The following is a 115,343-nucleotide window of genomic DNA, read 5'->3' as shown; positions in this document are numbered from 1 at the left end:
AGACCACGTCAAACTGAAGCTCACCGACGAGGTCAGTGGCATGACCCTGAACGCCAAAGCCTGGCGACAGGCCGAAGCCATCGGCCCGGATATTCGCGGCAAGCAGATACGCATTGCCTACACCCCCAAGATTGATCGCTATCAGGGGATGGCTACGATCGACCTACTGATCAAGGACTGGAAAGTCGAACGTTCATAGCCCCACGCTGACCGCGTAGTCACGGCGTTCGCAGCCCTGACATATGTCTGAATATGCTTCGGTCTGCAATACGCCTCCTGGACGCCTTGCCTGCGAGGGTTTTGAATGCTCGGCAGGAAGCAAATATGGTAGCTCACACAACCTCGCCAACATAAAGGCCCGCTGAAGAAATCAGCGGGCCTTTATGTTACCATAATAACAATGCGTTACTTAATAAAAACGAGAGCAGAAGCCAACATTGCCGCCCTTCCACAAAACGTGCAGAACGCGCGCTGGCCAAGCGAGAGAGCCGCTCAAGGCCGAGGAATAGTCAGACCTATCCGAGGGTTCGAGCGGCTCGAAGCAACGCCGCCAGCGCATGATAATTGACGCCTTGAGACCTACTCTACAAAGTCGGCGGCGTTGTACGAACTACGAACCCGAGGCGCAGAGAACACATGGGGGATGCCAAGCCCCTTGCCGTATTCGGCGTAGCCTTCAAAAATCTCTGGTTCCACGTAGCGGAGCACCTCGGGATGAGCCCCTGACGGACGCATGTACTGCCCGATGGTCACGATTTCCACCTTGGCAGCCGCCAGGCTGTCCAGCAGCACTCTGACCTGATCATCGGTTTCGCCCAGGCCAACCATCAGACCACTCTTGGAAATCACACCCGCAGCCTTGACCCGCTCCAGCAGTTCAATGCTTTGCTCGAAATCAGCCTGGGGACGGATGTGCGAATACAGATCCGGCACCGTCTCCACATTGTGGTTGATGATCTCGGGCCCGGCTTCGATGACGGCTCGGAGGGCTGTCTCATCACCCTGAAAATCCGGAATCAGCACCTCGATGGTGCATCCGGGCTTGGCCTCGCGCACGGCCTGAATCGTAGCGACGAAATGTGCGGCTCCGCCGTCGGGCAGATCATCGCGGGTGACGGAGGTAATGACCACATGCTTGAGCTGCAGGCGCTTGGCGGCTTCGGCCACACGGCTCGGCTCATCCGGGTCCAGAGGTTCCACCTTCCCCAGGCCAATATTGCAAAACGCACAGCCACGAGTACAGGTACGCCCCATAATCAGGAACGTGGCCACATGCTTGGAAAAACATTCATAGATGTTAGGGCATTTCGCCCCCTGGCAAACGGTATTCAGCCCCAGGTCCTTCAGGAGGCCCCCGGTCTGCGCAAAGGTCGGATCGCTGGGTAGCTTGACCCTAAGCCACTTTGGAATCCGCAAAGACTTTGCGGAACTCTTGCTCGAGGACATCCTTGATCTCCTGCATTCCAGGACGTTCTTCATGTCCCAGAGCCTTCAATTCACCGTGAACGGAAGCGGCTTTGGTATCCGTCAATCCGCACAGAGTGATCATATCAAACAACGAGGTATCCTCGCCAACATTCAACGCCAGGCCGTGATAAGTGACCCATTTCTTGACCGCAATTCCCATGGAGCAGACCTTGCCCGTCTCAGTCCAGACGCCTGCGCGCCCTTCCCAACGACGAGCATCAAGCCCGATGCACCCCAAGGTACGGATCACGGTTTCCTCCATATCATGGAAGAAGCGTTTAACACCGCCAGGGCGCTTATCCACGCGGAAGATCGGATATCCCACCAACTGCCCCGGAAAATGACATGTGATATTCCCACCACGGGTCACGTGCACAAGATCAATACCCTGCTGCTCCAAGAACTCCGGCTGAACGTGAAGATTTTCCAACCCACCAGCTTTGCCCACGGTGATTACACGGGGATGCTCCAGCAGGAAGAGGGTATCTTCTGCGCCTTCAACCACTTCAGCGTGGCGGTCCAATTGGATTTGCTGAGCCTCGCGGTACGGGCACAGTCCTAGATCAATAATCTTCACGGGTGGTCTTATCCTGTAAAAATCTGCGTCATGAAGCGACGCGGTTCCCGAAACAAAAATGCATGCGGCGCACAAACTCCTGCCCGAAGGCGGGGTCGCCCGTCAAGTCGATGTTACGGGTTTGAGCAGGCAATGCTTCGGCAGAATGCCGAGCGTCCGCATCCGTCAATACAAGACGCGCTCCAGCCAGGGAGGTATTGCCCACGGTCCGCACACGTGCTCCCAACCCCGGAGGCAGAAAGCCCAGACTCTCCAGATCGGCCGGAACAACATGAGCCCCCAAAGCTCCGGCCAGACAGAGACAGGTCAGTGCCCCGGAGGATAATCCCGCAGCTTCCAGCAGCGCGCCCACGGCCAGATCAAAAGCAGCTTTGACCTTGAGCACTTCCTCCACATCCGAGGCTGTCAGGAACAGTCCCCCCGGAAGATTCAAGCGGCGCTCACCCAGGATATCCACGAAGTCCCGAGCCAATTTGGTCGCCAGAGGTGTCGCACCCGAAGCAAATCCGCCGCGCTCGTCCAGCACCCCCTGCTCTTTCAGAATCGCCAGAAGAGAGATATACCCCGCGCCGGTAATCCCTGCATCAAGGGAGGAGGCGCCACCACCAATGCAGTTGGCTTCAAGCCCGTACGGGGTCAGGCGAAAAGCAGAGACAGTCCCGGTGCCAGCCACGTTGCCACAACTCAGGCCAGAGCCTTCCAGAGCTGGCCCCAGCGGGACCGAGGTCGAAATGTATTCCGATTCGGAAAGCGCCAAGAGAAACTCACCGTTGGTTCCCATGTCCGAAAGCAGGAAGGGTGTTGAGGGTGGCCTCTCCGCCATAAGCAACGCGGTCATTCCCGCGCTCAGATCACCACCCACAAACGGGGCCAATTGCGGAAGGATGTAGGCCTCTGGCAGGTCCTCAGCCAGGGAGACAACACGCCCGCCCGGCTCATCCAGACGATAAGGTGCCTTGGAAATTCCATCCACAGGTGCACCGAGCAAAAGCAGAGTCATGGCCGGATTGCCAGCCACTGAAAGTCGTTTGACCTGCCCCGGCAACGAAGCAATGATTTCTCGCAACAGTTGCACAATGACCTGTCGTAAATCCTCTGCGCCATCCGGCGATGCCGCGAAGGCCAGACGGGACATAACCTCACTGCCTGCGCCGAGTTGGGGATTCAGGGTCGCTCCCGCAGCCACAACCACATGAGAGCTGTCCAGAGCTTCCCAGTGTACACTGGTCGTCCCAAGATCCACTGCCAACTGAAGTTCGGCCACGGATTGAACAGCACTCTGTGCCGCGTGCACCGGATCGACCGGCAGGAAGACTTCTGTTCCGGCAAGGGCTTTGTGGCGACATCCCAATCGCCAGCCCTGAGCAAGCTCTTCTTGGGAAAGCACGCGGGACTCATCAGGTTCAGGCGCGGGGGCAGCTGAAATAAATTGCATCCGGCACCGTCCACAGCGCCCAAGCCCAGAGCACAACGCCGCTGTCTGCCAGTACCCGGACAGAAAGACTGTCTGGGCCAAGGTGCGACTGGCATCAGCGGAGAGCTGAAGGGTGCGTCCCGCGGGATCAGTAATGGATATTGTCATCGCTGATTGTCGGCCCGGTACAAGGCCGCCTCTGCTAACGGATCAGAAGTTTGCTCTTTTGGCCCTCAGTGGGCCGCACCCGACCAATGCGCGCCGCTACATCCCCTGCGGATTCAAGCATCTGGCAGGCTTCATCCAGGTACTGATCAGGAACGGCAAGCACTAGCCCACCTGATGTCTGGGCATCAAAGACAAGATCAACCTTCGTGCTGTTCAAGCCACTAGCAAGGGCAACCCGCCCCTCACAAAAATGTTTGTTGGCATAACTCCCCGCAGGGATAAGCCCCACTGCGGCCAATTCCAACGCCCGTGGCAAGAGCGGGACATCGTCCAGATGTAACTCGATATCAACCTTAGAGGCACGGGCCATCTCCAACAGGTGTCCGCCCAGGCCAAACCCGGTCACATCAGTAGCGCCCGTGAGTCCGAACCGTCTGATAACCTCGGCCCCCGCCTTATTCAGGCGAGCCGCAACGGTATACAGCAGTTCTTCCAATTCGTCAGAGCCTTCCCATTTGCCTTTGATCGCTGTTGCCAACACGCCAGTGCCCAAAGGTTTGGTCAACAGCAAGTTGTCACCAGCCCTGAGGCCGGCATTCGTGGCGTACCCGTCAGGGTCCACGATACCAGACACGGCCAATCCAAACTTGATTTCCTGATCCTCGACGCTATGACCGCCCGCAAGGACAGCACCGGATTCACGGACCTTGTCATATCCACCGCTGATGATCTGCTTCAGGATGTCCTCGTCCATGTCCTTGATGGGAAAACAGACGATATTCATGGCAGCATAAGGTTCGCCGCCCATGGCATAGACATCGGACAGAGCATTGGCCGCAGCAATCTGTCCGAAACGGTACGGGTCGTTCACGATGGGCGTAAAAAAGTCCACGGTCTGAACGAGTGCCTTACCCTGCGGAAAGGTGAGAATCGCTGCGTCCTCGCCCACGGCATCGCCGGCAAGGATGCGGGGATCGGTCTGCCTGGGCAGAACCGACAATACTCGCTCCAGGTCCCCTGGAGCAATCTTGGCGGCTCAACCAGCGGCTTTGACAGTATCAACGAGAACAATCTTCTCGGACATCAAGCGCTCCTTGGGGCTGAAGGTTCTCAGAACTGGATATTAAAGTCGGAAAGTATGAATACGCTAAGCGCCAAGTCGACATTCCTGACGGATAAACTCGATGAAATAGCGAGCCGCCGGGAACAGATGACGACGGGAGTGGTAAGCGAGATAGAAGTCACGCTGCATGTCCAGACCATTGACCTGGATCTCAACGATTTCTCCCGTCTTCAACAAAGGCCGAGCAGCAAGTCGAGAAGTTACGGTCACACCAATGCCAGCAAGGACACTCTGTAGGGCTGCCAGGGTACTTTCAACCTTGAGGACAGGTTGAGGCCTGGGTGCACCCTGAGCATCAAGAGCTGTCTCGAATGCCCGACGGGTCCCACTCCCCTCTTCACGCATGATCCAGGGGAGCGATGCCAGTTCGGCTGGGATCAGAGGCTGTTTGGTCCTGGATGCCAATGGAGGGGAGCCCACGATGACCAGTTCGTCCATGAGCACTTTCTCAAAAGTCAGATCTGGATGATCCTCGCGAGCACCAACCATCCCAACCATCCCTTCACCGCCAATCAGACGTTGAATAATCTTGGTGGAATCGGCGACCTTGAGGTCCATTCTCACTTCGGGGTAGCGAGATGAAAAGCGGGCCAACAACGAAGGCAGGACATAATGGGCAGGGATCGTACTGCCGCCGATGATCAAATCACCAGCAACCCGCTCCTGGAGCAACTGAATTTCAGCCTCGGCAGCTGCCAGGGAATTGAATACATCCAGGGCATAGCGATAGAGAACTTCGGCTGCCTGAGTAGGCAGGATGGTGCGTCCCAACCGATCAAAAAGCCGCACGTCAAGTTCTGTCTCCAAAGCAGAAACATGTGCAGAAATCGTAGGCTGCGAGAGATACAGCTCCTCACCAGCTTTGGAAAAGCTACGCAGTTCATAAACCTTGGAAAATGCTTCAAGACGTCTGATGTCCATAGCCCTCATCCTTGCATGCGTTGTAACCTAAAAGAGACCAAAAAAAAGCAGGCCGTTAGGCCTGCTTTTTAATCTTTTTCAAGTGGAAAAGCCACTGCTATTCCGGAGATTACTCTTCGGACTTCTCAGGCTTTTCCTCTGCGGCGGGAGTTTCCTCAGCAGCAACTTCTGCGGGCTTCTCCTCAACCTTAGGCTCGGCTTTCTTAGAGGCAGCCTTCTTGGGAGCGGCCTTCTTGGCAGGCTTCTCCTCGGGCAGAACCACTTCTCCGGCCTTCTTGCTGAACTCGATAATGGCCATGGGCGCGGCATCGCCGGTGCGAACAGCACCAAGCTTGATCACGCGGGTGTAGCCACCACCACCGCTTGCAAAGCGGGGGCCGATTTCATCAAACAGTCTCTTGACCATGCCATGATTGCCAAGGACTTTATATGCCTGGCGGCGTGCAGCTACGTCATTCTTGATGGCGTAGGTCACCAACCGCTCAACGACCTTGCGCAGCTCCTTGGCGCGAGTCTCCGTGGTACGGATTGCCTCGTGCGTGATCAGCGACTTGGCCATGTTGCGAAACATAGCCTTGCGCAGGGGGCTGGACATGTTGAGTTTCTTACCGGCTTTTTTATGCCTCATCGCTTTCTTTCCTCTTCAGCCATTCCTCGTAGTGTTCCTGAAAGCTCTCGACAACGATGCCAAATCCGAGGTCCATATCGGACAGGATTCGACGAATCTCATCAAGAGACTTGCGACCGAAGTTCTTGGTCTTGAGCATCTCAGCCTCAGTACGCTGCACGAGTTCGCCAACGGTACGGATGCTGGCGCTCTTCAAGCAGTTCGTCGCACGGACGGACAGCTCCAACTCGTCGATGCCCTTGAACAGACTGGGGTTCAGGTCTTCTCCAGAAACGGAGTTGGCCTGTTCCTCGTCCGAGGACTGCTCGTCGAAGTTGATGAACACGGTCAGCTGTTCTTTCAGAATCTTGGCGCTGTAGGCAACGGCATCCTCAGGGGTCACCGAACCATCAGTCCATATTTCAAGGATCAGCTTGTCATAGTTGGTCATCTGACCGACGCGTGCCTGCTCGATGGCATACGCCACCTTCTTGACCGGCGAGAAACTCGCATCCAAACGGATCATACCAATCTCGTCGGACTGACCTTCGCTCATCTCGGCTGGCACATAGCCCTTGCCCATCTGAACTTCAATATCCATACGAAGTTTGATGTCCTCGGACAGAGTCGCGATGTGCTGGTCCTTGTTGAGCACGGTCACACGCTGGTTTTCCTTGATGGCGGCGGCGGTGACAACGCCCTTCTTGTTCGCCTCAAGAGTCAGGCGCTGCGGCTCCTCCGTATTCATGGCGAAGCGCACCTGCTTTAAGTTGAGTACGATATCGGTCACATCTTCGATAACGCCGTCCATGGTGGTGAACTCGTGCTGAATGCCTTCGATGTTCGCCGACACAATGACTGCGCCCTGCAAAGAGGACAGAAGTACGCGTCTGAGCGCATTGCCAATGGTGGTCCCGAAGCCCCGCTCAAGCGGTTCGCACACGAACTTGCCGTACTGCGTATTGCTCTTGCCATCGCGAACGACCTGTTCGGGTTTGACCAGCTCGGACCAGTTGCGCGTATTGATCAGTTTGTCGCCGTCTTGGATGATCATCATTGCTCCCTGTTATTTGGAGTACAACTCGACGATCAGCTGCTCGTTGATGGGGAACTGGATGTCCTCGCGGACCGGGCGGGATTTGATCTCACCCTTCAGCGCCGAACCGTCAACCTCGAGCCAATCGGGGCAACCGCGGCGGGCGATCACTTCCTGAGCTTCCTGGATCACGGGGACCTTTTTGGATTCCTCACGGACAGTGATCACATCGCCTTCCTTGACCTGCATGGAAGGAACGTTCACCCGGTGGCCATTCATCATGAAGATGCCATGACGCACGAGCTGACGTGCCTGGTCGCGAGAGTTGGCGAAACCAAGACGGTAAATCACATTATCCAGACGCATTTCAAGAAGAGCGAGCAGGTTGTGACCAGTCACACCCTTCTTCAAATCAGCCTGCTGATAGTAAGCGCGGAACTGCTTTTCCAGCACACCGTACATGCGGCGGACTTTCTGCTTCTCGCGCAGCTGAACTGCGTAATCGGTGACCTTGCTACGGCGACGGCCATGCTGACCGGGCACATACGGACGGCGCTCGTAAGCGCACTTGTCAGTGTAGCAGCGATCGCCCTTCAAAAACAGCTTCTGCCCTTCACGACGGCAGAGCCGGCATTTCGCTCCAGTATATCTTGCCACGTTATCCTCCTGGATACCCAGCCGGGTTAGACCCTGCGGCGTTTGGGCGGACGACAGCCGTTATGTGGGATCGGCGTGATGTCTCGCATGAAAGTGACCTTGAAACCGGCGTTGTTGATGGCGCGCATAGCGGCCTCACGACCGGAGCCGGGGCCCTTGACGAGAACGCCAACGGAACGCATTCCGTGATCCTGAGCAGCGCGAGCTGCGCGCTCAGCAGCGATCTGAGCAGCGAACGGGGTGCTCTTTCGAGAGCCCTTGAATCCGCTACCGCCGGAAGTAGCCCAACTGATCACATTCCCCTTCAGGTCAGTGAAGGTGATGATCGTATTGTTGAAGGACGCCTTGATGTGGGCGATGCCCACGGGTACGTTCTTCTTTTCCTTTTTTTTCCCGGTGCGACGGGGTTTGGCCATTGTCGTAATCTCCGTATTCGAAAGTTCTCGACCGAGTCGTAAGGACTAAGCCGCGGTTTTCGTTACTTCTTTTTCCGTCCCACAACCGAACGTCTGGGACCCTTACGGGTACGAGCGTTGGTGTGAGTACGCTGCCCACGGCAGGGAAGGCCACGACGATGACGAAGACCGCGATAGCAGCCAGTGTCCATCAGACGTTTGATATTGGCCTGAACCTCACGGCGCAGGTCACCTTCCACCTTATAGTTTTCTTCGATTTCCTTACGGATATCGTTGGTCTCATCGGCGTTCAGATCATCAGTGGTTTTAGTCCACTCGACACCAGCGGTGTCCAAGATCTGAAGAGCCGTTGTGCGACCAATGCCATAAATGTACGTCAGGGCAATGTCCAGACGTTTACTCTTGGGTAAGTTGACTCCAGCAATGCGTGCCACTTGAATATCCCCTTAACCTAGCCCTGGCGCTGCTTATGCCTGGGGTTTTCGCAGATAACCCGGAGAACGCCCCTGCGGCGGATGACCTTGCACTTCGGGCACATCTTTTTGACAGAAGGTCTGACTTTCATGACCTAGCTCCATTTTCCGCGGCAGCCGGTCATATGATCATGACCTGCCGCATTTTTTTGTTCTCAGGCTGCCAGCTCCCTAGCTGGCGCTCAGTATCACCGGCCCCTCAGGGGTGACAGCAATAGTATGTTCAAAGTGGGCGGACAGCTTACGATCTTTTGTCACGGCTGTCCACTTATCTTCGAGGACTTCCACATCATGGGTCCCAATACAGACCATGGGTTCGATGGCAAGCACCATTCCCGCCTTGAGTGGCGGGCCCATAGTCCCTTTCGGGACAAAGTTAGGAACCTCTGGTTTCTCGTGGAGTTTTCGTCCAATCCCGTGCCCCACGAACCGTCGAACCACGGAGTAGCCGCGGGATTCGACGTAGTCCTGAACGGATCGTGAAACGTCATACAGGTTGTTTCCGACAACGGCCTGCTCGATACCGAGCAGAAGGGACTCGCGCGTCACTTTCATCAAATCGGTTGCCTCTTGCGAGACATTGCCGACACCGAAAGTGCGTGCGGAGTCACCATAAAACCGCTTGTAGACTACGCCCATGTCAAAGCTGACGATATCCCCTTCGTCAAGGACGCGCTCCACGGACGGAAACCCATGGACAATCTCCTCGTTCACAGAACAACACAGCGCGAATGGAAAACCGCCATAACCTTGGAATGCGGGCTTCACGCCGAAATCTTGGCACATTTTCTGGGCAATTTCCTCAAACCTCATGGTGGGAACACCAGGTTCGACGGCTTCGCCCAGCGCGTCGAGGATAACCGAAACTATCCGGTTAGCCTCGCGCATGATTGTGATCTCACCGCTATTCTTAAGATAGATTCCACGAACCTTTCGCAAGTCTAGCGCCGACCTTTAATTTTCTGTCCCTTGCCCATCAACCCCTCATACTGGCGGGAGATGAGATGAGACTCAATCTGTGACATGAAGTCCATGGACACGCCGACTACAATCAACAGGCTAGTGCCGCCGAAGTAGAACGGTACGCCCACCTTGGAAATCAGCATCATCGGCAACACGCAGATAACTGCAATGTAGAGCGATCCCCACAGAGTGATTCGTGCCAGGACCTTGTCAATATACTCCCTGGTCTTCTGACCGGGGCGAATACCGGGAATGAATCCACCCTGCTTCTTGATATTTTCAGCAATATCGGCCGGATCAAAAATGATCGCGGTGTAGAAGAAGCAGAAGAAGATGACCAACCCGACAAACAAGATATTATACAATATGGTGCTGGGAGCCAACCAAGCCGAGAGATTTGACAACCACTCGTACTGGGAGAACTGCCCAAGCGTTGCAGGGAACATCAGGATTGACGATGCGAAGATAGGGGGAATAACACCTGCGGTGTTAACCCGCAAGGGCAGATGTGTGCTCTGCCCACCATACATCTTCCGGCCAACCATACGCTTGGCGTACTGGATGGGAACCCTGCGCTGTGCGCGCTCCATGTAGACGATAAAGGCCAACACACCGGCCATGACCGCTATCAACAGGAGTACAATGAACAGCGTCAATTCACCCGCACTCATCAGGCGGATGGTATTGGTGACTGCACTCGGGAGTCCAGCCACGATACCCGCGAAGATAATCATGGAGATGCCGTTCCCGATGCCGCGTTCCGTCATCTGCTCACCGATCCACATAATGAATACGGTGCCTGCAGTCAGGGTGATGATGGTCACGAGTCGGAAGCCCCAACCCGGGAACAGGACAACCGAGGCCCCACCGGGGCTGGTCATGCTTTCCAGGCCAATGGCAATGGCAAATCCCTGGACAACGGTGATCAACACCGTGCCGTAACGGGTATACTGGGTGATCTTCTTGCGTCCGGCCGCGCCCTCTTCCTTCTGCATCCGCTTCAGCTCGGGGCTGACAACGGTAAGCAGCTGGATGATGATGGACGCGGAGATATACGGCATGATTCCCAAGGCAAAGATAGAGAGGTTTCTCAACCCTCCGCCTGAGAACATGTCGAAAAGTCCGAACAGGGTGTTGGACATACTGTCGAAGAAGTCTTGCAAGGCAGCGGTATCCACGCCCGGTGTGGGGACGTGGATTCCGATGCGATAGACGGCCAAAAGTAGGAACGTCCAGAAGAGCTTCTTCTTCAACTCCGGCAATTTTGCGAGATTCTCAACCCCAGCGAGTGCCACTCAACTAACCTTCCAGAGGCTTAGCGGTTCCGCCGGCAGCGGCGATTTTATCAGCTGCAGACTTGCTGAAGCGATGAGCCTCAACAGTCACGGCTGCGCCCACATCACCATCGCCGAGGATCTTGACCGGAGCGTTCTTGGAAACCAAGCCGCGCTGGTAGATATCGTCGACAGTAATCTCGGTCTTGCCTTCGAAGGCGGCCACGAGAGTACCAACATTAATGGTCTCGTAGGTCACCCGGAAGGGGTTCTTAAATCCACGCTTAGGCAGACGGCGAGCCAGAGGCATCTGGCCACCTTCGAACCACGCGGGGACACCACCACCGGAACGGGCATTCTGGCCTTTATGGCCCTTACCCGAAGTGCCGCCCTGCCCGGAGGCAGGACCGCGCCCGATGCGCTTGCGGTTTTTACGTTCCTCGGGGAACGGATACAGCTCGTGCAGTCTCATTATTCAATCACCTCAACGAGATGGTTCACCTTGTCGATCATGCCGAGAACGGCGCCGTTCTTGGGAAGCTCCTTTTCCTGGCGGATCTTCCGAAGACCAAGAGCCTTCACGGTTTTCCTCTGTTGCGGAGAGCAGCTAATAGTGCTCCTCACGAGACGAATTTTGATCATTTCCATTGGTCCTAACCCCTACTTTCTGGGAGTTTCCAGCTTTTTGCCGCGCAGCTCGGAAACTTCCTTGGCGCTGCGCAGGGAGGTCAGGCCCTCCATGGCGGCCTTCAGTACGTTATGCGGATTGTTGGTGCCGATGGCTTTGGTCAAGATATCCTTGACGCCAACAGCTTCCATGACCGCACGCACCGGACCACCGGCGATGATGCCGGTACCCTTGGAGGCGGGCTTGAGAACGACGCGTGCAGCACCGAACCGGCCCAAAGTCTCGTAGGGAAGAGTCCCGTCCAGCAGGTTAACCTGCTGCATGGTCTTCTTGGCTTTTTCACTGGCCTTGCGGATAGCCTCGGGGACTTCCACGGCCTTGCCCAGACCCCAACCAACAGAACCTTTACCGTCACCGACCACAACAAGCGCGCTGAAATTAAAGCGGCGCCCGCCTTTAACAACCTTGGCCACGCGATTGAGGTAAACGATCTTTTCGATCAGGCCTAACTCATCCGATTGCTCCCTACGGGAGTCTTTGCGAGGGCCTCTACCTTCCATTGCCATGTGTTACCTTCCGCAGTCTTAGAATTTCAGACCGCCCTCGCGGGCGCCGTCTGCCAGGGCCTTGACCCTGCCATGGTAAAGATAGCCGTTGCGGTCAAAAACCACGGACTCGACGTTCTTTTCCTTTGCCAGCTTCGCGATCTCGCGGCCCACTTCAGTTGCGCTTTCCTTGTTCAGGCTCTTACCCTTGCTGGGCAGAATCTGAGTGGAAGTTGCGGCAACGGTCTCGCCAGCCTCGTCGTTGACGAGCTGTGCATAGATGTGAGCGCTGGAGCGATACACACACAGACGTGGGCGTTCGCTGGTACCGTTCACTTTCTTGCGGATGCGGACCTTCCTGCGAAGGCGTTTTTTATTCTTCGAGAGTTTCATAGTGAACCCCTACTATTTCGCACCGGACTTGCCGGCCTTGCGGCGGATGGTTTCATCCGCGTACTTAATGCCCTTGCCCTTAAACGGTTCGGGCGGACGAACGCGACGGATCTGAGCTGCTACTTCACCGACAAGTTGCTTGTCGATTCCGGAGATGGTCAGCTTGATTCCTTCAGCCTTGGCTTCAATACCCGCAGGCAGAGCGTACTCGACCGGGTGGGAGAAACCAACGTTCAGCACCACGTTCTTGCCCTGGACCTGCACCTTGTAGCCGACGCCAATCACTTCGAGAACTTTCTCGTAGCCCTTGGTGACACCTTCGATGCAGTTAGCGATCAGGGTCCTTCTGAGGCCGTGCTGAGCACGGGCGATACGAGTCTCATCGGCGCGCTTGACGACGACGTCCTCCCCTTCCTTCTCCACAACGATCTTGGCATGCTGCGGAGTGGACAGGGTGCCCTTGGGCCCCTTCACATCTATCTTTTCTTTCCCGATCGTCACTTCTACCCCAGAGGGCACGACGATGGGTTTCTTACCAATCCTGGACATGACTATTCCTCTTTACCAGAGTTCAAACAGCACTTCGCCGCCGACATTCTGTGCTTTAGCAACAGTGCCTTCCAGGACGCCCTGAGAGGTCGACAGTACGCAGATGCCAAGTCCGTTCTGCACCCTGGGGATGTCTTGAGCACCGACGTATACACGACGGCCAGGCTTGCTGATCTTCTTCATGCCGTAGATCAGCGCACGCCCTTTGGCATATTTGAGCGTCAGAGTAATCTCACGCTCTTCCTCTTTAAAATCGACAATATAGCCTTCTTCTTTAAGGATGCCGGCGATGGCGCTCTTTACTTTAGAGCGCGGTACCGCGACGTCCTTATGCAATGCCTGGTGGGCATTACGAATTCGGGCAAGCATATCCGCGATGGGATCAATCACTGCCATGACAGACTCCTTGACTTACCAGCTCGATTTACGGACGCCCGGCAATTCACCGGAGAGCGCCTTGTTACGGAAGCAGATACGGCAAATGCCGAACTTCCGCATAAAAGCGCGGGGACGACCGCAAATGGGGCATCTGTTATAGCCGCGGCTGGAAAACTTAGGTTTATCCTGCGACTTATTCAGCAAAGCTTTGCGAGACACGTATGTATCCTCCCTACTTCTTGAAAGGCATGCCCAACAGTTCGAGCAAAACCTTCCCTTCCTTGTCCGTGGAGGCGGAAGTGACGATGGTCACGTTCATGCCTTTCACACGCTCAACGCGATCTACGTTGAGCTCAGGGAAGATGGTGTGCTCGCGGATGCCCATGGTAAAGTTGCCGCGGCCATCAAAGCCGCGATCCCGGACACCCCGGAAGTCACGCACGCGAGGCAGCGCAAAATTCATGAGCTTATCGAGAAACTCCCACATTCCAGCGCCACGAAGCGTGACACGGCAGCCTACCGGCATTTCCTCGCGCAGTTTGAAGTTCGCAATGGACTTCTTTGCACGAGTAATGACGGCTTTCTGGCCAGCGATGGAGGTAAGTTCCTCGACGGCGTCCTCGATCAACTTATTATTGGTGCTCGCCTCACCCAGGCCGATATTCAGGCTTACGCTCTTGATTTTCGGCAATTCCATGGGGCTCTTATATCCGAACTCCTTCTGGAGGGCGGGAGCAACCTTCTCATTATAGATTCCTTCGAGACGTGTCATTGTCTTACACCCTAGTCGATGACTTCGTTGCACTTCTTGCAGAAGCGGACCTTCTTACCGTCGGCCACTTCCTTGAACCCTACACGAGTCGGCTTGGTGCACGCGTCGCACAAAAGCGCCACGTTCGAGATGTGGATAGGAGCTTCCTTCTCCACAATGCCGCCCGGTTGCTGGGTATAGGGGTTGGCTTTGGTGTGGCGCTTGACCATATTCACCTTTTCGACCAAGATCCGATCCTTTTTCTTCTGGATCTTCAGGACCTTGCCCACTTTCCCCTTGTCCTTACCCGAGATGACCATGACTTTGTCATCTTTGCGAATCTTAAACTTCTTCATGACCGTATCCTCTACAGCACTTCAGGCGCCAGCGAGACAATTTTCATGAAATTCTTCGCCCGCAGCTCACGTGCCACAGGTCCGAAGATACGGGTCCCGATGGGCTCCATGGACTTGTTGAGAAGCACCGCGGAGTTGTTATCGAATTTGATATACGAACCGTCGGGACGGCCCACTTCCTTTTTAGTACGAACCACGACGGCCTGCATTACATCACCCTTCTTCACTTTGGAATGGGGCATGGCTTCTTTGACAGACACCACGATGATATCACCTACACTGGCGTAACGGCGTTTAGAACCACCGAGCACCTTGATGCAGAGAACCTGTTTGGCGCCTGAATTATCGGCTACGTCGAGTCTGCTTTCCACCTGAATCATGGCTAGCTCCTAAACGGCTTTTTCCAAAATGGACTTCAAAGTCCACCGCTTGCGACGGCTCAGAGGACGATTCTCTACGATCTGGACTTTGTCGCCCACACCGCATGCGTTCTCTGGATCATGAGCCATGAATTTATTCCGGCGGCGGATATACTTCTTCAGCAAAGGATGCTTCACCAGGGTCTCGACGCGAACGACAATAGTTTTCTCGTTCTTGTCACTGACCACGATTCCGGTCATCACTCGCTTGTTGGCCTTACGTGCGCTTTCTGCCATGGCTTACGCTCCAACTTCCTTTTCCCGGACGATAGTAATAATCCGGGCAATGGTCTTCTTCACCTCAGGGAGGCGTTGGGTGTTTTCAAGTTGGGCCGTGGCGTGCTGAAAGCGGAGGTTGAACAATTCCTGACGGAACTCGCCCAACTTGGCATTCAGCTCAGCAACGGACAGCTCTTTGAGCTCTTTCACTTTCATTTTACAGTCCCTCCCTCAGCACGATCCTGGTCTTGATGGGCAGCTTGTGCTGCGCACGAACCAGGGCTTCGCGGGCGAGTTCAAGATCCACACCCTTGATTTCGTAGAGCACGTGGCCGGGCTTAACCGGGGCATAAAAGCCTGCGGGAGCACCCTTACCCTTACCCTGACGAACTTCAGCGGGTTTGGAGGTATATACTTGGTCCGGGAAAATCCGGATCCAGACCTTACCGCCACGCTTGATGTGACGCATCATGGCCACACGAGCGGACTCGATCTGCTGGCTGGTCAACTTACCATGCTCCAGCGACTTGATACCGATATCACCAAAGGCGACAGTAGTACCGCGGCTGGCCTTGCCACGCAAACGCCCCTTGAAGCGTTTGCGGTACTTCGTTCTTTTAGGTGTAAGCATTACTGTTGCACCTCTTGATCCAGAATTTCACCCTTGAAGATCCAGACCTTGACGCCGATGACGCCGTACGTGGTACGAGCTTCGGCGAAACCATAATCCAGATCAGCACGCAGGGTGTGCAGAGGAACGCGACCCTCGCGGTACCATTCGGTACGTGCGATCTCAGCACCGGCCAGGCGGCCTGCGCAAGCGATCTTGATACCTTCGGCACCGAACTTGCGGGCCATGCCCACGGTGCGCTTCATGGCACGACGGAAGGCAATGCGGCGTTCAAGCTGTACGGCGATATTCTCGGCGACGAGCTGAGCATCAGTTTCAGGCCGGCGAATCTCGTTCACCTCAATGGTGAATTCGCGGTCAAACTTCTGCCGCAGTTCTCCACGCAGCTTCTCGATTTCAACGCCCTTACGTCCAATGACAATGCCCGGACGAGCGGTGAAGATCAGCAGGCGGACTTTGCCACCGGCGCGCTCAATCTCAAGCCGGGAAATTCCGGCGTGATAGAGTTTCTTCTTAATGAACTTACGAATTTTATCGTCTTCGAAGACATTGGCTGCATAGTCTTGCTTGTTAGCAAACCAGCGGGAAAGCCAATTCTTGTTGTATCCAAGACGGAATCCGTACGGATGTACTTTGTGTCCCACGACAGCCTCCCTACGACTCGGCGACAACCACAGTGATATGGCTGGTACGTTTGAGGATTCGGTTGGCACGACCCATGGCTCTGGGCTTGATGCGCTTCAGGGTCGGGCCCTCGTTGACCAGCACCTGCTTCACCACGAGGTTATCCACATCGACACCGGGAAGTTGCTCTGCGTTAGCCACTGCAGAGTGCAGGACTTTACCGATCAGCTTCGCGGCCTTCTTGGGGGTGAACCGCAAGATATTGATCGCATCTTCAACCGGCAGGCCCAAGACATTACGGGCCACCAGCCTCGCCTTCTGAGGCGAAAGACGCTGGTATTTGGCAACTGCTTTCGTTTCCATATCAGCCACCTATCCTTTAGCGTTTGGCCTTGCTCTTCTTATCCGCAATGTGCCCGAAATATGTACGGGACGGTGCGAACTCGCCGAGCTTATGGCCTACCATGTTCTCGGTGACGAACACGGGGATGAATTTGCGGCCGTTGTGCACTGCGAAGGTCATACCCACCATCTCAGGAATGATGGTGGAACGGCGTGACCAAGTCTTAATGACTCGGCGGTCACCGCTCTCAGTGGCCTTCTCCACCTTTTTAATGAGGTGTCCGTCAATGAACGGACCCTTTTTCAGCGACCTGGGCATGACAACTCCTATTTCTGGCCGCGGCGCTTAATAATAAGCTTAGACGACGGCTTCTTCTTGTTACGAGTCTTGTACCCCTTAGTGGGCATACCCCACGGAGAGACCGGATGGCGGCCACCGGAGCTGCGGCCTTCACCACCGCCCAAGGGGTGATCCACCGGGTTCATAGCGACACCGCGAACTTCAGGGCGCTTGCCCATCCAGCGCGCGCGGCCGGCTTTACCGATGGTGATGTTCTCGTGATGGATGTTGCCCACCTGACCGACAGTGGCCATGCAGGTCGCCAGCACGTTGCGAACTTCGCCGGAAGGCATACGCAGCAGTGCGTACTTGCCTTCTTTGGCGACGAGCTGTGCATAGGTTCCGGCTGCACGACAGAACTGCCCACCCTTACCGGGGTGCAATTCGATGTTGTGCACAATGGTACCAACGGGGATCTTCGCCAAGAACAGAGCGTTACCGGGCTTGATGTCGGCGCTGTCGCCGGCAACCACGGGATCGCCTACCTTGATTCCCACCGGAGCAAGAATATAACGCTTCTCGCCGTCGGCATAGTTCAGCAGTGCGATACGGGCACTACGGTTGGGATCGTATTCAATAGTCGCGACTTTAGCAGGAACTTCAAACTTGTCGCGCTTGAAATCGATGATACGGTACAGACGCTTATGTCCGCCGCCACGACGTCTGGAGGTCACCCGGCCCAAGTTGTTGCGGCCGCTTTTTTTGGTCAATCCGATGGTCAGAGACTTCTCGGGAACCGTGGTGGTGATCTCCTCAAACGTGGAGATGGTCTGGAAGCGCCGGCCCGGCGAAGTAGGTTTCAGCTTGCGCGTGGCCATAGCTTAGACTCCTTCAAACAGTTCGATCTTTTCGCCCTCGGCCAGAGTCACTAAGGCTTTTTTGTAGCCCGACTGCTGACCGGTCACGCGACCGAATTTGGTGCGGGGACGGGGGCGGCGACGAATAACGTTAACGCCCGAAACCTTGACATCAAAAGCCTTTTCAACAGCCTGACGGATCTGAATCTTATTGGCATCGGGATGCACAAAGAAAACGACCTGGTTGGCCATCTCCTTGGCATACGTCGCTTTTTCAGAGATCAGCGGCTTAATCAGGATCTGAGTGTATTCCATTACTTCAACCTCTCTTCCACCGCTTTCGCGGCATCCTGGAACATCACGAGCTGCGGGTGACGCAGTACATCATAGACGTTCAACATGTCCTGCTGGAGGATGGTGATGCCGGGAATATTCCGGGCAGAAAGACGAAGGACAGTATCTTCATCAGGGAGAACAATCAAGGCTTTTCTAAGTCCGAGATTCTTGAGAATCTCAGCCACAGCCTTGGTTTTGACTTCCTTCAGGTTGATGCTGTCGACCACCATCATGGTGTCCTCTGCAACTCTTGAGGACAAAGCCATGCGCAGGGCCAGCTTACGAACCTTCTTGTTCACCTTGAACTCGTAGGAACGAACCTGGGGCCCAAACACGGTGCCACCACCGCGCCACAGAGGGCTGCGGATGGTACCGGCGCGTGCGCGACCGGTGCCTTTCTGACGCCAGGGCTTGGCGCCACCGCCGCGAACGGCGGAGCGGTTTTTGACGGCGTGGGTGCCTGCACGCGACTTGGCGCGCTGGGCACGAACCACGAGGTTCAGAATCTCGGGTTTGACCGTCACCTCAAAGACCTCGGGAGCCAGCGTGAGCTCGCCCACTTCTTTCTTGGTCTGATCGTATACTTTGACGAGTGCCATGTACCTACCCTCGATTCTGCTTGCGGACCATGATGATCCCGTTCTTAGGACCAGGGACCTGGCCTTTAAGGATCAGCAGGTTATCATCCGGACGTACGTCCAGAATTTCCACGTTAATGCAGGTCACCTTTTTATTGCCCATCTGGCCAGCCATCTTCTTGCCCTTGAAAACCTTTGCAGGCCAAGCGCACTGTCCGATGCCACCAGTTGAACGGTGAACCTTTTCGTGACCGTGGGATGCGGGCATGCCGCGGAAGTTCCAGCGCTTCATGGGGCCCTGGAACCCTTTACCCTTGGAAGTACCAGTCACTTTGACCTTTTCGCCGGGGGTGAACATGGACACGGTGAGGTCCTGTCCGAGTTCAAATTCCTCGACGTTTTCCAAACGCAGCTCAGTCAGATGGCGGTAGTAGTCACGTCCAGCCTTGGCCTGATGACCTTTGGCTGGCTTGGTGAGCTTGCGCTCGTCCACTTCCTCAAAACCGATCTGAACGGCCGTGTATTTATCTCTCGTGGTCGCGTCATCCTTCACCTGAAGGATGGGGCAAGGACCGGCGGCAATTACGGTGCACGGGATGGCAGTACCATCGTCACCGAAAATGCGGGTCATGCCCAATTTGCGTCCCATGATGCCAAGCGTGTTAGCCATCATGCTTACCTCGTTCTAGAGTTTAATCTCAACGTCAACACCAGCGGGCAGGCTGAGCTTGCCCAGGGCATCGACGGTTTGCTGAGTCGGCTCCAGGATGTCGAGCAGGCGCTTATGAACGCGCATCTCGAACTGCTCCCGGGACTTCTTATCCACGTGCACCGATTTCTGAATGGTGTACTTATGGATATTGGTGGGCAGCGGGATAGGGCCCGCAATGCTTGCACCGGTATTCCGTGCGGTGTCGACGATTTCGGCGACAGCCTTGTCCAGAATACGGTAGTCGTAAGCTTTCATTTTGATGCGAATGCGATCGCTCTGCATAGCAACCATGACTTACTCCATGATCTCAGAGACAACACCAGCACCCACGGTACGGCCGCCTTCGCGAATTGCGAAGCGCAGGCCCTTTTCCATGGCCACAGGGTGAATCATCTCTACGATGAAGACAGCGTTATCGCCGGGCATGACCATCTCGACACCCTCTTCCAGAGCGATGACACCAGTGATGTCGGTCGTACGGAAGTAGAACTGGGGACGGTAGCCGGTGAAGAACGGAGTGTGACGACCGCCCTCTTCCTTGGACAGGACGTACACTTCGGCCTTGAACTTGGTATGGGGGTTGATGGACTTGGGAGCAGCCAGAACCTGACCACGCTCAACTTCATCACGCTTCACGCCGCGCAGCAGCACGCCCACGTTGTCGCCAGCCTGACCCTGGTCAAGCAGCTTGCGGAACATCTCGACGCCGGTGCAGGTGGTCTTCGTGGTATCTTTGATACCAACGATTTCCACTTCCTCACCGACCTTGACAATGCCGCGCTCAACACGACCGGTCACGACGGTGCCGCGGCCAGAGATGGAGAACACATCCTCGATGGGCATCAAGAAAGGCTTCTCGATGTCGCGCTCGGGCTCAGGGATGTAGCTGTCACAAGCGTCCAGCAGATCGAAGATCGGCTGACAAGCAGGATCGTCGAGGGTTTCGGCTTCCAGAGCCTTCAGAGCGGAGCCCTGAATGACCGGAATGTCGTCGCCGGGGAAGTCGTACTTGGAAAGCAGCTCGCGCACTTCCATCTCGACCAGCTCCAGCAGCTCTTCGTCGTCCACCAGGTCAACCTTGTTCAGGAAGACGACCAGAGAAGGCACACCAACCTGACGGGCGAGCAGGATGTGCTCACGAGTCTGAGGCATGGGGCCGTCGGTGGCGGCAACAACGATGATCGCGCCGTCCATCTGGGCAGCACCAGTGATCATGTTTTTGATGTAGTCGGCGTGACCGGGGCAGTCTACGTGAGCGTAGTGCCTGTTCTCGGTCTCGTACTCGACGTGAGCGGTGGCAATGGTGATGCCGCGCTCTTTCTCTTCGGGGGCCTTATCGATCTCGTCAAACGCTACGTATGCACCGCCGCCCTTCATGTTGGCGGTCTTGGTGATAGCTGCGGTCAGAGTGGTCTTACCGTGGTCAATGTGGCCGACGGTACCAATGTTAACGTGCGGCTTGGTGCGCTCGAATTTTGCTTTTCCCATGATTAGAACCCCCTTAGTTCTTCTTCATGATTTCTTCCGCCAGACTGGCAGGAACTTTCTCATAATGGTCGAACTGCATGGAGAAGGTAGCACGCCCCTGGGTCTTGGACCGCAGGTCGGTGGCGTATCCGAACATCTCGGACAGCGGCACCATGGCCTTGACTACCTGCGCGTTAGCGCGTGCTTCCATGCTGGAGACCCTTCCTCGGCGTGAGTTCAGGTCACCCATCACATCACCAAGGTATTCCTCGGGAGTGACGACCTCTACGGACATAATCGGCTCCAGCAATGCCGGGGAGGCTTTTCTCATCGCCTCTTTAATCGCCATGGATCCGGCGATGGCAAAGGCCTGCTCAGAAGAGTCGACCTCGTGGTAGGAACCGTAGACCAGCTTAACTTTCACATCGACGACCGGGTAACCAGCCATGATGCCGGAGTTAAGGGCGTCCTTGATGCCTTTATCTACAGCAGGGATGTATTCTTTCGGAATAACACCACCCTTGATTTCGTCGGAGAACTCGTAGCCCTTCTCAGAGTTGGGCTCGACTTCAATGACAACATGGGCGTACTGACCGCGACCACCAGACTGCTTGGCATACTTGTGGTCCATCTTGGTCGACTTGGTGATGGTCTCGCGATAGGCAACACGGGGTGCACCCACGTTGGCGTTCACGGAGAACTCACGAAGCAGACGGTCGACGATGATCTCGAGGTGCAACTCACCCATACCAGCGATCAGAGTCTGACCGGTTTCCTCGTCACCTTTGACGCGGAAGCTCGGATCCTCTTTAGCCAGCTTGTTCAAAGCATCGGACAAGGTGTCGCGGTCTGCTTTGGTCTTGGGCTCAATGGCAACCTCAATAACGGTGTCAGGGACGTCCATGGATTCGAGAACACACAGCTTGCCGGGCTCACACAGGGTGTCACCGGTAGCAGCGGTCTTCAGGCCAACAGCAGCGACGATGTCGCCAGCGCCAGCCCACTTGATGTCTTCACGCTTGTTGGCGTGCATCTTCAGCAGACGACCAATACGCTCTTTCTTGCCGGTGGCGGCGTTGATCACGGTCATACCGGATTCAACGTGACCGGAGTAGAGGCGCAGGAAGGTCAGGTGACCGACAAAGGGATCGGAGAACAACTTGAAGGCGAGGGCAGCCAAAGGCTTTTCGTCTTCACAGGGGCACTCGATCACTTCTTCGGTGTCAGGGTTGGTACCCTTCATCACCTCGATGTCAACCGGAGAAGGCAGGTAATCGACTACCGCGTCGAGCAGGGGCTGAACACCCTTGTTCTTGAAAGCAGAACCGCACAGCACCGGACACATGGTCAGGTTGATAACGGCCTTGCGCACACCGGCAATCAATTCCTCGGTGGTCAGTTCTTCACCACCCAGGTACTTCTCCAGAAGCTCATCGTCCACTTCGGCAATGGCTTCCAGCATGGCCATACGCATCTCGTCGAACTGATCCTGCATGTCAGCAGGAACATCCTCGGTGACGGGATCGGCGCCCATTTTCTGGTCGTCGAACAAAATGGCCTTGCCAAGGATCAGGTCGACAACGCCCTTGAACTCGTCTTCCGCGCCAATGGGAATCTGCAGCGGAACGGGGTTGGCACCAAGGCGATCCTTGAGCATGCCGACGCAACGGAAGAAGTCCGCGCCAATGCGGTCCATCTTGTTCACGAAGGCAATGCGGGGAACCTCGTAACGGTCAGCCTGACGCCAGACGGTCTCGGACTGAGGCTCAACACCGGCAACGGCGTCAAACACAGCCACAGCTCCGTCCAGAACGCGCAGAGCGCGCTCGACTTCCATAGTGAAGTCGACGTGGCCAGGGGTATCAATGATATTGACCCGGTGTTCACGCCAGTAGCAAGTGGTAGCGGCAGACGTAATCGTGATGCCGCGCTCCTGCTCCTGCTCCATCCAGTCCATAGTGGCCTGGCCGTCGTGAACTTCGCCAATCTTGTGCGAAACACCGGTGTAAAAGAGAATACGCTCGGTAGTCGTGGTCTTGCCCGCATCAATGTGGGCCATGATACCGATGTTTCTCTGCAGCGGAATGGGAACTACTCTGGACACAATCTACTCCAAAGACCTACCAGCGGTAATGAGCGAAAGCCTTGTTGGCTTCGGCCATCCGATGGGTGTCTTCCTTCTTCTTCACGGCACCGCCGCGATTGTTGTAGGCGTCCAGCAGCTCTCCTGACAGACGGGCGATCATGCCCTTTTCTCCTCTGCCTCGCGCATAGGAAATCAGCCAGCGAATAGCCAGGGCGACCTGACGATCCGGACGAACTTCCAGGGGCACCTGGTACGTGGCGCCACCAACGCGGCGGGACTTGACCTCAAGCATGGGCTTGATGTTGTCGATCGCCTTCTCGAATGCACGAATAGGATCTTCCTGGGACTTATCTGCCAGGATATCCAGGGCGCTGTAGAAGATGCGCTCGGCGGTGCTCTTCTTGCCATCCAGCATCAGCCGGTTGCAAAAACGGGCGGCCAGCACACTACGGTACTTCGGATCAGGCAGAATTTCTCTTTTGGGCACAGGGCCTTTTCTAGGCATAATTCAGATACTCCTAAAAAATTACTTGGGCCGCTTGGCGCCGTATTTGGAACGACCCTTACGGCGGTCCGCTACACCGGAGGTGTCCAGAGAGCCACGGATGATGTGATAACGCACACCGGGCAAGTCTTTCACACGACCGCCGCGGATCATCACCACGGAGTGCTCCTGCAGGTTGTGACCTTCACCAGGAATATAGGAAGTAACTTCCATCCCGTTGGTGAGGCGCACACGAGCCACCTTACGAAGAGCGGAGTTCGGCTTCTTCGGAGTGGTGGTGTACACGCGGGTACACACGCCACGACGCTGAGGACATTCCATCAGCGCAGGGGTCTTCTTGCGCTTGAGCTGCTTCACTCGTTTATTACGCACTAACTGATTGATGGTCGGCATTCATTTCCTCCACCGGTATTTGCGGCACATTTACGGGCGGTTGCCTCACCGCCTCATGCCTCAGAAAAACGCGTTTCTCGGTCCCGGAACTTCCGGCCGTTCGACGCCAGCCTAAACAGTATCAAAAACGGCAGGGGGAAGATTCCCCCTGCCGTTCTTAGCAGAGCTATCTTCCACTCTCAGAGGATCCCCAAGGAATCGTTAAGTAGTGGACGCCGACCCATTTGGGCCGGTATATTCAACCAAAGTCCGGGGTAAATATACTGCCGGGCTGAAGCTGTCAAGCACATCCTGCCTTTTTTTTCGATGCGCCACAAGGCCTCTCTCGGAATTTGTCCGTTCCTCTTTCCCGGTATTTTTTTTGCGCAGGTTTTTGCGTCCTCGTACGTTCCATCATATATGGACATTGTATGCCACACACAGTGGTCCAAGGAGAACTCATGAACTGTAAAAAAGCTGATCAGCATATACACGCCTGGCTGGATGGCGAGCTCGCCCCCAGCGAGGCCCGCAATCTCAAGGAGCATGTCCTGGAATGCACAGGCTGCCAGCAACGCCTCGACGAGTTGCAGCGGCTATATAATGATATTGGGGCCTTGCCCGGACCACCTCCGACACCGGACCTGATTGCATCCACCCTGCTTGCAGCACGCAACGTATCCATTGAAAAACCGGTTGGCTCATGGTGGTTAGCCTTACCCACACTCAACAAAGGACTGGGGATCACCGCCCTCGCCGCAGGGCTTCTGCTCGGTGTCTTTCTGTATACGGCCACGTTCTACAGCACGGCCATTGCCTCATCGACCACCAGCACCGATACCCTCTCCGTATTGATCGACGGACAAGGAGAATACCTGTGAAGCTCAGAACAAAACGTATCCTGATCCTGTTTTCCATATTCCTTAATATAGGGTTCATCGCCGCTGCAGCTCACCACGCCCTGTTCTTCACTGCCCCCGACAGGGGACACAATTTAGCAGTGCACCAGATCAACCAACTGAAAATCCCCGAATCCAAGCGTCGGATATTGCTTGAAGCAGAACTGCAACTCCACCAGGCCATGGGTGACTTCCACCAGAAGCGTGAATCCAACATGAACAAGCGAATGCTTGAACTGACCGGTATTGAGCCGCCTACCCTCCAACGCCTCGAAGCATTAACAGAACAGCAACTTCTTCTGCATCGCTACAAGATTGAGACTGCGACCACTTTCCTGTTGCGAATGAGAGAAGAAGTTGGCCCGGAGAAAACTCGCGAATTCATCGAGAACATGAAAGCCCATCGCCCCCAGATGCCCCACTAGGCTACAATCACAGAATGCTCTTCTTTAAAAACTACTCTTCCCTCGATGACGATCATCTGATGCTGCTTATTGCTGACGAGGATCATCGAGCCTTCCGGGAACTGCTGGAGCGACACCAGGGGTCCGTGCATGGCTTTGCCTTCCGCTTTCTGGGCGACGCCCACGAAGCGGCGGACGTGGCCCAGGAAACATTCCTGCGTATCTTTACCAATGCTGCCACCTACACTCCGGGCACCAGCTTCCGGGCTTGGGCCATGCGTATCGCCCGCAACCTGTGCCTGGACTACGTACGCAAGAAGAAACCACTACTTGTGGAACAACTTCCCGAACAGCCGGACCATGACACCCCCATGCACGCCGCCATCCGCCAGGAAACAGCCGACGCTCTGGCCCAGGCAGTACGCCGTCTGCCCGAATCACAACGGACCGCGCTCATCCTGCGGCACAACGAAGGCCTGCGCTACGATGAAATAGCCATGGCCATGGATGTCACGGTCTCGGCTGTGGAATCCCTGCTTGTCCGTGCCCGCAAAGCCCTGCGCTCCGTCCTCTCTCCCCTGTCCGCCTAGGACAAATTAAACAGAACTTTTTGCGCAGGTTTTGCGCACCCCAACCGTTCTTCCACCATGATCTCATCATCAACCGGAAGAACACCTCCCATGAAACACCTTCGCCTACTTCTCCTCACCTGCGTGACTCCCTTGGTAATACTCGCGGTGGGTTGTGCACCCTTTGCCCCTGAAAAACGCGATACGCTTTCAGCGGCACTACCTGCCCACTACTCCCTGTATTCACCTCTGGGCGAAGCTCCAGGGCAATGGTGGGAGCAATTCAATAGTGCACAACTGAACATGCTGGTGGACAAGGCCCTCTCCAGAGGCTTCACGTTGCGGCAGTACTGGGCACAACTCGAGCAATCCAGGGCATTGGCCAGACAGGCAGGAGCAGCGCTGACTCCGTCACTGAATGCCACGGGTGACACCGGACACACTCGCAGTTGGACCGAAACCCCTTCATCCGGGGCAGACTCTTTAACCCTGAGTGACTCCTACGGACTCGGACTTGCTGCTTCCTACGAACTTGATCTCTGGGGACGCCTTCGGGCCACCGCTCAGTCGGGACTCCTCGATGCCCAGGCATCACGCGAAGACTTGAATACTGCCGCTATCACCGTCGCCGGTGAGGTCAGCGAAGCCTGGTTGGATTTACTCGCCACTCGTGAACAGGTTCGCCTGGTGCGGAATCAGGTTGCCACCAACGAGCAAATCCTGAGCGTTCAGCAATTGCTTTTCGCTGCTTCCCAGGCCTCGGCTCTGGACATTCTGCAACAACAGCAAACCCTGGCAGCAACCAAGGCCCTGCTCCCTCCACTCAAAACCCAGGAACGAACAACCCTCAACGAGTTAGCCATACTGACAGGTCAGATGCCTGGCAGCCTGCAGTTGCCCCAGAGTTCCGCCCTACCCGATCTACCCACCCCACCCAAAACGGGATTTCCTGCCGATCTTCTGGCCTCACGCCCGGATATTCGCTCTGCAGGTCTGGCTCTTGAGTCTGCCGATTGGCAAATCGCCACCGCCCGCGCTGACCGTCTGCCCGATCTGACTCTCAGTGCTTCCGCAGATTACGGAGGAAACACACTGGAAAATCTGTTTGATGCCTGGAGCCTTAATCTGGCCTCCAGTCTGGTCTTCCCGCTGCTCGACGGTGGAACACGCGCGGCCGAGGTTGATCGCACCCGCGCTCTGGCTCAGGAGCGATTGGCTGCCTACGAGGAAACCGTCTTCACCGCCATTCAGGAAGTTGAGGATGCGCTGGTGACCGAATCCGGGCAACAAGACTACCTTCTGGCACTAGGCAAGCAACTCACAGCCGCCCGTCTGGCCAAGGAGGAAGCGCACCGACGCTATTTGAACGGCGTGGACGATTATCTTTCCATGCTTAATGCGCTAACCACCGTTCAGACTCTGGAACGCACACTGATTCAGGAAAAAACCGACCTCCTCAAGAACCGCATCACCCTCTATCGGGCTCTAGGTACTGACTGGGCAGACAAACTCACCCCAACGGGCCTCATTCTCACCAATATCACAAGGAAACACTCGTGATGAACAATACACATAAAGCCACCTCCTCCCGGCGTTGGCTGACCATTGGAATGCCCCTGTTACTCCTTCTTGGCGGAGCGGCCATTGCTGCCTCACTGCTCTTTTCTCGGCCCTCTGCAGGTCGAGGCCGAGCCGCTGGCGTAACCCCAACCCTGGTCGAAACCATATCAGCCAAAGCCGAAGATCGGCCCATCAGCATCGAGGTCATGGGAACCGTCAGTGCCGCCCGTGAAATCGAACTACGCGCCAGGGTGTCCGGTCACGTCCAAAAGCTTTCGGAATCCTTCACCCCTGGCGGTCTCCTGCAATCCGGTGAAATCGCCCTGAAACTGGATGATACCGACTACCGTCTGGCTTTACGCCAAGCCCAGAACGAAGTCATACGTACCCGGGCCGACCTGGACCTGGAGAGAGGTCAGCAACAAGTGGCCAAAGCTCAGTTGGAGCTGCTCTCCCTCTCCTCCGACACCGCAGTGAATGAAACGTCTCTTGCCCTGCGAGAACCGCAACTGGCTCAAGCCGAGGCAGATCTGGACGACGCCGAGGCAGCTCTGGAAGTGGCCCGGCTGAACCTTGAACGCAGCCAGGTGAAAGCCCCCTTCAACGCGCTGGTCACCGAGCGTTCGGTAAACCTCGGTTCCGACATCTCAACCACCGACACTCTGGGTACTCTGGTCGGCACCGATGAATACTGGATCGAAGCCGCTGTTCCGGTCTCCCAGTTGCGCTGGATCATTTTCTCCACTTCCCAAACTCCTGGCAGTGCTGTGCAGATCGAGAGCAAAACCAGTCAGGCCAGCCGTTCCGGTCATGTCCTGCGCCGCATTGGAGAACTGGTGGAATCCAGCCGCATGGCCCGGGTTTTGATCAGCATTCCTGATCCGATGGGATTGCGGGATGGAAACCAGCCACTGGTACTCAACGAATACGTCACGGCACACATCACCGGCCCAACTGTTTCCAATGTAATCGCCCTGCCCCGGCAGGCCCTGCGTGATGGCACTTCCGTTTGGATTGCCAACGGCAATACCCTGAACATCCGCCCTGTCAACGTAACCTGGAGCGACCGCAATACTGTCTTCATCACCTCTGGCCTGCAGACAGGTGAACAGGTGGTCACCACCGACATCGCTTCACCAATTCAGGGCATGACACTGCACGTTCAGGTAAAGACCGATGACGCTATGGCCTCCGAAAACATCAGGGAGAGCCGTCATGATGGATAATAGCAAAGGGCCCATTGCCTGGATGGCAGGCAATTCCGTAGCCTCCAACCTGATCATGTTGATCTGCCTGATCGGTGGCTTGATCATGGCCACCATGATCAAGCAGGAGGTCTTCCCCGAGTTTTCCGAAGACCAGGTCAGCATCAGAGTTGCCTACTCCGGTGCCAGCCCCGAAGAGGTGGAGCAGGGCATTATCCTGGCCATCGAAGACGCCGTACAGGGATTGGACGGTGTGGATGAAATCGACTCCACAGCCAGTGAAGGTTCAGCCAGCGTCACCATCACAGCCCAGGAAGGGGCGGACATCTCCAAGCTGACCCAGGACGTGAAAAGCGAAGTAGATGGCATCTCCACCTTTCCCGACGAAGCCGAAGACCCGGTTATCAGCGAAAACACCCACAGCCGCGAGGTCGTAAGCCTTGCTGTCTACGGCGAGCAGACCGAACTTGTCTTACGTGACAAGGCTGACGAACTCAGGGACATGCTGCTCCAGTCACCCGATATCACCATCGTGGAATTCAAAGGAGTGCGCGATCATGAAGTGCACGTCGAGATCGCCCAGGCACAGCTTCGACGGTATGGCCTGACCCTCGAACACGTGGCCGACACCATCGCCGCAGCAGCGGTGGAAACACCGGGGGGCACCATCCGCACCAAAGGCGGTGACGTCCTGGTCCGTGTCAAGGAACGCCGCGACTGGGCTTGGGAATTCGGACGTATCCCGCTCATTTCCACCGAGGACGGTTCGCAGGTTCTGGTCCAGGACATTGCCACTGTGCGGGAAGACTTCGAGGATTCCAACAACTATGCGGTTTATAATGGCCAGACCACGGTGGGATTGGATGTGTACCGTGTTGGTGACCAGACCCCGGGTCAGGTCTCCGATGCCACAATGAACATTGTCGAGCAATTCAAGGCATCGGCCCCGGAGGGGCTGGATGTGGCTGTGCTCAGGGACATGTCGGACACCTTCAACCAGCGGGCCGAGTTGCTGCTCAAAAACGCCTGGATGGGGTTGATCCTGGTCTTCATTCTGTTGGCACTGTTCCTGGAGATTCGCGTTGCGTTCTGGGTCAGCCTGGGCATCCCGATCTCATTTCTCGGGGCTTTCCTGTTTCTGCCTTCCATGGATCTGTCCATCAACATGATTTCCATGTTCGCCTTCATCGTTGCCCTGGGAATCGTGGTGGACGACGCCATCGTGGTGGGCGAAAACATCCACGCCCGTCGCGAAGAGGGAATGCCTCCTTTGAAAGCGGCCATCATCGGTGCCAAAGAAATGGCCATGCCCGTGACCTTTGCGGTGCTGACCAATGTAGCTGCTTTCGCACCGCTACTTTTCGTACCAGGTGTTCCCGGCAAAATATTCAGGAACATCCCCATCGTCGTCATCACGGTCTTTTTGATCTCGCTGGTGGAGAGTCTGTTCGTCCTGCCCGCACACATGGCTCACACAAAGCATTCCGCCACTCACAGCACGAATCGTTTGGCGCGCTGGCATACGAACTTCCAAAAGAAGTTTGATGCCTTTGTTATCAATCGCTATGGCCCCTTGCTGCGGGCTGCCCTCAAATACCGTTACGCCGTTGTTGCGGGCGGACTGGCCCTGTTGCTGATCGTCGGCGCCTATGCAGGCAGCGGACGGATGGGCTTCACCCTGTTCCCCAAAACCGAGTCCGATCTGGGCTATTGTGAAGCAACCCTGCCGTACGGGTCACCAGCCTCCCGGCTGGAAGAAGTGCGACAATACCTGACCACAGTGGCCGAGGCGGTCGCCATAGATAACGGAGGGCAGGCCCTGGTCAAATCAGTTTTCTCCGTGGTTTCGGATAATACCGTTTCCTTGAGGGTCTACCTCACCGATGCCGACGCCCGCCCTATCAGCACCGCTGCGTTCATCAATCAGTGGCGCCAACGCAGTGGAGAAATCCCCGGGCTGGAAAACCTGACCTTCAAATCCGACAAGGGAGGGCCCGGCTCGGACCCTGCGGTCAATGTAGAACTTTCGCATCGCAACACCGAAACCCTCAATGCTGCTGGACAGACTCTGGCTCTTGAACTGTCCAAATTTGGTGGTGCATCGGACATCGATGACGGTTCGGCCGACGGAAAGCAGCAGTTGGATTTTCATATGCTGCCTGCTGGCCTCGCCGCCGGGTTGACGGCCGCCGACGTTGCATCCCAGGTGCGTAGCGCCTTCTATGGTGCAAAAGCCCTGGCTCAGCAACGCGGTCGCAACGAAATCACAGTGCGAACGCTTTTGCCCAAGGCCGAGCGCGCCACCGAATATTCCCTGGAAAACATGATTCTGCGCACTCCTGACGGAAGCGAAATTCCGTTAACTGAAGCCGTCAGCATTGAACGAGGGCGAGCCTACACCCAGATCACCCGCCATCAAGGTCGCCGAACCATCGAGGTCACAGCCGAGGTTCAACCCACAGCCCAGGCGACCCTGGTCCTGCAAAGCCTGAAGAGTGATGTCCTGCCTCGTCTGATGAAGTCGGTACCGGGCCTTGCCTGGAGTTTCGAAGGCCGTCAGGCCGACATGACCGAAAGTATGCAGAGTCTTGTAGTCGGACTGCTTCTTGCCCTGCTAGTCGTCTATGCCCTATTGGCCATCCCCTTCGGGAGTTACACGCAGCCGCTGATCATCATGGTCTGCATCCCCTTCGGTGTGGTGGGAGCCATTCTTGGGCATCTGCTCATGGGCTATGCCCTGTGCATCCCCAGCATGTTCGGCATCGTGGCCCTGTCTGGGGTGGTGGTGAACGATTCCCTAGTCTTCATCAATACCGCAAATAGCAACAGCGAGCAGGGGCAAAACGCCTTTGAAGCCGCGACAGCGGCGGGCTTAACGCGGTTCCGCCCCATCATGCTGACCACGCTCACCACCTTCTTCGGCCTGATGCCCATGCTTCTGGAAACCTCGCGTCAAGCTCGTTTCATGATCCCTATGGCCATCTCTCTTGGGTTTGGCATTCTGTTCGCCACGGCCATTACCCTGTGCCTGGTCCCCAGCCTGTATTGCATTCTGGATGATGCAACCAAGAGCATTCGTACCTATTTCAACGGCGTCACTCCCCCCTCCCCATCCAGCGCCGTTGATAAACAAACCCTGCCGTAATATTCGGCAGGGTTCAGACGTGGATAGCGCCGGTGGCAGTGGGCCACCGGCGCTTCTTTTAGGCCAAAAAAAGGGACCGCCAAAGCGGTCCCTATATCTTGTCTTATCTGCCTCTTCTAGGAAGAAGAGGAGCTATGCAACAGGAGCGGGTCTTCCTGAAGTTCCTCAAGGAACTTGTCAGGACGCTCAAGCTGCTCAGGCACATCGATGGGGCAGTCCATATAGCGGCGGTAACCAGTACCAGCCGGAATCAGACGGCCAACGATGACGTTTTCCTTCAAGCCGCGCAGGGAGTCTTCCTTGCCCTTGAGTGCCGCCTCGGTCAGAACCTTGGTGGTCTCCTGGAAGGAGGCTGCGGAGATGAAGGAGTCCGTGGTCAGAGAGGCCTGGGTGATACCCAGCACCAGCGGCTGTGCCACGGCGGGCTTGCGCCCTTCCTTCACGGCCTTGGCGTTCTCAACCATGAAGCGATATTTATCCACCTGCTCAGCGTTCAGGAAGCTCGTCTCACCCGGATAGGTGATCATGACCTTCTTGAGCATCTGGCGCACGATGATCTCGATGTGTTTGTCGTTGATTCCAACGCCCTGGAAACGGTACACAGCCTGCACCTCTTCCACGAGATAGTTGGCCAGGAACTTCTCACCCTTGATCTTCAGGATGTCGGCCAGCTCGGCGTTGCCTTCGGTCAGCATTTCGCCAGCTTCCACGAAGTCACCTTCGGTCACCGTGATATGGCGACCCTTGGGAATGAGGTATTCCCTAGGTTCACCAGTCTCAGGAGTAACGATGATCTTGCGCTTACCCTTGGTGTCAGGACCGTACGAGCAGATACCATCGATCTCGGAGACGACGCCCTGGTCCTTGGGCTTACGCACCTCGAACAACTCGGCGACTCGCGGCAGACCACCGACGATGTCTTTGGTCTTGGAAGTCTCACGAGGTTTACGAGCGATGATGTCACCGGCCTTGACCTCGTCACCGTCGCGCACCATGAGAATGGCGCCAACCGGCAGCGGGAACGTAGCCACGTTAGCCGAAGAGCCGGGACGGGGCTTGGGTTCGCCATTTTCATCCACCACGGAGATGGAAGGCTTCAGGTTGGTGGTGCGATATTCCATGATCGTCTGCGACGTACGGTTGGTCGTCTCGTCAACGTTGTCCTGATAGGTCTTGCCTTCAATCAGGTCGTTGAACTTGAGGGTACCATCGACGTCAGAAACGAAGGGTTCGTTGAACGGGTCCCACTCGGCAATCAGGTCGCCCTTCTTGACTTCCTGACCGGCAGTGACATGCAGAATGGCACCAGAAGGCAGCACGTACTTTTCGCGCTCGCGACCCTCGTCATCCACGACACCAACCTGGCCGGACTTACCCATGACCAGATGCAGTCCCTTGGAGTTCTTGACCATCTTGCAACGAGACAAGGTGACTCGACCGGGATGCTGCGCCACGTGGTTCGACTGCTCGACTTCCTTGGAAGCCGTACCACCAATGTGGAAGGTACGCATTGTCAGCTGGGTACCAGGTTCACCGATGGACTGAGCAGCGATGATACCCACCGTCTCACCAACGTTGACCAGGTGCCCACGGGCAAGGTCACGACCGTAACAGGCCGCGCACACACCGTGCTGGCAGTGGCAGGTCAGCGCAGAACGGATGCTCACGCTGGTCACACCACAACCCTCAATGGCCCGTGCGTATTGCTCATCGATGATCACGCCGCGAGGAACGACTTCCTCTCCGGTCTCCGGATGGATGACCGGGTGCAGAGTCGTACGACCCAGTACACGGGCAGAGAGTCTTTCCTTGATATCACCGGCTTGAATCAGGTCGGTCATCTCAAGGCCGTCAACAGTGCCGCAGTCCAGTTCCGTAACGGTCACGTCCTGGGCCACGTCAACCAGACGACGGGTCAGATAACCTGAGTTCGCGGTCTTCAGCGCGGTATCCGCGAGACCCTTACGAGCACCGTGAGTGGAGATGAAGTACTGCAGTACCGACAGACCTTCACGGAAGCTTGAAGTAATGGGGGTCTCGATGATTTCGCCGGAAGGCTTGGCCATCAGGCCTCGCATACCAGCCAGCTGTCTCATCTGGTCCACGTTGCCTCGAGCGCCCGAGTTGGCCATCATGAAGATCGGGTTGAAACTGGTGTTCTCCTCGGTCTTCCCGGTCACGGGGTCAGTGATGATGTCCACAGACATGGAGTGCATCATCTCATGAGAGACATCGTTGGTGGCCTTGGTCCAGACGTCGATGACCTTGTTGTATTTCTCAGTACGGGTAATGATACCGTCCTGATACTGTTTCTCGATGGCCTCCACCTCTTCGGTGGAATCCTTGAGAATGGTCTTCTTGCGTTCAGGGATGCGCAGATCGGGCACACCGACGGTAACACCGGCGCGGGTAGCGTACTCGTAACCCAGGTCTTTGATCTTGTCGCAAAGAATGACCGTGGCCTTGGTGCCGGCAAGACGGTAGGTCTCACCCACAAGGCGCTTGATGTTGCCCTTGTCCAGCAAGCAGTTGACCAGGTCAAAGGGCACTTCCGGCGGCAGCAGCTCGCTGACCAGAACGCGACCAGGGGTGGTCTTCACCAACTGACCATCCATGCGCACTTCAACGCGGGCGTGCAGAGACACGGCCTCGGCGTCCAGAGCGGCAATGACTTCCCACTTATCGGAGAACTTCTTGCCTTCGCCCTGTTCAAAGGAACGCTTGGAGGTCAGGTAGTACAGACCCAGCACGATATCCTGCGAAGGAACAATGATGGGAGTACCGTTGGCCGGAGACAGAATGTTGTTGGTACTCATGAGCAGTACGCGGCATTCGATCTGGGCCTCGATGGACAGGGGAACGTGCACGGCCATCTGGTCACCGTCGAAGTCCGCGTTGTAGGCGGAGCAGACGAGCGGGTGCAGCTGGATGGCCTTGCCTTCAACCAGGGTCGGCTCAAAGGCCTGGATACCGAGGCGGTGAAGGGTCGGAGCACGGTTCAAAAGGATCGGGTACTCACGGACAACCTCTTCAAGGATATCCCAGACCACCAGATCTTCACGTTCAACCATCTTCTTGGCGCTCTTGATGGTAGTGGCCAACTCCCTCTGCTCCAACTTGGAGTAGATGAAGGGCTTGAACAACTCCAGAGCCATCTTCTTGGGAAGACCGCACTGGTGCAGTTTAAGCTTGGGACCAACCACGATAACGGAACGACCGGAGTAGTCGACACGTTTACCCAGCAAGTTCTGACGGAAACGACCCTGCTTACCCTTGATCATGTCTGACAAGGATTTCAGGGGGCGTCCGTTAGTGCCGGTGATGGCGCGGCCACGGCGACCGTTGTCGAACAGAGCGTCAACGGCTTCCTGCAGCATGCGCTTTTCGTTACGGATAATGATATCCGGCGCGCCCAGCTCCAACAGTCTTTTCAGACGGTTGTTGCGGTTGATGACACGGCGGTACAGGTCGTTCAGGTCCGAAGTGGCGAAGCGACCGCCGTCCAACGGAACCAGAGGACGAAGCTCGGGCGGAATGACCGGAATCACTTCCATGATCATCCACTCGGGCTTGTTGCCGGAATCAATAAAGGCTTCCACGATCTTCAGACGCTTGGTGAGCTTCTTTTTCTTGGTCTGGGAGCGGGTGGTCAGGGACTCCTCACGGAGATTGATCCTCAGCTCTTCAAGATTCAGCTCTTCCAGCAGGCCACGAATGGCCTCTGCGCCCATGCCCACGTTCACGGCTTCTTCGCCGTAGTGGTCCATGACCTGGTAGTATTGCTCCTCGGAGATGATCTGGTTCAACTGCAGGCTGGTATCGCCCGGGTCCAGAACAATGAAGGAGTCGAAGTACAGAACCTTTTCGAGATCGGACATTGTCATGTCGAGCAGGGTGCCGATCTTGGAAGGCAAGGTCTTCAGGAACCAGATGTGTGCCACGGGTGCAGCCAGTTCCACATGGCCCATGCGCTCGCGCCGGACCTTGGAAGCAATGACTTCAACTCCGCATTTCTCACACACAATACCACGGTGCTTCATGCGCTTGTATTTACCGCAGTTGCACTCGTAGTCCTTCACGGGCCCGAAAATCTTAGCGCAGAACAGTCCATCGCGCTCGGGCTTGAAGGTCCGGTAGTTAATGGTCTCGGGCTTCTTGACCTCGCCAAAAGACCATTCCCGAATTTGCTCGGGCGATGCCAGGGCGATCTTCATGGACTTTAACATCCTGCTGCCCTGGGTGGCCATCGAAGGGCCTCTGACTGCGAACAGATCATCAAGAGACATTGATCTACCTCGCGAAACGTTATGCGTTCAATATCTTTTCCGCCGGGCGACCAAGCCGCCCGGCGGGAGCGTTTACCAATCTACTGGCGGAACCGGGGTCTGCCGGTTGCGCCCTCTTCGTAATTGAGCTGCACATCCAGCCCCAGAGCCATCAGTTCCTTGATCAGAACGTTGAATGACTCGGGCAGACCGGCTTCGAGGAAGTTTTCGCCCTTGACGATCTTCTCGTACATCTTCACACGGCCCTGCACATCGTCGGATTTGACGGTCAGGAACTCCTGGAGAAGATACGCCGCGCCGTAGGCCTCAAGGGCCCAGACTTCCATTTCACCCAAACGCTGACCACCGAACTGAGCCTTACCACCCAGCGGCTGCTGAGTAACGAGACTGTAAGGACCGGTGGAACGTGCGTGAATCTTTTCGTCAACCAAGTGGTGCAGTTTGAGCATGTACATGATGCCCACGGTGACCCGATTATGGAAGGGCACACCGGTACGGCCATCATAAAGGACGGATTTTCCGTCGCTATCCATGCCAGCCTGCTCCAGCCAGTTCCAGATCTCGCCCTCGACTGCGCCGTCAAAGACAGGGGTCTTGGCCACTACGCCGCGGCGCAGCTTCTTGGCCATGTCCACCACTTCTTCGTCAGACAGGTCGTCGATGACCTTATCGGTCTCGGGCGAGTTGTAGATGGCCTTGATATCCCTGCGGACATCCTTCAGGTGCTCACCGCTGTCGATCATCTCGGCAATCTTGCGGCCGAGCATGGCACAGCCCAGACCAAGGTGAATTTCCATGACCTGACCGATGTTCATACGAGAAGGAACACCCAAGGGGTTCAGCACGATGTCCACCGGGGTTCCGTCCGCGAAGAACGGCATGTCTTCGGCAGGCAGGATATTGGAAACAACACCCTTGTTACCGTGACGTCCGGCCATTTTGTCACCCACGCTGAGCTTACGCTTCACAGCAAGGTAGACCTTGACCATCTTGATCACGCCCGGAGGCAGATCGTCGCCTTCGGTGACCTTACCACGCTTGACCTCGTAGATATCTTTGATGAAACGAACCTGACGCTCGTAGTCATCAAGGAACTCTTTGACCTCGTCGTTGACGCTCTTGGCCTTGAACAGACCGCCAAGCTTCTTGACGGGAATCTCGGAGAAGACATCCTCCTGCAAGGTGGCACCGGCTTCAGCCAGGACTTCGCCCTTTCTCTTGCCAGCAACGGATGACGCCAACTGTTTACCCTGGACAACATCCCACATCTTGCGGCGGATGCTGTTACCCAAGGCGGCAACATGTTGCAGTTCCTTGCGGTCGAGGGAAGCAAGCTCCAGATCCTCGATCTCTTTGGTGCGGTCATCCTTATCGCCGGAACGACGGTTGAAGACCTTGACGTCAATGACCGTCCCCTCGATTCCCGGCGGAACCTTGAGGGAGGTATTCTTTACGTCGCGAGCCTTGTCACCAAAGATGGCGCGCAGGAGCTTTTCTTCAGGAGTCAGCTGAGTCTCACCCTTGGGAGTGATTTTGCCGACCAGAATATCATCGGGGGCCACGTTGGCACCGATGCGAATGATACCCGATTCGTCGAGGTTGCGGAGCATATCCTCGCCGACGTTGGGGATATCACGTGTGACTTCTTCGGGTCCGAGCTTGGTGTCACGGGCGACGAGTTCAAACTCCTCGATGTGAACCGAGGTGTAGACGTCTTCCTTGACCATGCGCTCGGAGATGAGGATGGAGTCCTCAAAGTTATAACCACACCAAGGCATGAAGGCGACCATCAGGTTCTTGCCCAAGGCAAGCTCGCCGTTCTCAATGCTCGGTCCGTCGGCCAGAACTTCACCCTTCACGACTCTCTGCCCAGGCTTGACCCGGGGCTTCTGTCCGAAGCAGCTATTCTGGTTCGACTTGTGGTGCTTGACCATGTCGTAGCTTTTCACGCCACCAGCAGGCTTGGCCACACCTTCGTCGTAGGCCACAACGATCTTGTCGGCATCGACAAACTCGATGACGCCATCGTTGGTAGCCAGCAGGCAGGCGCCGGAGTCCCGCGCAACGGATCCTTCCATCCCGGTACCCACCAGGGGCATATGGGACTCGAGGAGCGGCACGGCCTGGCGCTGCATGTTGGAGCCCATGAGCGCGCGGTTGGCGTCATCATGCTCCAGGAAGGGAATCAATGCTGCGGAGATGGACACAATCTGACTGGGCGAGATGTCCATCATGGTCACGTCTTCATTGGGGACCAACTGCGGGTCACCATTGATACGGGCGTTGACCATGGGATTGATAAAGCCCTTGGTTTCATCCAGCGGCGCATTGGCCTGCGCGATGACTTCGCTCGCCTCCATGGAGGCATCGAGGTAACGCACATCGTCAGTAACCTTGCCATCGGTGACCACGCGGTATGGCGACTCGATGAAACCGAAGTCGTTGACCTTGGAATGTGTGGTCAGGGACACGATCAGACCAATGTTCGGTCCTTCAGGCGTCTCAATGGGGCAGATACGACCGTAGTGAGAAACGTGCACGTCGCGAACTTCGAATCCTGCTCGCTCACGGGTCAGGCCACCGGGTCCGAGTGCGGACAGGCGACGCTTGTGAGTGACCTCGGAGAGCGGGTTGGTCTGGTCCATGAACTGAGACAACTGCGAAGTTCCGAAGAACTCCTTCAAGACAGCTGCAACCGGCTTGGGGTTGATCAGATCATGGGGCATCAGAGTCGCCACTTCCTGGAGGCTCATGCGCTCCTTGATGGCTCGCTCCATACGCACCAGGCCGATGCGATACTGGTTCTCGACCAGTTCACCGACAGGACGCACGCGGCGGTTGCCGAGATGATCGATGTCGTCAGCGGGTCCACGAGAGTCCTTCAACTGCACAAGCAGTTTGATGGCTCGCAGGATGTCCTGGTTGGTCAGAGTCCTGTTATCCAGGGGCTCGTCCAGGCCCAGACGCGAATTGAGCTTATAACGCCCAACACTCGACAGGTCATAGTAATCGGGGTTGCGGAACAGGTTCTCAAAGAACGTGGACGCGATCTCGGGAGTCGGAGGCGAGCTGGGGCGCAGGCGACGATAAATCTCGACCTGGGCAGAAGCGGTGTCCGTGGTCTTGTCGAGCATCAAGGTGTCACGAATGGAGGAGGAAACCTCGGCTCCACGAGTGTACAGCATCTCAATCTCGGTGACCTTGGCAGCCTCCAACTTCTCGATCAGTTCATGGGACATGACCTCGCCAGCATCGGCCAGGACTTCGCCACTCTTCTTGTCCACAATCTCAACGGCCAGGAACATGGTCTCCAGGCCTGCGGGATCGACTTCATGCTCGGTCACGCCATCTTTGAGCATCTTCTTGAACAGACGCTTAGTGATGGGTTTGCCCTGGGTGGCGATGATTTCGCCATCCGAGCCCGCCACATCAACGAACGCAACTTCTTTGCAGAAGCGGTCAGCATCAAGCTGGCGCAGAACGCGTCCCTTCTCCAGTCGATATTTCTCCGTGTCGTAGAAGTAGGAGAGAATCTCGGCCTTGGACATGCCCATGGCCTTATAGAGGATAGTGGACGGCATCTTGCGGCGGCGGTCGATACGCACATGCAGAATGTCTTTGTGGTCAAAGTCAAAGTCCAGCCAGGACCCACGCATGGGAATGATACGGCAGGAATAGAGAACTCGACCGGAAGAATGCGATTTACCGGAATCATGCTCAAAGATGATACCGGGTGAACGCTGGAGCTGGTTAACAATGACACGCTCAGTTCCGTTAACGATGAACGTTCCCTTGTCCGTCATCAACGAAATGGTGCCAAAGTAGATATCCTGCTCTTTGATATCACGGATGGTACGGTTTTCTGTTTCCTCGTCCACATCGTAGACAACAAGCCGCACAGTGATACGCACAGGAGCTTCGAAGGTCAGCCCCTTTGCAATGCACTCGGCCTCGTCGTACTTCGGCGGGCTAATGTCGTAGCTGACGTACTCAAGGCTTGCGGTTTTATTGAAGTCCTCAATGGGAAACACGGACCGGAACACGCCTTCGAGACCTTCGTCTTTCCTACTGGCAGGCGGACAATCAAGCTGCAGAAAGCGCTTGTAGGAATCCACCTGAAGATTCAGCAGGTGCGGTACGGTGTGGTTCGAGGCGATCTTGCCGAAATGTTTGAAAAGTTGGACCATTTCTCCCTCACAGACGAGAAATTATACCAAAAAAGCAGACTCGACCCTTAGTCGGTCTACCCGATCGCTTAGGCAACTAATATCTTCCAACAAAAAAGGGTAAACGCCCAGCAGTGGGGCGCCAAGAAGGACGCACCGCACCTCATGCGGCGCAACGGGTGGGAAGGACCATGCAACAGCTTCATTATATAAATAGCGTATAGGAGACTACGACACGAAGAGGGTAGTCATAGCCAAAGAAGAAAACTTGCGCAAGCAAAAAATGCATTAAGTAGAAAAAAAAAGAGCGCGATGCACAAAAAGGACATCGCGCTCCCGAATAAGCAAGAGTTCAAAAAGAAGCTACTTAACTTCGCACTCGGCGCCAGCTTCTTCGATCTGCTTCTTGGCTTCTTCGGCCTCGTCCTTGGAGACGGCTTCCTTCAGGGTAGAAGGCAGCTCGTCAACCTTGGCTTTGGCTTCTTTGAGGCCCAAACCGGTGATGGCGCGGACAGCCTTGATGCAGGCGATCTTGTTGCCACCAGCAGCGGTCAGCACAACGTCAAACTCGGTCTTCTCTTCTTCAGCGGCAGCAGCTTCACCGGCAGGCATGGCAGCCATGGCCATGGCGGGGGCAGCAGCGGAAACGCCGAACTTCTCTTCGAGCTCAGAGATAAACTCGGAGAGCTCGAGGACGGTCATATTGGAAATAAACTCTACAACCTGATCTTTGGTGATGTCAGCCATTTGAAATTCCTCCTAGAAACTTTGGCTCATGCACAATGTGCTAAGGTTTTTGGCTTGTTTGGAACTAAGCCGCCTCTTTCTGCTCCTTGATGGCAGTAAGGGCATACAGGAACTTGCGTTCCAGGTTCGCAAACAGGCACACGAAGTTGGTGGGCACTGCGTTCATGGTACCGAGGAGTTTGGCAAGCAGTTCCGGCTTGCTGGGGAGCTTGGAGAGTTCCTTCATGGCGTTTTCGTCCATGAATTTGCCTTCCAGGCTACCGAAGCGGATTTGGAACTTCTTGTTCTTCTTGCCGTACTCGCTCAGGACCTTCGCAGCAGCCACAGGATCGTCGTACCCAAAGGCTACGGCGCAGTTCTCCTTGATCCCGTCCTTCAATACCTCATGCGTTCCGCCTTCGAGGGCGATCCGCGCCAGGGTGTTTTTCACAACCTGGTAGTCGACACCAGCCTCGCGCAGTTGCCTGCGCAGGTCGGTCATATCTTCGACCGTGAGGCCCTTGAAGTCCGTGACAATGGCGATGCTGGCACCGTCGGCCCGGGACTTAAGACTGCTGATAACTTCAGCTTTCTCCGTCCTGTTCACCGCATCCTCCTATGGACTTGAGGGTTCTCCCGAGCGAAGATGAGCCAAAGTAGTCTCGACAGGAAATTAAGGGTTTCCCCACCTGTTGTCTCCGACTCGTCTTCACATACCGCATGCAGATACACATTGTATCTACGGATATCTGATCCGCGCCCGAACAGAGTCCGGGCGCGGTCATGCTTGCATTAAGCTTCGATGTATTTCTGAACCGTGGAAGACTCGACCTTCACGCCAGGTCCCATGGTGGTAGCCACGGTAATGGACTGAAGGTAGGTTCCCTTGGCAGCAGAAGGCTTCAGGCGGATCACAGTGTCCACCAAGGCCCTCATGTTGTCGAGAATCTTCTCGGGTCCGAAGGACACCTTGCCCAGAGGGGCATGCAGGATACCGGCCTTGTCGACCTTGAACTCGACCTTACCGGCCTTGAGTTCCTTGACGGCAGTGCCAATATCAAAGGTCACAGTACCGGTCTTGGCGTTAGGCATCAGTCCGCGGGGACCGAGCACACGACCAATCAGACCGACTTTGGCCATCATGTCCGGGGTGGCAACAGCCTTGTCGAACTCGAGCCAGCCATCCTTGACCTGCTGAACCAAATCGTCACCACCGACTGCATCGGCGCCAGCCTCTTTGGCTTCTGCTTCCTTGTCACCCTGACAGAAGGCAGCAACTCGAATTTCCTTACCCAGGCCGTGAGGCAGAGTAACGGCACCGCGCACCATCTGGTCAGAGTACTTGGGGTCGACACCGAGCTTGATGGCAACATCAACGGTCTCGTCAAACTTGGCATACGAAGCTTCCAGCGCCAACTTGACGCCTTCGGGCATTTCGTACGCAGTAGCAGCATCATATGCTTTCACTGCGTTTCTGAATTTTTTTCCGTGTTTGGGCATTGTCCTTCTCCCTACTCGACGACGTCGATTCCCATGCTACGGGCAGTGCCCATGATGCTGTTCATGGCAGATGCCTCATCCTTGGCCGTCAGATCGGGCATCTTGAGCTTTGCGATCTCAAGAACCTGAGCTTTGGTGACCTTGCCGACCTTGTCGCGATTGGGCTCACCAGAGCCCTTATCGATCTTGGCCATCTTTTTGAGCAGCACGGACGCCGGAGGCGTCTTGGTGATGAAAGTAAAAGAGCGGTCCGCAAACACGGTGATTTCCACCGGGATGATCATGCCCTTCTCGTCCTGCGTGCGTGCGTTGAACGCCTTGCAGAACTCCATGATATTCAGACCATGCTGTCCAAGTGCCGGACCGACCGGAGGGGACGGGTTGGCGGAGCCAGCGGGAATCTGGAGCTTGATTTTTGCCAATTCTTTCTTGGCCATTGCTACACCCTCGAATCTTTAAACGTATTTCGATGAACCACGAATCCAGACAGTGCTTAACCCTTGCTGACCTGGACGAAGTCCAGCTCAACCGGAGTCTGGCGCCCAAAGATGGACACCGAAACACGTAGTTTGCCTTTGTCGTAGTTGACGTCTTCCACAACCCCGTTAAAGCCGGAGAACGGGCCATCAATAACCCGGACCTCGTCGTCACGTTCAAACTTGAACTTGGGACGGGGCTGCTCCTGGCGCTGTTCCATCATGGTGAGAATCCGTTCGGCCTCACTGTCACGCATGGGGGCCGGGCGGGTCTTGCCACCCACAAAGCCAGTCACACGCGGAATGGATTGAATCAGATGCCAGGACTCATCAGTCAGGATCATCTGGAGCATCACGTAGCCGGGGTAGAACTTGCGCGTGGAGGTCTTCTTCTCACCCTTGACGAGCTCGATGACCTTCTCCGTGGGCATGACGACTTCCTTGACTTGGCCGTGGTCCTGCCCAGTACGCATCATTTCCCTGATGGTCTGTTCCACACGCTGCTCATACCCGGAATAGGTATGAACAATGTACCACCTGGGGTTCGGGAGTCCTTCGTTGTTCTCAGTCATGTGACACTCACCTTGCGGCCTTAACCGCTATGACAAAATCGCTTCGATGGCCTTGGACAGCCCCAGATCGACGATCCCCAGGAACAGGGACATGAAGATAACCAGCACCAAGACAGCCGCACTTGTGGCAACAGCCTCCTTGCGGGTCGGCCAGGTGACCTTCTTCATCTCAACGATGGACTGGTCGAAGTACTCCTTGAACTGCTCTACCTTGCCAGGAGCCTCAGGGGCTTCCTTCTTGCTCTGCTTTGCAGCCTTGGGAGCATTTTTCGGAGCGGTGGCGGCACCTTCGGCGCCATTACGCGTGGTCTTGCGTTTAGCCATGTTCCCTTCCGATGCTAAAAAATGGCAGGGGTGGGGGGATTCGAACCCACAACATCCGGTTTTGGAGACCGGCGCTCTAGCCGTTGGAGCTACACCCCTGCATCGCGACGTCTTCCACCCTTATGGGAAAGTAGGGACCGGGCACAGACCCAGCCCCTACCGAAGTACCTACTTGGGTGGAGACCAAATCCACGTACGCAAAGCGTAACGTAGTTTTACTTGGATTCCTTGTGCACAGTGTGCTTCTTGTCAAACGGGCAGTACTTTTTCAGCTCGATTCGACCAGTCGTATTTCTCTTGTTCTTCATGGTCGAATAGTTGCGCCGTTTGCACTCAGTGCAGGCAAGTTGAACTTTGACTCGCATAATTTACTCCATGATCTCAGAGACAACACCAGCACCCACGGTACGGCCGCCTTCGCGAATTGCGAAGCGCAGGCCCTTTTCCATGGCCACAGGGTGAATCATCTCTACGATGAAGACAGCGTTATCGCCGGGCATGACCATCTCGACACCCTCTTCCAGAGCGATGACACCAGTGATGTCGGTCGTACGGAAGTAGAACTGGGGACGGTAGCCGGTGAAGAACGGAGTGTGACGACCGCCCTCTTCCTTGGACAGGACGTACACTTCGGCCTTGAACTTGGTATGGGGGTTGATGGACTTGGGAGCAGCCAGAACCTGACCACGCTCAACTTCATCACGCTTCACGCCGCGCAGCAGCACGCCCACGTTGTCGCCAGCCTGACCCTGGTCAAGCAGCTTGCGGAACATCTCGACGCCGGTGCAGGTGGTCTTCGTGGTATCTTTGATACCAACGATTTCCACTTCCTCACCGACCTTGACAATGCCGCGCTCAACACGACCGGTCACGACGGTGCCGCGGCCAGAGATGGAGAACACATCCTCGATGGGCATCAAGAAAGGCTTCTCGATGTCGCGCTCGGGCTCAGGGATGTAGCTGTCACAAGCGTCCAGCAGATCGAAGATCGGCTGACAAGCAGGATCGTCGAGGGTTTCGGCTTCCAGAGCCTTCAGAGCGGAGCCCTGAATGACCGGAATGTCGTCGCCGGGGAAGTCGTACTTGGAAAGCAGCTCGCGCACTTCCATCTCGACCAGCTCCAGCAGCTCTTCGTCGTCCACCAGGTCAACCTTGTTCAGGAAGACGACCAGAGAAGGCACACCAACCTGACGGGCGAGCAGGATGTGCTCACGAGTCTGAGGCATGGGGCCGTCGGTGGCGGCAACAACGATGATCGCGCCGTCCATCTGGGCAGCACCAGTGATCATGTTTTTGATGTAGTCGGCGTGACCGGGGCAGTCTACGTGAGCGTAGTGCCTGTTCTCGGTCTCGTACTCGACGTGAGCGGTGGCAATGGTGATGCCGCGCTCTTTCTCTTCAGGAGCCTTATCGATCTCGTCAAACGCTACGTATGCACCGCCGCCCTTCATATTGGCGGTCTTGGTGATAGCTGCGGTCAGAGTGGTCTTACCGTGGTCAATGTGGCCGACGGTACCAATGTTAACGTGCGGCTTGGTGCGCTCGAATTTTGCCTTGCCCATTTTCTTACTACCCCCGTACTTTTACGGTTGCGGTTCGAAGTTCACTAAAAAAGAATACACAAAAAGGATATGGAGCCCACGAGCAGACTTGAACTGCTGACCTCGTCCTTACCAAGGACGCGCTCTACCGCCTGAGCTACGTGGGCTTTTATAAAAAACTGAAGAAGGGGAGGGGCTGGACGACGGGATGGATGGAGCGGGAAACGGGACTCGAACCCGCAACCCTCAGCTTGGAAGGCTGATGCTCTAGCCAATTGAGCTATTCCCGCGCGATCGTCCTGCAGTCCAGCGGCAGGGTCTCTGCCTCCTACAGTCTCTTCTCGCACAATAAACTAAAAAATGGTGGAGGGGGGAGGATTTGAACCTCCGAAGGCAATCGCCGACAGATTTACAGTCTGTTCCCTTTGGCCACTCGGGAACCCCTCCACAATTCAATTTTCAAATGGAGCTGGCGATGGGACTCGAACCCGCAACCGGCTGATTACAAATCAGCTGCTCTGCCAATTGAGCTACGCCAGCCAGCTCTCTGACGACCTTCGTCGTCGGGAAACGGGTAATTATACGCAGGGACGTTTCAAGTCAAGCCAAAAAGCGAACCTTTTTCTGCTTACCCGAAATTTTCTCATCATTCCCCCTGCCCTTCTACATCCTTATAATAAGGCCGGCCCGCCCCAAAACGGGACGGGCCGAAAAATCATGCACCTTGATTACACTTACGCCACTGCGGACGCAAGCACGGCTTCAGGACGGGCTTCGCGCACAGGACGCACGCCGTCGGCAGCCAGCTCCTGCAACTTCAGACAGGACATTTCCCTATCCGTCAGCAGGCGCAAAAATTCATTATTAAAGGCATGCCCAGAGCAACTCACTTCAAAATGTCCGTGAATGGGCAACGGAGCGACAGCCATGTCGCCGATGAAGTCCAAGACCTTGTGGCGCACAAATTCGTCCTTGTAGCGCAGACCCTCATCATTAATCACGCCATACTCATCAAGAACCACGGCATTATCAAGAGATCCACCAAGAGCAAGGCCATTCTTGTGCAGCAATTCGACTTCCTTCAGAAAGCCGAAGGTGCGAGCCTTGGCGATGCGACGAACGAAACTCTCAGGAGTGAGTTCAAAACTCAGGACCTGGCTTCCGATGTAAGGATGATCAAAATCAATGAGGTAATCCACACTGAATCCGTTATAAGGACGAGCCTTGATGGATTTTTCTCCATCCTTGTGCTCAAAGCTCTTGGTCACAGCCAGAACACGCCGGGGCTTGTTCAGCTTGGAAAGACCGGCCGAGCGCAAAAGATAGACAAAGGAAGCGGCACTACCATCCATAATCGGAATCTCGCTACCATCAGCCTTAACCAGAATATTATCGATCCCCAATCCCCGAAGCGCAGCCAGCAGGTGTTCCACCGTGGCAACAGAACCATCGCCGTTACCCAAGGTGGTAGCCAACCCGGTGCCTACGACATTTTCAGGAGAGGGAGTGATGAACTTTTCACCATCGAGCGTCTTCAGGCAAAAGACGATGCCGGAATCAGCATCAGCCGGAATCAGCTCAAGGCCGACCTTACGGCCGCTGTGCAGACCAACACCAGAGCAACGAACGGTCTTAGATATAGTAGTTTGTAGGTGCATTCATATCCTCCATACACCTATAGGCAAAATTCGTGCCAGCGTTCAAAAGACACAACTCACTGAATTTATTGAATATTTAAAAACGAATAAGCCGTTGGTTTTGTATGAAAAAAACCACAACGTGTGTTTTTCCACACAATCAGAATCGCTTGGCCACAACAATTCTGTCCCGGCCAGCAAGGTCTAAAACAACGTTGACCGAATCGAACAATGAACAGTTATCCACAATCTGTGGAACCGACTCCCCCTGGTCATATCCGATCTCCATGATCAACCAACCACCAGACCGCAACGCACAACCCGCCAGCGGTATCAGTGCACGATAGCACTCCAGGCCATCGGATTCGCCGGACACATCCGGCACCAGGGCTCCTCGAGGCTCAAAATCTGAAACCTCATGACTTACAGTGCCATATTCCATCTCGGAAACATAAGGCGGATTCGAAACCACAAGATCCAGCGAAGCACCTCTGACCACAGGAAGTTCGAGATCGGCCTGCACAAAACCGATGCGCTGCTCCACGGCAAGCAATCGGGCATTGCCACAAGCAACACCGAGCGCCCCGATTGAAATATCGAAGGCCAAGCCTATTGCATGGGGAAACAGGTGTGCGAGGGTGACTGCAATACAACCACTGCCCGTTCCAAAGTCGGCAAACCGAAAACCTTGGTCCGGCATGAAGTGGCGCTGTACCTCTTCCACAAGATGCTCGGTCTCGGGCCGAGGCACTAGCACATCAGAATTGACCCGGAAGGCCAAACCGAAGAATTCCTTCTCCCCGAGGATATACGCCACAGGTTCACCTGCAGCCCGTCGAGCCACCAGAGACCGAATACCAGAAACTTCCGCGGCACTGAGCACACGGCCGCGCTCTACAACCAGGCGAACCCGATCAAGCCCCAGGGCATGACCCACCAGAATCTGCGAAGAAAGGCGCGGAGAATCAACCCCCGCGCCTTTCAATATTTCGTCAGATTCGGCCAGCAATGCGCCGATCGTCAGTACATGATCAACCATCTGTATTCCTAGGCGTCATCGGCCTGCTGTTTCAAGGATTCTGCCTGATAATGGGAGGTCAAAGCCTCAACCATCTCGGCAATATCACCGGCCAGGAATTCTTCCAGACGGTACAGGGTCAAGTTGATGCGGTGATCGCTCACACGGCCCTGAGGGAAATTATACGTCCGGATACGGCCTGAGCGGTCACCGGTTCCAACCTGGGCCCGGCGGGCATCAGCCTCTTCCTTCTGACGCTTGTCTTCCTCCATCTGGAAGAGACGCGCCTTCAGGACCTTCATGGCTTTGGCCTTGTTCTTGTGCTGCGACTTCTCATCCTGACAGATAACCACAAGACCGGAAGGGACGTGAGTCAGACGAATGGCAGAGTCCGTCGTATTGACGCTCTGACCACCAGGACCGGAAGAGCGGAACACATCCACTCGCAGGTCTGCGTCGGCCACTTCCACCTCGACACCTTCGGCCTCGGGCAGAATGGCGACGGTCACGGCCGAAGTGTGAATACGGCCCTGAGACTCGGTCGCAGGAACACGCTGCACGCGATGAATGCCGGATTCGAATTTGAGATGGCTGTAGACCTGATCGCCAGAGATGTTGACGATGACTTCCTTGAAACCACCAGTGCCAGTCTCGGAGGCGTCCATGATCTCCAGCTTCCAGCCCAAGGTCTCAGCGTAGCGGGAGTACATACGGAACAGGTCGGCAGCAAACAAGGCTGCTTCCTCGCCACCGGTACCCGCCCTGATTTCAAGAATGATATTCTTGTCGTCCAGAGGATCCTTGGGCAGAAGCAGAACCTTCAGCCGCTCCTCGAGCACTGGCAATTGCGGCTTGATGGCATCGATCTCGGCCTTGGCCATCTCGCATATCTCGGCATCGTCATCATGGAGCATCTCTTCGTTGTCATGAAGATCCTGCTCAAGAGAACGATACTCACGAAAAATCTTGACCACCTGTCCCAAATCGGAATGGGTCTTGGTCAGCCTGCGGTATCGGTCCTGGTCATTGAACACGTCCGGCTGGGACAGTTCCTTTTCCAGTTCTTCATATTTCAGCTCAATGCTTTCCAGCTTGGCGAACATGGCGTTCCTCGTGCGGATTACTCGTTGTGGACTGCGCCTTTGAGCGCGGCAATCGCCACCTCGAGCTGCTCGTCATCAGGCTCGAAGGTAGTCATGCGCTGCAACATAAGCCCCGGCCAGCAAAGCACACGGCAAGCAGCGGTTCCGCTGTGCTTGCCTGTATACTTGATCAGCTCAAAGGCGGCAGCGGCAATGGGCGCCATCATCATGACCTTGATCCCGATGAGATAAAGCTGCTTGTACACAGCACCATCGGGCGAATACACGGTCAGCAGGGCCGGTATCAACACCGCATGCATCAGAATGGCCAAGGAAAGTACAAACAGCAAGAATGCCGTTCCACAACGCGGATGCAAACGACTGTAACCCCGGGCCTGTTCCGGGACAAGCTCACAGCCGTTTTCATAGGCCCAAATCACTTTGTGCTCGGCTCCGTGATACTCGAAGACTCGCCGGATCTCGGGAAACCAGGAAATCCCCCAGATGTAGCCGAGAAAAACAGCGAGCTTGAAGAAACCGTCCCAAATATGAAAGGAAAGGTCTTCAGTACCACCACCCAAGCCCAGAGACTTCATGCCCAGCGAGAACAGATGCGGCAGAACCACGAACATGCACAGCGCCAAGACCACGGAAAATGCGACGGTCAGCGCCATGGCCCATGGCTTGATCTCTTCACCGGTCTCTTCTTCCAGTGCGGTCTGAGCCGACCAGTTAAGAGATTTGATGCCATTGACCAGCGTCTCCAGGAGAACCGGAAAACCGCGAACAAAGGGCTTCTTGGCCCAAGGATGTCCGCATAAGGAAAACCAGGGGCGAGTCTGAACCTCAATGGTCCCGTCGGGCTTACGCACGGCGATGGCCAGCCTTTCCTTATTACGGATCATCACGCCTTCCATCACAGCCTGCCCACCAACAGTAGGCGTGGCCGCGACCAGCGGACTAAACAGCTTGCGCATCAGTGTCATTCTTTTCCCGGGGTGCGATTTTCTGCGCGCCTGAACGCACATAGAAAAGCGCCTCCGCCAACAGACCAGCGGCCCGTTGCGGAGGCGGAAAAACGGCGGGCCAGCAGCCCGCGAAAACAGCTATTCGGCTTTTTTGCCGAAGGAAGCATACTTCTTGCGGAAGCGGTCAATGCGACCAGCAGTATCAACAAAGCGCTGCTTGCCGGTGTAGAAGGGATGGCAGTTGGAGCAGATTTCTACCTCAACCAACTCGCCTTTGGTGGACTGGGCCTCAATCTCAAAGCCGCAGGCACAACGAATTTTGGCCGTGTGGTTCTTGGGATGGATATCTTTTTTCATGGTTCGATCCTCCATGGATGAATTGTCAGTAAAGTCTCGGAAAAGGCGGGTTAGATACCTCGAACAAACGCGCTTGGCAAGTCAAAAATGCAGCTTCTCGAAGCGGATTTCTTTTCTTCACCCGGCAAGTTGTGTACATAATGATTGAACGTCTCTCTGGCAAGCACACGTTTGCCGAGTCACCCTCTGCATGGAGCCAACAATGTATAAACTCGTTCTCGTTCGGCATGGCCAGAGCGAATGGAACCTCGCCAACCGCTTCACTGGTTGGACGGATGTCGGCCTGACCCCAAAGGGTATGGAAGAAGCCCTGGCTGGCGCAAAAAACCTGCACGAACAGGGATATATATTTGACCGCTGCCACACCTCCGTCCTCAAACGAGCCATCGAAACGCTCTGGATCATCCAGCGTGAAATGGATTTGATGTGGCTTCCGGTGGAGCGCCACTGGCGACTCAACGAACGTCATTACGGAGCGCTTCAAGGTCTGAATAAAACTGAAACCGCTCAAAAATATGGCGAGGAACAGGTCTTCATCTGGCGGCGCAGCTACGCAACTCCTCCACCACCTCTTGAAGCCTCAGACAAGCGCCACCCCGGACACGACCCCCGTTATGCAGGCCTTTCGCAGGAGGACCTGCCCCTTTCCGAAAGTCTCAAAAATACCGTGGACCGAGTCCTGCCATACTGGCATAACGTCATCGCCCCACAAATCCTGCAAGGCCAGAAACTGCTCATTGCTGCACATGGCAACAGTTTGCGAGCCTTGGTCAAGTATCTCGATTCGATGAGTGACGACACTATCACTGCACTAAATATTCCCACAGGAGTTCCCCTGGTCTATGAGCTCGATAACGCCCTAACGCCTCTACGCCATTACTATCTCGGTGACCCGGATGAAATCAAACGGGCGGAACAGGCGGTGGCAAACCAGGGCAAGGCCTAAATCCCGAGGCGACGTTTACTGAACTCACATTTTTGAGTATATTAAAGACTTGGGGAAACACTCTTTTTTCTACGGTCATACTACTGGACTGGCATGGGGAAAACAGCTCAAAACAACCAGCAACTCCCGGACCTTGTCAAAAGGCTCAAGGGACTCACCACCCACCCGCCACCGGAACGGCTGCGGGAAGAAATTCTGCGCCTGATTGAGGACATCGTCGAGCACGCAGCCAAGGATGAGTCCGTTCTTGCCGAGACCGCTCTGTTACTGATGTCCCGCGCTCAATCAGCCAACGACCCTGAGCTTGAATCCTTCTACACCTCCTGCCTGCCCGGCATGGGATCCCTAGCCCCCCCGTTGGCAATCATGGCCTGCCTGCGCGGCCAGGGGGATGACCCAAAAACTCAGCCAGGCCTTTCGATCATTCCCAATGAGTTGATGCTCCACGCTGTCAACCGTATCCTATCAGGGCGCATCGCATCGCTGGAGCCTCTGCACCAGGCGGCACTTGATGCCCTGCCCAAAATTGCCAAAACACCTCCCGAGCCTGCGAGCCAATTCCTCGAAGACTGCGCCAAACAAGGCCTCAGCGTGGCCTATCCTGTTCGAGAGGCCCTCATGGACGGGCCCTATGGAAAGGCCTGGTCAGACGCCTTGAATGCAGCCACAACGAGTATTTCTGCACGACAACGCCCCGACAAGAATCTGGCCCCAATGCTCAGCAGGCACGGCATTATTGCTGGCCCGGACTGCATCGCTCCGGTAACCGAACTACTAACGACCCAGCATGCCCCCACACTGCGGGCAGCGCTGAAGCTGTTGACGCAAGCCGACGCCGAGCCATCCTCCACTCCCGCCAAGGCTGCCGCCAAGCTGCTCCTGCATCCTGACAAACTCGTGCAAAGAGGTGCCTTGGACGTTATTGCCACGCTGGCTCCCAGAGATCAGGGCAAACTGTTCGCCGCTCTGTACAAGAAGAATGAAAATATCCGGCCGGACATACTGTCACGCCTGCCCATGCTGCCAAACCGTGAATACAAGCTGTTCATCAAAACTCTTGGGAATGCGGGGAAGAAACTGGGCGGACTACTTTTCGCAACCCTGGCAGCCCTGGAACCGGACGCGGCCCTTTCGCATCTTGAAGCGGCCATGACTGGCAGCAACGGAGCCGAATCCACTCCGCTTCTGGAACTGCTGCCCACATTTTCACCACCAGTCTGGGCCAATGCAGATAAGGCTGTCGCGAACTTCAAACCAGCCAAAACGGCCAAGAAAGCCCCTGCGAAGAAAAAAGATAAAGAAGGTGGGTTCTTCTCCATGTTCGGAGGCGGCGGCGGGGGCGAAGCCATCAGCGTACAATTTGGTGACTCCACGGTCAGCGACAGTGGTAGTGCCTCGGAATATTCCGGACGCAAGGTCACCCCTATTTACGAATCCCGAACCTTGCAACGCATCGACTTCTCCAACGCTTTCCTGGAGAATGCAGCCTTCCAGCAATGCACCTTTGTGGGGGTCAAATTCACAAACACCCTGATCGTGGGCACTCGCTTTATTGAATGCGTTTTCGTGGACTGTGACTTTAGTGGCGCACGGCTGTTCGATTGCACCATGCTGGACATCCGAATCGAACGCAGTGTTCTTCGAACAATGACCTTGTGTGCCTCGCGTATCACCATGTTCGATGTCTCGGAGTCAGACCTGCGCGGGCTGAAATGCCATGATCTCCGCTTGCGGACCTGCCGCTTCACGGCCTGCGATCTCACGGAACTGCAACTCTTGGATAGCAACTGCGAGGGCCTGGAGTTCCTGCTGTCCCAGTGCACTCAAGCAAAATTCTGCGGCTCACGCCTGTTGCGCACAGCCCTGGCTTCCTCAGGGCTGCCCTCCCCTTCCTTCGGGGGGTTGTTCACCGACAATCCAACCTTGATGCAGGCCGAAGACCGTTTCCTGACCAGACGCTCGGCGACCCTAGCAGGCAAGATTTCCCCTCCTGCTCAGAATGGAGATCTCGCAGACAAGGCCGTAGACCTGTGGTTCGAGACCCGTGAACTCAGAGCCCAATCCCTGGCCTTCATGATCAACAACGAGCGCCGAATCTCCTGGTGCTGTGACAAGCTCGGCCCGGAAAAAGCGGGCTTCTTCAGCCTTGCTCCATTCCTGTTGCATTCCGAGACGTTCGAAAGGCACTCCAAGGAATTGGAGCCTCTGCCGCTGGACACCCGGGTCGCGGGCTATGCCGTGGACTACACCACACTGGATTTCGCCCGAAAGTTCTTCCCCAAGGCCAGTCCCCCCATGCCCGTTCCGGACCCGATCCTCATCGAAGCCCTGTACACCATAGGAAGCGTGGGAACCGTGGCACAGAATGCAGGTTCCGACCTGGACTACTGGGTCTGCTACGACCCCGAAAACATGCCCGAGAACCTCATCGATGGCCTGATGGACAAACTGGAGCACATCGAGCGCTGGGCCGACGAAACCTTTGGCCTGGAAGTCCATTTCTTCACCATGGACCTGGAGAACATCCGCCAAAACAATTTCGGGTTCAGTGACTCCGAAAGTTCAGGCTCTGCCCAGGCTCTCCTGCTCAAGGAGGAGTTCTACCGTTCCGCCGTGTGTGCCGCGGGCAAGGCTCCCCTGTGGTGGGTCACTCCGGTGGGCAGCAGTGACAAAGAGTACGCCCGCATCCGCACGGCCCTGGCAACAGGCCGGGCCGCCGACCGTTACGTGGATCTGGGCAATCTGGTTGATATCCCACCCGAGGAATTTTTCGGAGCCTCCCTGTGGCAGATCGTCAAAGCCCTGAAGAGTCCCTTCAAATCCATCATGAAATTCGGGTTGCTGGAAAAATACATCGCCTCCGAGGATAACGAGGGCAGCACCCTGCTCTGCGATCGCCTGAAGGACAATCTGGCCCGTGGCTTCACCAGCCTGAGCAAGGTCGACCCCTATGTGCTCATGTTCCATGAAATCAGCGAGCACTATGTCCGCACCAAGGAAAAAGACTCTCTGAAGCTGGTCCGGCTATCCTTCTTCCTGAAGACCAAAATCGCCGAATTCTGTAGCGACGGACTCAGAGCCCAGCGCCGCGAGGAAACAGAAATTCACAACCTGTTCAACTCTTCGGCCACGCGCAAGGGCGACGCCTCCATGGTCATGGACTGGACATTCGACAAATTGGTCAGCATCGGTACCCTGGTGAACAAATTCATCGTACGCACCTACATGCGCGTCCGCGATTCCCAAGCCAACATCAAAATCGCCATCACCCCCGAGGATCTGACCAAACTCGGCCGAAAGATCTTTGCTACCTTCTCCAAGCGTCAGCACAAGATCGAGCACATCCCATTCCTGTCCATCACGGGCAACACATTTCGGGTCTTGCATGTCTCGGCCTCGGGCAAAAAAATGGGGCAGCCTTCGTATTGGGAAATACAAGGCGCTCAGGAAGTGTCGGGCAAGGATCGCCTCCAACTGGCCAACCTGCGCAAAGGGCCGGATCTGGCAGAATCCCTGGTCTGGCTCACGGCCAATGGCCTTTACGAACCAGGTATGGGGGTCAAGGGCGACTATTCCATTTCCCCGGTCACAGCCAAGGACATTGAGTCCCTTCAAGACAAACTACTGGAATTCTTCCCGCCCAAGACAACCTTCAACACCGACATCAGTGAGATGCTCAACACCGAACGCATCGTGCGCGCCTTCTTTATTCTCAACCTCATTCAACCCCGCGAACACAAAGCCTTGGTCGAAGCGAGCATCGTTTACTCAACCAACTGGGGAGAGCTGTTCTGTGTCACCGTTCCGGTCAAGGACAAGACCCTGCTCAACAACCCTGCAGAGTTCCTGTTACAAAATGTGGAACAGGAATTCACCGATCTCCCGGTCATGGACTATTTCATCCCGGACCGTTGCAATTGCCCTCATCCATCGATTTAGCACCATATCACCGCACTAACTCCTGGGCACTGAGTCCCTCAGTCTGAAAACGATCCAGACCAAACTTGCAATCACTCTCGCCCCGTGACAGGTTCGCCCTTCTTGCGGAGCACTCATGACCATACCCCACGATACGATCATCACTTCGGCCCACAAGGCCTTTGCCCCTGCCCTTCTCCACTGGTTCAAGGACAACGCACGCCCCCTGCCCTGGCGCGAAAGCTACGATCCGTATCATGTCTGGATATCGGAGATCATGCTTCAGCAGACTCAGATGGAACGTGGGGTGGCCTACTTTGAACGCTGGACCCGCGAGCTGCCGTCACCCTCCGCTGTGGCGCAGGCCAACGAGGATGACATCCTCAAGTTGTGGGAAGGGCTGGGCTACTATAACCGTGCCCGCAACCTGATGCGCGCTGCCCAAATCATGGTAGACAGCCACGATGGATGGGTCCCGGAGGATAAAGCCACCCTGCTGGCGCTACCCGGCATCGGCCCCTACACCGCTGCCGCAATTCTTTCCATTGCCTATGAGCAGGACGAACCTCTGGTGGACGGCAACGTCGCGCGCGTGCTGGCTCGGGTCTTTGATCTGGATGCCCCCGTGGGCGAAACGGCAACTCAGAAAGCACTCTGGGCTCTGGCCGCAGAGCTACTGCCCGCAGGTCAGGCCCGCAATTTCAACCAGGGACTGATGGAACTCGGAGCCCTGGTGTGTAAACCACGTACCCCAGTCTGCGCCAATTGCCCTCTCGCCGAGTTGTGCGAGGCCAGACGATTGGGCATCACTGAGCATCGCCCCGTTCCCGGCAAAAAGGTCGACATCACCCCTTTGTCCATTGCCACTGGGGTATTGATCAACAAAGGACGTATTTTCATCCAGCGACGACATGAGGACGATGTCTGGGGAGGGCTGTGGGAATTTCCTGGCGGAGGAGTGGAAGAAGGCGAAACGCCTGAACAGGCCGTGGTCCGTGAATACGCCGAGGAGACAGGGTTCGAAGTCGTGGCACAGAACCCCATTCGCATCATCAAGCACGGCTACACCCGTTTCCGGGTTACTCTGCACTGCTTTTTCCTGGCTGCAGTCAACGGCCTCGGCCCCCCTGCCCTGACCGCAGCCACGGCCCATAAATGGGCAACTCTCGAAGAACTCGATGACCACGCCTTTCCCGCCGGTCACCGCAAGCTCATCGACGCCCTGGCCGAAGATGAACGCTTCCACAAACTTCTTACTCACTCGCCAAACACTCCCTGAACAAAAAAAGGCGGAGCAGCATTGCCGCTCCGCCTCGTACCGATCTCAGAAAACCTCACAGGACAATCAACCCTCAGTTCTTACTGGAACATCCCCTTGATGCCCTTGCTCAAGTCATCGACGCCCTTCTTGAGGTCGCCGGAGTTGTTCTTCAAATCCTCAAGACTCTTTTCAAGCCCCTTGGTCAGGTTGCCCAACGAACCTGCTGCAGCCTTACCCACAGCCTTGTTCACGGCAGCCATGATCTGGGCAAAGGCCTCGGCAGGAGTGGCTCCGTCCTTATCTTTGCCAATGTCCGTCAGATGGATCTCCGGTAACGGCACGGTCATGACCTCACCGCCAAGGCCAGTGATGGCCAAAGTGATCTCGCCACCCTTGATAAGCAGATTGTCAATCTGAATCTTCTGGCCTCCGCCCGGTTCTTCCTGACCAGACTTCTTGCGCTGTTTTTCGGCAGCCTGCTCCTGACCTGCTGTCTTGTTTACATTATCCAGCAAAGCCTGAATATTCGACTTCCTGCCGGACAACTCATATGTAATCTGAGGAGCGAGGATGGTGATGTCATTGATCACGATGCGATCCGAGGCAAAGGACTCCTTGTCCACCTTGACCCTCACGGCGCCAAGTTTAAATGCACTTTCAGATTTATATCCGGCCGGATTGCCCACGAACAACCCACGTAACTCGCCTTCGCCCGAGAATACGGACACATCGGATGTGTCCAGATGAACAGGTGCGGCAACCAGCTTGGGGCCGAAGGTATTCACGGCCTTTTCAATCAGGGGGTTGATGGACATGATGGTCACTGCAATGGCACCTGCCACCAGCAGAGTCAGTCCCAACCCACCCCAGACAATCAACTTCTTCATGAAACAATCTCCGTCGTTGGTCATTCATATCATTAAGGGCGGTCACCCTTCGGTAACCGCCCCAAGTATAGCCTGATAACGGAACAAATGGGAATACCTAGAATTTTCTGACAAGCACCACGCCGACAATCAAAAAAGCGACCCCCACCAGACGTTGCCAGCTGATGGCGTGCATCGGGTAGCCCAGCAATCCGAAATGATCCAAAGCCAGGGAGGCAATGAGCTGTCCGGTCACCACCAGAGCAAACAGGGTGGTGCCACCCAGACGATAGGCCAACAGCACGGTCATGGTCACGAAAAATGCACCCAGGGTTCCCCCAGTCCAATGCCACCACGGGACCTGCCCCGCAGAACTCAACGAAGGGACGGGGAGCCTGGTTGCGATAACATAAAATGCCAAAGTCACGGTGCCTACAATGAAGGACACAAGCGATGCCAATACTGCGTCGCCTGCCCAGGAGGCCCGGAGTTGGCCGTTGATACCGGCCTGAATGGGAGCCGTTGCCCCGGCAGCCACCGCCAGCAGCAGATACACAATATCCATATTCACCCCTCCAGGGCGTACAGTTCAATAATCGCCTGCACCATGGCCGTCGTCCGCTTCAACAACCCGGCAGCAGATTCAAGGGATTCGGGAACAGCCAAGTGCAAATCCATGGCAGTCTCGCGCCAATCCGCCACTTCGGGCGTCAGGGTACGGGCTGCACGAAACTGAAAGGCCACATCAATATCTCGCGGAGGATGTGTTCCTGCACGCACATGCAGCCCCTGGAGCGCCTTGACCACCGCATAACGACAACGATCACGGCACGCCAACCAGGATTCACTGCCCAGCCGCTTTTCGGCCTCTTCCAAATAGTCCAGGGCCGAAGTACAATATTCATTGCGCAGCACCACCTGGCGATCACGCTCGGCATCCGTGTCCACAGCACTGCGTTCACGCCAGCCCGGCCATTCGTGAAGGAACTTGCCTTCCCGTTCTGCAGGATAGACCATGGCTCCGGGAATGCGAGATTGGCGCAGATATTCTTCGGGGGTACGCACAAAAACATGCACGTCCAGAGGAAATCTTGACAGCGCACGCAGGATATCGCGCTGCACATCATCCGAAGGCTGACCCGAGTCCACCACGGCCACGAAATCCACATCTGAAAACTCGTCTGCGTCTCCACGGGCCTGTGAACCAAAAAGAATCAGTGCCTTGGGAGCAAAGCCGCCCACGATGGCTCGCGCCATATCGTCGATGATCTCTGGATGATCCTCGGCGGAAAGGTATGTCATGGTAAGTATCCGAATCCAATCTGTTGGAAGTGTTCAGTGCGTAAGGGAAGGCCCCGCAGGCTACGAGTCAGTCAACGGCTAATCCGCCGCAATCGATGTTTTTTTCAACAGATGGCTAGACTTGCAGCGAACCTCGATAGTCATCCCAGCTTTCAATGCCAAGCTCGTCCACAAGCGCAGCCAATTCGTCCACCAGACGGAAGGCAAAGTCCGGGCGGATGAAATTGGCTGTGCCCACCTGGACAGCAGTGGCACCCACGAGGATGAATTCAAGAACGTCCTCGGCACTGGTGATACCACCCATGCCGATGATCGGCACATCCACGGCCTGAGCGACCTGCCACACGCAGCGCAGGGCCACGGGCTTGATGGCCGGGCCGGACAGACCACCAATGACGTTGGCCAGACGAGGCTTGCGGGTACGGGCATCCACGGACATGGCGGACAGGGTATTGATCAGGGACACGGCATCGGCCCCGGCATCCACAACGGCCTTGGCCATTGAGGCAATATCCGTGACATTGGGCGTCAGTTTGACAATGACCGGCATCTCTCCACTGCGGTCCTTGACCGCGCGGGTCACCGCCGCTGCCATGGATGGGTCCTGTCCGAAGAGCACTCCACCCGAACTGACGTTGGGGCAGGAGATGTTCACCTCCAGCGCGGCGATGCCTTCCTGTTCGCTCAAATACGCCGCCAGGTCAGCAAATTCACTGGCCGAGCAGGCATAGAGATTGGCAACCACAGCGGTTTCACCCCACGGCAGCAGTTTCAGTCTCTTTTCCACAAAATTTCTGGCCCCGATATTCTGCAGGCCAATGGCATTGAGCATTCCTGCCGGAGCATCGGCGATGCGTGGCATGGGGTTACCTGCACGCGGTTCCAGAGACAACCCCTTGACCACCATGCCGCCCAGCTTCTCCAATTGGCCATAGCGCTTGAATTCCACGCCATACCCAAAAGTTCCCGAGGCGGTCATCACCGGGTTGGACAGTTCCAGACCCGCAATATTCACTCGCATATCCATCGTTACCGCCTCCTACAGCTCAATCTCATCGGACCAGAACACAGGGCCTCGCGCACAAACCGAGACCGGACCTTCGGTCTTGTGATCGCAGACACAGCCCAGACAGGCCCCCACACCGCAGGCCATGCGATTTTCCAGGGAGAGCTGAGCCCGACCACCGTGCTGGTCGGCAACCTTCTTGATGGTCTCCAAAAAGGGCAGCGGACCACAGGCAATGATCAGCCCATCATTACAATACTGTGGTACCGTCTCTTCAATGAGTGCAATAAAATCCATCAGGTCCTGGCGACATGTTTCATGATGCGCCTCGCAGGAACACACGCCCTGTGCGCGTTCCCAGTTATAACAGGCCAAAGGAGGACGATGTCCGAAGATCATGCGCAGGTTCTCGGGTTGTTCATGGCGCTTGACATATTCGTAGAACGGGGCGATGCCGATGCCCCCGGCAAGTACAAGCGTGGGAGTGTCCTTGCGAACAGCAAAGGCATTTCCCAGCGGGCCCCACAAAGTGACGGGCTCCCCCGGTTTCAGGGACGCCAGCTTGCGGGTTCCCTGGCCCATGACCTGAAAGAATATACTAATCCCCTGTTCCTCGTCGGCGCTGGTAATGGAAAACGGACGGCCCATGAGCGGGTCCAGCCCGAAACTCTCGGGACGGACCATCACGAACTGTCCCGGCTTCCAAAGTTTCCAGGCGGCATTATCAAGGCCGGGGTGCTCAAGGGTCAGTTCAATGAACTCTCCATCCCCTTCCCCCTTGCCGAAGCGGGTCAAGGACTTTACTGTAGTGTCCTGACAGGCGTTTCCAAACATGTCCGGTTTTTCCTTTTGAGTCGCGCTCCGGTTCAGCTCGAAGCATCGGCAAACGATACAAGGTTGATATGATGAACTCAAGCCAAAGCCCCGAAGTCCTCGCTCCCGCGGGGGACCGCACCGCCTTTTTGGCCGCGCTGGCAGCAGGGGCGGACGCCATTTACGTAGGCCTCAAGCACTTTTCCGCCCGCATGCAGGCCGACAACTTTTCCGTAGCCGACCTTGCCGCGTTGACCGAACTGGCACGCAGCAAGGACAAACGCGTCTACGTTGCCATGAACACCCTGGTCAAACCTTCAGACGTGGAGTCTGCAGGACGACTGATGGACCGATTGGCCCGCTACGTAAACCCCGCCGGGCTCATTGTCCAGGATTTGGCCATGGTCAACCTGGCACGCCAGACCGGATATGAGGGTGAATTGCACCTGTCCACCCTGGCCAATATCAGTCAGGCAGGTTCACTCAAGGCCATTGCCGAGATGGGCGTGGATCGTGTGGTCGTGCCGCGCGAACTGCATATTGACGAAATCAAGTCCCTGGCCGATGCCTGCCCGGAAAGCCTGAAGCTCGAAGTCTTCGTACATGGGGCGCTGTGCTACAACGTCTCGGGCCGTTGTTACTGGTCCAGCTACATGGGCGGCAAAAGCGGTCTGCGTGGGCGCTGCGTGCAGCCCTGCCGACGCGAATACGACCTGCGTGGCAAGAAGTCCCGCTATTTCTCCTGCAACGACCTGTCCCTGGATGTGCTGACCAGAACACTGGCCACCATTCCTCAGGTTGCAGCCTGGAAAATCGAAGGCCGCAAGAAAGGCCCCCACTACGTCTACTATACCACAAGCGCCTATCGCATGTTGCGTGATGGTGGTGACGACCCCGCGGTCCGCAAAGCGGCCCTGAGCCTGTTGGACCAATCGCTGGGTCGCAAGGGTTCCCATTACTCCTTCCTGCCGCAACGGCGCTACGATCCCACGGACCCGTCTTCCCAGACAGGATCGGGAATGCCCGTGGCTCGCACAGGCAAAACAGCAGGACGCAAGCAGCAGGTCTCCCCGCGTGTTCCGCTGCTCAAGGGCGACTTGTTGCGCGTGGGCTATCAGGATGAACCCTGGCACCAGACCGTCCGAGTGACCCGCAACGTGCCCAAAGGTGGGCGTCTCGATTTCATGTCCCAACGCCCTCCCAAGGGTGGCACTCCGGTCTTTCTCATCGACCGCCGTGAACCGGAACTGAGCGAAGCCATTGCCGGACTTCAGCGCGAGCTGGACAGCGTCCGTGTTGCCAAACCGGGAGCCAGCGAGTTCATTCCCGAACTCCCCAGAGGACTCCGCGGTGGCGGCAAGGGTAAGGTTCGCTTCGAAATCATCAACGTCAACCGACGTCCGCCCAAACGCATGTTCAAGGGTGCCAAGGCCGCCCTGTGGCTGGCTCCAAAGATGCTTCTCAAAGGCGCGGCCAACTACCAGTTGTGGATGCCTCCGGTCATCTGGCCCGAAGAGGAGAAACTCTGGTTTGACACTGTGTCCCGAGCTTACAAAGCCGGAGCCAGACGTTTTGTACTGGGTGCTCCATGGCAGTTGCATCTGTTCGAGAATTTCCTGGCACACGCCAAAGGGCGCGCCCTGGAACTATGGGCAGGACCCTTCTGCAACATCGCCAATCCCCTTGCCCTGGCGGAACTGAAGACCATGGGCTTTGCCGGTGCCGTAGTCAGTCCGGAACTGGCCCGCGAGGACATTCTGGCCCTGCCAAAGCACAGCCCATTGCCCCTTGGTTTTGTGACCTACGGCAACTGGCCCATGGGGATCACGCGCATCAAACCCGAAAGCTTCAAGACCGAAAAACCCATGGCCAGCCCCATGGGTGAGGTCTGCTGGACCCGGCGCTATGGTCAAAACAACTGGATTTTCCCCAGCTGGGGCATTGATCTGCGCGACAAGGAAAGAGAACTGACCTCAGCCGGATATGCCATGTTCGCGCACATCTTCGAGTCCGTCCCCCGCGAAGTGCCCGCACCTAACCGCATCAGCACCTTCAACTGGGACCTGAACCTGATCTAATCATGAGCCGCAGGAAAAACACCTCGGTTATGCCCGCGCCGCCGTCCACGGTCTTTGCCCTGGACGAGCGGCTCGAGCATATGCGCCAGAACTGCATTGAATGCGGCGTCTGCGTGCGTGAGTGTGCCTTCCTGCGACGCTACGGCACTCCCTGGCGCATCGCCGGGGAATGGAACAGCCCGCGCACTGAACGTGAGCGTCTGCCCTTCTCCTGCAGCCTTTGTGGCCTCTGCACCACGGTCTGCCCTCTGGACCTCGACCCCAAAGCACTGTTTCTGGACATGCGCCGATCGGCTGTGCGCGAAGGTCTTGGTCATTTCCCCGAGCACAACCGACTGGTGGACTACGAGACGCGCGGGACTTCCTCGCGCTACACTTGGTACGGCTTGCCCGATGGCTGCGACACGGTGTTCTTTCCAGGCTGCACCTTCCCGGGCACGCGCCCTGCGGTCACGCGCAAACTCTTCACCTTCCTGATGAGCAAGGTCCCCAACCTCGGCGTTGTCATGGACTGCTGCACCAAGCCGTCTCACGACCTTGGGCGCGAACAGGCCTTTGACGAACGCTTCTCTGAAATGCGCGATTGGCTGGTGAAGCGAGGAATACGCAGGGTGCTGGTCAACTGCCCCAACTGCTACGGGGTTTTTGAAAAAAATGGGGGCCAAATTCGCCCCGAGACCGTTTATGAATATCTAGCGGCCAACGGTGTCCCCGAAAATGCAAACCTCTCGGGCGCTGTATCGGTCCATGACCCCTGCCCCCTACGTGACCACCCCGAGGCGCACAAGTCAGTCCGCACCTTGCTGGACCGCATGGGTCTTGAAGTGAAGGAGATGAAGCACCACGGCATGAACACCGTGTGCTGTGGTGAAGGCGGTAATGTCGCCCCGGTGGACCGCCAGTTGGCAACGCAATGGGGCAATATCCGACGCGAGGAATCTCGGGGGAGGACGGTGGTCACCTACTGCGCTGGTTGCACGGCGTATCTCTCAAGCTATGTACCCGCGGTCCACGTCCTCGATCTGGCCTTCTTCCCCAAACAAGCCGCTGCCGGGCAGGCCAAGATATCCGCCGCTCCCTTGACCTACCTCAATCGCCTGCGCTTGAAAGCCTGGTTCAAACGCACAATCAAGGCCGCACACGAACGTGTACGGCCCGAAAAGCCATCACAGTCATAAGACCATTTGTTCCAATTCCTGATTTTACTGCTGCCCACTGAAAACAGGATGTTCAAAAAGAAACAGTGCGCAACGCAAGGCATCATCAAGATCACTGCGTATTTCGTGCAAACCTCCCGCGACAACTCCTCAGACGGCCAGATTATAGCAACTGCCCTTCCCCAACGGCGACGCTGGGTGGTTGAATGCAAGGCGCAAAAGTCCTTCAAACTCGCAGCGTTTCAAGACATATGTGAGAGGTTGAAGGACTCGAAGCAACAAAACAGATGGCCATCCCTCGCCGCCGTTAGAAGGTGGCGCCGTTCCAGCCAAACAAACACCGCTCCAAATTCTTGAATTCAATATAGACATGCTCGGCAGGCACCCCGATTTCAGCGGTCAGTAATTCGCAGATGCCTGCGGACTGGTCGGCGCACACGCCCTCGTTCAGACCAATACTCTTGAACTCCACATAGGCGGCAGGACCGAACGAGCCTCCGTGCATCAGGGTGACTCCGGCTTGCACCTGGGCCATGACCCATTGCTCGGGTTTACCGGTCAACTCCGATGCCAGGGTCGACAGCTTGCGCGTCAATTCCTGTCGTGCTGCCTCATCCAGATCAACATTGGTCTGCACTTTCACATACGGCATTCGCACCTCCCAAGGCCGTTCAGTTGGTTACGGCCTGTCTTTTCATCATAGGAATCCAATCCTCAACGATCAACAGCCTGCTCCTGGTCTTTCGGTCCACAGAGTTCGGTATCATCATGGGTATAGGCAGGGGAACAGCAGCACAATACACGCAGGTCCTGTTTCCCTGTGTTCCTGATGTGATGTTCCGTGCCCGGTGCTATAAGCACCGTATCTCCCTGCGACACGTCAAAACTCTCAGCACCAAGCACCATGCGGCCCCGTCCGGCCGTGACATGATAGAGTTCCTCCGTCCTGTGGTGCACATGGGCCATTGTGGTGGCATGCGGCGGCACGATGGCCTCAGCCAGGCTTTGCCCGCAGACAGGATGCTGACTTGGGTGCATCAGTTCGCGAATAATGGAGCCATCCTTGGTGATGTAGGGGGATATGTCATCGTATCTTGTTTTCATGGCCTGACCATGCCGTAAAGAAGACGGCTTGAAAAGCCGGGCGGCAACGAAACCAACCATAATCGTGACATCCAAACGCAGAAAAGGCGGGGCCGATGGGCCCCGCCTTTCGCGAGTGGCATTAACTGTCTCTGGTCCGTTGATCTTCATGTTCAACGGAGAATGGATGGGCGCAAGCCGGTCATCAAGACTCACGCCGCATCAACTACCCCCCCAGCAGACTCATTGCCATCCGCGGCAGCGAGTTGGCCTGGGCCAGCATGGCGACCGCAGACTGGGACATGATCTGGTTACGCACGAATTCGGTCATCTCGAGGGACACGTCCACATCCGAGATACGGGATTCGGCGGCCTGCAGGTTCTCGGCCTGAATCTGCAGGTTGCTGATTGTGTTTTCCAGTCGGTTCTGGATACCACCCAGAGCCGCGCGAATCTTGTCCTTGGACACGATGGCATTCTTGATACCGTCAAGGGCGTTCTGCGCCGCAGACTGGGTCGAGATCGTGAAACCGGCAGACGTGGAAGCCGCCTGATTGCCAACTCCCATGGCCGAAGCCGTGGAGGTGTTGATCTGGACGTAGTAATAGTCCTCGGCGCTGTCATTGCCGGTACCGAAGTGAACCTTCAGCTTGCCAGAGCTCACAAGCCCCGATCCAGTATGAGTCGAACCGGAAAGGTTACCGTTCAACAGATAGATACCGTTGAAGTCCGTGGCATTGGCGATTCGAGTGATTTCCGAAGCCATGGCCTGATACTCGGAGTCGATGATCAGACGCTGGTCGGAGTTGTAGGTACCCGTAGAAGCCTGTTCGGCCAGTTCCTTCATACGGATGAGTTTTTCATCGATAACCTGGAGCGCACCGTCGGCGGTCTGGATCATCGAAATCGCATCGTTGGCGTTACGCACGCCCTGTCCAAGAGCGGCGATGTCCGAGCGCATCAGCTCTCGAACGGCCAGTCCGGCCGCGTCGTCAGCGGCGATACCGACGCGCAGGCCAGATGACAGGCGGCGGATTGATGTTCCCAGAGCACTGTACGACTGGCTCAGGTTGCGGGACGCATTAGCGGCCATCAAGTTGTTATTAATTACGAGCGACATAGCCTTTCCTCCTTGAATGTCTAGGCTTCCGTGCTGAATCTGAGGCTGTCGGTCGCGTCTAGTGCCCACTGACGCTTGACCTGTTGCCCCAACCCACTCGCAAGTCTTATCGGCTTGAATCAGGGTAACTTTAGTGTTTTTCCAATCCTGATCCGAAAAAAGTCCTCTCTTCATCAATATATCCAATAAATACAAGCAAATATAAACATCTCTTTTGTAACAAAAAACAACATCGCTCTGCCCATGGCTCAGACAACTCATCCAAAAAAAGCCCCGACAGGCGAACCAGACGGGGCAATATCGGTGAACAAGCGGTACCTAATTCTTGGTTTTACCGGATGGCTTTGAGGTGGTCTTCTTGGCGGGTATAGTGGATTCTGACTTGACCGGCATGGCATCGTCGTCCACCGGCAAAATCCGAATGGCCTGCTGTTCCTGATCCGTACTCCAGACCACCTCAAGGGAAAACTTTTGACTGCCCTTTTTGGACTTGGCCTGAACTTCCAGGTCGACAACATCAGGAGGGCAGAGCATCAGCGAGTCCTCATCCTGCTCAATCAGGATCTTGCCAGCACGCAGGCTTTTGGCAAATTCCTCCAGGTATTCAGCAGCCTGAGCACGGCCTTGAACGGCCTTCAGGGAAATCTTGTCCTTGCCCATAGTTTTCCTCCGACGTTAGCACGTTCACCCCCGCCCGCCCCCATGGCTCAATGCCTCGGGATCAGGTGAGCGACAGCAACACTTCAGCCAGCTTCGCACCATCAAGATACGGGCTGCTGGCCTCCGTGACCAGGGAACAATCAATGATCTCCAAGCCCCAACTTCTGATCAATTTTTGATCGATGGGGCCGGGGTACTTCCCGTTCTTGATATCCAGCAACACAAAATTGAGAATTTCAGCATCCGCAATCTCATTCGGGGCATCCCGGCGTAGATACCCCAGCAAAATGCCGATCTGATCCGTTACCGACAAGCCCTTGGCCTCGGGGTCCATTCCCAGGTTGGGTACAAAGACCTTGGAGCAGGAGTTGGCAGCAATGGCGCTCCCCACGCCTGAAGGCAACAGATTGGCCACCACACTGGAATAGAAGCTGCCAATGGGATAGCAAATCAATTCCGCTTCTGCGATGAGTTCCTTCATCTTATTGCGGATAGGAACATCCACAACCGTGCGACCCTCCAGAGTCTGGGTCAGCCGCAAACTCCGGATTGTTTCATGGATGGGTCCAGTTTCCTTTCCCGTAATCAGATGCTGGCCAATAATGACCTCGCCGTTGTCCAGCTCCGCCATCAGATGCATGTCCTTGTTGACGACGGGGCGCACCGTTCCGCGCGCCTGAACCAACTTTGAGAAAATATAGATCACCGGGTCCATACGCCGTTGGTGTTCCAGATATCCCGCGGCGAGTACCAAATTCCCGATACTTGCCCCGGTAAGATCGAAATCCGATGGCATTGAGTCCTGGAAACTCTGCAGATGGTGGCGAATAATCTTGCGCATTGGGTCGGGAATACAGGAAACCAACCTATGGTTCCCCTTGGTCATACGCTCCAACTCATCTTGCAGTTCTCCAGAACTGGCCTCCTTGGGAAGGCGATGCGCAAACAGCCTGAAGATCTCCTCATTGCCGAGCAGGCTCCTGTCCGCAAGGGCCATCAGCCGATTGCGGATATCCCCTACGGCGGGCATTCTGAACGCCTTGCGCAGCTTGGCGGAACTGCCGCCGGAATCAAAGGGAGTAATGATGTGAATGGTATTATGAGACCAGCGCAGCATCTCCCGGGAAAGCTCGCGCAAGGCCGTTCCTCCAGAAAAGAACAACACCTTGGGACCAAGCTCAGGGCTCCTTGCCATTCGCTCCAGACGCAACGGATCCGGTAAATGGACGTCCTTGCTGATACGGATTCGGACCACGATTTCCCTTTGGTTAGATCAGTGCTTAAGACGAAGACAGAACCAATAATTCAACCCGAACCAGACAACAGCCTTCTCCCAACATCTCTTCTCGAGGACCTAGGCTGTCATACAGCTATGCCCGCAGTCCTAATAATTACTTATACATGCGGTGACAAATTTTCACACAATTCGTGATCGCCTGATGGGCCGCGCGAAGCTCGACCAGATCAGAGGCCTTCCAGGCTTTAGTGAAAGAGTCTATCGCCTCGTTATATGTGCCGTAATACTCGTCACCATCGCCGGGACTACGCACGATCAAAGCAGAATCGACCAAAAAGCGGTCCACCACGACTACGTCGGGAAGCGCCCCTGCTGCCAAGGCAACCTTGATGGTTCTGAAATCCCTCTTCATCCTTTTCTTCACTTCAGAATAGTCGAAGGAGGCATGATCCTGAAGGACCGCACTGCCTTCCACTTTATCCTCCGGTCCGCCCCCCCTTCGGTAGAAAGCGTATCCTGATAATCCACCTTGAGGCGAATAACTCCCTGCCCGAGTTCATACTTCAGATTCAGCTTGAGCCTGGAAATATTATCATAATCAAGACACTCCATCCCTGCCAAGTGCTTTGCCAGCACTTCGGTCAAGGCCTGTATCTCGGTTCCATTGAGGGTCTTTTCAAACTTCACGAACCTACCAGCCATCAAATCCTCCATCTTTAAACCCGGGGCAAGTCTTTCCGCCTTTCAGACTCGGAGTCTTCACTCTCTCGAATTCCATTCTAACCGTTTGGACGTGATTTTCAAACATTCTCAAACAAATTTCATGACTCAGGTAATATACAGGTTGAGATGCCATTCATACTGATATTCACAGCCAGCCTCACATCCTCAAAAAAACGCCGCAGTCTGGTTGCAGACTGCGGCGTTGTGATTGGATTGGGGGAATGACTTAATAAATCTGCTTCAGCAGATCCTCACCCTTGCTCGACGTCGATGGATTCGGTCCACTACCGCCGCCATCCTGAGCCGTTTCGGTAGGCTGGGTTCCGTCCTTGAAGGGCAGGAAGTAGGTCTTCTCGGATTTCGGACCGGCAAGAAGGCCCGAGGCCGCGTCAATACGAGCCATGACAATGCCCGGAGGCTGCGGAAAGTCCTCGATTGGATATTCGGCCTCCACGGCCATGCGATAATCCACCCACAGAGGCGACGCCGCTCGCGAACCGGTCTCGTACTTGCCCATGGGTGTCAGCTGATCAAAGCCCACATACACAACAGACAACAGGTACGGGCTGTACCCCACGAACCAGGCATCCTGTTCATCATTGGAGGTTCCGGTCTTGCCAGCAACAGGGCGTTTGAGCACCCTGGCGCGCCAGCCCGTACCATCACGCACAACCTCTTTCATCAGCGAGGCAATGATGTAGGCCGTCTGGGGGCTGATGGCATCGGAATACTCAGGCTCGTTTATTTCCAACTCATCGCCCCAAGCGCTTTCTACCTTCAAGATAATCCGGGGCTTGACGATGGACCCACCACGGGCAAAGGCGGTGTACGCCTGCGCCAGATTCAAAGGCGAAACCGGGGCGGAACCCAAACTCACGGAAAGATCCTCGGGGAAGTCAGCCTCAAGTCCCAGGGCCTTTGCACGCTCGATGATCTTGCGCACACCAAGCCGTTGAGCCACGCGGATGGTGACCAGGTTACGGGATTTGCACAAGGCGTTGCGAAGCAAAGTCGGGCCAAAGAACACGCCCTCGAAATTCTCGGGTTTCCAGACCTTGTCAGTCTCGGAATCAGTATAGACAATGGGCGCATCAAGCATCACACTGGATGGGGTAAAGCCATTGTCCAATGCAGTGGAATAGACAATGGGTTTGAAGGCCGAGCCGGGTTGACGCTCGGCTTGTGTCGCCCTGTTGAACTGACTTTCCGCAAAGGAATAGCCCCCCACCAGTGCCAAAACTTCACCGCTACGCGGATCGATGGAGACCAACGCACCCTGAACCACGGGTCTGCGCCTGAGTGCCAGCTCCCACACCGGGCCACCCTTGGGCGCCTTTGTCCCGGGGTTGAGAACCGAAGGAGGCACTGCCTTGACCTCAGCCCAGACCACATCGCCAGATTTGAGCACAAGTGCGCAGTCCTTGACCGGCGGTACGTCCTCGGTCGCTTTGGATGGATCGGGAGTCCGTGCCCAGGACAGGTCCTTGGCCTTAATCACTCCCTTGAACTCGCCAAAACGAACCAGAGCCTGATCCTTCTCCACCTCGGACACAAGAACCTCAATCCATTCGCCAGGCTCCAGCGCCTCGACCACAAAAGGATTTTCCGTAAGGTAGGTCTCGCGCTGCTCCTCTTCCAGATGGCTGTTGGGGCCGGTCCAGCCACGCCTGCGGGCAGAGGCCTCAAGACCTTTGCGCACAGAACGTTCGGCAGCCACCTGATGCGTCAAGTCGACACCGGTGTACACATGCATGCCCGAATTATAGACCCGATCCTCGCCGTAATGATCGATGAGTCTCCGGCGAACTTCCTCGAGATAGTAGGCCCCTTGGTGCCAGGACGGGTCTTCCATGCTCTTGAAGACCAGTTCCTCGGCCAGGGCATCGTCGTATTGCTCCTGAGTGATCCAATTCTGATCCAGCATCCGCGAAAGCACATAATGCTGCCGAGAAATTGCCTTCTCGGGATCGGCAAAGGGATTGAACTTGCTGGGGGCCTTGGGCAAGCCAGCCAACAGTGCAGCCTGGGCAACGGAAAGGTCCTTGGCGTGCACCCCGAAATACGTCCGGGCTGCGGACTCAATGCCATAGGCCCGTGCCCCGAAGAATATCTGATTCAGATAAATGGTCAGGATTTCGTCTTTGGTCAGGAACCGCTCAAGGCGATAGGCCAAAATCCCTTCCTTGATCTTGCGCTTGTAGCTTCGCTCAGGGGTCAGCAGCAGGGATTTGATGACCTGTTGCGTAATGGTCGAGCCACCCTGCACCACATGCCCTGCCTGAAGGTTCTTGACGAAGGCCCGGAAGATGGCCAACAGGTCCACGCCCTCATGCTCGTAAAAGCCCGAGTCCTCTGCTGCCAGAAAAACACGAGAGACGTGGTTGGGCAATTCGTCGATGGTCACCAGAAAGCGGCGTTCCTTGTAGAAATAACCCAGGACCCGATTATCACGGGCATAGACCGTGGTCACAAGCGGTGGATTGTAATCCGTAATGCGCTTGAAATCAGGCAGGTCCAGAGAGGCCCAGTAATACATACCACCAACCAAAGCGGCGGCAAGAATAGCTCCGCCGCCAAACAGCGCGGCCAGAACGATAACTACTTTTTTCATGATTTTTTCCGATGACACTTGTCTATTCCAGGCAGCCCTTTGCGTGGGGCCAGGCCCCAGGCCAGTCTGAGCCTGCCGTAGAGTTCTTTCAATCGTTTATCGGACTCTCCCACGAGAGCCAGCATTCGTAACCGGGTTCGTGCTTCGCGCTGCAACAGACAGCGGGAGGCAGCGAACACGTTCAATTTCCCCCCTGCAAACCAGAAAGGAAACAGACGACAATAATATGGCCGTGCCTCACGAGGCAGCCGGCAGCCCTCGGGCCCCAGCAACCGGCAGCGCCCCTGTTCGTCAACAGCGAGCCGGATGTGAAATTTCGTTCCTGGAAACAGCTTGTCCACTGCCTGCTGCTCACCGGGGAACAGCTTATGCAGATTTTCCACAAAACCATCCGTGTTGGCCTGCTGGGCAAAAGCGCCCTCATCACCGGCCAACTCCTTGAGAATCCGATCCCGCTCCATCTCCGACAAGGGAAAGCAGAACTCCTCGTTTCCGGGGTCCAGCTGACAGCAGGTCGGCCCTTTTTGGGCGCATCTGGCGCAGACGTGCGGATCGGACATATCAGTACTCCGTGCTGACCATTGGCGGCCACTCTCCCTTGTACCCGTAGCACAAGAAAATCGTGAATCTTCGCGCTGGTCGGCCTCCGTGGGTAGACTGATAGTTCATTCCCTCGATTTTATCAAAGAGCAGAGGGACCTCGGGAAGCGTGCCCTTGTCAAAGCCCTTGCGTACAAAAATAGCACCGGCCCCGACAGGATAATCCGGCCCGGGCCACAGGTCGTACTGATTGAGCCTGCGCCCCGTGGTCGCACAGAAAGCCCGCTGCTGTCCGGGCACGAAAAACGACAGGGCCGAGGTCACGTCATAGTGATCACCGAACAGGAACACATTGTCGGGATCATCAAACCGGGTCCGCCGTAGTTCGTCGATCTCGCGCCCCAGATCACTCCAGCCCTTGAGATGCAATGCGGGGTTCTCCAACGCAAACGACGTTTCGGTGAACGGAACTTTCCCTTCCAGACGCCAAGGGATCGGCAGACGATCATGAACCAGGAATACGGCAAAAAAAGCAGCGCCGATCACGGGCCACAGCCAAACCTTCCAGGTACGGCCAGACAGCTCACGCCAGATTCGATCCCAGATCACTGCCGCCAGAATCATACCCGAGGCATAACTCACGGCCGACCAGTTGGGATGGACCTTGGTGTGAAAACACCAGACCGCGAAAAAGCCCCAGACCGGCCAGAATCCAACGGCAAGCAGTGCGACCTGCCTGTACTCCAGGGCTTCAGTAGCCTTGGCTGCACGTGCGTGGCTTCCGAACAGACGCGTCAACACTCCCCAGGCACCATACACGCAGAAGCAGAACCACCACGGCATCAGCAGTCCAAACTGACTGCCAAAATATTCGGGAAAACGATCAAAGCGCAGCCACTGCCCGGAGCCCTTACCCGCCATCCCTCCAAGATGCGCAACATGCTTGAAGCCTGCAAAATCATTGCCCACGTTCCAGAGAAGAATGGGCATAAGCCCCACAAATGAACCGGCCAGGAGCGTCACGAACAGCCGCTTCCAGAACAAACTACCCGCCTGCATACGACGCAGGAGCAACAGCCCGTAAAGAATCGCTGTCCCGGAAAAGGCCAGCATCATGTACTTGCCCCATGTCCCCAGCGCCAGAGCTACTCCCATGACCACGAACGGCCACAGGCGTTCCGGTCGACGTCCAGCCTCATACAACGCAAACAATGCCGCCCACCAGCAGACCATAAGCGGACTGTCAGTGGTCATCAAAATGCCAGAAGCCATGAAGAAAATCGTTGTGTTGAGCACGACCAGGGTCAACAGGCCCAGGCGGGGCCTGTTCCAGAGACCTGCAATCCCCACATACAAAATGCATTGCGACGCAAACGATCCTGCGATGGCCCCGGCGCGAACTCCCAACGCCGTATCGCCAAACAACCAGGAACCTGCGCTGATGATATAGGCAATCAGCGGGCCCTTGGTGAAATAGGACAGCTGCGGGGTACGCGACCAGTCCCAATACTGGGCCTCATCCTGGACCAAATCCAACTGCCCGGACTGCACAAACCACACACGCAGAGCCGTGGTGCCCAAAATGAGAAGGCCGGCCCAAATCTCTGGCCGGCATCCCCAGAACCTCTGTTCTCGCGGGTCATTCATTGCGTTTATCGCCTTTGTTGGGGGCTCCGGTCAGCCGGAGAATTTGAGCAATCCCTTACCCAGCAGGTCATGCAGATGGATCATGCCCGTCAGTCTGCCATCACCGTCAACAATGGGCATCACGGTAATGGCCTTCTCTTCCATCAGATCCAGAACCTCCGCAGCCGTGGACTGTGGACCTGCACAGGAAGGCTGCCGGGTCATGAACGCAGAGGCAGGAGCCTGAAGGTCAGGAGAACCACTGCACAGGGCACGGCGGACATCTCCATCGGTCAGGATACCGGTGAGCAAGCCATCTTCAGCAGTCAGAGCCAATGCCCCAAGGCCACCCTGAGTAAGAGCATCCAGGGCATGGCCCAGGTCGGTGCTCTCGTTCGCAACGGGAATATTGCCCACATGCATCAGATCAGCCACGGATAGGCTCAGGCGTTGGCCCAAAGCTCCACCGGGATGACGACGCTTGAAGTCTTCGGTCTTGAAGGATTTCCATTCGATCAGGCAGATGGCCAATGCGTCACCAAGAGCCAAAGTGGCCGTGGTGCTGGCCGTTGGAGCCAGATTCAGAGTGCAGGCCTCGCGCTCCACTCCCGAATCAATGATCGCCTCTGCCATCCGGCCCATTGTCGAATCCGCACAACCGGTGAGCGCAATAATGCGCACTCCAGCGGCTCGAATCGTGGGAAGGATGGCATTCAACTCGTCGGTTTCCCCACTGTTGGAGATGGCCAGAGCCACATCCTCGGGCCTGAGCATGCCCAGGTCGCCATGGGCGCCCTCAACAGGATGCAGAAAAAAAGAAGGTGTACCTGTACTGGACAGGGTTGCCGCGATCTTGCGCCCCACGAGCCCGGACTTGCCGATACCCGTGACAACAACCCGCCCTTTGCAGTTGGCCATCATCTCCAGGGCCATGACGAAGTTGTCATCCAGTCGATCGCGAACATGCGCCAACCCCTGAGCCTCCACATCGATGGTTTCTCGGGCCAGCGCCAGCCAGTCCCGTTCCCGGGATTTGGGTCCCATGCTCGATCCTCCTAGGGCTTCATGCCTTTGATCTGTTCCAGGCATTCCTTGTCAACACCAAGGCAAGGCGCGACAGGATACTTACCATCAAAACAGGCCAGACAGAAGTCACCGGGGTTCTGTACCGAGGACAGCAAGCCTTCAATGCTCAGGTAGTGCAGGCTGTCGATGCCAATCATCTTGGCAATCTCGTCCACACTGTGCTGGGCAGCGATGAGCTGGCTTCTGGTCGGGAAATCAATGCCGTAGTAGCAACCATATTTGATGGGCGGGCAGGACACACGCATGTGGATCTCGCGGGCACCAAGGTCACGAAGCTTCTTGATACGGGTACGGATGGTGGTACCACGCACGATGGAGTCTTCCACCACAAGGATGGATTTGCCCTCGACCATGCTGCGCACGGGGTTCAATTTCATATTGGTGGAAAAATCACGCTCACCCTGGGAAGGCTTGATGAATGTCCGCCCCACATAGTGGTTGCGAATCATGCACAGTTCCAGAGGCAGGCCCGATTCCTGGGCGTAGCCGACGCTGGCATAATTTCCCGAGTCGGGGAACGGCATCACGAAATCGGCATCCACAGGGCACTCACGGGCCAGGGCTGCGCCCATGGCCTTGCGGCACTGATAGACATTCTGGCCGAACACATCGGAATCCGGACGGGCGAAATAGATCAGCTCGAAAATACAATGGCTCCGACCATTGGGCTCGCAGTAGCGCTTGCTTCTCAAGCCCTCACGGTCGATGATCACCATCTCGCCGGGTTCCACAGGCCGCAGGAATTCGGCTTCCAACAAATCAAAGGCGCAGGTCTCACTGGCAAAGACATAGGATTCGCCCATACGGCCAAAGGCCAAGGGTCTGAAACCGTTGGGGTCCTTCAGGGCAATGAGCTTGTCATTCGCCAGAATGAGCAACGAGAATGCACCTTCCACACGGCGACAGGCCGCAGCCACGGCGTCCTCGATCTCCATGCCGTCCTTGGACATGTGACGTGCAATAAGGTGCACGATAATCTCGGTATCCATGGTGGTCTGGAAGATGGTTCCGGCATGTTCCAATTCCGCACGCAGCACGGCGGAGTTGGACAGATTGCCGTTGTGCGCAATGGCCAATTGCAGATCGCCAAAGCTCACCAGGAACGGTTGGGCATTGCGGATCAGCGAAGCCCCGGTAGTGGAATAGCGCACATGCCCCACGGCAATGTCGCCCTTGAGTTCCTTCTGGAGGTGGCGCTCATTGAACACATCGGCCACAAGGCCCATGCCCTTCTGCTCGCGGATAAATTGCTTGCCCGCGTCCCAAGTGACAATACCGGCACTTTCCTGACCTCGATGCTGCTGGGCATAGAGCCCCAGATAAGTCATGTGCGCGGCTTCGGGATTATTATAGATGCCGAACAGGCCGCAGAATTCACGTTTCATATCTCTTCCCCGCCGCGTCCAAGCGGCTGGATGAAGGTTGATCCGGCTGATTGAGTCGCGTCAAATACTATTGGTAATATTCCTGAAGACTTTTCACGCCCGGCTCATTCGTCTTGAGTGCACGCAGGGCATAGGCCATGGCACGGGCTCCGGCCACCGTGGTGGTGTAAGGCACGTTGTACAGGAGCGTATTCTGACGAATGACCGAGGAATCGCCCACGGTCTTTCCGCCCGAGGCGGTATTGATCACCAGATCCACATCACCGTTCTTGATACGGTCCACCACATGTGGACGGCCTTCGTAAACCTTGAAGACCTTTTCGGCCTCCACGCCGCGCTTGGCGAGGAAGTCCACAGTACCACTGGTGGCGAGAATTTCGAACCCAAGTTGGGACAACGTCTGGACCACGTCCACGATGCCTTCCTTGTCCCGGTCATTCACGGAGATGAAGACCCGGCCCGAGGTGGGCAGCTTTTGGCCCGAAGCCAACTGGCCTTTCAGGAAGGCCATACCAAAATTGGTATCAATGCCCATGACTTCGCCTGTGGAGCGCATTTCTGGTCCAAGCAGCACGTCCACACCGGGGAAGCGGTTGAACGGGAACACGGATTCCTTGACCGAAACGTGCCCGGTCTTGCGCATGCTCCAGGGGTCCAGATCCTTGACCTTCTCGCCCATCATGACCTTGGTGGCCAGCTTGGGCAGCGGAACACCAGTGGCCTTGGACACGAAGGGAGCCGTACGCGACGCCCTCGGGTTGACCTCAAGGATGTAGATGACACCGTCCTTGATGGCGAACTGGATGTTCATCAGGCCGATGACATTGAGTTCCTTGGCAAGGGCTACGGTCTGACGCTCGATCTCCTCGGTAATCAGCCCGCCCAAAGTGATGGGCGGAATAGCGCAGGCCGAGTCACCGGAATGGATACCGGCTTCCTCGATGTGCTCCATGATTCCGGCAACATAAACATCTTCGCCATCGGACAGGGCGTCCACGTCCACCTCGATAGCGCTCTCGAGGAACTTGTCGATCAGGATCGGATGCTCGGGAGCAGTCTTGACCTCGTCACGGAAATAGGAATGCAGTTCATCCTCGGTGTAGACGATCTGCATGGCTCGCCCGCCCAGCACATAGCTGGGGCGAACAACCACGGGATAACCGATGTCCTGGGCCACGGCCACGGCCTCTTCCACACTCATGGAGATCCCATTGGCGGGCTGCCTGAGACCAAGCTTCTTGAGCAGAGACTGGAAGCGTTCACGGTCTTCAGCGCGGTCGATGGAGTCCGGAGAGGTTCCAATGATGGGCACCCCGGCTCTCAAGAGAGGCACGGCCAAATTCAGAGGAGTCTGTCCACCGAACTGCACCACAACGCCATCAGGTTTCTCGAACTCGATGATGTTCAGCACATCCTCGAAAGTCAGAGGCTCGAAATACAGTCTGTCAGAGGTGTCGTAGTCCGTGGAGACGGTCTCGGGGTTGGAGTTGACCATAATCGATGTCACGCCCATTTCCTTGAGCGCATATGCAGCGTGCACGCAGCAGTAGTCGAACTCGATGCCCTGACCGATGCGGTTGGGGCCACCGCCCAGGATCATGATCTTTTTGCCTTCGCCGGGTTCGACTTCACGTCCTTGCTCATAGGTGGAGTAGAAGTACGGGGTATAGGCCTCGAACTCCGCAGCACACGTGTCCACCAAATAATAGGTAGGTTCAACCCCCGCCTTCTTGCGCAGGGAGCGAATATCCGCCTCGTCGCGCTTCCACAGCGAAGCCAACTGGCGATCGGAGAAACCGTATTCCTTGGCTTCGCGCAGCAGTTCGACGAACTCCTCGCTCTGCGGGTCAATGCTCTCGCTCAGGCTGAACTCGCGAAGTCTCTCTTCCATTTCCACGATGTCGCGAATCTGGCGCAGGAACCAGGGATCAATGGACGTGGCCTCAAAGATTTCCTCCACGCTCATGCCGCAATGCAGGGCATGACGCAGCCAGTACAGGCGCTGGGAGTTGGGCTTGCGAAGCAGAGGCAAAACGTCGTCCCGGGTCAGGCAGGTCTTGATGAAATCCTTGCCCAGACCCGGCATGCCGGTCTCCAGTGACCTGAGCCCCTTTTGCAGGGATTCCTTGAAGGTTCGCCCGATAGCCATGGCTTCGCCCACGCTTTTCATGGCCGTGGTCAGATAATCCTCAGCTCCGGGGAACTTCTCAAAGGTCAGACGCGGAATTTTAGTCACCACATAGTCGATGGTTGGTTCAAAGGAAGCCATGGTCTCGCGTGTGATGTCGTTGGGAATCTCATCAAGGGTGTATCCCACTGCCAGCTTGGCTGCCAGCTTGGCGATGGGGAACCCTGTGGCCTTAGAGGCCAGAGCAGACGACCGTGACACGCGGGGATTCATTTCGATAACCACCAGTTCACCGTCTTCGGGGTTCACGCCGAACTGCACGTTGGACCCGCCCGTCTCAACGCCGATCTCGCGCATGATCGCCAACGCGGCATCTCGCATGGCCTGATATTCAACATCAGACAATGTCTGAGCCGGGGCAACGGTGATGGAATCACCGGTATGCACCCCCATGGGATCCAGGTTCTCGATGGAGCAAATGATGACGCAGTTGTCATTCTTGTCGCGCACGACCTCGAGTTCGTATTCCTTCCAACCCAGGATGGAACGCTCGAGCATGACCTCGGAGGTCCGGCTTGCGGCCAGTCCCTTGGAGGAAATTTCTTCGAGATCCTCAAGGTTGTAGGCAACACCACCGCCGGTCCCACCCATGGTGAAAGCCGGGCGAATGATGATTGGAAAAGGAATTTCCTGTGCAGTCTGCCGAACATCATCCATGTTACGGCAGATTCGGCTCTCGGGCACCTTGAGTCCGATATTGTCCATGGCCTGACGGAACAGCTCGCGGGATTCTGCCTTTTCGATCACGTCCGCAGACGCGCCGATCAGTTCCACGCCGTACTCTTCCAGCACACCCATTTCCGCCACGGCCAAGGCCGTGTTCAAGGCGGTCTGCCCACCCAAGGTGGGCAACAGAGCGTCAGGACGTTCTCTGGCAATGATGCGGGCCACGGTCTCGGGCTCGATGGGTTCGATGTAGGTCCTGTCAGCCAACTCGGGATCGGTCATGATGGTGGCCGGGTTGGAGTTGACCAGGATGACTTCGTACCCCTCTTCCTTGAGCGCTTTGAGCGCCTGGGTGCCGGAGTAGTCAAATTCGCAGGCCTGTCCGATGACAATGGGCCCGGAGCCGATGAGCATAATTTTTTTCAGGTCGGTGCGTTTGGGCATGTGCTCGATGGGTGTTCGGGTTATCGCAGTACGCCCCCGGAATGGGTGGGACGCAATACGGGGCAGCCTTGGAGGGAAGGATCAGGGGCAGGCATTTCCCGTAAAAAAGCTGCGGGTTTTATAGTTCAGGCGGGGCCGAGAGTCCAGTGAAAAGACCCTCGCCACCCATACTGCCAGAATCAATCATTGCGCAGACATGTACATCTTGACCATCTGCATATAGCTGTCACGCAGGGGCTGGGGAATAGGCAATTCCATGTCCGAGCTCAGCATTGTAAACATTTTGGACAGCTCGGCCCTGACAAGTCCCTGGTTCTCGAAACGCCACTGCCAGGAATGCCTGCGCGCCAACCGCTCGGCATGCTTGATAATCGTTTGAGCCCGAACACGATCACTGTGCTCGGCCACCACCGATTCCCGCCCGGCATCCGCCACCCGAGCCAAATCATCGGGACGACTCAGCCAGTCGCGAGCCACCCGGGCAGCCGCCTCGGCATCCCCGCGCGGATACGTCAATATCGTCTCGCCATGAGAGAATATTTCAGCCTGTCCATTGGCGATATCCTCCGTAAGCACGGCCGCGCCACACGCTGAAGCTTCAAACGTTCGAAAATTGATTTCACCTGCTGCGGACTGATTCAGTACTATCTTGCTACGTCCATACACGGGCGGATACAACCCCTGATGCAGAAACACGGGGTGACGCTGCTTGAAGGCTGTCAGAAAATCCATGCGCGTCTGATTGATGGAACCAGTCAGCGTTCCCACAAAGGAGACGGGGATATCACGCTCGCCCCCTGGATCAACATCCTTGCTCAGAGAACAGAACAGCGGAAACCATTCAACAGGGCGAGGGAAATCACGATGCTGGAACATGCCCATATAATCCTTCTGGGCCACCAGCATCAGATCAAAGGCCGCCGAAAATGGCGAGTGCCAGGGGTTACAGTACTGATCGATGGAGAAACCGATGCAAGGCGCAGGCAACGTTTCGAAACCCGCCACCGAAGGGGGTTGGCAACGATCAGCCCAGAGCACAAGATCAGGGCGAAACTCCCTTTCCTTCAGAAAATCAACGAGACGCCGGAGTGAAGCGACTTCCTCCAGCACGAAATCACAGGTCTTCTCGCGGCCAACACTGAGCACCTCATGGCCCATCTCCTGAAAGGCCCGAACAAAATACCTGCCGTCGATATTCAGAATTCGCATGCGACTTACCCGTCAAATGCAAAGGGGCGCCTGCGCGCCCCTGAACTTATGAAACTTTACTGCCGTTCTCCACTGAACCAGTAGCAGTCAGCAATTGCATACCGTCTTTATCCTTCACGGCCATAATCATTCCCTGGGACTCAACCCCCCGCAGCTTCCGCGGAGCAAGGTTGGCCACAACGACCACTTGCCGTCCGATCAGGAAATCAGGCTCGAAGTGTTCACGAAGCCCTGCCACGACCTGACGAGGTTCGGGTTCAGCCAGATCGATCTTGACCACGTACAGCCTATCCGCATCGGGATGCGGCTCGGCACTGAGCACGGTTCCCAAACGCAAATCCAGCTTCTGAAAATCCGCAAACTCAGCGACACCGGGCTCAGCCGGAGCAGGAGTCTTTTGGGCCTTTTTCTCTTTCTTGGCCTTGGGTTCCTTTTGAGGCTTGGCCTCCGGCTCCTCCAGCTCCACACGCGGGAACAGGTTCGATGCCTTGGCCAGCTTGGTCCCGGGCTTAATGAAATCGCCAAAAGAGTCGGCCTCTTCGGCCAGATTCACGGCCTGAGGGGTAAATGCCTCACCCAACTGCTCAAGCATGGTCTCGGCAGTCTGAGGCATCACCGGCCAGACATGCAGTGCAATCTTGCGCATCAGCCCAAGCAGAGTTCCCATGACAATGGAAAGCCGTTCCGTATCCCCATTTTTGAACAAGGCCCAGGGGGCGGTGACGTCCACATACTTGTTCAAACCGCGCACCAGCTCCCACAACGCCTCCAGAGCCCGGGCGAATTGAAAGCGAGGGAACAACTGCTGGTAATTGCGGAAGCTGTTCATCGCCAGATTCAGAATTTCGACATCCTCGGCATGAGCTCGATGCCCCATCTCGGGGACTTCGCCACCGAAATACTTGTGTGTCATGGACAGCACCCGCGAGAACAGATTGCCCAGGTCGTTGGCCAAGTCGGCATTCAGCCGCCCAACCAGCGCCCGCTCCGAGAACGAGGCATCACGGCCGAAACGCATCTCGCGCAGCAGGAAATAACGGAAGGCGTCCAGCCCGTACTTGTCCTTCATGGCCAAAGGCTCAATCACATTACCGATGGATTTGGACATCTTGGTGTCCTGCACCAGCCAGTAGCCGTGAACATTCAGATTCTGATAGGTCTCGAACCCGGCAGCCTTGAGCATCGTGGGCCAGAAAATCGCATGAGGCTTCAGGATATCCTTGGCAACCAAGTGGTTGGTGCTGGGCCAGAATTTTAAAAAATTCTCACTCTCGGGGCCACCCAAAGCCGTAATGTAATTGATCAGCGCATCGAACCAGACATAGGTCACGTACTCGGAATCAAAAGGCAGCTCGATTCCCCAGGTCAACCTGGACTTGGGACGCGAGATACACAGATCCTCCAGCACGCCCATGTCAAGCATGGACAGAACCTCGTTTCGATACCGCTCGGGACGGATGAAGTCAGGATTGTCCTGAATGTGCTGCTTCAGCCAATCCTGATACTTGGACATCCGGAAGAAATAGTTCTTTTCCTTGATGACCGTGGGGGCAACCTTGTGATCCGGGCACAAGCCATTCTCGTCGAGGTCCTTGTCAGTCAGAAACTGCTCGCACCCGGTGCAGTATTTCCCCTCGTACTCGCTCTGGTAGATATCGCCTGCATCATAGACCTTTTGCAGGATATCACAGACGACCTTCTTGTGGCGCTCCTCGGTGGTCCGAATGAAGTCGTCGTTGGAAATCATCATCTCCGGCCACAGAGTACGGAATTGCTCGCTGATGGAATCAACGTACTCCTGCGGGGTACTCCCCGCCTTTTCAGCGGCCTCGACAATCTTGTCGCCGTGCTCGTCCGTACCGGTCAAAAAGAACGTTTCGTGTCCGGCAAGGCGATGATACCGCGCAATGCTATCGGCCACGATCGTCGTATAAGCATGCCCCAGGTGAGGCTTGGCGTTGACGTAATAAATAGGTGTAGTGATGAAAAACCGATCCAAGGTCTCTCTCCTTTTCATGCCGCGCTGCGGCTTCTAGTCTTCTTTCTTGGCTCTTCTGGGACGACGACGGCGCTTACGCTTGCGAGGTTTGCGCTCGCTGGCAGGGCCATCGGTTTCGCTCCGATCCTTGGACGCAGGCGCCTGCTCGGGCGTAGCCTCGCGAGGTGCGGAGTCAGCAGGAGGCTGGGTATCGCCCTCAGCGGGACTTTTCTCGGGCTGCGGCCTGGGGCCGCGTCCAAGCTTGGGACGGCCCCCATCCCTTGGCGAACCGGGCCTGCCACCACGACGGGGCGGGCGCTTGGGCTCGCTGCTCGGAGCTGGCTCGGGGCGTGGAATATTGGGATCAAACCGTCGGGGATTCAAGGCTTCCCACTCATCCAGGGTAAATTCCAGTTCCTCACCGCGATCGGTGTATGCAGTCACACTGTTACGGAAGAAATTTGCGCGCATGACCTTCAGCAGCCCCTGATCGGTATCCATACGCTTACCAATCCGCGGGCAACGCTTGTAGAATATCTGATAGTTCTCTTCCTCGAAGGACAGACAACACAAAAGACGTCCACAAATACCTGAAATCTTGGTGGGGTTAAGGAACAAATTTTGTTCCTTGGCCATCTTGATGGTCACGGGGTTGAATTTGCGCATGAACCGTCGGCAGCAGGCCACCATACCGCAGTTGCCCACAGCTCCCAGCATCTGCGTTTCATGGCGTACACCGATCTGCCGAAGCTCGATACGAGTCCGGTAGGTCTTGACCAGATCCTTGACCAACTCCCGGAAATCGATCCGTCCCGGAGCCGTGAAGTAAAAGATCATTTTGCCGCGGTCGAAAAAGACCTCCACATCCACAAGTTTCATTTCCAACTCGCGATCGCGGACGCACTCCCGGCAAAAGCTGTATGCTTCCCTGGCCAGTTTCAGATTTTCAGTCTCTGCGGCAAGGTCCTCTTCAGTGGCCAGCCTGAAGATGGACTTCAACTCCTCTTCTCCGACGCTTTCAGGACATTCCTCATGCACGGTAACCACCGTACCAAGACCCATGCCCTGTTCCGTCTTGACGATAACCCGGTCCTCCTTGCAAACAACGAAGGCACCGGAATCAAAATAATATATCTGGCCGTAGTCGCTAAACTTCAGGCCGAGTACATGGCTCATAGATCATCTCTCATCATTGTTAGATGGGGCGTAACGCGCCTGTATAAAACAGTTCCGCCTGAACATCAAATACTGAAACCCCTCCCTCCCCGATTCACCTTCCCCCGCGGTCAATTTCGAGAGAACAGCCGGGTTGACTTCCTTCATCCCCAGCATAAACTATCTCCTGCCGAACATGAAGAACCTCCCAGGCCAACAGGAGAAATACATGCACGTCAAGACTGCTTCGACCGATTATCCGGTCCTCAATACCATCCGTGATCGTTGGAGCCCCAGAGCCTTTGCCAACCGCCCGGTAGCCCGCGAAGACCTGCTCTCCATACTTGAAGCAGCACGGTGGGCGCCTTCCTGCTACAACGATCAGCCCTGGTTTTTCATCCTGGCCGAAAAGAGTGCTCAGGAACTCTATGAAAAAATGTTCAACTGCCTGCTCCCCGGCAACCAGAAGTGGGCCACAAGCGCCCCCGTGTTGATGCTTTCCGTCGCGCGAACATCATTCGCGCAAAGCGGCAAACCCAACCAGCATGCCCTGCACGATGTGGGTCAGGCCGTGGCTCAACTCAGCATACAGGCCGTGTCCGTAGGAATCTTCGTCCATCAGATGGCCGGTTTCAACAAGGACAAGGCCCGTACTGCCTTTTCCATCCCCGATGAATTCGACCCCGTTGCCGCTATTGCCTTGGGGTATCCTGGCGACCCAATACATCTTCCTGAAGATCTCAAAACCATGGAATCCGCACCTCGCCAGCGTAGAACGCTGTCCGAGTTCGTATTCAATGGAACCTTTGGAACCACAACTGACATTCTGCCCTAGTATAAAGGAGATCGCCCATGCCCTACACTGTTACACCTCTACTCACAGGTGTTCGCAACCCCGACCAGGGAATCATGACCTACCAGCAGGGGTACGGCCAACCGATTTGGCTGCCCATCTATTCCCTGCTTGTACGCGGCGAAGGCCGTACCATTCTTATTGATACCGGTTTGGATGAAGACGAGGTCATGGAACCTGCAGGCTTTACCGAAGACACAGGCCTTCATGTAACAACACTGACCGAAGCACTTGAAACTCAGGGGGTAGCCCCGGACGATGTAGATATCATCATCAACACCCATCTGCACGACGATCACTGCGGCAACAACCGACTGTTCACCAAAGCCCGGCACATCGTCCAGCAGATCGAACTGGACTTCTGCAAGGCGCCCCACCCTCTGGATCATCGCTACGACGAGTACTTCATCGAAGACATCGAGTTCGAAACCCTGGATGGCGACGCAGAACCGGTACCCGGCATCCGTTGCCTGCTGACTCCCGGCCACTCTCCCGGTTGCCAGACCGTGATTATTGAAACGGCTTCCGAGCCGGTGATCATGCCCGGCTTCTGTTGCAACGAGAAGAACTTCCCTGCCAACGGCCCCGCCATTTGCCCAGGTGTCCACTGTGACGCCTTTGCGGCCTATGACAACATCCAAAAAATCAAAGCCATGGCAGGGACCATTCTGCCCGTACACGGTCTGACCACCGCCACCATGAAATTCTGACGATAAATAGACGTCTGAACCAGCAAAGGTGGCATGCACCGACATACACCCCAGGATCAAAAAAGGCCGGACAGGATATTTCCTGTCCGGCCTTATGCCATCGGACAATAATGGACGACTTAGGAACCGAGACCTAGGATTTCAGAGGAAAGGCCAATAATGGAGACGCCATGCTTCTCTGCCAGAGCCACGGCTTCGTCCTGTTCAAAAAAGATGGATCGCCCGGCTTCGATACCGATACAGGTACCACCAGCCTCGATCATGGACCGAACGGTATTCAACCCTGCTGCGGGCCTGTCGATACGCATATCCTGCCCAGGCTTGTAAACCTTGCAGAGCACGCACCCTTTTGAGGACAACTCACCCGCACGCAGAATGGCGGCGTCGGTGCCCTCCGGCCCTTCGACAGCCAATACGATTCCAGCTTTGACCAGCAGGGACTGACCGATATCCATCTCTCCAATGGCCTTGGCCTTGGGCCAGGCAAATCGGAGGTCCTCAAGATCATCGCGTGTTGGTTGCCTGGAGGTCAGCGCACCTTCTGGGGTAGCCAACCCGGGCACAAATTCAAGGGGATCACCCACGTTCAATCCATGCGACTCGAACACATCGAGGACGGTGGACAGAATGGCGTCGTCACCTTTGCCCTTGAGCTTGAACAACAGTTTGGCCGCCAACAGATCGGGGCGGATATCCATGGCCTTGGGCTTGTTGATAGCTCCGGCAAAGACCACCGAATCTGCCGTATTGGCTTTCATGAATTTGATGCATTTGGACAACTGTCCCAGATGCACCATCTCAAAGACATCAACATGGTCAGCCAGTGTTGGGTCCGTATTCCCGGTAAAGCCCACGGCCACAACGCGAATCCCAGCCTCACGTGCGCGCTCTGCCACCATAAAGGGGAACCTGCGTCCACCGGCAATAATTCCAAGTGTCTTGGTCATAGCATCACAAAAAAAGCCGGGATTGCGCCCGGCCTTGAAGGTTAACTGTCTTTATCACCGTTACGCATACCGATGTCGCTGTGCACCCCGCGTTCACTGCTGCGGATGAACTCGATCATCTTCATGACCTCCGGAACATCGCCCAGGACCTCCTCGGCCTCAGCCAAGGCTTCCTTGCGCCCCATACCGGAACGGAAAATAGTGGTGTAGGCCTGTTTCAAGGCCTTGATACTCGCGCGGTCTATTCCTGCACGACGAAGCCCTATCAGGTTCAAGCCCCGCAAGGCTCCGCGAACCCCTGTGGCGTGGATATAGGGCGGCACGTCCAAAGAGACGCCAGACATTCCACCAATGAAGGCGTAATCACCGATGCGCGTAAACTGATGCACACCAGTCATTCCACTGACCACGGCATGGGAACCGATATCAACATGGCCGGCCAGCATGACGCAGTTCACCAGAATGGCGTGATCATGCAAGACACAGTCATGGGCCACATGGGCATATGCCATGATCATGCAGCCCGATCCAATCCTGGTCTCACCGCGACCTTCCGGGGTTCCACGATGCACGGTCACGAATTCACGGATGATGTTGTTGTCACCCATGACCACGCGTGTATCGGCATCCTTGAATTTCATATCCTGCGGTTCACCGCCGATCAACGCGTTGGAATGGATGACGTTATTCGCCCCCATGCTCGTATAGCGCTTGATCTGGGCAAAGGCATCGATGCGGGTCCCGTCACCGATCTCGGTATCGGATTCGATAATGGCATACGGACCAATGGTCACGTTGTCCCCAAGCTTCGCGCCCGGGTCCACCACTGCAGTAGGATGAATCTGGTTGGCCACTACATATCCTCTCTATTCACAATGGCAGCAGACATAATACCCTGGCAGGCGAGCTCGCCATTGACCAGTGCCTTGCCGCTCATCTTGATCAGGTTCATCTTGCGCTTCATATCGAAGACTTCAAGATCAAGTTTGTCACCAGGAACCACCCGACGACGGAATCGAACCTTGTCGATGCCCGTAAACAGGAAGACATTATCGCCTTTGGACATTTCCTCATCGGAAAGCAGTGCCAGCAATCCGCCAGCCTGAGCCAGCGCCTCGCACATCAGCACGCCAGGCATCACTGGCAAACCAGGGAAATGACCCTGAAAAAAGGGCTCATTCACTGTGACATTCTTGAACGCCTTCAGGGATTCACCGGGAACGACTTCCGTCACTCGGTCCACCATCAGGAAAGGATAACGGTGAGGAAGCAATTCAAAAATCTGCTGAATATCCACAAATTGGGGGAGTTCGCTCATTAGTTGTCTCCCTCGTCTGACGCCGCAAGCAGGGCGGTCAATTCTTTTTCGAGTTTCTTTACCCGCTTGAACAAATCGGGAATTTTGGGGGCCAGGGACATATGGCGCATGTAGGTTCCATACTCCATGGCAGGGTGCCCGCCCATGCGCTTGCCATCGGGAATAGACACGCGCACACCGCATTTGGGTCCGATGACGACGTCATCACCAATGTCCAGATGGTCGGCCAGACCGGCCTTGCCAGCCATGATCACATTGCTGCCAACGGTACAACTGCCTGCGATCCCAACCTGTGAGACGATGGTACAGTTTTTTCCGAAAGTACAATTGTGGGCGATCTGTACAAGGTTGTCGATCTTCGTGCCGCCGCCGATCAGAGTCTTTTCGAGCATGGCGCGGTCAATGGTGGTATTGGCACCAATCTCAACGTCATCCTCAACCAGCACGGTCCCGACCTGGGGAATCTTCTCGCGGCCAGCCGGGGTCGGCACATAGCCAAACCCGTCACTCCCAAGCACGGCACCGGAATGAATCATCACCCGGTCGCCAAGGACGGTACCTGCCATCAGCGTTACATTGGGGTACAACGTACAGTCGGCACCGACAACGCAGCCATCCCCAACATAACTGCCAGGGAAGACCTTGGTGCGGGGGCCGATGCTCGCTCCCCTGGCCACGAAGGCAAAGGGGTAGATATCTGCACTTTCGTCAACACTGGCCTCGGGGTCGACATAAGCGGCGTCGTTGATACCACTCAGGCTCCCCTGCTGCGGTGTGAACAGATTGAGCAACCGGGCAAAATCCAGATAAGGATTTGCACTGACAAGGGCCGAAGCCACCCGGTCAGCATGCTCCTCGGTACAAATGACCGCAGCAGCTTTAGATGTCGCCAAAAGTGCGTCGTATTTCGGATTGGCCAGAAAGGTCACATCCTCGGGTCCCGCAGACTCAAGAGTCCCGACTCCGGAGATTTCACAATCCTGCCCCACCAGAGTGAGGCCCAACTTTCCGGCCAATTCTGACAGTCTGATTCTCATACGCGTTGCCGTCGTCCAGTCTTACTTTTTCGCCTTGGAAGCCTTGTTGACCTCGACGATAATCTCATTGGTGATGTCAGCCTTGTCATCGGCATAAAGAATGCCAGCTTGAGCATCCAGAATCATACCCAACCCGTGCTTCTTGCCGTAGCTTTTCAGAGTTTCGACAATGACATCCAACAGAGGTTTGGAAAGCTTGCTCTCTTCAGCCTTAAACTTGCGCTGGAAATTACGCAGACCATCCTGATAATCACGAACCTTGCGCTTGAATTCGATTTCCTTGTCGACCTTGGCTTCCTGAGACAACACGATGCCCTGCTTCTGGAGCTCGTCACGAAGCTTCTCGAGTTCAGCCTTCTGCCTGTCCATTTCGGTCTGAGTGCTCTTGAAGGTCGCCTTGAGTTGATCCCGCACCTGCTTACCCTGCTCGCACTCGCGAATAACCATGGGCACATTCACAATAGCCACAGGTCCTTTCGTGGCTGCCTGAGCAGCCGGGGCAAGCATCACCACGGCAATAATAGCAAACAAAAGCTTACGCATTGATTCCTCGATTGTTGAACATTGCTTAATCATTTCCAATTATCGCGGCCTAGAAGAACTGACCGATAGAAAACTCCAGGCGGCTCTTGCTGCCCTGTTCCTCGATCGTATCCAGTGCATAGCCGTACTCCAGGCGCAATGGGCCCATGGGGGAGTACCAGCGAATGCCGCAACCAACACTCTTCTTGAGATCAAAGTCGAGTTCGTCGCCCTTGGCCCAGACTTCACCTGCGTCAAAGAAGGCCAAGCCCATGACTCCCAGTTCGTCCATGATGGGGAAAAGGTATTCGAAGTTGGTAAAGAAAACCTTGTTGCCACCAACTTTGTCATCATCTTCCCGGGGTGAGATGTAATTATTCTTGTAGCCACGAACGTCATCGATTCCACCGAGATAAAACCTTTCATGAACCGGAACGTCGTTGCCGTTGAATTGCTCCATCACATAGCCAATCTGGGCATGGAAATGGAAGACATGATCCCACCACATGGGCCAATACTGCGTATGGTCGGCGATGAACTTGATATAGTCATCGCTCCCGCCAATAACACCGCCGGAATACTCAAGCGTCACTCTACTCTTCATGCCGGAGGTCGGGTTCAAGCGGCGATCCAGAGTATTACGCACGATCTCGTTACTGATCATGCTTTTCCAGTTGTCGCCCTCGATATCCAGAATGGAGTCCGTCGCGTCATCGTCGACGTCAGTGACCTTATAGTTTTCCAATTCGTAATAGGCATTCCAGTAGGTATACTCACCAATAGGATGACCAGTCCGGATACGTGTTCCCACTTTGGAGATGTCGTAATCGTCATAGTCGTCATCCCAATCGTAGATATCCACACCGAATTTCCAAGGGGAATCATAGACATGCGGATTCATGAACTTGACGGTGTAACGAGTTGTATCGCCACCCCAAGCGCCATCGACAGAAGCGGTATAGCCCTTCCCGAACAGATTGTTCTCAGCCACGGTGGCCATGAAGTAGACACCATCTGCGCTGGACCAGCCAATACCACCAGTCAGCTGACCTGTGGTTGTTTCCTTGACCTTGACCTTGAGGTCCATCTGGCTCGGATCATCGGTGGGAACAGTTTCAACATCAGCAAGCTCGAAGAAGCCCAGATAATTTAATCGCTGAGTTGACCGGGACAGCTTGGAGCCACTAAACAGATCACCGTCCGTGAGACGCATCTCACGGCGGATGACGTTGTCTCGGGTTCTGGTATTGCCCTCAATCATCACCCGTCGGATGTAAATCTTCTGCCGCTTATGCAGCTCAAAAACAATATCTGCAATCAATGTCTCAGGATTTGGCTTAATTTGATAATCAACCTCGGCAAAGGCGTAGCCATAATCGGAGTAGTACTTGGTCAAAGTCTGGGCATCGTCGCGCAGTTGTGAGCGACTTACGTACTCATCATCATCGCGCTGGTCGTCGGTTTCAATCAACTTGCCCAACTCTTCCGGTGTCTCCAAAAGATCGCCCTGATAGGTGATCGTGCCTGCCTTGTAACGGCGCCCTTCCTCCACCTCGAAGGTTACGGAAATACCGTCCTCAAGGAACTCCACCCGGGGCTGTCCGACCTTGGCTTCCAGGTAACCCTGGTCGCCATAGTAGGATTGCAATACGGCAGAATCCCGATCCAGCATATCCTCTTGCAGGATGCCGTCACCCGTGAACCAAGACAGCATTCCGTGCTCTGACAGAGCCAGTTGGTCCTTGAGGTCATCCTCATCAAGACCTTCGGCACCAACGATGCGGATGTTCTCGATATAAAGCTTGTTGCCCTCATCAACCACGATATTCAGTCGGGCCAGGCCACCTTCGGCTTCTTCTAGCTCGTAACTGACCTTGGCGTTATAATAGCCTTCTTTGCGGTATTCAGCTTTGACCTTGGAAAGGTCGTCGGCCAGGATTTTCGGATTCAACACCGAACCGGCCTTGGAATTCAACAACTCAAGGATGTCGTCCCGATCCAGTTCTTCAACGCCCAGGACGTCGACAACAGTGATTCGCGGCTTTTCCTTGACCACAAAGGTGACTTTCACTCCCTCGGGCAGGTTGTCGACATTGATGCTCACATCGTCGAAGTACCCCAGTTCGTAAATATTCTTAAGCTCAGCGTTCAAGGCCTTGGGGTCATAAATATCGCCCTTGGAGACGCGCAGCCGCATCAGGACAACTTCTTTGTCCAGAACCTTGGAGCCCTCGACCTCGATGACCTCGATACGCTCCTTGCGCAGGAGTTCCATGCGGATCTTTTCAGCCAGGTCCTCAATGGCCGGCACAACATTGATCAGGCCCTCCTGAACAACAAACACCGGCTTGGCTGGTTGTACGCCGTAGGCTTCAACCAGACGCACGTCCAGACTGATGGTCTCGCCCACCTGACTGAAACTGCCATAAACGGCCCAGTTCGCACTGCTCAGCAAAGCCAAGTCCTTGGCTGTGGCAATATCGAGATACTCGATACCGTGTTCCTCAAGAAGACCGTTAACCGTCTTCTGATCAACCAGGGAAAAGCCCGCCTTTTCAAGATGTTCGCCCAGCAGCTCGGGAAGGCTGTCCTTCAAGTATCCCAGTTCGGGATCGGCATTCACCTCAAAGGGCAAAATCACCAATTGGATCTTCCCTGCATCAGGTGGGCTCTGCGCTACAGAGGCGCCGGCGGCAAGGCATACAAGGACAGCCGCTAGCAGGACCATCAGACCGAATCGATTAGCACGTTTGCTCATACAGTTCTCCGGAACGCAGCTCGAAGCGCCGACCCATCTGACGGGCCAGTTCCACATTATGGGTAACGACCACCATGGCCATCCCCAGTTCTTCATTCAAATCAAACAACAGGCGGGCAATGCGCTCTCCTGTTTTTTCATCCAAATTTCCTGTCGGTTCATCGGCCAGCAGCACCTGCGGTTTGAGCATAATTGCTCGGGCGATGGCTGCCCGCTGCCGTTCGCCTCCAGACAAGGTCGTGACCTTGTGAGACGAACGTTGGCTCAAACCCGTCAAATCCAGAACCTCAGAAGCTCTGGCCAGGGCCTTGGCTTTGCTCATGCCTGCTATCAAGCCTGGCATAGCGATATTCTCAAGGGTGGTAAACTCGGGGAGCAGATGATGAAACTGAAAGACAAAGCCGATCTCCTTATTCCGAAGTCTGGCCCTGGCTTCTTCGCCAAATACGTTCAGGTTCTCTCCTCGAAAGAAGACCTCTCCGCTTGTGGCGGTGTCCAACGTTCCCAACACATGCAACAGAGTGGATTTGCCAGCGCCCGAAGCCCCCACCACGGCAACGCTCTCCCCCTCTTCCACGCGCAGATTCAAATCCTTAAGGATTTGAATCGTTCCGCTTGGTCCGGGATACTCCTTACCAACACCCCGCAAATCATACAACGGGAAATTACTCATAGCGGAGCGCCTCGGCAGGGGTCAGCTTGGAAGCCTGGCGGGCTGGATACACCGTGGCCAGGAAACACAAGACAAGAGCGGAGACACCGATGGCAACAAGATCAGGCCATTCCAGGAGCACCGGCAAATAATCCAGGGAATAAATCCCTTTGGGCAAGGTAATGAACTGGAATCTCTGGAGCAGGAAACATAGAGTCAGCCCAAGGGCAAACCCGGCAACCGTTCCGGCGACCCCAATAATCATTCCCTGAAGCATGAAAATGGCGCGGACGCTTTTGCGCGTGGCTCCCATGGACATCAGAATGGCAATGTCCCGGGTCTTTTCCATGACCAGCATCACGAGCGTGGTCACGATGGAGAACGACCCCACAAGCACGATCATCACCAGGATGACAGAAATGGCCAATTTCTCCAAAGCCAATGCGGCGTAAAGATTCTCGTTCATCTCCTTCCAGTTCCGCACATACAGCGGGAAGCCGCCGACCTTATCCTTGAGCAGTTGGCCGATTTCATCGGCGCGATCAACATCGTCGACCTTGAGTTCCAAACCACTCACGGTATCGGTCTTGAAGCCCATCAGCCTTTGTGCGGTGGGAATGGAGACGTATGCCAGTGATGCATCATATTCGTACATTCCGGTCTTGAACACGGCCACAACGCGAACAGTCTGGACCTTGGGCTTGAATCCGGCAGCGGTCGTCATGCCCGACGGGGTCAGCATGTTCACCAGGCTCCCACGCCGGACACCAAGGCGCTGGGCAAGCTCCTTGCCAAGAACAATACCCGGAGGCCCTCCACTCGGGCCGTAGCCTCCGGTCAGGTGCGCAAGCTTGCCTTCGAGCATATCCTTGTCCAGAGTCAGCACGTTGGCGGCATCCGCAGGATTAATCCCCCGCAGCACAACGCCTTTCACCCCATGCCGGGTGGACAGCATAACCTCGGAATACAAAAAGGGCATGACTCCAGTCACACCCTCAACCGTCAACGCAGTCTCTGTCAGCATCCGATAGTCAGCAATGGAATTATCCACGCTCCCCACGAGCAGGTGCGCGTTGACGCCCAGAATCTTGTCACGCAGGTCAGTGCTCATACCATTCATGACGCCAAGCACTACGATAAGCGACGCCACGCCAATGGCCACCCCCAAGATGGAAATCAGGGAAATGACCGAGATGAATGCCTGCTTGCGCCGGGCAAACAGGTAGCGCATGGCGATGAAACGCTCGAAGCTCATGATCCGGCAGAGCCCTCCGGCTTAAGCAGCGGGAATAGAATCACTTCACGAATGCTGGCCGAATCCGTCAGCAGCATCACGAGGCGGTCAATGCCGATCCCCTGGCCTGCAGTGGGCGGCATGCCGTATTCCAACGCCCGGACGTAATCGTCATCCATGGCATGGGCCTCGTCATCACCTGCCTCCTTCTCGGCCACCTGGGCCTCAAAGCGGACGCGCTGGTCCACAGGGTCATTCAACTCCGAGAAGGCATTCGCCAACTCACGACCGCTCATGAACAATTCGAACCGATCGGTAATCTCGGGGTTCTTGTCGTTGCGGCGCGACAGCGGAGAAATATCCGTGGGGTAATGATAAATAAAATGCGGCTGGATCAGCTTGGGCTCCACAAAGAGGTCAAACAGCTTTGCCTGGATCTTGCCCAGAACCTCGCCATCCACGACCTTCTCGCCCTCTTTCTGCACCAGGGCGACGGCCTTGTCGTAATCCCGATACCACTCAGGCTCAATACCACCGATCTTTTCCAGGGATTCATGAAAACTCATGCGGTGCCAATTCCCCGGGGTCAGATCAATCTCCTCACCCTGATAGGGAACCACGGTCGAGCCACAGACTTCCTGAGCGACGTGAGCAAACAGCTCCTCGGTCAGATCCATCAAATCCTCGAACGTTGCGTACGCCCAGTAGAATTCACACATGGTGAACTCGGGGTTATGCTGAGTACTGGTGCCTTCATTGCGGAAGTTGCGGTTGATCTCGAAGACCCGCTCAAACCCACCCACAATGAGACGCTTCAGGTACAACTCTGGAGCGATGCGCATGTAGAGCTTGATATCAAGGGCATTATGATGCGTCTCAAAAGGCCGCGCAGTGGCACCGCCAGCAATGGGCTGCATCATGGGGGTTTCCACTTCCATGAAGCCTCTGGACTCCATGAACCTGCGGAACTCGCGCACGATTTTGGTACGCTTGATAAAGATGTCCTTGGTCCGCTCAGTGACGATCAGATCCACATAGCGCTGACGATAGCGGGTCTCAACATCCTTCAAGCCATGATATTTTTCAGGCAGAGGACGCATGGACTTGGTCAGCAGCCGTACGTCGCTCACCTTGACGGTAAGCTCACCGGTCTTGGTCCGGAACAGACCGCCGGTGACGCCGACTATGTCGCCGATGTCGTACTTCTTGAAGACTTGGTAGGCTTCCGTCCCCAGATCATCACGAGCCGCATAGACCTGCATCTTGCCGCTGACGTCCTGAAGGTGGAAAAAAGTAACCTTGCCAAAGGAACGGTGGGACACAATACGCCCCGCCAGGCTGAACGAGAGGTCCATCCCCTCCAGCTCATCACCGTCCACAGCATCGTACTTATCAACAATATCGACAATATGAGCTTCCTGACGGAAGTCATTAGGGAACAGCGGGATATCAGCATCCAGCAAGGTACAGGCCTTGCCCACGCGGTTCTTCATGACTTCATTCAGCTCGCCACTATCCTGCAAAGCTCTCAGCATAGGCTGGAAAAGCTCGACATTCGGCGACTTGACCGGAAGCTTAATCTGCTTGGTATTAGGCTTTTTGCCCTTCTTGCTCAACGCTCTTTCTCCATCAAAACTTTCTACGTAAGAAGAACCTGAGAGCTTTATTCAGAATGCAGGCATGCGTCAAGGACCCAGGGGTGTCTTCGGCCCTCTTGCACTGTATTTAAAAAAAAATCCACCAACCCAAATTTTGATCTTGACGAAGACTCGGTTACCGCCTAAAACGTCTTTCCTGTCGCAACGAAAGGCGCGGCAAAAGTGATCCCCAGTAGCTCAATTGGCAGAGCGGGTGACTGTTAATCACTAGGTTCGCGGTTCAAGTCCGTGCTGGGGAGCCATGAGATCACAGGGTTGGTAAGGCGCAAGCGTCATACCAACCCTTTTTCTGTTCTGCCCCTCGCCTTGCCCCACAAGGCAATCATACCGCCCTGCAAGGGTATTCCTCCTGTCACGCCAGCAGCCTGCGCCAAAGAGTTCAGACCTTAAGACTGCATCCCTCATGACCTCTCCCTTCATCACAACGGCCTGTCTCACCAAAGAGCAGGTTACAGCCTTCCCTCCTTACCCTACGAGTTCTCCCCTTTCCTCCGCGCTCGAAACTCCGTTGGCACTCTGGCACAACACAATCCACTTGGCAGTGTAAACAGGTTCAAGCATTTGCCTTCTCACCAAGACTTCGGTTACATTAATCATTGGTTACATAGCGCCACACAGGCTATCCGTGAATGCTCACCAACTGTCCAGAGTTCAAGGGGTCCAGGGACTGATCAGTGCGATTTACCAAACGCTTTATTTTCATCTGCGCGATATCGGCCATCGCCTTCGCAGCATTCGTAGCCATCCTACAGCAAAAAACGTTGAGAGACGCCCAGCTGCAGGCCGACGATCATGCACGGGTCATCGCCAACGCTCTCTGGACCTTTGAGGAATCCAGCGCCTTGGCCTACCTGCAACTTGCAGCAAATTCCTATGGCTATGAGTGGCTGATCGTCAAAGATGACCTTGGAAAAACCTTCCTGATGATCGACGGACCGCCTCTCTCACAAATCGATGCCATATTCGTAGCCACCGGTCTCATCAATCGCCATACCATCACCACGGACATCCGCCACGACGATCGCACCATCGGCACCATCAGTGTCCTCTGGCTATCACGAACCATCTACATTCACCTTTATGTGCTGTTCTGTCTGCTCCTTTTCCTGGGAGGGGTCTGGCTTTTCATGCGCGTGTTGGACATGAACCGCACCCTTGAGACCCGGGTCGGAAAGCGAACAGCAGAACTGGAAAATGCCCTGAGCAAACTTGGCAACAGTGAAGAAAAATACCGAACGCTGGTGGAAAACATCCCCGGCGCAGTGTTGCACAGCGTCAACGACAGTCATTGGACAGCCCTGTTCATCAGTGACCCTGTGGAGGAAATCACAGGCCACCCAGCCCGGGACTTCATGGCTGGCGAGGTTGATTACCTGAATCAGGTTGTTCATCCCGATGATCGCATTCGCGTCCGCGCCACCGTTGCCGACGCCCTGATCAAGGGCTCCGATTACTCCCTAGAGTACCGGATTCAAGATGCCTCGGGGGAACAGCACTGGGTGTCCGAAAAAGGACAGGGAGTCTCCTGGAAAGGAGGACGCCCCGAATACTTCACCAGCGCAATCTTCGACATCACCGACCGCAAGCTTGCAGAGCAGGAACTACTCCGGCTGCAGAACATGCTGCAAAGCACCATCAACTCCATGCCTTCGGTCCTTGTAGGCGTTGACACTCAGGGCCGTGTCACCCAGTGGAACCTCGAAGCCGAGCGCCTTACCGGAATCAGTGCCACATCTGCCCAGCACAAGACGTTGGAGCAGGTCTATCCGGCGCTTGCTCCCGAGATGGAAAATGTCCACCGAGCCATCCAGGAACAAACAGTCATGTCCACCCCGCATCTACTCCGCCAGATCGGGGGAGAGATTCGCTATAATGATGTCACCGTATTTCCTCTGGTTGGAATTGGCATGCAAGGGGCCGTCATCCGAGTTGACGATGTGACCGACCGGGTCAGAATCGATGAAGTAATGGTTCAGACCGAGAAAATGATGTCCGTAGGCGGCCTTGCTGCCGGAATGGCTCATGAAATCAACAACCCCCTGGGAGGCATCCTCCAGGGCGCCCAAAACATCATGCGCCGCACTTCACCCGAGCTTCCTGCCAACCATCAGGCCGCCCATGACACAGGCTGCACCCTGGATCAGATCCGGCTATATATGGAAAAACGGGGGATTAACCGGATGCTCTCCGGCATTCAGGAGTCTGGACTGCGTGCAGCCAAGATCGTCTCCAATATGCTGGATTTCAGCCGCAAAAGCGGAACCAGCATGGCAACCTGCGATGTCAATGTCCTGGCCGACACGGTTCTTGACCTTGCGACCAGCGATTACGACCTCAAAAAAAGTTACGATTTCAAGAAAGTTCGAATCATCCGCGAGTATAGCCACGATCTCGATCAGATCACCTGTGCCCATACCGAGATTGAACAGGTCCTGTTCAACCTGGTCAAGAATGCGGCTTACGCCATGGCGGACCATCCCAAGCCTGGCATTGCCCCCATCATCATCATCCGCACCCGCCGGGAAGGCAACACAGCAGTCATCGAGGTGGAGGACAACGGTCCGGGCATGACCATGGAGATCAGAAAACGAATCTTTGAGCCATTCTTCACCACCAAACCCCCAGGGGTTGGCACCGGACTTGGCCTTTCGGTTTCATACTTCATCATCACCCAGAACCATGGAGGGCAGTTCACGGTGGAGTCCACTCCTGGGGTTGGCACCACTTTCATCATCAAGCTGCCCTTGACCCTTACAAGCTGAACAGACAATCACAGCGCAAAAACAAAGGCCCCCGCCAAAATGGCAGGGGCCTTCTTTTTTCTTTAATCACTGTGGGGCTATTGCTGCCCTTCGGACTTCAACTCGTTGACCAGGGAATTAAGTTCACTGGCCTGTTCTGCCAGTTCGCGCAACGCTGTTGCGGATTCCTCGACTCCCTTGGCGGTTTCAACGGCGATATTGTTTATCTCGTCAATGGCCTGGTTAATCTCCTCGCTGGCAGCGGACTGCTCTTCAGCGGCCGTGGCAATACTTTGAATCTGCTTAGCGCTTTCCTCGGTGCCATGAACGATCTCCTCAAGCACCACTCCCGACTCATTGGACAACTCCGAAGCGTGCTCCAGATCCACAACAGCCGTCTCCATACCAGAGATATTATCGCTGGCCACTCGCTGAATGGCCTCGATGGAATCCCCGACTTCCTTGGTGGCGGTCATGGTCTTTTCAGCCAGCTTGCGGACCTCGTCTGCCACCACGGCAAACCCGCGACCGGCATCACCGGCACGTGCCGCCTCAATGGCGGCGTTGAGTGCGAGCAGGTTGGTCTGGTCCGCAATATCAGAGATCACTCCCATGATGTTGCCAATAGCCTCGGCCTGCACACCCAGAGCGTTCATGCTGTCCTGCAGCGAGGTTGTCTGCGTGCGAGTGGTATTCATGGCCGACACGGACTTGTTAACCGTCTCTGCACCCTGGCGAGCCTTCTCTTGGGCTCCCTCGGCGTTCTGAGCGGCGTCACCAGCATTGCGGGCAACTTCAAGCACTGTGGCATTCATCTCTTCCATGGCCGTGGCCGTCGCCTGCAAGCGCTCCTTCTGCACATCGGTGCCGCTGGAGATTTCATCAACCTGAACGGATATCTGCTCAGTGGCGGCAGTAATGCGTTCAACCACCTGTTCCAGACGCTGAGCGGCCTGGTACATGCCCTCGGCCTTGGCGCGCGTGGCCATGAGGGTTGCCTCTTCGGCCTCGGCCTTGGCAACTTCTGCAGCGCGAGCCTTTTCCTCGGCATCCTGCGTCTTGATCGTAATCTCTTCGATGTTCTGAAGCAGGGTTGATGCCATGGTATTCAGGGCCTCCTGCAATCTGGAAGCCTCATCCCGTCCCTTGACTTCAAGATGCAGGTCATAGTTGCCACCTGCAATCTCACCAGCGGCGTCAGTGGACTGAGCAATGGGCCCGGTGATACTCTTGACGATCAACCAGGACATCGGCAACACACCGACCAGAAGAATACCAATCAGAACGGCGAGTACCCATGTCGTATTGGAACTTACAACATCTTCAATTATTGAAGTAACCTCAGCCTTGGCTGCGTCGATATTATCAATATAGATGCCTGTTCCGATCCAATACTTGGTACCAGAAATCAATTGGGAATAGGCCAACTTGGGCTGATCCCCCGAGCCGGGCTTGGCAAACACGTATTGGACGAATCCACCACCACCCTGCGCCGCCTTGGCCAAATCCGAGACAAAGTAGACACCGTTGACGTCTTTTGCCCCCGACATATCCTTGCCGCTCAAGGACGGTTTGGGAGGAACGGTGACGACCGTGGTCCCCTCATACACAAAGAAATACCCGGACTTGTCCTCTTCATAACGAATATCGGCCACGGCCTTGCTGATCATCTCGATCTGCTGATGGTGATCAGTGGCACTTGCAACCAAGGTCCCAAGTGATTCGGCCAAGGACTTGACCGCCACCTGGAGTTTCTGCTTCTGCCCTTCCAACATGCGGTCATTGACCTGCTGAACGCTGATCTCCTTGATCGTTGACGAGTTCCCGAGGAATGCCGCAATGGTCCCACCGATGAATAAAATCATCACCGCAATGACCAAGAAAATTCTAACCCCGATGCTGATTTGCCGAAGCATGAAAACCTCCCAAATAATTCGTCCCGAAATAGTACCTAAGCCATCTCTCGTTCATAAAGCCTGCTTCCCGAAATGGCATTATGATCACCGACAGACACACAATATAACACAACCTGCCAAAGCGTTTCAATCAATTTGCTACTTAATCGGTAGGTTCCTCCTGTGCCTACACGATGTCCTCGCTGGATTCATTCTTAGCAGGTTGCCTATGCGCGTTACGCCGTTCGTGATATCTTTTCGGCATGAGCACTCCACAACTTTACACCAAACACCTTGTTTTCACTCTACTTTCGCTTTGCACTCTGCTTTTGCCTCCGGCCTGTGGGGCCTCCCCGGAAAAATCCCCATCAATTCAATTGCCTTCGGGTTTTACTCTGAGCATCCACGCCCGCATCCCTGGCGCTCGCTCCATGGCCCTTGGCGATAACGGCACGTTATTCGTTGGCACCCGAGGGCACCGCGTGTTCGCCGTCACGGACAGTGATGGCAACGGCATTGCCGAGGTCACCCATGTCATAGCCTCTGGCCTGAACTCCCCAAACGGAGTGGCGTTTCGCAATGGGGCGCTCTATGTGGCCGAGATCAGCCGCATCCTGCGTTTCGATGATATCGAATCCCGACTGGACAATCCTTCACAGCCAGTCATCATCCGGGACGATCTGCCCAATGACCGTCACCATGGCTGGAAATACATCGCCTTTGGACCAGATGACAGACTCTATGTACCCATAGGTGCACCCTGCAACGTCTGCGAAAATGACGACCCCAGATACTCCGCCATTCTGCGCATGCAACCGGACGGATCGCAGCAGGAGATCTTTGCCTCGGGAATACGCAACACCGTGGGTTTCGATTGGCACCCGGAAACCAACGTCCTCTGGTTCAGCAACAACGGGCGAGACCTGATGGGCGACGACATCCCCCCTGACACACTGCACCGTGCCCCCTACCCGGGAATGCACTTCGGCTTTCCCTACTGTCATGCCGGGGATATTCAAGACCCCAAGTACGGCAAATCCAAGCCCTGCAAGGACTTCGATGGTCCAGCCCTCCGCCTCCCCGCCCATGTGGCTCCGCTGGGGATGACCTTTTACACCGCAACACAATTCCCAAAGGCATACCAGGGGCGGCTCTTTTTGGCAGAGCACGGTTCATGGAATCGCACCAGTCCAGTGGGTTATCGTCTGATGACCGTCAGGGTAAGGAACGGGCAGGCCATGGACTACCAACCCTTTGCCACAGGCTGGCTCAAGGGGCGCAAGGTCTCGGGGCGGCCCGTGGACGTCCTGCAAGCACCCGACGGATCATTGTTTGTCAGTGATGACAAAGCAGGCCTGATTTACCGCATTCGCTACACAGGCCAGTGATCGCTGCTCTTCCGACTTTATCTTCACTTGTTCAACCCAAAGAAAAAGCCCCAGGCTGATGCCCGGGGCTTATCCATTCTCGACTCCAAACGTACGAGAAAATTCTTACATCGTCTGCGCCCTGCGCCAGCTACACATCTGAAAACTGCTTTTCCAGCATGATGCGCAAAATCGTGCGATCGGTCTCGATCATGCCCTGCGTGGAAAGAGTACCGATATTCTGCATGGTCTGTTCGGGTGAGACCCCCATGATTCCATCGCCGGAATCAACATTCACCCCCTGTAGGGCAAACAGCGCCGCCTGCACGGACGACCCGGCAGCCGTAGCCAGCTTGAGGGCACATCCAGCCTTGGCGCCGTCACAAATCACCCCGGCCAGATCCTCGGTCAGGTTCTTTATGGCCCCGGCAATATGCTGCGCACCACCTCCCAAAAGAAGAGTCACCCCGGCAGCGGCACCTGCTCCGGCTGCCACGGAGCAACCGCAGACGGCGGACAGGCGTCCGGTGAAGGCTTTCACATAGGCCGTGACCACGTGAGACAGGGCAATGGCCCGCTGGCGTTCGGCATCCGTGCACTCGGCAAACTCGGCAACAGCCTGAATCGGCAGAATGGCGGTCAGCCCGTGGTTGCCACTGCCTGCGGAACTCATGGCTGGCAGCTTGACTCCACCCATCCGAGCATCCGAGGCGGCAGAGGTCAAAATTTTTGCAGCCTGAATCATATCCCGCGTCAGAAGGCGCTGGCGAACCAGACGATCCAGAGTCTTGCCCACCCCCATACCGGCATCAAATTTCAAACCGTATTCGGCTAAGCGGAGATTGTGCTGCACTCCCTCTTCCAGAAATGCCAAGTCCTCATCATCCAGACCATCCAGCAACTCGATGAGTTCGGAGAGCGAGCGCTCCTTGAGCCAGGATTCCATTTCGGCCAATTCACTTTTACCGCCAGCAACGTCGCTTCCCAGCAACGGATGCCCGGTCACGGCCTCGCCGTTCAGAGAAAGACTCGTAATATTGTCATGCACCACTTCGATAACGGCCTCGGCATTGGCGCCGCCGCGTTCCACCCGGGCACGCACAAACAGCCCAACCTGATCATGAAGTAGGTTCACTGTCACCAGCTTGGCATCCAGCAATGCCATTGCCCGGGCTGTAACGACCTCGTCCACCGGCGCCAGAACCTCCAGCCCCAGGGTCGGATCACCCCCGGCACAGCCCAGGGCTGCTGCCGTATCCAATCCCGACAACCCCCCGGTTCCGGGGATGGTCACCGCCAAACCATTCTTGTAAATATTGGGGTCCACCCACAGTTCAACCCGCTGAATGTCACCCGCCGGAAGCAGCGACGCGGCAGCCGCTGCGGCCAGGGCAATAGCCACAGGTTCGGTACAGCCCAAAGCCGGGGCCACCTGCATACGCAGGATGTCCTTAATGGTATACGACATGATCGTCTCCTCGAATGATCACAGTGAACCCACACCTTGAGTGCCGGATGTAAAGCCTCGGGACTGCCATGTCAAAGCCCGGACTTGGCAATCGCACTTCAATTCATTCTCACATGGTGACCGATAGCCCGGGCGATATGGCTATTTCACTAAAAACAATATAGTCTGAAATTTACTATTCCACCCAGTCCTTTACCCATAAGGAGAGCGACGTCCATGATTCTCGCAGTGCCCAAGGAAACCTATCCCGGCGAACGGCGAGTGGCCCTGGTTCCCTCTGCCGTTCCCCCGCTGATCAAGGCGGGCTTCACCGTGCTCGTGGAGCAAGACGCAGGAACCGCTGCCAGTTGTCTCGATACCGATTTCAAGGACAAGGGGGCAGAGATTGTCCCGAGCCGGAGCGATCTCTTTGCCCGGGCTGACGTTATCCTTCAGGTCCGCTCTCCAGGGGCAAACCCCGAGGCAGGAGCTGCAGACATCGCCATGCTGCGCGAAGGTCAAATCGTCATCGGCCTGACTGAGCCGTTCACCGACCCTGCCATCTCCAAGGCCGTGGCCGAGACCGGGGCCGTCCTCTTCTCCATGGAACTCATTCCACGCATCACCCGTGCCCAGAGCATGGATGCCCTTTCATCCATGGCTACCCTGGCAGGCTATCAGGCCGTGTTGCTGGCTGCAGGGAATCTGCCCAAGATGTTCCCCATGATGATGACCGCCGCTGGCACCATCGCCCCGGCCAAGGTCTTCATCGTTGGCGTGGGTGTCGCCGGATTGATGGCCATTGCCCAGGCCCGCAAGCTCGGCGCCGTGGTCGAGGCCTACGATGTTCGGCCCGCCGTCAAAGAGCAGGTTCAAAGCCTGGGGGCCAAATTCGTGGAGATGGAACTGGAAGCGGACGATGCCGAAGACAAGGGCGGTTACGCCAAGGCCATGGACGAGGATTTCTACCGCAAACAGCGCGAGCTCATGACGCGCGTGGTTGCCGCCAACGACGTGGTCATCACCACCGCAGCCATCCCCGGACGGGCAGCTCCCATTCTTGTCACCGAGGAAATGGTCAAGGGCATGGCCCCCGGATCAGTCATTGTGGACCTGGCTGCCGTGGGCGGCGGAAACTGCGAGCTAACCCGCCCTGACGAGGTGGTCGAGGCCCATGGCGTCAAGATTTTCGGGCCCACGGACCTGCCTTCACAGATGTGCATCGATGCTTCACGGATGTACGCCAAGAACATCAGCGCCCTGTTGTTGAATATGGCCGAGGATGGGCGGGTGGACATTGACAAGGATGACGAAGTCGTCGCGGGCACCATGGTCACGCGTGACGGCAAGGTCGTGCATCCCATGATCCTGGAGAAGCTGGAAGAAACCGCATAACAACAGGAATACACGCCACGAGGTCACGCATCAGGCACAGCCCGATCAGGCAACCGGTGCGGCCCCGCAGGAGGAATATTCATGGAAGTTTTCGTCATCGGACTCACCATCTTCGTGCTGGCGGTGTTCGTGGGATTCGAGGTCATCACCAAGGTCCCGCCAACTCTGCACACGCCACTGATGTCCGGCACCAATGCCATATCGGGCATCACAATCACTGGCGCCCTGCTCTCAGCAGGCAGTGAACACACCCTGCTGACCACGATACTCGGCGTGTCCGCTCTGGTCTTCGCCACCATCAATGTAGTCGGTGGATTCATGGTTACCCACCGCATGCTCGACATGTTCAAGAAAAAGGGTGGGCGGTCATGAGCGTCAACATCATCAATCTCGCCTATCTTCTGGCTTCGGTGCTGTTTATCCTGGGCATCAAAGGACTGACTTCGCCCCGCACGGCAGTTCGCGGCAACACCTATTCAGCCCTTGCAATGCTTATCGCCGTCGTTGCCACCCTGTTGGACAAAAATGTTCTGACCTTCGAGTATATCATCGCCGGAGTCGCCGTTGGAGCACTCATTGGCGCAATCCTGGCCATCCGAATCGAAATGACCGCAATGCCACAGTTGGTCGCCGTCTTCAACGGCTTCGGTGGTGGCGCATCCGTACTCGTCGCCGGAGCGGCGTTTCTGGAAGTCATGGGTGCGACGCAAGGTAGCGATCTCCTCGCCAAGGCCGGACTGGCCCCGGCACAGGACTACCAAATGCTCATCGCCACAGCGATCTCGGGCATCATTGGCAGCGTGACTTTCTTCGGCAGCTTTATCGCCTTCGCCAAGCTGCAACGCCTGTTCCTCGAAGGTGCCGCATCTTTCCCCGGACAAAGGATCGTCAACCTGCTGGTTGCCATCATTACAGTGGGGCTGGGTATCGCCCTGGTCATGCAACCACAAAACGTCAACCTCTACTGGCTGATGGTCGCTGCAGCGGCCATCCTGGGGCTGCTGCTCACCGTGGCCATCGGCGGCGCGGACATGCCGGTGGTCATTGCCCTGCTGAACTCCTATTCCGGCTTGGCAGCGGCGGCCACAGGCTTCGTGCTGCAGAACAATGTGTTGATCATCGCGGGCTCCCTGGTGGGTGCCTCGGGCGTCATTTTGACCAAGATCATGTGCAAGGCCATGAACCGTTCGCTGGTTAATGTACTCTTCGGCGGTGCGCTCGGCCCCGGTGAAACCACCGTCAGTTCCGATGACGTCTACGAAGGCAAGGTCAAAGCCACCTCGGGCGAAGAAGTCGCCATGATCCTTGACGGTGCACGCCGGGTGGTCATCATTCCCGGCTATGGCATGGCAGTGGCTCAGGCTCAGCATGCAGTCCGCGACTTGATGAATATTCTGGAAGCCAGAGGAGTCCAGGTTGAATTCGCCATCCATCCCGTGGCTGGGCGTATGCCGGGACATATGAATGTTCTGCTGGCCGAGGCCGAAGTACCCTATGACAAGCTCAGGGAAATGGATTCCATCAACCCGGAAATGAGCCAAGTGGATGTGGCTATTGTTCTGGGTGCCAACGATGTGGTCAATCCGCTTGCCAAGACCGACCCCAGCAGTCCCATCGCCGGAATGCCCATCATCGATGTGGATCAGGCACACACAGTTGTGGTCATCAAGCGGAGTCTTTCACCGGGCTTTGCGAAGATCCCCAACCCGCTCTTCGCTGCGGATAACGCGCTGATGTACTTCGAGGACGGTAAAGTGGCCATTCAGGAGATTGCCCAAGCGGTCAAGGAACAATAACTCTCCCAATAGCAACCAAGCAAAAGGCCTCTTTCCTCCGGGAAAGGGGCCTTTTCCGTGCCCGACAACCCCCGCCTCGACCGATGACTGAGCTTGATGGAGTATTTTAAAGAATAATCCACTCTAAAGGACTTTCAGGGAGTCTCGTTCTTCTCAGCAGGGCTCTTAACTGTCAGACCTTTCTCGCATTATGAGATTCTGTATCATCATCCAATATTGACTGTAGTTGACAAGCTCAACTCAATCCAGTAGATATATTATTGATAAAAAACAAAACAGAATACGCTAGAGAACCAGCTCTCGCTCGTTAATCAAGCCAAGCCACAACTCAAGTCACAACATTCTCTCATCACCATCCACAAGCACCCGAACAACAGCACGGACACCATCACAACATACATACTTCTCTCTAACAACGTACATTACTACAGCATGCATACTAAAGCTACAGTACTTAAAGCACACATTTCTCAAAGTAACAACGAAGGAAGTTCAGTCCCTCATCCGCCCAGCGGGCTCCGCCCAAAGCTGCCTCGCGGACTCAGGGGACGGTATCCTCTCGTTATTTGCTGCCACCAGCTCTAATAATAGCACCCCTCTCTTTTCTTAGTATGAAATGCAGCCCGTTTTGCCCCCAGGCAAAGCGAGCGATTGCATTGTCATTGACCACAACCCGGAGTCAGAATGTCCAAAATCGTCGTCGAAAACCTTTACAAAATTTTCGGGAATACTCCTGAAAAAGCCTTGAAGCTCCTGCAAGAAGGGGCAAGCAAGGAAGAAATCCATAAGAAAACCGCACAAAGCGTTGGCATCAACGACGCATCCTTTACCGTGAAAGAAGGCGAAATCGTTGTCGTAATGGGGCTTTCCGGCAGTGGAAAATCCACTCTGGTGCGCTGCATCAACCGCCTGATCGAACCCACTGCGGGCAAGATCGCTGTAGACGGAGTAGATATCCGCTCCCTGAATATCGATGACCTGCGCAAATTCAGGCAGGAAAAGTTGGGCATGGTTTTCCAGAATTTTGCCCTATTCCCACACCGCACGGTCTGCCAGAACACCGAATATGGCCTGGAAATTCAGGGCATGGACGCCGACACACGTCGGGAAAAGGCCGAGAACGCTCTTGAGCTTGTGGGCCTGAAGGGATGGGAAAACTCCTATCCCAAGCAACTCTCTGGCGGCATGCAACAGCGCGTTGGTCTGGCCCGTGCCCTGGCACTTGATCCCGACATTCTGCTCATGGACGAGGCCTTCTCGGCACTGGATCCGCTCATCCGCCGCGACATGCAGGACGAACTGGTCAACCTTCAGGATGAAATGCAAAAAACCATCCTGTTCATCAGTCACGACCTGGACGAGGCCCTGAAGCTGGGAGACCGAATCGTCCTCATGAAAGACGGACGCATCGTTCAGGTAGGCACTCCCGAAGAAATTCTGACCGAGCCCGCCACCGACTACGTGGAACGTTTTGTAGAGGACGTTGACATTACCAAGGTCCTCACCGCGGAAATGGTCATGAAGAAGTCCGAAGCCGTCGCCTACCTCGGGACCGACGGACCCCGCTCTGCCATCCGCAAGATGAAGCAGAGCGCCATCGGTTCGCTCTTCTTCCTCAATAAGAACAAAACTCCGGCTGGCATCGTGACTATTGAAGACTGCGCAGCCCTACGCGAACGCGGCAGTGATGACATCGAATCCATCCTGCGCCGTGACTTCAAGGAAGTTCAATTGGATACTCAGGCCACAGACCTGATCCAAATCATTCACGACCTGCCCTATCCGTTGCCGGTGACAGGCCCCTCTGGAAAATTCAAGGGAGTGATCGTACGCGGCACTCTCCTGGGCGCCATCGCAGAGCGAGGAGGAAACTAAGATGACCATCCCTAAATTCCCCCTCGGGCAGATCATAGAAACCAGTATCGACTTCTTGGTCGAGCATCTTTCCTTTGCCACCAAAGCCTTTTCCGTGGCCCTGGGCAGCATCCTGGATGTCGTGGAAGACGCCATGATGGCACTACCGCCGTGGTTGTTCATCCTCATCGCTGCCGCCCTGGCTTACAAACTCACCCGAGGCAGCAAAGGAATCACCTTGCTGACACTCTTGGGGTTGGGCCTGATCTGGAACCTGGGCCTGTGGAGCGCCACGGTGAGCACCATCGCCCTGGTCATTCTGTCCACGCTGGTGGCTATTTCAATCGGGATGCCGCTTGGCATTGCCGCAGCCATGAGCCGTACCGCCTATCGCCTGGTGATGCCAGTCCTGGACGTGATGCAGACCATGCCTGCGTTCGTCTACCTGATCCCAGCCATCCCCTTTTTCGGACTGGGCAAAGTGGCGGCGATCTTCTCCACTGTCATCTTCGCCATGCCTCCCGCCATCCGCCTGACCTGCCTTGGCATCAAGCAGGTTCCACCCGAACTGGTGGAGTGTGCCGAGGCCTTTGGCTCCAACCGATGGCAACGACTCTTCAAGCTGGAGCTGCCCCTGGCAACGCCCACCATCATGGCGGGCATCAACCAAACCGTCATGCTGGCTCTGTCCATGGTCGTCATCTCTGCGATGATCGGCGCCAAAGGACTGGGTGGCGAAGTCTGGAAGGCCATCCAGAGACTGCAAATGGGCAACGGCTTCGAGGCGGGCATCGGCATCGTCATCGTAGCCATCATTCTGGACCGAGTGCTCCAAAAGGTCGGAGCAAAAAGATAAATCAACCACAACCACGATTTGGAGGTTTCATGCTAAAACGATTGCTGGCCATTATGACCGCTGCACTGATCATCGCAGCCATTGCCGTCCCCGGCTTCGCCAAGGACGAGATCAAGATCGCTTATGTTGAATGGGATTGCGCCGCCGCCAGCACCAACCTGGTTCAGGCGGTCCTGCAGGAAAAAATGGGTTATGAAGTTGAAATCATCCCCGTTGCCGCTGCTGCCATGTGGCAGGCTGTAGGCACCGGCGACGTGGACGGCATGGTCACCGCATGGCTGCCCGTGACCCACGCCGACTACCTGGCCAAAGTCAAAGACAAGGTCGAGAACCTCGGCCCCATCGTTGGCGGAGCCAAGCTGGGCTGGGCTGTCCCCTCCTACGTCAAGGCCGAGTCCATTGCTGACCTGAACAAGTACGCCGACAAGTTTGACGGCAGGATCATCGGCATCGACCCCGGTGCGGGCCTGATGCGCCTCTCCGAGCAGGCCGTGAAAGACTACGATCTGAAGTTGGAACTCATGGAAGGCAGCGGCGCCACCATGACCGCCGCCCTGTCCAATGCCATCAAGAACAACGAATGGGTAGTTGTTACCGCCTGGTCCCCACACTGGATGTTCGGCAAGTGGGACCTCAAATATCTGGCCGACCCCAAGGGCACCCTGGGTGGCGAAGAGCACATCGATACCATCGTGCGCAAGGGCCTCTCCAAGGACAAGCCCGAAGTCTATGCCTTCCTGGACAAGTTCGAGTACAAGGACGCCGTGCAGATGCAGACGCTCATGGCCTGGAACCAGGAGCCCGGCGCTGACCGTTACGAGAACGCCAAGCGCTTCATCAAGGAATTCCCCGAGACCGTGGATTCCTGGCTGAAGTAGTCTAGCCGCCATTCGCCAATAAGAAAGGCCGCCGCTCTTACGAGCGGCGGCCTTTTGTTATTCAACGCAATCGTGTTCGGGGTTGATCAGATATCAAATACAATATAACGAATCTAAAGACTTCTTTACCAAGCAGAAGCAGGAGGGGGATTCATGCCGAGACCGATTTTTCTGGTCGCCTTGGTACTCACCGCTGTGGCGGTGCCTTTGGCAATACACTTTGAACTGATTCCAGAAAGGTGGCTCATGGCGGGCTCCACCTCAGCTGGCCACTCCTCCCCGACCGGGCCGTGCAGCGAAGCCATGAGCTTCCTCGAAGGCGATCCGTCGAAGGCACTCAGCCTGATCGAAGCATGCATCGAGCAAAACGGCGACAAGACTCCCATCGATATCCATTTCAAACGTGCCTTCAACTTCGAGGACAAAATCCCCACGGAAAAGGTTATCGCGGACTACACGAAGTGTATCGAATCCGGCCATAAACTCGCCAGTTCATACAACAACAGGGCCCTGGCCTATAAAAAATCAGAGCAATATGCCCTTGCGGAAAAGGACGCCTACAACAGCATCGAGCACTCACCTCAAATTGCAAGCCACTACTGGACGTTGGGAAGCATCCTCTATGGGAACGAGAAATTTCGCGACGCCCTGAAATATCTCAGCATCGCGCTTAAGCTCGACCCAGAAAACGGTTCGGTCCATCACTCCATGAGCGTAGCCTACAGGAGCCTGAACGAGTTCGGCAAAGCGAAGCAGGAGATCAACAAGGCCATCTCGATCATCCCCGACAGTTCAAAATACTATTACAGCCGAGGATGGCTCAACATGAAAATGAACATGCATGGAGCGGCCATTCTGGACTACAAGCGCGCGCTCCAGCTCGACCCGAAAAATGCCCAAGCCCATCGCGGACTGGCTGCTTGCTACTTCAAGTTGGGCAAAACGGAGTTATCCCAATTGCACACCAAGATCGCCGACTCCATGCCGAACTGATTGCTGCCAAGCAAACCAGGCCAACCCCGAAAAGAAAAACCCGCCCATGGCATGACCAAGGGCGGGTTACATATTGCAATTTCCTCGCGGGGATCAGTCGCCCAGCACAGCCACGGCGCAGGCCCCGAGGCCGGAGTAGCAGCCCAGCACAGGTGAAGCTTCCAGCACGAATTGCGGCTCGGCGCCGAACTCGTTCCAAATCAACTTCTGATAGCGGGCAGCGGTACCCTCGGCAGCCACGTGGGCAATGGCAAAACGCATGTTCTGCTTGCCCTTGGCGTATTCCCGAATCTGGCTCATCAGCTTGCGCTCGGCCAAGCGAGTTCCAAAGGCCTTGCCCACGACCTCGGCCTTGCCTTCACGATTGAAGGTCAGCACGGGCTTGATGCGCAGGGCCTTGGCAATCATGCCCTGCTTCTTGCTCATACGACCACCGCGCACGGCAAAGTCCAAAGTGTCCATGCTCACGAACACGCGCACCTTTTCGATGGCGTCGTTGGCGACCTCGGTCACCTCGGTGGCACTCATACCCAGCCCGGCAGCCAAGGATGCTTCACGCACAATCAACCCTAAAGCAACGGACACGGAGTTCCCATTGAGCACAGTGACGCGCTCGGCATCCACCTGTCGGCCCATATTGGCCGCAGCCTGATACGTGCCGCTGGATCCAGCCACCACATGAATGGAGACCACCTCTTCGTAATCGTCCAGCATCTCGGTATAGAGATTCTTGAAGTGGATCGGTGCAGGCTGGGAAGTCTTGGCCGAGGTAGACATCTTCAAACGGTCATTAAACTCGGCGGTAGTGATATCGACCTTGTCCAGATATTCCGTCCCATCCAGAGTCAGGGTCAACGGCGCAAATCGGATACCATGGTCGACCAGAAATTCCTCGGGCAGGTCACAGCAGGAATCGGTCACGATCCCCACGCGCTGCCGGGCCTTGGCCACCAGATCCTGATGCTGCTTGAGCATGTCATCCATCTTTCGACGGCTGACTTCACCATAGCGTTCGGCAACCTCAAATACGGTTTCCGGCTCGTTGGTATGCACATGAACGCGCACCACGGTCCCTGTACCGGCCACAATCAGGCTATCCCCCAGGGTGGTCAGCATGGTTCGCAGGCTATCGCGATCAATGCCTTTGCCACGCACCAGACACTCGGTGCAATAGCGGAAGGTCAATTCCTCGACGGCAACGCGCTCCTGCACCCTGCCGCTGGGGCCACCGCTCCCGGCCAGCATCTCCTTCTCGGTCTTACGATCCAGACGACCGCGCTCCACGAAGTCGACAATCCCGTCCAGCAGATACACAAAACCTTGTGCACCGGCATCGACCACCCCGGCAGCCTTCAGAGAAGCCAACTTCTCTGTGGTTTCCTTCAGGGATTGATGGGCGCGGCCCAGCGAATCGTGCAACAGTTCGGGAAAATCACGATACTGGTGGCAGTTCTTACCCAGATGATCGGCCCAGTCGGTGATAACCGTAAGGATGGTGCCTTCCTTGGGGGAAGACATCGCCTCAATGGCTCGCTCGGAAGCACGCGTCATGGCATCGGCAAACTGCTGCGGGGTGACTCGGACCATGTCCTTCACACCCTCGGCAAAACCACAGAAAAACTGCGCCAGGATGACCCCGGAGTTGCCTCGAGCGCCCAGCAAGGCGGCCTCGGCAATGATATTGCTCATGGCCTCGATGGACTCGTCCAAAGCCTCGGCCGAGCCGTCGACAATGGAGCGCATGGTTCCGGCCATATTACTGCCGGTATCTCCATCGGGCACTGGAAAGACGTTGATCTCGTCCAGATAGCGATAATTTTCAATCAGCCGCTCGGCAGCTGCAAACATGATCCGCTTGAAGCGAATACCGTCGATATATTGGATTCTACTGGCGTGTGGTGCCATAAAAGTCTCTACTCCGTTTCTCGGTTTGGCGCGAGAATGTCCCTGTTCCGCGTGCCGCTCTTACCCCATTTCAGAACATGAGGCAAACGTCGTCAACAAGCTGTAACACAGCCTGCAACGTGGGAAAACACATGATTCTCAGTGAATTTCGCGCGAACTATGCAGACGGCCCAATCATTGAAGAAGGATCTGTCAGACGGTCAAAGGTCTCGGCATCCAGAACCTTGAGTTCCAGACAGATCTCACGCAGGGTTGCGCCCCGCTCAAGCGCCAGTTTGGCGATTTCGGCTGCCCGGTCATAACCAATGGCCGGGGCCAGGGCCGTCACCAGCATCAAAGATTTATCCACCACATCACCAATACGTTTTTCATCGGCTTCGATACCGCTGACGCAATACATGGTGAAAGACGCCACGGCTCCGGCAAGAGTCTTCATTGAAGACAACAGGCAGTGCCCCATGAGCGGCTTGTAGACGTTCAGTTCAAAATTCCCCTGGGAACCAGCCATCCCCATGGCAGCATCCATACCCATCACCTGTACGCAGGCCATGGTCAGCGCCTCACATTGGGAGGGGTTGACCTTGCCTGGCATAATACTCGACCCCGGCTCATTGGCTGGCAGTCTGATTTCCCCGATGCCGCATCGTGGGCCGGAACCAAGCCAACGAATGTCATTTGCAATCTTCATAAGCGCCACGGCCGTTCGGCGCACAGCACCCGAGGCCGCAACCAGATCATCGTGGGCCGCCAACTGGGCAAATCGGTTTTCGGAAGTCACAAAGGGGTAGCCCGTCAATGCCCGCAGCTCGTTCACTGCAAGCTCTGCAAAATGTGGGTGGGCATTGAGCCCCGTTCCCACAGCGGTTCCGCCCAGCGGGATCGTCAGTAGACCATCCATCATGCCATGCAACCCCATCACGGAATCCACAACCTGAGCCGCATACCCCGAGAATTCCTGCCCCAAAGTCAGCGGAACGGCATCCTGCAGATGCGTCCTGCCGATCTTGACGATCCCTACATAGGATTCGGCTTTGTCCCCAAGGGCCGCCGCAAGATTTTCAAGAGCGGGAAGAAGCTTGCAGGTCAACACATCCACAGCAGCCATATGGATGGCCGAAGGAAAGGCGTCATTGGTGGACTGGCATCGGTTGACGTGATCATTGGGATGCACGGGAGTTTTCTGCCCCGGCTCCGCCCCTGCTAGAAGGGCCGCCCGGTTTGCCACAACCTCGTTGACGTTCATATTGGTTTGGGTACCACTCCCCGATTGCCAAATACGCAAAGGAAAATGCTCATCCAGTTGCCCGGCGGCAACCTCGGAGGCAGCACGCTCCACAAGCTCGGCAACATCGGACGGAATAAGGCCCAGCGAACTGTTTATCCTGGCTGCGGCGATTTTGATTCTGCCCAGGGCATGGACAATTTCAATGGGCATTTGTTCTTCGCCATAGGCAAAGTGTCCCAGAGCGCGCTCGGTCTGCGCACCCCACAGCTTGTCGGCAGGAACCCTCACGGGCCCCAGACTGTCTTCTTCCATACGATAATTGGGGGAATCATTCTCAGGCATGACGCTCCAGACAGGTTGGCGATGATCAAAACAGGCAACGGCTTCTGCCCTTCACCCGGCTGGCAGGATTTTAATTCTGCCAGTTAAGCTTCATACATCACAAACTGCCTGCTCTTGTCACCCTTACCGGAATACATGGCGGCATCTGCACGAAGCAGAATTGTTCCGGCATCGGCGCCATGGTCGGGATAAATACTGACTCCGATACTGACGCCAACCATGGCAACGCGATCACCAAAACGGAAGGGGCGAGACATGGAATGCTTGATCTTGCCTGCCACCACGGCAACCTCGGTAAAGTCCTTGATCTCTGGAATCACCGCAACGAACTCATCCCCACCAATACGCGCCAGAGTATCCGAACGGCGCATGCAGGTCCGCAGCCTGTCCCCTACTTCGGACAGCACGACATCGCCAAAGGCATGGCCATGGTTGTCGTTGACGGCCTTGAAATCGTTGAGGTCGAGATACAGCACGGCACACTTCTGCCCCGTCCGGTCGGAACGGGCCAGGGCCTGATCAAGCCGGTCACGGAACAGACGACGGTTGGGAAGTTCCGTCAGAGGATCAAGCAGGGCCAATCGACGATGCTCCCGCTCGGTCTTGCGTTGTTCCGTGATATCATTAAACGAAATAGCGAAAGACCCAGTCTTCCAGCTGAATCCTCGCACCATGAACCAGCGTTCACGCGGCCCATAAAACATCTCCGTACTACGGGTACGACCGGTTTTTGCCACCGTTCCGAAATAATCAACCCACTTCTGGAGTTCGTCATTGTATTCAGGATAAGTTTCCAGCGCGGTGCGTCCGATAAGAACCTCTCTGTTCTTTCCAAGCATGGTCTCAGCAGCGGGGTTCATGTCCAGAAACACATAATCCACAGGCTTGCCATCCTCATCCTCGATGATGCGGCAGTAAGCCACCCCTTCGAGCATGGACCCGAACAGAGAACGGTAACGACGCTCGGAGGCCTGCAGCAGCGTATCCTGCCGGGACCGAAGTCTGAGTGTTCCCAGAAAACCGAGCAGCAAAGAAGCAGCCAACAAAGTGGTTCTGATGGGTACCAGCCGCGACGCCGCAATACGCCTATACCAGTTCACGGCTTCGGTGTTCATGGCCAGAGCCGCCTGCACACCGCCATTCTGACTAAAGGTCACAGGCACGTGGGCCGTCACGGATATTGTCCCCCCACGACGAATGGGTCCTTCCACGAAGGGCGCACCGGTCTCCCAAAATTCCAAGATCGAGGGATCGGGCGACTTGTCCACGACCGCGCCGGGTGGCAAGGGCAACCTGGGGCCAGGCAGCATTGACGCCGCCCCGGAAATCATCATTCCATCCTG

General features: G+C 55.9%; 111 protein-coding genes and 6 tRNA genes (2 of these 117 cut by a window edge). 24 read left to right on the top strand and 93 right to left on the bottom strand.

Translation table 11 applies throughout. The features are described from left to right. Nucleotides 1-199, top strand: the final stretch of a protein-coding gene (gene recJ, locus EL361_RS02135) for a single-stranded-DNA-specific exonuclease RecJ (RefSeq protein WP_126376099.1). 1,505 nt of this gene lie to the left of the window's left edge; the window shows 199 of its 1,704 coding nt (coding positions 1,506-1,704); its start codon lies beyond the left edge, outside the window; the stop codon is at nt 197-199. A 380-nt stretch (nt 200-579) separates the two neighbouring features. Here the strand turns inward: recJ and lipA are convergent, their stop codons facing one another. The 38 genes from lipA to rpsL all read right to left on the bottom strand — a co-directional run bounded on the left by lipA (nt 580) and on the right by rpsL (nt 24,145). Further along, nucleotides 580-1,446 (bottom strand): lipoyl synthase, encoded by an 867-nt coding sequence (gene lipA / locus EL361_RS02130; protein ID WP_126376097.1) that lies wholly within the window; start codon nt 1,444-1,446, stop codon nt 580-582. Beyond that, nucleotides 1,394-2,044 carry a lipoyl(octanoyl) transferase LipB gene (lipB, locus tag EL361_RS02125; RefSeq protein WP_126376096.1) on the bottom strand — a complete coding sequence of 217 codons (651 nt, stop codon included), beginning with the start codon at nt 2,042-2,044 and terminating at the stop codon, nt 1,394-1,396. Before lipB ends, lipA begins: the two co-directional genes overlap by 53 nt. Before the next feature lie 28 nt (nt 2,045-2,072). Next, nucleotides 2,073-3,479: an ASKHA domain-containing protein gene (locus tag EL361_RS02120; RefSeq protein WP_232034851.1), complete on the bottom strand. Its 1,407-nt coding sequence runs from the start codon at nt 3,477-3,479 to the stop codon at nt 2,073-2,075. A 181-nt stretch (nt 3,480-3,660) separates the two neighbouring features. Next, entirely contained in the window at nt 3,661-4,710 is a 1,050-nt protein-coding gene (selD, locus tag EL361_RS02115) for a selenide, water dikinase SelD (RefSeq protein WP_126376091.1), read from the bottom strand. Between the two features lie 63 nt (nt 4,711-4,773). Continuing rightward, a complete protein-coding gene (locus tag EL361_RS02110; RefSeq protein ID WP_126376089.1) occupies nt 4,774-5,670 on the bottom strand; it encodes a selenium metabolism-associated LysR family transcriptional regulator in 897 nt (298 codons plus the stop codon). A 109-nt stretch (nt 5,671-5,779) separates the two neighbouring features. Next, entirely contained in the window at nt 5,780-6,298 is a 519-nt protein-coding gene (gene rplQ, locus EL361_RS02105; protein ID WP_126376087.1) for a 50S ribosomal protein L17, read from the bottom strand. Then, entirely contained in the window at nt 6,288-7,331 is a 1,044-nt protein-coding gene (locus tag EL361_RS02100) for a DNA-directed RNA polymerase subunit alpha (RefSeq protein WP_126381247.1), read from the bottom strand. Before EL361_RS02100 ends, rplQ begins: the two co-directional genes overlap by 11 nt. Nucleotides 7,332-7,343: 12 nt before the next feature. Then, nucleotides 7,344-7,970 (bottom strand): 30S ribosomal protein S4, encoded by a 627-nt coding sequence (rpsD, locus tag EL361_RS02095; protein ID WP_126376085.1) that lies wholly within the window; start codon nt 7,968-7,970, stop codon nt 7,344-7,346. A gap of 26 nt (nt 7,971-7,996) precedes the next feature. Then, on the bottom strand, nt 7,997-8,386 hold the full coding sequence (gene rpsK / locus EL361_RS02090; protein ID WP_126376083.1) for a 30S ribosomal protein S11: 390 nt from the start codon (nt 8,384-8,386) through the stop codon (nt 7,997-7,999). A 62-nt stretch (nt 8,387-8,448) separates the two neighbouring features. After that, on the bottom strand, nt 8,449-8,820 hold the full coding sequence (gene rpsM / locus EL361_RS02085) for a 30S ribosomal protein S13 (protein WP_126376081.1): 372 nt from the start codon (nt 8,818-8,820) through the stop codon (nt 8,449-8,451). 17 nt (nt 8,821-8,837) lie between these two features. Further along, nucleotides 8,838-8,951, bottom strand: a complete 114-nt coding sequence (rpmJ, locus tag EL361_RS02080; RefSeq protein WP_126376079.1) for a 50S ribosomal protein L36 — start codon at nt 8,949-8,951, stop codon at nt 8,838-8,840. A gap of 79 nt (nt 8,952-9,030) precedes the next feature. Continuing rightward, the gene (gene map, locus EL361_RS02075) at nt 9,031-9,798 is read right to left on the bottom strand and encodes a type I methionyl aminopeptidase (protein ID WP_126376077.1); all 768 of its coding nucleotides are present in this window, start codon (nt 9,796-9,798) and stop codon (nt 9,031-9,033) included. Between the two features lie 2 nt (nt 9,799-9,800). Further along, nucleotides 9,801-11,117: a preprotein translocase subunit SecY gene (secY, locus tag EL361_RS02070; protein ID WP_126376074.1), complete on the bottom strand. Its 1,317-nt coding sequence runs from the start codon at nt 11,115-11,117 to the stop codon at nt 9,801-9,803. A gap of 4 nt (nt 11,118-11,121) precedes the next feature. Further along, nucleotides 11,122-11,568 (bottom strand): 50S ribosomal protein L15, encoded by a 447-nt coding sequence (rplO, locus tag EL361_RS02065; protein WP_126376072.1) that lies wholly within the window; start codon nt 11,566-11,568, stop codon nt 11,122-11,124. Then, entirely contained in the window at nt 11,568-11,738 is a 171-nt protein-coding gene (gene rpmD, locus EL361_RS02060) for a 50S ribosomal protein L30 (RefSeq protein ID WP_126381245.1), read from the bottom strand. The genes rplO and rpmD overlap by 1 nt, the downstream gene beginning before the upstream one ends. A gap of 18 nt (nt 11,739-11,756) precedes the next feature. After that, a complete protein-coding gene (gene rpsE / locus EL361_RS02055; protein ID WP_126381242.1) occupies nt 11,757-12,284 on the bottom strand; it encodes a 30S ribosomal protein S5 in 528 nt (175 codons plus the stop codon). Between the two features lie 24 nt (nt 12,285-12,308). Beyond that, nucleotides 12,309-12,662 (bottom strand): 50S ribosomal protein L18, encoded by a 354-nt coding sequence (gene rplR / locus EL361_RS02050; protein WP_126376070.1) that lies wholly within the window; start codon nt 12,660-12,662, stop codon nt 12,309-12,311. Between the two features lie 12 nt (nt 12,663-12,674). Further along, nucleotides 12,675-13,211, bottom strand: coding sequence for a 50S ribosomal protein L6 (rplF, locus tag EL361_RS02045; protein WP_126376068.1), 537 nt, complete (start codon nt 13,209-13,211; stop codon nt 12,675-12,677). A gap of 12 nt (nt 13,212-13,223) precedes the next feature. Continuing rightward, nucleotides 13,224-13,607, bottom strand: a complete 384-nt coding sequence (rpsH, locus tag EL361_RS02040; RefSeq protein ID WP_126376066.1) for a 30S ribosomal protein S8 — start codon at nt 13,605-13,607, stop codon at nt 13,224-13,226. Between the two features lie 15 nt (nt 13,608-13,622). Further along, nucleotides 13,623-13,808, bottom strand: coding sequence for a type Z 30S ribosomal protein S14 (locus EL361_RS02035; RefSeq protein ID WP_126376064.1), 186 nt, complete (start codon nt 13,806-13,808; stop codon nt 13,623-13,625). 13 nt (nt 13,809-13,821) lie between these two features. Continuing rightward, nucleotides 13,822-14,361, bottom strand: a complete 540-nt coding sequence (rplE, locus tag EL361_RS02030; protein WP_126376062.1) for a 50S ribosomal protein L5 — start codon at nt 14,359-14,361, stop codon at nt 13,822-13,824. 11 nt (nt 14,362-14,372) lie between these two features. Next, entirely contained in the window at nt 14,373-14,696 is a 324-nt protein-coding gene (gene rplX / locus EL361_RS02025; protein WP_126376060.1) for a 50S ribosomal protein L24, read from the bottom strand. A gap of 11 nt (nt 14,697-14,707) precedes the next feature. Further along, nucleotides 14,708-15,076, bottom strand: coding sequence for a 50S ribosomal protein L14 (gene rplN / locus EL361_RS02020; RefSeq protein WP_126376059.1), 369 nt, complete (start codon nt 15,074-15,076; stop codon nt 14,708-14,710). Between the two features lie 9 nt (nt 15,077-15,085). Continuing rightward, complete coding sequence (rpsQ, locus tag EL361_RS02015; protein WP_126376057.1) at nt 15,086-15,352, bottom strand: 30S ribosomal protein S17; 267 nt, start codon at nt 15,350-15,352, stop codon at nt 15,086-15,088. A gap of 3 nt (nt 15,353-15,355) precedes the next feature. After that, entirely contained in the window at nt 15,356-15,550 is a 195-nt protein-coding gene (rpmC, locus tag EL361_RS02010) for a 50S ribosomal protein L29 (protein ID WP_126376056.1), read from the bottom strand. Nucleotide 15,551: 1 nt separating this feature from the next. After that, nucleotides 15,552-15,965: a 50S ribosomal protein L16 gene (gene rplP / locus EL361_RS02005; RefSeq protein WP_126376054.1), complete on the bottom strand. Its 414-nt coding sequence runs from the start codon at nt 15,963-15,965 to the stop codon at nt 15,552-15,554. Continuing rightward, nucleotides 15,965-16,609 carry a 30S ribosomal protein S3 gene (rpsC, locus tag EL361_RS02000; RefSeq protein ID WP_126376052.1) on the bottom strand — a complete coding sequence of 215 codons (645 nt, stop codon included), beginning with the start codon at nt 16,607-16,609 and terminating at the stop codon, nt 15,965-15,967. The genes rplP and rpsC overlap by 1 nt, the downstream gene beginning before the upstream one ends. Nucleotides 16,610-16,619: 10 nt before the next feature. After that, nucleotides 16,620-16,952: a 50S ribosomal protein L22 gene (gene rplV, locus EL361_RS01995; protein WP_126376050.1), complete on the bottom strand. Its 333-nt coding sequence runs from the start codon at nt 16,950-16,952 to the stop codon at nt 16,620-16,622. Nucleotides 16,953-16,968: 16 nt separating this feature from the next. Beyond that, nucleotides 16,969-17,250: a 30S ribosomal protein S19 gene (rpsS, locus tag EL361_RS01990; protein WP_126376048.1), complete on the bottom strand. Its 282-nt coding sequence runs from the start codon at nt 17,248-17,250 to the stop codon at nt 16,969-16,971. An 8-nt stretch (nt 17,251-17,258) separates the two neighbouring features. After that, nucleotides 17,259-18,089: a 50S ribosomal protein L2 gene (rplB, locus tag EL361_RS01985; RefSeq protein ID WP_126376046.1), complete on the bottom strand. Its 831-nt coding sequence runs from the start codon at nt 18,087-18,089 to the stop codon at nt 17,259-17,261. A gap of 3 nt (nt 18,090-18,092) precedes the next feature. Continuing rightward, nucleotides 18,093-18,383, bottom strand: coding sequence for a 50S ribosomal protein L23 (rplW, locus tag EL361_RS01980; protein WP_126376043.1), 291 nt, complete (start codon nt 18,381-18,383; stop codon nt 18,093-18,095). Beyond that, on the bottom strand, nt 18,383-19,003 hold the full coding sequence (gene rplD, locus EL361_RS01975; RefSeq protein WP_126376041.1) for a 50S ribosomal protein L4: 621 nt from the start codon (nt 19,001-19,003) through the stop codon (nt 18,383-18,385). Before rplD ends, rplW begins: the two co-directional genes overlap by 1 nt. A gap of 4 nt (nt 19,004-19,007) precedes the next feature. Then, nucleotides 19,008-19,652 carry a 50S ribosomal protein L3 gene (rplC, locus tag EL361_RS01970; protein ID WP_126381240.1) on the bottom strand — a complete coding sequence of 215 codons (645 nt, stop codon included), beginning with the start codon at nt 19,650-19,652 and terminating at the stop codon, nt 19,008-19,010. A 15-nt stretch (nt 19,653-19,667) separates the two neighbouring features. Then, nucleotides 19,668-19,985 (bottom strand): 30S ribosomal protein S10, encoded by a 318-nt coding sequence (rpsJ, locus tag EL361_RS01965; RefSeq protein WP_126376039.1) that lies wholly within the window; start codon nt 19,983-19,985, stop codon nt 19,668-19,670. 3 nt (nt 19,986-19,988) lie between these two features. Continuing rightward, nucleotides 19,989-21,182, bottom strand: a complete 1,194-nt coding sequence (gene tuf / locus EL361_RS01960) for an elongation factor Tu (protein ID WP_126376003.1) — start codon at nt 21,180-21,182, stop codon at nt 19,989-19,991. A gap of 13 nt (nt 21,183-21,195) precedes the next feature. Beyond that, on the bottom strand, nt 21,196-23,265 hold the full coding sequence (gene fusA, locus EL361_RS01955; protein ID WP_126376037.1) for an elongation factor G: 2,070 nt from the start codon (nt 23,263-23,265) through the stop codon (nt 21,196-21,198). A gap of 16 nt (nt 23,266-23,281) precedes the next feature. Continuing rightward, on the bottom strand, nt 23,282-23,752 hold the full coding sequence (gene rpsG, locus EL361_RS01950) for a 30S ribosomal protein S7 (RefSeq protein WP_126376035.1): 471 nt from the start codon (nt 23,750-23,752) through the stop codon (nt 23,282-23,284). Between the two features lie 21 nt (nt 23,753-23,773). Beyond that, the gene (rpsL, locus tag EL361_RS01945; RefSeq protein ID WP_126376033.1) at nt 23,774-24,145 is read right to left on the bottom strand and encodes a 30S ribosomal protein S12; all 372 of its coding nucleotides are present in this window, start codon (nt 24,143-24,145) and stop codon (nt 23,774-23,776) included. 440 nt (nt 24,146-24,585) lie between these two features. On the opposite strand from rpsL, the gene EL361_RS01940 reads away from it, so the two are divergent. From EL361_RS01940 to EL361_RS01915, 6 genes are all read left to right on the top strand, one after another. After that, nucleotides 24,586-25,005, top strand: a complete 420-nt coding sequence (locus tag EL361_RS01940) for an anti-sigma factor family protein (RefSeq protein WP_172961588.1) — start codon at nt 24,586-24,588, stop codon at nt 25,003-25,005. Beyond that, a complete protein-coding gene (locus EL361_RS01935) occupies nt 25,002-25,448 on the top strand; it encodes a hypothetical protein (protein WP_126376029.1) in 447 nt (148 codons plus the stop codon). The genes EL361_RS01940 and EL361_RS01935 overlap by 4 nt, the downstream gene beginning before the upstream one ends. A gap of 14 nt (nt 25,449-25,462) precedes the next feature. Beyond that, nucleotides 25,463-26,017, top strand: coding sequence for an RNA polymerase sigma factor (locus tag EL361_RS01930; protein WP_126376027.1), 555 nt, complete (start codon nt 25,463-25,465; stop codon nt 26,015-26,017). Nucleotides 26,018-26,107: 90 nt separating this feature from the next. After that, nucleotides 26,108-27,556, top strand: a complete 1,449-nt coding sequence (locus EL361_RS01925; RefSeq protein WP_172961587.1) for an efflux transporter outer membrane subunit — start codon at nt 26,108-26,110, stop codon at nt 27,554-27,556. Beyond that, nucleotides 27,556-28,782 carry an efflux RND transporter periplasmic adaptor subunit gene (locus EL361_RS01920; RefSeq protein WP_126376023.1) on the top strand — a complete coding sequence of 409 codons (1,227 nt, stop codon included), beginning with the start codon at nt 27,556-27,558 and terminating at the stop codon, nt 28,780-28,782. Before EL361_RS01925 ends, EL361_RS01920 begins: the two co-directional genes overlap by 1 nt. Then, nucleotides 28,772-31,906: an efflux RND transporter permease subunit gene (locus EL361_RS01915; protein ID WP_232034849.1), complete on the top strand. Its 3,135-nt coding sequence runs from the start codon at nt 28,772-28,774 to the stop codon at nt 31,904-31,906. Before EL361_RS01920 ends, EL361_RS01915 begins: the two co-directional genes overlap by 11 nt. Nucleotides 31,907-32,022: 116 nt before the next feature. Here EL361_RS01915 and rpoC read toward each other — a convergent pair whose 3' ends face one another. From rpoC to rpmE, 20 genes are all read right to left on the bottom strand, one after another. Continuing rightward, on the bottom strand, nt 32,023-36,132 hold the full coding sequence (gene rpoC, locus EL361_RS01910; RefSeq protein WP_476698381.1) for a DNA-directed RNA polymerase subunit beta': 4,110 nt from the start codon (nt 36,130-36,132) through the stop codon (nt 32,023-32,025). A gap of 140 nt (nt 36,133-36,272) precedes the next feature. Continuing rightward, a complete protein-coding gene (rpoB, locus tag EL361_RS01905) occupies nt 36,273-40,379 on the bottom strand; it encodes a DNA-directed RNA polymerase subunit beta (protein ID WP_126376019.1) in 4,107 nt (1,368 codons plus the stop codon). Nucleotides 40,380-40,721: 342 nt separating this feature from the next. Further along, the gene (rplL, locus tag EL361_RS01900; protein WP_126376017.1) at nt 40,722-41,105 is read right to left on the bottom strand and encodes a 50S ribosomal protein L7/L12; all 384 of its coding nucleotides are present in this window, start codon (nt 41,103-41,105) and stop codon (nt 40,722-40,724) included. Nucleotides 41,106-41,169: 64 nt separating this feature from the next. Beyond that, on the bottom strand, nt 41,170-41,691 hold the full coding sequence (rplJ, locus tag EL361_RS01895) for a 50S ribosomal protein L10 (protein ID WP_126376015.1): 522 nt from the start codon (nt 41,689-41,691) through the stop codon (nt 41,170-41,172). 185 nt (nt 41,692-41,876) lie between these two features. Next, nucleotides 41,877-42,584 (bottom strand): 50S ribosomal protein L1, encoded by a 708-nt coding sequence (rplA, locus tag EL361_RS01890; protein ID WP_126376013.1) that lies wholly within the window; start codon nt 42,582-42,584, stop codon nt 41,877-41,879. Between the two features lie 11 nt (nt 42,585-42,595). Further along, entirely contained in the window at nt 42,596-43,021 is a 426-nt protein-coding gene (rplK, locus tag EL361_RS01885) for a 50S ribosomal protein L11 (protein WP_126376010.1), read from the bottom strand. Between the two features lie 56 nt (nt 43,022-43,077). After that, complete coding sequence (nusG, locus tag EL361_RS01880; protein WP_126376008.1) at nt 43,078-43,632, bottom strand: transcription termination/antitermination protein NusG; 555 nt, start codon at nt 43,630-43,632, stop codon at nt 43,078-43,080. Between the two features lie 27 nt (nt 43,633-43,659). Continuing rightward, nucleotides 43,660-43,956 carry a preprotein translocase subunit SecE gene (secE, locus tag EL361_RS01875; RefSeq protein ID WP_126376006.1) on the bottom strand — a complete coding sequence of 99 codons (297 nt, stop codon included), beginning with the start codon at nt 43,954-43,956 and terminating at the stop codon, nt 43,660-43,662. A 22-nt stretch (nt 43,957-43,978) separates the two neighbouring features. Beyond that, nucleotides 43,979-44,055, bottom strand: a tRNA-Trp gene (locus tag EL361_RS01870). A 116-nt stretch (nt 44,056-44,171) separates the two neighbouring features. Continuing rightward, nucleotides 44,172-44,321 (bottom strand): 50S ribosomal protein L33, encoded by a 150-nt coding sequence (rpmG, locus tag EL361_RS01865; protein ID WP_126376004.1) that lies wholly within the window; start codon nt 44,319-44,321, stop codon nt 44,172-44,174. Nucleotides 44,322-44,324: 3 nt separating this feature from the next. Beyond that, complete coding sequence (tuf, locus tag EL361_RS01860; protein ID WP_126376003.1) at nt 44,325-45,518, bottom strand: elongation factor Tu; 1,194 nt, start codon at nt 45,516-45,518, stop codon at nt 44,325-44,327. A 70-nt stretch (nt 45,519-45,588) separates the two neighbouring features. Then, nucleotides 45,589-45,664, bottom strand: a tRNA-Thr gene (locus EL361_RS01855). Between the two features lie 46 nt (nt 45,665-45,710). After that, a tRNA-Gly gene (locus EL361_RS01850) sits at nt 45,711-45,787 on the bottom strand. A gap of 71 nt (nt 45,788-45,858) precedes the next feature. Next, a tRNA-Tyr gene (locus tag EL361_RS01845) sits at nt 45,859-45,944 on the bottom strand. A gap of 17 nt (nt 45,945-45,961) precedes the next feature. Further along, nucleotides 45,962-46,037: transfer RNA gene (locus EL361_RS01840), tRNA-Thr, on the bottom strand. Between the two features lie 194 nt (nt 46,038-46,231). Next, complete coding sequence (gene lpxC / locus EL361_RS01835) at nt 46,232-47,155, bottom strand: UDP-3-O-acyl-N-acetylglucosamine deacetylase (protein WP_126376001.1); 924 nt, start codon at nt 47,153-47,155, stop codon at nt 46,232-46,234. 139 nt (nt 47,156-47,294) lie between these two features. Beyond that, complete coding sequence (prmC, locus tag EL361_RS01830; RefSeq protein ID WP_126375999.1) at nt 47,295-48,173, bottom strand: peptide chain release factor N(5)-glutamine methyltransferase; 879 nt, start codon at nt 48,171-48,173, stop codon at nt 47,295-47,297. Between the two features lie 8 nt (nt 48,174-48,181). Next, nucleotides 48,182-49,255 (bottom strand): peptide chain release factor 1, encoded by a 1,074-nt coding sequence (prfA, locus tag EL361_RS01825; RefSeq protein ID WP_126375997.1) that lies wholly within the window; start codon nt 49,253-49,255, stop codon nt 48,182-48,184. A gap of 17 nt (nt 49,256-49,272) precedes the next feature. Beyond that, the gene (locus EL361_RS01820) at nt 49,273-50,220 is read right to left on the bottom strand and encodes a DUF1385 domain-containing protein (protein WP_420810691.1); all 948 of its coding nucleotides are present in this window, start codon (nt 50,218-50,220) and stop codon (nt 49,273-49,275) included. A gap of 120 nt (nt 50,221-50,340) precedes the next feature. Then, entirely contained in the window at nt 50,341-50,559 is a 219-nt protein-coding gene (gene rpmE / locus EL361_RS01815; RefSeq protein WP_126375995.1) for a 50S ribosomal protein L31, read from the bottom strand. Nucleotides 50,560-50,761: 202 nt separating this feature from the next. Between rpmE and gpmA the strand changes: the two genes are divergently transcribed. The 3 genes from gpmA (at nt 50,762) to mutY (ending at nt 56,702) form a co-directional block, all read left to right on the top strand. Beyond that, a complete protein-coding gene (gene gpmA / locus EL361_RS01810; protein ID WP_126375993.1) occupies nt 50,762-51,505 on the top strand; it encodes a 2,3-diphosphoglycerate-dependent phosphoglycerate mutase in 744 nt (247 codons plus the stop codon). A 93-nt stretch (nt 51,506-51,598) separates the two neighbouring features. After that, nucleotides 51,599-55,444 (top strand): class I adenylate cyclase, encoded by a 3,846-nt coding sequence (locus EL361_RS01805; RefSeq protein WP_126375991.1) that lies wholly within the window; start codon nt 51,599-51,601, stop codon nt 55,442-55,444. A gap of 115 nt (nt 55,445-55,559) precedes the next feature. Further along, nucleotides 55,560-56,702 carry an A/G-specific adenine glycosylase gene (mutY, locus tag EL361_RS01800; RefSeq protein WP_126375989.1) on the top strand — a complete coding sequence of 381 codons (1,143 nt, stop codon included), beginning with the start codon at nt 55,560-55,562 and terminating at the stop codon, nt 56,700-56,702. An 80-nt stretch (nt 56,703-56,782) separates the two neighbouring features. Here mutY and EL361_RS01795 read toward each other — a convergent pair whose 3' ends face one another. From EL361_RS01795 to EL361_RS01775, 5 genes are all read right to left on the bottom strand, one after another. Further along, complete coding sequence (locus EL361_RS01795) at nt 56,783-57,571, bottom strand: AsmA family protein (RefSeq protein WP_126375987.1); 789 nt, start codon at nt 57,569-57,571, stop codon at nt 56,783-56,785. 97 nt (nt 57,572-57,668) lie between these two features. Beyond that, a complete protein-coding gene (locus tag EL361_RS01790; RefSeq protein WP_126375985.1) occupies nt 57,669-58,115 on the bottom strand; it encodes a DMT family transporter in 447 nt (148 codons plus the stop codon). A 2-nt stretch (nt 58,116-58,117) separates the two neighbouring features. Next, entirely contained in the window at nt 58,118-58,852 is a 735-nt protein-coding gene (locus EL361_RS01785) for a nucleotidyltransferase domain-containing protein (protein ID WP_126375983.1), read from the bottom strand. Between the two features lie 115 nt (nt 58,853-58,967). Beyond that, entirely contained in the window at nt 58,968-59,879 is a 912-nt protein-coding gene (locus EL361_RS01780) for a dihydroorotate dehydrogenase (RefSeq protein WP_126375981.1), read from the bottom strand. Nucleotides 59,880-59,891: 12 nt separating this feature from the next. Then, on the bottom strand, nt 59,892-60,692 hold the full coding sequence (locus EL361_RS01775; RefSeq protein ID WP_126375979.1) for an iron-sulfur cluster-binding protein: 801 nt from the start codon (nt 60,690-60,692) through the stop codon (nt 59,892-59,894). Nucleotides 60,693-60,760: 68 nt separating this feature from the next. On the opposite strand from EL361_RS01775, the gene EL361_RS01770 reads away from it, so the two are divergent. Beyond that, on the top strand, nt 60,761-62,749 hold the full coding sequence (locus EL361_RS01770; protein ID WP_338031058.1) for a U32 family peptidase: 1,989 nt from the start codon (nt 60,761-60,763) through the stop codon (nt 62,747-62,749). A gap of 2 nt (nt 62,750-62,751) precedes the next feature. Further along, complete coding sequence (locus EL361_RS01765; protein ID WP_126375977.1) at nt 62,752-63,927, top strand: (Fe-S)-binding protein; 1,176 nt, start codon at nt 62,752-62,754, stop codon at nt 63,925-63,927. A gap of 286 nt (nt 63,928-64,213) precedes the next feature. Here EL361_RS01765 and EL361_RS01760 read toward each other — a convergent pair whose 3' ends face one another. The 16 genes from EL361_RS01760 to EL361_RS01685 all read right to left on the bottom strand — a co-directional run bounded on the left by EL361_RS01760 (nt 64,214) and on the right by EL361_RS01685 (nt 83,638). Next, nucleotides 64,214-64,558, bottom strand: a complete 345-nt coding sequence (locus tag EL361_RS01760) for a phenylpyruvate tautomerase MIF-related protein (RefSeq protein WP_126375975.1) — start codon at nt 64,556-64,558, stop codon at nt 64,214-64,216. Between the two features lie 62 nt (nt 64,559-64,620). Further along, nucleotides 64,621-65,010: a cupin domain-containing protein gene (locus EL361_RS01755; protein ID WP_126375973.1), complete on the bottom strand. Its 390-nt coding sequence runs from the start codon at nt 65,008-65,010 to the stop codon at nt 64,621-64,623. Between the two features lie 205 nt (nt 65,011-65,215). Then, the gene (locus tag EL361_RS01750) at nt 65,216-66,109 is read right to left on the bottom strand and encodes a flagellin N-terminal helical domain-containing protein (RefSeq protein WP_126375971.1); all 894 of its coding nucleotides are present in this window, start codon (nt 66,107-66,109) and stop codon (nt 65,216-65,218) included. Between the two features lie 318 nt (nt 66,110-66,427). After that, on the bottom strand, nt 66,428-66,769 hold the full coding sequence (locus tag EL361_RS01745; RefSeq protein ID WP_126375969.1) for an amphi-Trp domain-containing protein: 342 nt from the start codon (nt 66,767-66,769) through the stop codon (nt 66,428-66,430). Between the two features lie 61 nt (nt 66,770-66,830). Then, on the bottom strand, nt 66,831-68,024 hold the full coding sequence (locus tag EL361_RS01740) for a GAK system CofD-like protein (protein WP_338031057.1): 1,194 nt from the start codon (nt 68,022-68,024) through the stop codon (nt 66,831-66,833). Nucleotides 68,025-68,160: 136 nt separating this feature from the next. Then, entirely contained in the window at nt 68,161-68,481 is a 321-nt protein-coding gene (locus tag EL361_RS01735) for a GAK system XXXCH domain-containing protein (protein ID WP_126375965.1), read from the bottom strand. Continuing rightward, a complete protein-coding gene (locus tag EL361_RS01730) occupies nt 68,427-68,708 on the bottom strand; it encodes a hypothetical protein (protein ID WP_126375963.1) in 282 nt (93 codons plus the stop codon). Before EL361_RS01730 ends, EL361_RS01735 begins: the two co-directional genes overlap by 55 nt. A gap of 247 nt (nt 68,709-68,955) precedes the next feature. After that, nucleotides 68,956-71,340 carry a penicillin-binding protein 1A gene (locus tag EL361_RS01725; RefSeq protein ID WP_126375961.1) on the bottom strand — a complete coding sequence of 795 codons (2,385 nt, stop codon included), beginning with the start codon at nt 71,338-71,340 and terminating at the stop codon, nt 68,956-68,958. Beyond that, a complete protein-coding gene (locus EL361_RS01720; RefSeq protein ID WP_126375958.1) occupies nt 71,337-71,900 on the bottom strand; it encodes a YkgJ family cysteine cluster protein in 564 nt (187 codons plus the stop codon). Before EL361_RS01720 ends, EL361_RS01725 begins: the two co-directional genes overlap by 4 nt. A gap of 1 nt (nt 71,901) precedes the next feature. Next, a complete protein-coding gene (locus EL361_RS01715) occupies nt 71,902-73,527 on the bottom strand; it encodes a glycosyltransferase family 39 protein (RefSeq protein WP_126375956.1) in 1,626 nt (541 codons plus the stop codon). Between the two features lie 30 nt (nt 73,528-73,557). Continuing rightward, nucleotides 73,558-74,550, bottom strand: coding sequence for a KpsF/GutQ family sugar-phosphate isomerase (locus EL361_RS01710; protein ID WP_126375953.1), 993 nt, complete (start codon nt 74,548-74,550; stop codon nt 73,558-73,560). Between the two features lie 11 nt (nt 74,551-74,561). Further along, a complete protein-coding gene (gene purF / locus EL361_RS01705; RefSeq protein WP_126375951.1) occupies nt 74,562-75,977 on the bottom strand; it encodes an amidophosphoribosyltransferase in 1,416 nt (471 codons plus the stop codon). A 67-nt stretch (nt 75,978-76,044) separates the two neighbouring features. Next, a complete protein-coding gene (gene carB, locus EL361_RS01700; protein WP_126375949.1) occupies nt 76,045-79,275 on the bottom strand; it encodes a carbamoyl-phosphate synthase large subunit in 3,231 nt (1,076 codons plus the stop codon). Nucleotides 79,276-79,458: 183 nt separating this feature from the next. Then, nucleotides 79,459-80,484, bottom strand: a complete 1,026-nt coding sequence (locus tag EL361_RS01695) for a glycosyltransferase family protein (protein WP_126375947.1) — start codon at nt 80,482-80,484, stop codon at nt 79,459-79,461. A gap of 46 nt (nt 80,485-80,530) precedes the next feature. Next, nucleotides 80,531-82,501, bottom strand: a complete 1,971-nt coding sequence (metG, locus tag EL361_RS01690) for a methionine--tRNA ligase (protein WP_338031056.1) — start codon at nt 82,499-82,501, stop codon at nt 80,531-80,533. A gap of 15 nt (nt 82,502-82,516) precedes the next feature. Beyond that, nucleotides 82,517-83,638, bottom strand: coding sequence for a PSP1 domain-containing protein (locus tag EL361_RS01685; protein ID WP_126375943.1), 1,122 nt, complete (start codon nt 83,636-83,638; stop codon nt 82,517-82,519). Nucleotides 83,639-83,846: 208 nt separating this feature from the next. Here EL361_RS01685 and EL361_RS01680 point away from each other — a divergent pair, with 208 nt between their 5' ends. Both EL361_RS01680 and EL361_RS01675 read left to right on the top strand, forming a co-directional pair. Beyond that, a complete protein-coding gene (locus tag EL361_RS01680) occupies nt 83,847-84,452 on the top strand; it encodes a nitroreductase family protein (protein WP_126375941.1) in 606 nt (201 codons plus the stop codon). Nucleotides 84,453-84,469: 17 nt separating this feature from the next. Next, the gene (locus EL361_RS01675; RefSeq protein ID WP_126375939.1) at nt 84,470-85,180 is read left to right on the top strand and encodes an N-acyl homoserine lactonase family protein; all 711 of its coding nucleotides are present in this window, start codon (nt 84,470-84,472) and stop codon (nt 85,178-85,180) included. 119 nt (nt 85,181-85,299) lie between these two features. Here EL361_RS01675 and EL361_RS01670 read toward each other — a convergent pair whose 3' ends face one another. From EL361_RS01670 to lysS, 9 genes are read right to left on the bottom strand one after another with little or no spacing between them, the layout of a single operon-like run. Beyond that, a complete protein-coding gene (locus EL361_RS01670; protein WP_126375937.1) occupies nt 85,300-86,127 on the bottom strand; it encodes an LpxI family protein in 828 nt (275 codons plus the stop codon). Between the two features lie 41 nt (nt 86,128-86,168). Next, nucleotides 86,169-86,981 carry an acyl-ACP--UDP-N-acetylglucosamine O-acyltransferase gene (gene lpxA / locus EL361_RS01665; protein WP_126375935.1) on the bottom strand — a complete coding sequence of 271 codons (813 nt, stop codon included), beginning with the start codon at nt 86,979-86,981 and terminating at the stop codon, nt 86,169-86,171. Further along, nucleotides 86,981-87,445 carry a 3-hydroxyacyl-ACP dehydratase FabZ gene (gene fabZ / locus EL361_RS01660; protein WP_126375933.1) on the bottom strand — a complete coding sequence of 155 codons (465 nt, stop codon included), beginning with the start codon at nt 87,443-87,445 and terminating at the stop codon, nt 86,981-86,983. The genes lpxA and fabZ overlap by 1 nt, the downstream gene beginning before the upstream one ends. Continuing rightward, nucleotides 87,445-88,482, bottom strand: a complete 1,038-nt coding sequence (gene lpxD, locus EL361_RS01655; protein ID WP_126375931.1) for a UDP-3-O-(3-hydroxymyristoyl)glucosamine N-acyltransferase — start codon at nt 88,480-88,482, stop codon at nt 87,445-87,447. The genes fabZ and lpxD overlap by 1 nt, the downstream gene beginning before the upstream one ends. 21 nt (nt 88,483-88,503) lie before the next feature. Then, nucleotides 88,504-89,025, bottom strand: coding sequence for an OmpH/Skp family outer membrane protein (locus tag EL361_RS01650; protein WP_172961586.1), 522 nt, complete (start codon nt 89,023-89,025; stop codon nt 88,504-88,506). A 49-nt stretch (nt 89,026-89,074) separates the two neighbouring features. Beyond that, nucleotides 89,075-91,762 carry an outer membrane protein assembly factor BamA gene (gene bamA, locus EL361_RS01645; RefSeq protein ID WP_172961585.1) on the bottom strand — a complete coding sequence of 896 codons (2,688 nt, stop codon included), beginning with the start codon at nt 91,760-91,762 and terminating at the stop codon, nt 89,075-89,077. Then, a complete protein-coding gene (locus tag EL361_RS01640; RefSeq protein ID WP_126375925.1) occupies nt 91,746-92,435 on the bottom strand; it encodes an ABC transporter ATP-binding protein in 690 nt (229 codons plus the stop codon). Before EL361_RS01640 ends, bamA begins: the two co-directional genes overlap by 17 nt. Continuing rightward, nucleotides 92,428-93,669, bottom strand: a complete 1,242-nt coding sequence (locus tag EL361_RS01635; protein ID WP_126375923.1) for a lipoprotein-releasing ABC transporter permease subunit — start codon at nt 93,667-93,669, stop codon at nt 92,428-92,430. The genes EL361_RS01640 and EL361_RS01635 overlap by 8 nt, the downstream gene beginning before the upstream one ends. Next, a complete protein-coding gene (gene lysS / locus EL361_RS01630; RefSeq protein WP_126381232.1) occupies nt 93,666-95,183 on the bottom strand; it encodes a lysine--tRNA ligase in 1,518 nt (505 codons plus the stop codon). The genes EL361_RS01635 and lysS overlap by 4 nt, the downstream gene beginning before the upstream one ends. A gap of 289 nt (nt 95,184-95,472) precedes the next feature. Here lysS and EL361_RS01625 point away from each other — a divergent pair. Together EL361_RS01625 and EL361_RS01620 are read left to right on the top strand one after the other, a co-directional pair. Beyond that, a tRNA-Asn gene (locus EL361_RS01625) sits at nt 95,473-95,548 on the top strand. Nucleotides 95,549-95,980: 432 nt separating this feature from the next. Continuing rightward, a complete protein-coding gene (locus tag EL361_RS01620; protein ID WP_126375921.1) occupies nt 95,981-98,068 on the top strand; it encodes a PAS domain-containing sensor histidine kinase in 2,088 nt (695 codons plus the stop codon). Between the two features lie 77 nt (nt 98,069-98,145). On the opposite strand, the gene EL361_RS01615 is transcribed toward EL361_RS01620, so the two are convergent. Next, complete coding sequence (locus EL361_RS01615) at nt 98,146-99,963, bottom strand: methyl-accepting chemotaxis protein (RefSeq protein WP_126375919.1); 1,818 nt, start codon at nt 99,961-99,963, stop codon at nt 98,146-98,148. A 242-nt stretch (nt 99,964-100,205) separates the two neighbouring features. Here EL361_RS01615 and EL361_RS01610 point away from each other — a divergent pair, with 242 nt between their 5' ends. Next, the gene (locus EL361_RS01610) at nt 100,206-101,330 is read left to right on the top strand and encodes a PQQ-dependent sugar dehydrogenase (RefSeq protein ID WP_126375917.1); all 1,125 of its coding nucleotides are present in this window, start codon (nt 100,206-100,208) and stop codon (nt 101,328-101,330) included. A gap of 130 nt (nt 101,331-101,460) precedes the next feature. On the opposite strand, the gene EL361_RS01605 is transcribed toward EL361_RS01610, so the two are convergent. Continuing rightward, on the bottom strand, nt 101,461-102,777 hold the full coding sequence (locus EL361_RS01605; protein WP_126375914.1) for an L-cysteine desulfidase family protein: 1,317 nt from the start codon (nt 102,775-102,777) through the stop codon (nt 101,461-101,463). 216 nt (nt 102,778-102,993) lie between these two features. Between EL361_RS01605 and EL361_RS01600 the strand changes: the two genes are divergently transcribed. The 7 genes from EL361_RS01600 (at nt 102,994) to EL361_RS01570 (ending at nt 110,528) form a co-directional block, all read left to right on the top strand. Next, on the top strand, nt 102,994-104,151 hold the full coding sequence (locus tag EL361_RS01600; RefSeq protein ID WP_126375912.1) for a Re/Si-specific NAD(P)(+) transhydrogenase subunit alpha: 1,158 nt from the start codon (nt 102,994-102,996) through the stop codon (nt 104,149-104,151). Between the two features lie 81 nt (nt 104,152-104,232). Then, nucleotides 104,233-104,523 carry an NAD(P) transhydrogenase subunit alpha part 2 gene (locus EL361_RS01595; RefSeq protein ID WP_126375910.1) on the top strand — a complete coding sequence of 97 codons (291 nt, stop codon included), beginning with the start codon at nt 104,233-104,235 and terminating at the stop codon, nt 104,521-104,523. Further along, nucleotides 104,520-105,947, top strand: a complete 1,428-nt coding sequence (locus EL361_RS01590; RefSeq protein ID WP_126375908.1) for an NAD(P)(+) transhydrogenase (Re/Si-specific) subunit beta — start codon at nt 104,520-104,522, stop codon at nt 105,945-105,947. The genes EL361_RS01595 and EL361_RS01590 overlap by 4 nt, the downstream gene beginning before the upstream one ends. 684 nt (nt 105,948-106,631) lie before the next feature. Continuing rightward, on the top strand, nt 106,632-107,822 hold the full coding sequence (locus tag EL361_RS01585; RefSeq protein WP_126375906.1) for a quaternary amine ABC transporter ATP-binding protein: 1,191 nt from the start codon (nt 106,632-106,634) through the stop codon (nt 107,820-107,822). A gap of 1 nt (nt 107,823) precedes the next feature. Next, nucleotides 107,824-108,657 (top strand): ABC transporter permease, encoded by an 834-nt coding sequence (locus EL361_RS01580; RefSeq protein ID WP_126375904.1) that lies wholly within the window; start codon nt 107,824-107,826, stop codon nt 108,655-108,657. Nucleotides 108,658-108,686: 29 nt separating this feature from the next. Beyond that, the gene (locus EL361_RS01575) at nt 108,687-109,535 is read left to right on the top strand and encodes a glycine betaine ABC transporter substrate-binding protein (protein WP_126375902.1); all 849 of its coding nucleotides are present in this window, start codon (nt 108,687-108,689) and stop codon (nt 109,533-109,535) included. A gap of 153 nt (nt 109,536-109,688) precedes the next feature. Continuing rightward, entirely contained in the window at nt 109,689-110,528 is an 840-nt protein-coding gene (locus tag EL361_RS01570; RefSeq protein WP_126375901.1) for a tetratricopeptide repeat protein, read from the top strand. A gap of 93 nt (nt 110,529-110,621) precedes the next feature. Here the strand turns inward: EL361_RS01570 and EL361_RS01565 are convergent, their stop codons facing one another. The 3 genes from EL361_RS01565 to EL361_RS01555 all read right to left on the bottom strand — a co-directional run. After that, entirely contained in the window at nt 110,622-112,433 is a 1,812-nt protein-coding gene (locus EL361_RS01565; protein ID WP_126375899.1) for a DegV family protein, read from the bottom strand. 157 nt (nt 112,434-112,590) lie between these two features. Beyond that, nucleotides 112,591-114,000: a class II fumarate hydratase gene (locus tag EL361_RS01560; RefSeq protein ID WP_126375897.1), complete on the bottom strand. Its 1,410-nt coding sequence runs from the start codon at nt 113,998-114,000 to the stop codon at nt 112,591-112,593. Nucleotides 114,001-114,083: 83 nt separating this feature from the next. Further along, nucleotides 114,084-115,343: the 3' portion of a sensor domain-containing diguanylate cyclase gene (locus tag EL361_RS01555; RefSeq protein WP_126375895.1), read on the bottom strand. The gene runs 963 nt beyond the window's last position; the window shows 1,260 of its 2,223 coding nt (coding positions 964-2,223); the start codon falls outside the window, past its right edge — the gene reads right to left on this strand; it ends in the stop codon at nt 114,084-114,086.

Source organism: Desulfovibrio ferrophilus (assembly GCF_003966735.1).
Classification (GTDB): domain Bacteria; phylum Desulfobacterota; class Desulfovibrionia; order Desulfovibrionales; family Desulfovibrionaceae; genus Desulfovibrio_Q; species Desulfovibrio_Q ferrophilus.
The sequence above is the reverse complement of the archived record's forward strand: the minus strand, read 5'-3'. Positions and strand labels throughout refer to the sequence as shown.

Bases quoted from the DNA above. Each gene is read 5' to 3' on its own strand.
- lipA (WP_126376097.1), bottom strand. From the start codon at position 1,446: ATGTCCTCGAGCAAGAGTTCCGCAAAGTCTTTGCGGATTCCAAAGTGG.
- EL361_RS02120 (WP_232034851.1), bottom strand. From the start codon at position 3,479: ATGCAATTTATTTCAGCTGCCCCCGCGCCTGAACCTGATGAGTCCCGC.
- EL361_RS02110 (WP_126376089.1), bottom strand. From the start codon at position 5,670: ATGGACATCAGACGTCTTGAAGCATTTTCCAAGGTTTATGAACTGCGT.
- rplQ (WP_126376087.1), bottom strand. From the start codon at position 6,298: ATGAGGCATAAAAAAGCCGGTAAGAAACTCAACATGTCCAGCCCCCTG.
- EL361_RS02100 (WP_126381247.1), bottom strand. From the start codon at position 7,331: ATGATCATCCAAGACGGCGACAAACTGATCAATACGCGCAACTGGTCC.
- rpsK (WP_126376083.1), bottom strand. From the start codon at position 8,386: ATGGCCAAACCCCGTCGCACCGGGAAAAAAAAGGAAAAGAAGAACGTA.
- rpmJ (WP_126376079.1), bottom strand. From the start codon at position 8,951: ATGAAAGTCAGACCTTCTGTCAAAAAGATGTGCCCGAAGTGCAAGGTC.
- rplO (WP_126376072.1), bottom strand. From the start codon at position 11,568: ATGAGACTGCACGAGCTGTATCCGTTCCCCGAGGAACGTAAAAACCGC.
- rpmD (WP_126381245.1), bottom strand. From the start codon at position 11,738: ATGATCAAAATTCGTCTCGTGAGGAGCACTATTAGCTGCTCTCCGCAA.
- rpsE (WP_126381242.1), bottom strand. From the start codon at position 12,284: ATGGAAGGTAGAGGCCCTCGCAAAGACTCCCGTAGGGAGCAATCGGAT.
- rplR (WP_126376070.1), bottom strand. From the start codon at position 12,662: ATGAAACTCTCGAAGAATAAAAAACGCCTTCGCAGGAAGGTCCGCATC.
- rplF (WP_126376068.1), bottom strand. From the start codon at position 13,211: ATGTCCAGGATTGGTAAGAAACCCATCGTCGTGCCCTCTGGGGTAGAA.
- rpsH (WP_126376066.1), bottom strand. From the start codon at position 13,607: ATGGCAGTGATTGATCCCATCGCGGATATGCTTGCCCGAATTCGTAAT.
- rplE (WP_126376062.1), bottom strand. From the start codon at position 14,361: ATGACACGTCTCGAAGGAATCTATAATGAGAAGGTTGCTCCCGCCCTC.
- rplX (WP_126376060.1), bottom strand. From the start codon at position 14,696: ATGAAGAAGTTTAAGATTCGCAAAGATGACAAAGTCATGGTCATCTCG.
- rplN (WP_126376059.1), bottom strand. From the start codon at position 15,076: ATGATTCAGGTGGAAAGCAGACTCGACGTAGCCGATAATTCAGGCGCC.
- rpsQ (WP_126376057.1), bottom strand. From the start codon at position 15,352: ATGGCAGAAAGCGCACGTAAGGCCAACAAGCGAGTGATGACCGGAATC.
- rpmC (WP_126376056.1), bottom strand. From the start codon at position 15,550: ATGAAAGTGAAAGAGCTCAAAGAGCTGTCCGTTGCTGAGCTGAATGCC.
- rplP (WP_126376054.1), bottom strand. From the start codon at position 15,965: ATGCTTACACCTAAAAGAACGAAGTACCGCAAACGCTTCAAGGGGCGT.
- rplV (WP_126376050.1), bottom strand. From the start codon at position 16,952: ATGGAAACGAAAGCAGTTGCCAAATACCAGCGTCTTTCGCCTCAGAAG.
- rpsS (WP_126376048.1), bottom strand. From the start codon at position 17,250: ATGCCCAGGTCGCTGAAAAAGGGTCCGTTCATTGACGGACACCTCATT.
- rplB (WP_126376046.1), bottom strand. From the start codon at position 18,089: ATGGCCACGCGCAAGCTGAAACCTACTTCGCCGGGCCGGCGCTTCCAG.
- rplW (WP_126376043.1), bottom strand. From the start codon at position 18,383: ATGGAATACACTCAGATCCTGATTAAGCCGCTGATCTCTGAAAAAGCG.
- rplD (WP_126376041.1), bottom strand. From the start codon at position 19,003: ATGGCACTCGTCAAAGTATACGATCAGACCAAGAAAGAAGTGGGCGAG.
- rplC (WP_126381240.1), bottom strand. From the start codon at position 19,652: ATGGCTAACACGCTTGGCATCATGGGACGCAAATTGGGCATGACCCGC.
- rpsJ (WP_126376039.1), bottom strand. From the start codon at position 19,985: ATGGTTGCTATGCAGAGCGATCGCATTCGCATCAAAATGAAAGCTTAC.
- tuf (WP_126376003.1), bottom strand. From the start codon at position 21,182: ATGGGAAAAGCAAAATTCGAGCGCACCAAGCCGCACGTTAACATTGGT.
- rpsG (WP_126376035.1), bottom strand. From the start codon at position 23,752: ATGCCTAGAAAAGGCCCTGTGCCCAAAAGAGAAATTCTGCCTGATCCG.
- rpsL (WP_126376033.1), bottom strand. From the start codon at position 24,145: ATGCCGACCATCAATCAGTTAGTGCGTAATAAACGAGTGAAGCAGCTC.
- EL361_RS01940 (WP_172961588.1), top strand. From the start codon at position 24,586: ATGAACTGTAAAAAAGCTGATCAGCATATACACGCCTGGCTGGATGGC.
- EL361_RS01930 (WP_126376027.1), top strand. From the start codon at position 25,463: ATGCTCTTCTTTAAAAACTACTCTTCCCTCGATGACGATCATCTGATG.
- EL361_RS01925 (WP_172961587.1), top strand. From the start codon at position 26,108: ATGAAACACCTTCGCCTACTTCTCCTCACCTGCGTGACTCCCTTGGTA.
- EL361_RS01920 (WP_126376023.1), top strand. From the start codon at position 27,556: ATGAACAATACACATAAAGCCACCTCCTCCCGGCGTTGGCTGACCATT.
- EL361_RS01915 (WP_232034849.1), top strand. From the start codon at position 28,772: ATGATGGATAATAGCAAAGGGCCCATTGCCTGGATGGCAGGCAATTCC.
- rpoC (WP_476698381.1), bottom strand. From the start codon at position 36,132: ATGTTAAAGTCCATGAAGATCGCCCTGGCATCGCCCGAGCAAATTCGG.
- rpoB (WP_126376019.1), bottom strand. From the start codon at position 40,379: ATGGTCCAACTTTTCAAACATTTCGGCAAGATCGCCTCGAACCACACC.
- rplL (WP_126376017.1), bottom strand. From the start codon at position 41,105: ATGGCTGACATCACCAAAGATCAGGTTGTAGAGTTTATTTCCAATATG.
- rplA (WP_126376013.1), bottom strand. From the start codon at position 42,584: ATGCCCAAACACGGAAAAAAATTCAGAAACGCAGTGAAAGCATATGAT.
- rplK (WP_126376010.1), bottom strand. From the start codon at position 43,021: ATGGCCAAGAAAGAATTGGCAAAAATCAAGCTCCAGATTCCCGCTGGC.
- nusG (WP_126376008.1), bottom strand. From the start codon at position 43,632: ATGACTGAGAACAACGAAGGACTCCCGAACCCCAGGTGGTACATTGTT.
- secE (WP_126376006.1), bottom strand. From the start codon at position 43,956: ATGGCTAAACGCAAGACCACGCGTAATGGCGCCGAAGGTGCCGCCACC.
- rpmG (WP_126376004.1), bottom strand. From the start codon at position 44,321: ATGCGAGTCAAAGTTCAACTTGCCTGCACTGAGTGCAAACGGCGCAAC.
- tuf (WP_126376003.1), bottom strand. From the start codon at position 45,518: ATGGGCAAGGCAAAATTCGAGCGCACCAAGCCGCACGTTAACATTGGT.
- lpxC (WP_126376001.1), bottom strand. From the start codon at position 47,155: ATGCACCTACAAACTACTATATCTAAGACCGTTCGTTGCTCTGGTGTT.
- prmC (WP_126375999.1), bottom strand. From the start codon at position 48,173: ATGGTTGATCATGTACTGACGATCGGCGCATTGCTGGCCGAATCTGAC.
- prfA (WP_126375997.1), bottom strand. From the start codon at position 49,255: ATGTTCGCCAAGCTGGAAAGCATTGAGCTGAAATATGAAGAACTGGAA.
- EL361_RS01820 (WP_420810691.1), bottom strand. From the start codon at position 50,220: ATGACACTGATGCGCAAGCTGTTTAGTCCGCTGGTCGCGGCCACGCCT.
- rpmE (WP_126375995.1), bottom strand. From the start codon at position 50,559: ATGAAAAAAGATATCCATCCCAAGAACCACACGGCCAAAATTCGTTGT.
- gpmA (WP_126375993.1), top strand. From the start codon at position 50,762: ATGTATAAACTCGTTCTCGTTCGGCATGGCCAGAGCGAATGGAACCTC.
- EL361_RS01805 (WP_126375991.1), top strand. From the start codon at position 51,599: ATGGGGAAAACAGCTCAAAACAACCAGCAACTCCCGGACCTTGTCAAA.
- mutY (WP_126375989.1), top strand. From the start codon at position 55,560: ATGACCATACCCCACGATACGATCATCACTTCGGCCCACAAGGCCTTT.
- EL361_RS01795 (WP_126375987.1), bottom strand. From the start codon at position 57,571: ATGAAGAAGTTGATTGTCTGGGGTGGGTTGGGACTGACTCTGCTGGTG.
- EL361_RS01790 (WP_126375985.1), bottom strand. From the start codon at position 58,115: ATGGATATTGTGTATCTGCTGCTGGCGGTGGCTGCCGGGGCAACGGCT.
- EL361_RS01785 (WP_126375983.1), bottom strand. From the start codon at position 58,852: ATGACATACCTTTCCGCCGAGGATCATCCAGAGATCATCGACGATATG.
- EL361_RS01780 (WP_126375981.1), bottom strand. From the start codon at position 59,879: ATGGATATGCGAGTGAATATTGCGGGTCTGGAACTGTCCAACCCGGTG.
- EL361_RS01775 (WP_126375979.1), bottom strand. From the start codon at position 60,692: ATGTTTGGAAACGCCTGTCAGGACACTACAGTAAAGTCCTTGACCCGC.
- EL361_RS01770 (WP_338031058.1), top strand. From the start codon at position 60,761: ATGATGAACTCAAGCCAAAGCCCCGAAGTCCTCGCTCCCGCGGGGGAC.
- EL361_RS01765 (WP_126375977.1), top strand. From the start codon at position 62,752: ATGAGCCGCAGGAAAAACACCTCGGTTATGCCCGCGCCGCCGTCCACG.
- EL361_RS01760 (WP_126375975.1), bottom strand. From the start codon at position 64,558: ATGCCGTATGTGAAAGTGCAGACCAATGTTGATCTGGATGAGGCAGCA.
- EL361_RS01755 (WP_126375973.1), bottom strand. From the start codon at position 65,010: ATGAAAACAAGATACGATGACATATCCCCCTACATCACCAAGGATGGC.
- EL361_RS01750 (WP_126375971.1), bottom strand. From the start codon at position 66,109: ATGTCGCTCGTAATTAATAACAACTTGATGGCCGCTAATGCGTCCCGC.
- EL361_RS01745 (WP_126375969.1), bottom strand. From the start codon at position 66,769: ATGGGCAAGGACAAGATTTCCCTGAAGGCCGTTCAAGGCCGTGCTCAG.
- EL361_RS01730 (WP_126375963.1), bottom strand. From the start codon at position 68,708: ATGGCTGGTAGGTTCGTGAAGTTTGAAAAGACCCTCAATGGAACCGAG.
- EL361_RS01725 (WP_126375961.1), bottom strand. From the start codon at position 71,340: ATGAAAAAAGTAGTTATCGTTCTGGCCGCGCTGTTTGGCGGCGGAGCT.
- EL361_RS01720 (WP_126375958.1), bottom strand. From the start codon at position 71,900: ATGTCCGATCCGCACGTCTGCGCCAGATGCGCCCAAAAAGGGCCGACC.
- EL361_RS01715 (WP_126375956.1), bottom strand. From the start codon at position 73,527: ATGAATGACCCGCGAGAACAGAGGTTCTGGGGATGCCGGCCAGAGATT.
- EL361_RS01710 (WP_126375953.1), bottom strand. From the start codon at position 74,550: ATGGGACCCAAATCCCGGGAACGGGACTGGCTGGCGCTGGCCCGAGAA.
- purF (WP_126375951.1), bottom strand. From the start codon at position 75,977: ATGAAACGTGAATTCTGCGGCCTGTTCGGCATCTATAATAATCCCGAA.
- carB (WP_126375949.1), bottom strand. From the start codon at position 79,275: ATGCCCAAACGCACCGACCTGAAAAAAATTATGCTCATCGGCTCCGGG.
- EL361_RS01695 (WP_126375947.1), bottom strand. From the start codon at position 80,484: ATGCGAATTCTGAATATCGACGGCAGGTATTTTGTTCGGGCCTTTCAG.
- metG (WP_338031056.1), bottom strand. From the start codon at position 82,501: ATGAAAAGGAGAGAGACCTTGGATCGGTTTTTCATCACTACACCTATT.
- EL361_RS01685 (WP_126375943.1), bottom strand. From the start codon at position 83,638: ATGAGCCATGTACTCGGCCTGAAGTTTAGCGACTACGGCCAGATATAT.
- EL361_RS01680 (WP_126375941.1), top strand. From the start codon at position 83,847: ATGCACGTCAAGACTGCTTCGACCGATTATCCGGTCCTCAATACCATC.
- EL361_RS01675 (WP_126375939.1), top strand. From the start codon at position 84,470: ATGCCCTACACTGTTACACCTCTACTCACAGGTGTTCGCAACCCCGAC.
- EL361_RS01670 (WP_126375937.1), bottom strand. From the start codon at position 86,127: ATGACCAAGACACTTGGAATTATTGCCGGTGGACGCAGGTTCCCCTTT.
- fabZ (WP_126375933.1), bottom strand. From the start codon at position 87,445: ATGAGCGAACTCCCCCAATTTGTGGATATTCAGCAGATTTTTGAATTG.
- lpxD (WP_126375931.1), bottom strand. From the start codon at position 88,482: ATGAGAATCAGACTGTCAGAATTGGCCGGAAAGTTGGGCCTCACTCTG.
- EL361_RS01650 (WP_172961586.1), bottom strand. From the start codon at position 89,025: ATGCGTAAGCTTTTGTTTGCTATTATTGCCGTGGTGATGCTTGCCCCG.
- bamA (WP_172961585.1), bottom strand. From the start codon at position 91,762: ATGAGCAAACGTGCTAATCGATTCGGTCTGATGGTCCTGCTAGCGGCT.
- EL361_RS01640 (WP_126375925.1), bottom strand. From the start codon at position 92,435: ATGAGTAATTTCCCGTTGTATGATTTGCGGGGTGTTGGTAAGGAGTAT.
- EL361_RS01635 (WP_126375923.1), bottom strand. From the start codon at position 93,669: ATGAGCTTCGAGCGTTTCATCGCCATGCGCTACCTGTTTGCCCGGCGC.
- lysS (WP_126381232.1), bottom strand. From the start codon at position 95,183: ATGCTGAGAGCTTTGCAGGATAGTGGCGAGCTGAATGAAGTCATGAAG.
- EL361_RS01615 (WP_126375919.1), bottom strand. From the start codon at position 99,963: ATGCTTCGGCAAATCAGCATCGGGGTTAGAATTTTCTTGGTCATTGCG.
- EL361_RS01610 (WP_126375917.1), top strand. From the start codon at position 100,206: ATGAGCACTCCACAACTTTACACCAAACACCTTGTTTTCACTCTACTT.
- EL361_RS01605 (WP_126375914.1), bottom strand. From the start codon at position 102,777: ATGTCGTATACCATTAAGGACATCCTGCGTATGCAGGTGGCCCCGGCT.
- EL361_RS01600 (WP_126375912.1), top strand. From the start codon at position 102,994: ATGATTCTCGCAGTGCCCAAGGAAACCTATCCCGGCGAACGGCGAGTG.
- EL361_RS01595 (WP_126375910.1), top strand. From the start codon at position 104,233: ATGGAAGTTTTCGTCATCGGACTCACCATCTTCGTGCTGGCGGTGTTC.
- EL361_RS01590 (WP_126375908.1), top strand. From the start codon at position 104,520: ATGAGCGTCAACATCATCAATCTCGCCTATCTTCTGGCTTCGGTGCTG.
- EL361_RS01585 (WP_126375906.1), top strand. From the start codon at position 106,632: ATGTCCAAAATCGTCGTCGAAAACCTTTACAAAATTTTCGGGAATACT.
- EL361_RS01580 (WP_126375904.1), top strand. From the start codon at position 107,824: ATGACCATCCCTAAATTCCCCCTCGGGCAGATCATAGAAACCAGTATC.
- EL361_RS01575 (WP_126375902.1), top strand. From the start codon at position 108,687: ATGCTAAAACGATTGCTGGCCATTATGACCGCTGCACTGATCATCGCA.
- EL361_RS01570 (WP_126375901.1), top strand. From the start codon at position 109,689: ATGCCGAGACCGATTTTTCTGGTCGCCTTGGTACTCACCGCTGTGGCG.
- EL361_RS01565 (WP_126375899.1), bottom strand. From the start codon at position 112,433: ATGGCACCACACGCCAGTAGAATCCAATATATCGACGGTATTCGCTTC.
- EL361_RS01560 (WP_126375897.1), bottom strand. From the start codon at position 114,000: ATGCCTGAGAATGATTCCCCCAATTATCGTATGGAAGAAGACAGTCTG.